At 62.3% G+C, this 115,343-nt stretch carries 100 protein-coding genes and 1 pseudogene (2 of these 101 only partly in view); 41 read left to right on the plus strand and 60 right to left on the minus strand.

All coding sequences use genetic code 11. The features are described from left to right. On the minus strand, positions 1-2,528 hold the 5' end (the start) of the coding sequence (locus tag CO660_RS11500) for an alpha-2-macroglobulin family protein (RefSeq protein WP_097598784.1). Its footprint begins 2,944 nt before the window's first position; the window shows 2,528 of its 5,472 coding nt (coding positions 1-2,528); its start codon is at positions 2,526-2,528; its stop codon lies off the left edge, out of view. A gap of 198 nt (positions 2,529-2,726) precedes the next feature. Between CO660_RS11500 and msrA the strand changes: the two genes are divergently transcribed. Then, on the plus strand, positions 2,727-3,422 hold the full coding sequence (gene msrA, locus CO660_RS11505) for a peptide-methionine (S)-S-oxide reductase MsrA (protein WP_097598785.1): 696 nt from the start codon (positions 2,727-2,729) through the stop codon (positions 3,420-3,422). Positions 3,423-3,474: 52 nt separating this feature from the next. Here the strand turns inward: msrA and CO660_RS11510 are convergent, their stop codons facing one another. After that, the gene (locus CO660_RS11510) at positions 3,475-4,014 is read right to left on the minus strand and encodes a L,D-transpeptidase family protein (RefSeq protein ID WP_097598786.1); all 540 of its coding nucleotides are present in this window, start codon (positions 4,012-4,014) and stop codon (positions 3,475-3,477) included. Between the two features lie 283 nt (positions 4,015-4,297). Between CO660_RS11510 and CO660_RS11515 the strand changes: the two genes are divergently transcribed. Beyond that, complete coding sequence (locus CO660_RS11515; protein ID WP_097598787.1) at positions 4,298-4,738, plus strand: response regulator; 441 nt, start codon at positions 4,298-4,300, stop codon at positions 4,736-4,738. Between the two features lie 13 nt (positions 4,739-4,751). Here CO660_RS11515 and CO660_RS11520 read toward each other — a convergent pair whose 3' ends face one another. Then, positions 4,752-5,456, minus strand: a complete 705-nt coding sequence (locus tag CO660_RS11520; RefSeq protein ID WP_097598788.1) for a TetR/AcrR family transcriptional regulator — start codon at positions 5,454-5,456, stop codon at positions 4,752-4,754. A gap of 250 nt (positions 5,457-5,706) precedes the next feature. Between CO660_RS11520 and CO660_RS11525 the strand changes: the two genes are divergently transcribed. Beyond that, the gene (locus CO660_RS11525) at positions 5,707-6,906 is read left to right on the plus strand and encodes a multidrug effflux MFS transporter (protein ID WP_097598789.1); all 1,200 of its coding nucleotides are present in this window, start codon (positions 5,707-5,709) and stop codon (positions 6,904-6,906) included. Between the two features lie 126 nt (positions 6,907-7,032). Beyond that, positions 7,033-8,322 (plus strand): MFS transporter, encoded by a 1,290-nt coding sequence (locus CO660_RS11530; RefSeq protein WP_097598790.1) that lies wholly within the window; start codon positions 7,033-7,035, stop codon positions 8,320-8,322. 14 nt (positions 8,323-8,336) lie between these two features. On the opposite strand, the gene CO660_RS11535 is transcribed toward CO660_RS11530, so the two are convergent. After that, positions 8,337-9,374 (minus strand): LacI family DNA-binding transcriptional regulator, encoded by a 1,038-nt coding sequence (locus CO660_RS11535; RefSeq protein WP_097598791.1) that lies wholly within the window; start codon positions 9,372-9,374, stop codon positions 8,337-8,339. A 124-nt stretch (positions 9,375-9,498) separates the two neighbouring features. On the opposite strand from CO660_RS11535, the gene CO660_RS34290 reads away from it, so the two are divergent. Next, positions 9,499-9,627: a hypothetical protein gene (locus CO660_RS34290; protein ID WP_259669171.1), complete on the plus strand. Its 129-nt coding sequence runs from the start codon at positions 9,499-9,501 to the stop codon at positions 9,625-9,627. Positions 9,628-9,672: 45 nt separating this feature from the next. Here the strand turns inward: CO660_RS34290 and CO660_RS11540 are convergent, their stop codons facing one another. The 3 genes from CO660_RS11540 to CO660_RS11550 form a co-directional block, all read right to left on the minus strand. Next, entirely contained in the window at positions 9,673-9,987 is a 315-nt protein-coding gene (locus CO660_RS11540) for a hypothetical protein (protein WP_085780630.1), read from the minus strand. A 104-nt stretch (positions 9,988-10,091) separates the two neighbouring features. Next, complete coding sequence (locus tag CO660_RS11545) at positions 10,092-11,990, minus strand: ABC transporter ATP-binding protein (protein ID WP_097598792.1); 1,899 nt, start codon at positions 11,988-11,990, stop codon at positions 10,092-10,094. A gap of 249 nt (positions 11,991-12,239) precedes the next feature. Then, positions 12,240-14,201: an ABC transporter ATP-binding protein gene (locus CO660_RS11550; RefSeq protein ID WP_176536274.1), complete on the minus strand. Its 1,962-nt coding sequence runs from the start codon at positions 14,199-14,201 to the stop codon at positions 12,240-12,242. Between the two features lie 122 nt (positions 14,202-14,323). Here CO660_RS11550 and CO660_RS11555 point away from each other — a divergent pair, with 122 nt between their 5' ends. From CO660_RS11555 to CO660_RS11565, 3 genes are all read left to right on the plus strand, one after another. Further along, positions 14,324-14,941 carry an NAD(P)H-dependent oxidoreductase gene (locus CO660_RS11555; protein WP_097598793.1) on the plus strand — a complete coding sequence of 206 codons (618 nt, stop codon included), beginning with the start codon at positions 14,324-14,326 and terminating at the stop codon, positions 14,939-14,941. 267 nt (positions 14,942-15,208) lie between these two features. After that, positions 15,209-16,615: an FAD/NAD(P)-binding protein gene (locus CO660_RS11560; RefSeq protein WP_097598941.1), complete on the plus strand. Its 1,407-nt coding sequence runs from the start codon at positions 15,209-15,211 to the stop codon at positions 16,613-16,615. 68 nt (positions 16,616-16,683) lie between these two features. Beyond that, the gene (locus CO660_RS11565) at positions 16,684-18,612 is read left to right on the plus strand and encodes a PAS domain-containing sensor histidine kinase (RefSeq protein WP_097598794.1); all 1,929 of its coding nucleotides are present in this window, start codon (positions 16,684-16,686) and stop codon (positions 18,610-18,612) included. Positions 18,613-18,617: 5 nt separating this feature from the next. On the opposite strand, the gene CO660_RS11570 is transcribed toward CO660_RS11565, so the two are convergent. The 6 genes from CO660_RS11570 to cyoA form a co-directional block, all read right to left on the minus strand. Beyond that, entirely contained in the window at positions 18,618-19,811 is a 1,194-nt protein-coding gene (locus tag CO660_RS11570) for an acyltransferase (protein ID WP_097598795.1), read from the minus strand. Between the two features lie 135 nt (positions 19,812-19,946). Further along, entirely contained in the window at positions 19,947-20,705 is a 759-nt protein-coding gene (locus CO660_RS11575) for an SURF1 family protein (protein ID WP_097598796.1), read from the minus strand. A gap of 39 nt (positions 20,706-20,744) precedes the next feature. Next, positions 20,745-21,146: a cytochrome o ubiquinol oxidase subunit IV gene (gene cyoD, locus CO660_RS11580; RefSeq protein ID WP_085780640.1), complete on the minus strand. Its 402-nt coding sequence runs from the start codon at positions 21,144-21,146 to the stop codon at positions 20,745-20,747. Then, entirely contained in the window at positions 21,143-21,763 is a 621-nt protein-coding gene (gene cyoC, locus CO660_RS11585) for a cytochrome o ubiquinol oxidase subunit III (protein ID WP_085781247.1), read from the minus strand. The genes cyoD and cyoC overlap by 4 nt, the downstream gene beginning before the upstream one ends. Positions 21,764-21,768: 5 nt before the next feature. Next, entirely contained in the window at positions 21,769-23,772 is a 2,004-nt protein-coding gene (gene cyoB / locus CO660_RS11590; RefSeq protein WP_097598797.1) for a cytochrome o ubiquinol oxidase subunit I, read from the minus strand. A 42-nt stretch (positions 23,773-23,814) separates the two neighbouring features. Continuing rightward, a complete protein-coding gene (gene cyoA / locus CO660_RS11595) occupies positions 23,815-24,996 on the minus strand; it encodes a ubiquinol oxidase subunit II (protein ID WP_097598798.1) in 1,182 nt (393 codons plus the stop codon). 377 nt (positions 24,997-25,373) lie between these two features. On the opposite strand from cyoA, the gene CO660_RS11600 reads away from it, so the two are divergent. Both CO660_RS11600 and CO660_RS11605 read left to right on the plus strand, forming a co-directional pair. After that, positions 25,374-26,705 (plus strand): MFS transporter, encoded by a 1,332-nt coding sequence (locus tag CO660_RS11600; protein ID WP_085780643.1) that lies wholly within the window; start codon positions 25,374-25,376, stop codon positions 26,703-26,705. A 71-nt stretch (positions 26,706-26,776) separates the two neighbouring features. Continuing rightward, positions 26,777-27,307, plus strand: coding sequence for an alpha/beta hydrolase (locus CO660_RS11605; RefSeq protein WP_097598799.1), 531 nt, complete (start codon positions 26,777-26,779; stop codon positions 27,305-27,307). A 430-nt stretch (positions 27,308-27,737) separates the two neighbouring features. On the opposite strand, the gene CO660_RS11610 is transcribed toward CO660_RS11605, so the two are convergent. The 10 genes from CO660_RS11610 to CO660_RS11655 form a co-directional block, all read right to left on the minus strand. After that, positions 27,738-28,205 (minus strand): cyclic nucleotide-binding domain-containing protein, encoded by a 468-nt coding sequence (locus CO660_RS11610; RefSeq protein WP_004679746.1) that lies wholly within the window; start codon positions 28,203-28,205, stop codon positions 27,738-27,740. 99 nt (positions 28,206-28,304) lie between these two features. Continuing rightward, on the minus strand, positions 28,305-31,019 hold the full coding sequence (locus CO660_RS11615; RefSeq protein ID WP_097598800.1) for an ABC transporter ATP-binding protein: 2,715 nt from the start codon (positions 31,017-31,019) through the stop codon (positions 28,305-28,307). Positions 31,020-31,200: 181 nt separating this feature from the next. Continuing rightward, positions 31,201-32,346, minus strand: coding sequence for a glycosyltransferase (locus CO660_RS11620; protein ID WP_097598801.1), 1,146 nt, complete (start codon positions 32,344-32,346; stop codon positions 31,201-31,203). Continuing rightward, positions 32,343-33,590 carry a glycosyltransferase gene (locus CO660_RS11625; RefSeq protein WP_097598802.1) on the minus strand — a complete coding sequence of 416 codons (1,248 nt, stop codon included), beginning with the start codon at positions 33,588-33,590 and terminating at the stop codon, positions 32,343-32,345. The genes CO660_RS11620 and CO660_RS11625 overlap by 4 nt, the downstream gene beginning before the upstream one ends. Before the next feature lie 9 nt (positions 33,591-33,599). Continuing rightward, positions 33,600-34,808 carry a glycosyltransferase family protein gene (locus CO660_RS11630; protein ID WP_097598803.1) on the minus strand — a complete coding sequence of 403 codons (1,209 nt, stop codon included), beginning with the start codon at positions 34,806-34,808 and terminating at the stop codon, positions 33,600-33,602. Positions 34,809-34,905: 97 nt separating this feature from the next. Then, the gene (locus CO660_RS11635; protein ID WP_176536275.1) at positions 34,906-36,078 is read right to left on the minus strand and encodes an ABC transporter permease; all 1,173 of its coding nucleotides are present in this window, start codon (positions 36,076-36,078) and stop codon (positions 34,906-34,908) included. Then, entirely contained in the window at positions 36,078-37,076 is a 999-nt protein-coding gene (locus CO660_RS11640) for an ABC transporter permease (protein WP_097598805.1), read from the minus strand. The genes CO660_RS11635 and CO660_RS11640 overlap by 1 nt, the downstream gene beginning before the upstream one ends. Positions 37,077-37,079: 3 nt before the next feature. Further along, entirely contained in the window at positions 37,080-38,987 is a 1,908-nt protein-coding gene (locus CO660_RS11645; RefSeq protein WP_097598806.1) for an ABC transporter substrate-binding protein, read from the minus strand. Further along, entirely contained in the window at positions 38,981-40,876 is a 1,896-nt protein-coding gene (locus CO660_RS11650) for an ABC transporter ATP-binding protein (protein WP_097598807.1), read from the minus strand. Before CO660_RS11650 ends, CO660_RS11645 begins: the two co-directional genes overlap by 7 nt. 144 nt (positions 40,877-41,020) lie before the next feature. Next, entirely contained in the window at positions 41,021-42,364 is a 1,344-nt protein-coding gene (locus CO660_RS11655; protein ID WP_097598808.1) for an adenylate/guanylate cyclase domain-containing protein, read from the minus strand. Positions 42,365-43,000: 636 nt separating this feature from the next. Here CO660_RS11655 and CO660_RS11660 point away from each other — a divergent pair. After that, the gene (locus tag CO660_RS11660; RefSeq protein WP_097598809.1) at positions 43,001-44,338 is read left to right on the plus strand and encodes a nucleotide sugar dehydrogenase; all 1,338 of its coding nucleotides are present in this window, start codon (positions 43,001-43,003) and stop codon (positions 44,336-44,338) included. Here CO660_RS11660 and CO660_RS11665 read toward each other — a convergent pair. After that, on the minus strand, positions 44,328-45,503 hold the full coding sequence (locus tag CO660_RS11665) for a DUF3095 domain-containing protein (protein ID WP_097598942.1): 1,176 nt from the start codon (positions 45,501-45,503) through the stop codon (positions 44,328-44,330). The two genes, CO660_RS11660 and CO660_RS11665, sit on opposite strands and share 11 nt — an antisense overlap. A 124-nt stretch (positions 45,504-45,627) precedes the next feature. On the opposite strand from CO660_RS11665, the gene CO660_RS11670 reads away from it, so the two are divergent. Further along, on the plus strand, positions 45,628-46,107 hold the full coding sequence (locus CO660_RS11670; RefSeq protein ID WP_097598810.1) for a class I SAM-dependent methyltransferase: 480 nt from the start codon (positions 45,628-45,630) through the stop codon (positions 46,105-46,107). Positions 46,108-46,147: 40 nt separating this feature from the next. Beyond that, positions 46,148-46,648 carry a GFA family protein gene (locus CO660_RS11675; RefSeq protein WP_097598811.1) on the plus strand — a complete coding sequence of 167 codons (501 nt, stop codon included), beginning with the start codon at positions 46,148-46,150 and terminating at the stop codon, positions 46,646-46,648. Between the two features lie 17 nt (positions 46,649-46,665). Here the strand turns inward: CO660_RS11675 and CO660_RS11680 are convergent, their stop codons facing one another. Continuing rightward, positions 46,666-47,121 carry an Rrf2 family transcriptional regulator gene (locus CO660_RS11680; RefSeq protein ID WP_097598812.1) on the minus strand — a complete coding sequence of 152 codons (456 nt, stop codon included), beginning with the start codon at positions 47,119-47,121 and terminating at the stop codon, positions 46,666-46,668. Between the two features lie 130 nt (positions 47,122-47,251). Here CO660_RS11680 and CO660_RS11685 point away from each other — a divergent pair, with 130 nt between their 5' ends. Continuing rightward, positions 47,252-48,157 carry an NAD(P)/FAD-dependent oxidoreductase gene (locus tag CO660_RS11685; protein WP_097598813.1) on the plus strand — a complete coding sequence of 302 codons (906 nt, stop codon included), beginning with the start codon at positions 47,252-47,254 and terminating at the stop codon, positions 48,155-48,157. Positions 48,158-48,197: 40 nt separating this feature from the next. Here the strand turns inward: CO660_RS11685 and CO660_RS11690 are convergent, their stop codons facing one another. The 3 genes from CO660_RS11690 to CO660_RS11700 form a co-directional block, all read right to left on the minus strand. Continuing rightward, complete coding sequence (locus CO660_RS11690; protein WP_097598814.1) at positions 48,198-50,111, minus strand: adenylate/guanylate cyclase domain-containing protein; 1,914 nt, start codon at positions 50,109-50,111, stop codon at positions 48,198-48,200. 192 nt (positions 50,112-50,303) lie between these two features. Continuing rightward, positions 50,304-51,182, minus strand: a complete 879-nt coding sequence (locus CO660_RS11695; protein WP_097598815.1) for an FkbM family methyltransferase — start codon at positions 51,180-51,182, stop codon at positions 50,304-50,306. After that, positions 51,182-52,897, minus strand: a complete 1,716-nt coding sequence (locus tag CO660_RS11700; RefSeq protein WP_097598816.1) for an adenylate/guanylate cyclase domain-containing protein — start codon at positions 52,895-52,897, stop codon at positions 51,182-51,184. The genes CO660_RS11695 and CO660_RS11700 overlap by 1 nt, the downstream gene beginning before the upstream one ends. A 258-nt stretch (positions 52,898-53,155) precedes the next feature. Between CO660_RS11700 and CO660_RS11705 the strand changes: the two genes are divergently transcribed. After that, complete coding sequence (locus CO660_RS11705) at positions 53,156-54,238, plus strand: glycosyltransferase family 4 protein (RefSeq protein WP_097598943.1); 1,083 nt, start codon at positions 53,156-53,158, stop codon at positions 54,236-54,238. 4 nt (positions 54,239-54,242) lie between these two features. Continuing rightward, positions 54,243-55,004 (plus strand): polysaccharide deacetylase family protein, encoded by a 762-nt coding sequence (locus CO660_RS11710; RefSeq protein WP_097598944.1) that lies wholly within the window; start codon positions 54,243-54,245, stop codon positions 55,002-55,004. Here the strand turns inward: CO660_RS11710 and CO660_RS11715 are convergent. The 8 genes and pseudogenes from CO660_RS11715 to pcaD all read right to left on the minus strand — a co-directional run bounded on the left by CO660_RS11715 (position 54,992) and on the right by pcaD (position 61,375). Then, positions 54,992-55,915 (minus strand): annotated as a pseudogene (locus tag CO660_RS11715) (alpha/beta hydrolase). The gene CO660_RS11710 and the pseudogene CO660_RS11715 sit on opposite strands and share 13 nt — an antisense overlap. Next, positions 55,864-56,238 carry a GFA family protein gene (locus CO660_RS11720; protein WP_085780906.1) on the minus strand — a complete coding sequence of 125 codons (375 nt, stop codon included), beginning with the start codon at positions 56,236-56,238 and terminating at the stop codon, positions 55,864-55,866. The pseudogene CO660_RS11715 and the gene CO660_RS11720 overlap by 52 nt, the downstream one beginning before the upstream one ends. Before the next feature lie 120 nt (positions 56,239-56,358). Beyond that, positions 56,359-57,189 (minus strand): MBL fold metallo-hydrolase, encoded by an 831-nt coding sequence (locus tag CO660_RS11725; protein ID WP_097598817.1) that lies wholly within the window; start codon positions 57,187-57,189, stop codon positions 56,359-56,361. A 325-nt stretch (positions 57,190-57,514) separates the two neighbouring features. After that, on the minus strand, positions 57,515-58,561 hold the full coding sequence (locus CO660_RS11730) for a 3-carboxy-cis,cis-muconate cycloisomerase (RefSeq protein WP_097598818.1): 1,047 nt from the start codon (positions 58,559-58,561) through the stop codon (positions 57,515-57,517). Positions 58,562-58,791: 230 nt separating this feature from the next. Next, entirely contained in the window at positions 58,792-59,403 is a 612-nt protein-coding gene (gene pcaG / locus CO660_RS11735; protein WP_097598819.1) for a protocatechuate 3,4-dioxygenase subunit alpha, read from the minus strand. A 2-nt stretch (positions 59,404-59,405) separates the two neighbouring features. After that, positions 59,406-60,155 carry a protocatechuate 3,4-dioxygenase subunit beta gene (gene pcaH, locus CO660_RS11740; RefSeq protein ID WP_097598820.1) on the minus strand — a complete coding sequence of 250 codons (750 nt, stop codon included), beginning with the start codon at positions 60,153-60,155 and terminating at the stop codon, positions 59,406-59,408. 9 nt (positions 60,156-60,164) lie between these two features. Continuing rightward, positions 60,165-60,569, minus strand: coding sequence for a 4-carboxymuconolactone decarboxylase (gene pcaC, locus CO660_RS11745; protein ID WP_097598821.1), 405 nt, complete (start codon positions 60,567-60,569; stop codon positions 60,165-60,167). Continuing rightward, the gene (pcaD, locus tag CO660_RS11750; RefSeq protein ID WP_097598822.1) at positions 60,566-61,375 is read right to left on the minus strand and encodes a 3-oxoadipate enol-lactonase; all 810 of its coding nucleotides are present in this window, start codon (positions 61,373-61,375) and stop codon (positions 60,566-60,568) included. Before pcaD ends, pcaC begins: the two co-directional genes overlap by 4 nt. A 367-nt stretch (positions 61,376-61,742) precedes the next feature. Here pcaD and pcaQ point away from each other — a divergent pair, with 367 nt between their 5' ends. The 3 genes from pcaQ to CO660_RS11765 all read left to right on the plus strand — a co-directional run bounded on the left by pcaQ (position 61,743) and on the right by CO660_RS11765 (position 63,935). Continuing rightward, positions 61,743-62,660, plus strand: coding sequence for a pca operon transcription factor PcaQ (gene pcaQ / locus CO660_RS11755; protein WP_097598823.1), 918 nt, complete (start codon positions 61,743-61,745; stop codon positions 62,658-62,660). Positions 62,661-62,730: 70 nt separating this feature from the next. Then, positions 62,731-63,243 carry an MbcA/ParS/Xre antitoxin family protein gene (locus CO660_RS11760; protein WP_085780914.1) on the plus strand — a complete coding sequence of 171 codons (513 nt, stop codon included), beginning with the start codon at positions 62,731-62,733 and terminating at the stop codon, positions 63,241-63,243. Continuing rightward, positions 63,240-63,935, plus strand: coding sequence for an RES family NAD+ phosphorylase (locus tag CO660_RS11765; RefSeq protein WP_097598824.1), 696 nt, complete (start codon positions 63,240-63,242; stop codon positions 63,933-63,935). Before CO660_RS11760 ends, CO660_RS11765 begins: the two co-directional genes overlap by 4 nt. Here the strand turns inward: CO660_RS11765 and CO660_RS11770 are convergent. Beyond that, positions 63,932-64,573 (minus strand): alpha/beta family hydrolase, encoded by a 642-nt coding sequence (locus tag CO660_RS11770; RefSeq protein ID WP_097598825.1) that lies wholly within the window; start codon positions 64,571-64,573, stop codon positions 63,932-63,934. The genes CO660_RS11765 and CO660_RS11770 overlap by 4 nt on opposite strands. Positions 64,574-64,643: 70 nt before the next feature. On the opposite strand from CO660_RS11770, the gene CO660_RS11775 reads away from it, so the two are divergent. After that, positions 64,644-64,826, plus strand: coding sequence for a hypothetical protein (locus tag CO660_RS11775; protein WP_097598826.1), 183 nt, complete (start codon positions 64,644-64,646; stop codon positions 64,824-64,826). A gap of 403 nt (positions 64,827-65,229) precedes the next feature. On the opposite strand, the gene CO660_RS11780 is transcribed toward CO660_RS11775, so the two are convergent. After that, on the minus strand, positions 65,230-66,129 hold the full coding sequence (locus tag CO660_RS11780) for a LysR family transcriptional regulator (RefSeq protein WP_097598827.1): 900 nt from the start codon (positions 66,127-66,129) through the stop codon (positions 65,230-65,232). Between the two features lie 127 nt (positions 66,130-66,256). On the opposite strand from CO660_RS11780, the gene CO660_RS11785 reads away from it, so the two are divergent. The 4 genes from CO660_RS11785 (at position 66,257) to CO660_RS11800 (ending at position 69,546) form a co-directional block, all read left to right on the plus strand. Beyond that, on the plus strand, positions 66,257-67,105 hold the full coding sequence (locus CO660_RS11785) for a class III extradiol ring-cleavage dioxygenase (RefSeq protein ID WP_097598945.1): 849 nt from the start codon (positions 66,257-66,259) through the stop codon (positions 67,103-67,105). Between the two features lie 116 nt (positions 67,106-67,221). Then, positions 67,222-67,620 carry a DoxX family protein gene (locus tag CO660_RS11790; protein ID WP_097598828.1) on the plus strand — a complete coding sequence of 133 codons (399 nt, stop codon included), beginning with the start codon at positions 67,222-67,224 and terminating at the stop codon, positions 67,618-67,620. 79 nt (positions 67,621-67,699) lie between these two features. Beyond that, a complete protein-coding gene (locus tag CO660_RS11795) occupies positions 67,700-68,602 on the plus strand; it encodes an NADP-dependent oxidoreductase (RefSeq protein ID WP_097598829.1) in 903 nt (300 codons plus the stop codon). A 242-nt stretch (positions 68,603-68,844) separates the two neighbouring features. Further along, positions 68,845-69,546: a DUF899 family protein gene (locus tag CO660_RS11800; RefSeq protein ID WP_097598830.1), complete on the plus strand. Its 702-nt coding sequence runs from the start codon at positions 68,845-68,847 to the stop codon at positions 69,544-69,546. Positions 69,547-69,566: 20 nt separating this feature from the next. Here the strand turns inward: CO660_RS11800 and CO660_RS11805 are convergent, their stop codons facing one another. The 6 genes from CO660_RS11805 to hutI all read right to left on the minus strand — a co-directional run bounded on the left by CO660_RS11805 (position 69,567) and on the right by hutI (position 76,484). Further along, positions 69,567-70,196 (minus strand): J domain-containing protein, encoded by a 630-nt coding sequence (locus tag CO660_RS11805; RefSeq protein WP_011427926.1) that lies wholly within the window; start codon positions 70,194-70,196, stop codon positions 69,567-69,569. Positions 70,197-70,371: 175 nt separating this feature from the next. Further along, a complete protein-coding gene (locus CO660_RS11810; protein ID WP_097598831.1) occupies positions 70,372-70,947 on the minus strand; it encodes a HutD family protein in 576 nt (191 codons plus the stop codon). A gap of 5 nt (positions 70,948-70,952) precedes the next feature. Beyond that, entirely contained in the window at positions 70,953-72,626 is a 1,674-nt protein-coding gene (hutU, locus tag CO660_RS11815) for a urocanate hydratase (RefSeq protein ID WP_097598832.1), read from the minus strand. Between the two features lie 24 nt (positions 72,627-72,650). Next, positions 72,651-73,454 (minus strand): N-formylglutamate deformylase, encoded by an 804-nt coding sequence (gene hutG, locus CO660_RS11820; protein WP_097598833.1) that lies wholly within the window; start codon positions 73,452-73,454, stop codon positions 72,651-72,653. Positions 73,455-73,689: 235 nt separating this feature from the next. Continuing rightward, entirely contained in the window at positions 73,690-75,225 is a 1,536-nt protein-coding gene (hutH, locus tag CO660_RS11825) for a histidine ammonia-lyase (protein ID WP_097598834.1), read from the minus strand. Next, positions 75,222-76,484, minus strand: a complete 1,263-nt coding sequence (gene hutI, locus CO660_RS11830) for an imidazolonepropionase (protein ID WP_097598946.1) — start codon at positions 76,482-76,484, stop codon at positions 75,222-75,224. The genes hutH (CO660_RS11825) and hutI overlap by 4 nt, the downstream gene beginning before the upstream one ends. 121 nt (positions 76,485-76,605) lie before the next feature. On the opposite strand from hutI, the gene CO660_RS11835 reads away from it, so the two are divergent. Together CO660_RS11835 and hutC (CO660_RS11840) are read left to right on the plus strand one after the other, a co-directional pair. Further along, positions 76,606-77,952: a formimidoylglutamate deiminase gene (locus CO660_RS11835; protein ID WP_097598835.1), complete on the plus strand. Its 1,347-nt coding sequence runs from the start codon at positions 76,606-76,608 to the stop codon at positions 77,950-77,952. Between the two features lie 60 nt (positions 77,953-78,012). Next, positions 78,013-78,735: a histidine utilization repressor gene (gene hutC, locus CO660_RS11840; RefSeq protein WP_097598836.1), complete on the plus strand. Its 723-nt coding sequence runs from the start codon at positions 78,013-78,015 to the stop codon at positions 78,733-78,735. 27 nt (positions 78,736-78,762) lie between these two features. Here hutC (CO660_RS11840) and hutC (CO660_RS11845) read toward each other — a convergent pair whose 3' ends face one another. Then, positions 78,763-79,518 (minus strand): histidine utilization repressor, encoded by a 756-nt coding sequence (gene hutC, locus CO660_RS11845; protein WP_085780927.1) that lies wholly within the window; start codon positions 79,516-79,518, stop codon positions 78,763-78,765. A gap of 192 nt (positions 79,519-79,710) precedes the next feature. On the opposite strand from hutC (CO660_RS11845), the gene CO660_RS11850 reads away from it, so the two are divergent. The 5 genes from CO660_RS11850 to hutH (CO660_RS11870) all read left to right on the plus strand — a co-directional run bounded on the left by CO660_RS11850 (position 79,711) and on the right by hutH (CO660_RS11870) (position 84,392). After that, positions 79,711-80,553, plus strand: a complete 843-nt coding sequence (locus tag CO660_RS11850; protein WP_097598837.1) for a transporter substrate-binding domain-containing protein — start codon at positions 79,711-79,713, stop codon at positions 80,551-80,553. A 105-nt stretch (positions 80,554-80,658) separates the two neighbouring features. Next, the gene (locus tag CO660_RS11855; protein WP_097598838.1) at positions 80,659-81,384 is read left to right on the plus strand and encodes an ABC transporter permease subunit; all 726 of its coding nucleotides are present in this window, start codon (positions 80,659-80,661) and stop codon (positions 81,382-81,384) included. 10 nt (positions 81,385-81,394) lie between these two features. Next, positions 81,395-82,099 (plus strand): ABC transporter permease subunit, encoded by a 705-nt coding sequence (locus CO660_RS11860; protein ID WP_097598839.1) that lies wholly within the window; start codon positions 81,395-81,397, stop codon positions 82,097-82,099. Between the two features lie 26 nt (positions 82,100-82,125). Then, complete coding sequence (locus CO660_RS11865; RefSeq protein ID WP_097598840.1) at positions 82,126-82,902, plus strand: ATP-binding cassette domain-containing protein; 777 nt, start codon at positions 82,126-82,128, stop codon at positions 82,900-82,902. After that, positions 82,899-84,392 carry a histidine ammonia-lyase gene (gene hutH, locus CO660_RS11870; protein ID WP_097598841.1) on the plus strand — a complete coding sequence of 498 codons (1,494 nt, stop codon included), beginning with the start codon at positions 82,899-82,901 and terminating at the stop codon, positions 84,390-84,392. Before CO660_RS11865 ends, hutH (CO660_RS11870) begins: the two co-directional genes overlap by 4 nt. Before the next feature lie 13 nt (positions 84,393-84,405). Here hutH (CO660_RS11870) and CO660_RS11875 read toward each other — a convergent pair whose 3' ends face one another. The 5 genes from CO660_RS11875 to CO660_RS11895 form a co-directional block, all read right to left on the minus strand. Then, entirely contained in the window at positions 84,406-84,948 is a 543-nt protein-coding gene (locus CO660_RS11875; protein ID WP_097598947.1) for a hypothetical protein, read from the minus strand. Positions 84,949-85,150: 202 nt separating this feature from the next. Then, complete coding sequence (locus CO660_RS11880; RefSeq protein WP_097598842.1) at positions 85,151-85,939, minus strand: hypothetical protein; 789 nt, start codon at positions 85,937-85,939, stop codon at positions 85,151-85,153. Between the two features lie 90 nt (positions 85,940-86,029). Further along, positions 86,030-88,270: a multiheme c-type cytochrome gene (locus CO660_RS11885; protein ID WP_097598843.1), complete on the minus strand. Its 2,241-nt coding sequence runs from the start codon at positions 88,268-88,270 to the stop codon at positions 86,030-86,032. 109 nt (positions 88,271-88,379) lie between these two features. Continuing rightward, positions 88,380-89,390 (minus strand): HAD family hydrolase, encoded by a 1,011-nt coding sequence (locus tag CO660_RS11890; RefSeq protein WP_097598844.1) that lies wholly within the window; start codon positions 89,388-89,390, stop codon positions 88,380-88,382. Positions 89,391-89,476: 86 nt separating this feature from the next. Further along, positions 89,477-91,147: an arylsulfatase gene (locus CO660_RS11895; protein ID WP_097598845.1), complete on the minus strand. Its 1,671-nt coding sequence runs from the start codon at positions 91,145-91,147 to the stop codon at positions 89,477-89,479. A 298-nt stretch (positions 91,148-91,445) separates the two neighbouring features. On the opposite strand from CO660_RS11895, the gene CO660_RS11900 reads away from it, so the two are divergent. From CO660_RS11900 to CO660_RS11915, 4 genes are all read left to right on the plus strand, one after another. Beyond that, entirely contained in the window at positions 91,446-93,338 is a 1,893-nt protein-coding gene (locus CO660_RS11900) for a sensor histidine kinase (protein WP_097598846.1), read from the plus strand. Beyond that, positions 93,335-93,967 (plus strand): response regulator, encoded by a 633-nt coding sequence (locus tag CO660_RS11905; RefSeq protein ID WP_097598847.1) that lies wholly within the window; start codon positions 93,335-93,337, stop codon positions 93,965-93,967. Before CO660_RS11900 ends, CO660_RS11905 begins: the two co-directional genes overlap by 4 nt. Positions 93,968-94,068: 101 nt before the next feature. After that, entirely contained in the window at positions 94,069-94,440 is a 372-nt protein-coding gene (locus CO660_RS11910) for a response regulator (RefSeq protein WP_097598848.1), read from the plus strand. Positions 94,441-94,732: 292 nt separating this feature from the next. Further along, the gene (locus tag CO660_RS11915) at positions 94,733-95,470 is read left to right on the plus strand and encodes a phosphatase PAP2 family protein (RefSeq protein ID WP_097598849.1); all 738 of its coding nucleotides are present in this window, start codon (positions 94,733-94,735) and stop codon (positions 95,468-95,470) included. An 85-nt stretch (positions 95,471-95,555) separates the two neighbouring features. Here the strand turns inward: CO660_RS11915 and CO660_RS11920 are convergent, their stop codons facing one another. The 9 genes from CO660_RS11920 to CO660_RS11960 form a co-directional block, all read right to left on the minus strand. Further along, the gene (locus CO660_RS11920) at positions 95,556-98,117 is read right to left on the minus strand and encodes an FAD-dependent oxidoreductase (RefSeq protein WP_097598850.1); all 2,562 of its coding nucleotides are present in this window, start codon (positions 98,115-98,117) and stop codon (positions 95,556-95,558) included. Between the two features lie 267 nt (positions 98,118-98,384). Continuing rightward, entirely contained in the window at positions 98,385-98,624 is a 240-nt protein-coding gene (locus CO660_RS11925) for a hypothetical protein (RefSeq protein WP_097598851.1), read from the minus strand. An 11-nt stretch (positions 98,625-98,635) separates the two neighbouring features. Next, the gene (locus CO660_RS11930; protein ID WP_097598852.1) at positions 98,636-98,896 is read right to left on the minus strand and encodes a hypothetical protein; all 261 of its coding nucleotides are present in this window, start codon (positions 98,894-98,896) and stop codon (positions 98,636-98,638) included. After that, complete coding sequence (locus CO660_RS11935) at positions 98,897-99,217, minus strand: hypothetical protein (protein ID WP_097598948.1); 321 nt, start codon at positions 99,215-99,217, stop codon at positions 98,897-98,899. It abuts the gene before it with no gap. A gap of 189 nt (positions 99,218-99,406) precedes the next feature. Then, on the minus strand, positions 99,407-100,927 hold the full coding sequence (locus tag CO660_RS11940; RefSeq protein ID WP_097598949.1) for a mechanosensitive ion channel family protein: 1,521 nt from the start codon (positions 100,925-100,927) through the stop codon (positions 99,407-99,409). Between the two features lie 5 nt (positions 100,928-100,932). Next, positions 100,933-102,090, minus strand: coding sequence for an ABC transporter permease (locus CO660_RS11945; RefSeq protein WP_097598853.1), 1,158 nt, complete (start codon positions 102,088-102,090; stop codon positions 100,933-100,935). Beyond that, entirely contained in the window at positions 102,087-103,289 is a 1,203-nt protein-coding gene (locus tag CO660_RS11950) for an ABC transporter permease (RefSeq protein WP_097598854.1), read from the minus strand. Before CO660_RS11950 ends, CO660_RS11945 begins: the two co-directional genes overlap by 4 nt. A gap of 1 nt (position 103,290) precedes the next feature. Beyond that, positions 103,291-104,271: an efflux RND transporter periplasmic adaptor subunit gene (locus tag CO660_RS11955; RefSeq protein WP_097598855.1), complete on the minus strand. Its 981-nt coding sequence runs from the start codon at positions 104,269-104,271 to the stop codon at positions 103,291-103,293. A gap of 151 nt (positions 104,272-104,422) precedes the next feature. After that, on the minus strand, positions 104,423-105,265 hold the full coding sequence (locus tag CO660_RS11960) for an AraC family transcriptional regulator (RefSeq protein ID WP_097598951.1): 843 nt from the start codon (positions 105,263-105,265) through the stop codon (positions 104,423-104,425). 244 nt (positions 105,266-105,509) lie between these two features. On the opposite strand from CO660_RS11960, the gene CO660_RS11965 reads away from it, so the two are divergent. From CO660_RS11965 to CO660_RS11990, 6 genes are all read left to right on the plus strand, one after another. Beyond that, on the plus strand, positions 105,510-106,976 hold the full coding sequence (locus CO660_RS11965) for an alpha-glucosidase/alpha-galactosidase (protein ID WP_097598950.1): 1,467 nt from the start codon (positions 105,510-105,512) through the stop codon (positions 106,974-106,976). A 121-nt stretch (positions 106,977-107,097) separates the two neighbouring features. Continuing rightward, positions 107,098-109,185 (plus strand): ABC transporter substrate-binding protein, encoded by a 2,088-nt coding sequence (locus CO660_RS11970; RefSeq protein WP_097598856.1) that lies wholly within the window; start codon positions 107,098-107,100, stop codon positions 109,183-109,185. A gap of 158 nt (positions 109,186-109,343) precedes the next feature. Next, entirely contained in the window at positions 109,344-110,351 is a 1,008-nt protein-coding gene (locus tag CO660_RS11975) for an ABC transporter permease (RefSeq protein ID WP_097598952.1), read from the plus strand. 1 nt (position 110,352) lies between these two features. After that, positions 110,353-111,489: an ABC transporter permease gene (locus tag CO660_RS11980; RefSeq protein ID WP_097598857.1), complete on the plus strand. Its 1,137-nt coding sequence runs from the start codon at positions 110,353-110,355 to the stop codon at positions 111,487-111,489. Positions 111,490-111,499: 10 nt separating this feature from the next. After that, a complete protein-coding gene (locus tag CO660_RS11985) occupies positions 111,500-113,167 on the plus strand; it encodes an ABC transporter ATP-binding protein (RefSeq protein WP_097598858.1) in 1,668 nt (555 codons plus the stop codon). A gap of 22 nt (positions 113,168-113,189) precedes the next feature. Continuing rightward, positions 113,190-114,560, plus strand: coding sequence for an alpha-glucosidase/alpha-galactosidase (locus tag CO660_RS11990; RefSeq protein WP_097598859.1), 1,371 nt, complete (start codon positions 113,190-113,192; stop codon positions 114,558-114,560). Positions 114,561-114,686: 126 nt separating this feature from the next. Here CO660_RS11990 and CO660_RS11995 read toward each other — a convergent pair whose 3' ends face one another. Then, positions 114,687-115,343, minus strand: partial view of a methyltransferase gene (locus tag CO660_RS11995; protein WP_097598860.1) — the 3' portion only. Its footprint extends 357 nt past the window's final position; only the last 657 of its 1,014 coding nucleotides appear in the window; the start codon falls outside the window, past its right edge; the stop codon is at positions 114,687-114,689.

Here is a 115,343-nt window from a genome sequence, read left to right on the forward strand (position 1 = left end):
GAATTCTCGGGCAACTCGTCGGAAAATTCCGGCTTGATACCGATGGAGGCGCGCTCGTTCTTAACCGGAAGGACAAGCGAGCGCTCGATGGCACGCCCGCCTGCTTCCTGCATGCGTATATAGACGGTGGCGTTGAGCAGCTGCGTCGTTGCCGGCAGGTCGCCGACGGTGAGGTCCGTCGAAGCTTCGCCGTTTTCGTCGAGTTCCGGCAGTCCTTCGATCGGTAGACGCGAATCCTCGTTCGCCTCCTCGTCGGCAAGCCCGAAGAGGTAGCCCTTATAGGCGGCGCTCTCGCGCGTGGGCTTGACGACGACGTCGCCCTCGAGCGTCAGGCCGACGGCCGGCGCGCCATAGAGATACTTGCCTGAGATGGTGATGTTCGCCGGCGTATCCGGGCCGATCTCCTTGGCTTCGGTCTTGATCTCCATGTCGGTGCGATCGGGCACGAAGTCGTCGACGAGGAAACTTTTGCTGGCGATCGCGCTGCCCTTCGGATCGGTGTAGATGTTCATCGTCCAAGTGCCGCGCATGGCGTTTGCCTGGGTGGTGAAATCGACGGAATAACCGCCGAGATTGCTGGTCTGGCTGACGATCCGGCGGTCTTCGACGCCATCAGGGCGGCTGAAGATGAAAGTCAGCGGCAGATTCTCGATGGCGTTGCCGTCGGTGTCGCGGGCAAGCGCCTGAGCGTGGACCGTTTCGCCGGCGCGGTAGATGCCGCGTTCGGTAAAGGTCAGCACGTCGATCGCGCCGGGTGAGGCGCGGCCGGTGACGCCGCGGTCGGAGAGATCGAAGCCGGCGCGCGTCATGTCGAGGAAGACGTAGTCCGAGGCGCCGTTTTTCGCGGTGATGACGGCGGGCGTCAGGGCCGCCGTGCCGCGGATGAGGCCGGCAGTGAAGGTGGCGCGGCCGTTTTCGTCGGTGGTGGCGGTGCCGAGCACTTCATTGTTCTTGGCAAGCAGCTGCAATTCGACGCCCGATATCGGCTTGGCCGAGGCGAGCGAACGGGTAAAGACATTGAGCCCGTCGGTGCCGGCATAGGTGGTGACGCCGATGTCGGAGACGAGGAACCATTGCGTCGCCTGCGAATCCCACTCCTGCGTCGGTCCATTCGGCGCCGTCGCCGTCATCACGTAGATGCCGGGCTTGCGCTCGGGCAGCGCCTCGTCGACGGGGAAGCTGGTGATGATGTCCTTGTTGAGCTCGTTGGCGATGTCGATCGAACCCTGCCAGACGAGTTCGCCGCTTTGATCCTCGATATTCTGGGCGCTGTAGCCGTCGAGCTGGCTCAGGAACTGCGAGTTGGTCAAGAGCGGCGCGATGGCGCGATCGCCGATACGGTAGAGCTTGAGATTGGCGGAAGTCAGGTTGACCGAAACGATCGGGATGCCGCGGCGCGCCGTCGAGGGCAGCACGAAGCTGTCGCCGGTGAAGCGCACCATCTGGCTGCGGTCCTTGATATAGACGTCGATCGTAACAGGTGCATCGAGCGTCTCGTCGACCGATGACGGCAGGCCGTTGCGGAAGGCGATCTTGTAGGTCTGGCCGTGCGTCAGGCCCTCGACGCAGATCTGCTTATCCTTGGTTTCGACCGCCTTTGGCGCCTCGCCGTTCAGCGTCACGAAGGGCGTGTAGTCGGTGGTCTTGATCAGCGCCTCCGAGAAGGTGACGCAGGCCCGCGGCGTGGCGCTGTCGGCGTCGACCGTGTGTTCGGTGATGCGGAAGCCCTGCGTCGATTTCAACTGCAGGTAAGCCGCCTGCACATCCTCGGAGGCAACCAGCGCCAGACTCGCCTTGTAGGCGTTGAGCGCCGCGCGGTAATTGGCGTTTCGATCCAGGGCGTCGGCGAGGACGGCGAGCGCCTCAGCGCGCTTGGGCTTGGTGCGCGTCAGCTCGTAGCCGTTCAGCGCGTCGAGCACGGCCTGGCCTGATGTGTTGGTCTCGGCGCTACCGAGCGAAGCGGCGGCGCGGGCGGTTTCCAGCCAGAGATCGGCGTCGTCAGGGGTGATCGACAGCGCGCCATGGAAGGACTTCAGCGCGTCGGCCAGATTGTTGCCGGTGAGATCGATGCGGGCATTGGCCGTCAGGCTGTCGACGCCCTGGCCCTGCTGGTCGTCGGCAAGCGCGAGATTGTCCTTGAAGTCGTGAGCCTGCTGAATGAGGTCGTTGCTCAGGAAGCTCAGACGCGGCGCGGCGCCGAGATCCGGCTCCTGATTGGTTGATGTCTCGACGATCTTGCCGGCGACGGCGCCGGGGAAGGCGTTCATCGTCTTGAAATCGGACTTCAGGAAGCACCATTTCACCTTGGGATTGTAGGTGAAGGCCTTGCAGCTCTTGTCGCCGATGCAGGAGGTCTTGCATTGATCGAGCGAGACGTTCTGTTCGGTGCGAAGATCGAAGCCGAAGAAATCGGCATCCTTGATCGTCTGGATATCACGCTTGGTCTCCGCAGCGGCGACCGGAAGACCGACGGCGATCGCGGAAAAAAATGCGATGGTGGCGAAAGCAAAGAACGAGCGCACGGACATAGGTTCCCCCCGGAATGCTGGCTCAGATCGGCGGCACTCTCCTCACTCCTCACGAGATTGTCAACTCAACTTGAGCGCTGTTTCGCCTTCAAGCACACGCTTTCATTTAGTTGTCACATCGGCGTGAGTGAACGTCTTGTGATTTGCCGCTTTTACAAGGATGAGCAAGGATTTGAGCGACCCTCAGGAGGTAGCGCGATGCCCATCTCTTCCAACCTTACCTCGCTCCTCGTCACTGTCGTCGTCTCGCTCGGTGCGGGCATGGCATGTGCCGCTGAGGAAGCGGTCGTCATTCCGCCGCCGACCATTGACGAAACCGCCGGGTCCGGTACCGAAACCGCCATTTTCGCCGGGGGATGTTTCTGGGGCGTCCAGGGCGTCTTTCAGCATGTGAAGGGCGTCGAGAGCGCCGTTTCCGGTTATGCCGGCGGCGAGGCTAAAACGGCACAGTACGAAACCGTCAGTACCGGTTCGACCGGTCACGCAGAGGCCGTCGAGGTGAGGTTCGATCCGAAGAAGGTGAGCTACGGCAGGTTGCTGCAGATCTTCTTCTCGGTGGCCCACAACCCGACGCAGCTGAATTTCCAGGGACCGGACCGGGGCACCCAGTACCGCTCGGCGCTGTTCGTCACCGCTTCCGAGCAGCGAGAGGTGGCCGAGCGCTATATCGATCAGCTCGACAAGGCGCACGTCTTCCCGCAGCCGATCGTGACCAAGGTGTCTGAGGCCGCCGGCTTCTATCCCGCCGAGGCCTATCACCAGGATTTCCTGACGCGCAATCCGACCTATCCCTATATCGTCTACAACGACCTGCCGAAGATCGAGAATTTGAAATCGCTGTTTCCCACCGACTACCGCAGCCAGCCGGTGCTCGTCGGGAAAACCAAGGGCTGATCTGAGCCTGCTCGGTTTCGGGGTCGATGCCGGTGAACCGGATCGCAGCCGCTTAAGGCATGATGTCGATGGGCGTATGATCGGGAACGCGAGCCCAAATATCGCGCATCTCCGCATCGGTCACCGCAATGCAGCCATCCGTCCAGTCCCACAGGCGATGGATCCCTCCGAGCAGGCCCCAGCCATTGGGCAGCCCGTGGATCATGATGCTGCCGCCGGGCGGATAGCCATTGACTTCAGCCTCATGCTGGTCATTCGGATTCGGATAGGAAATGTGCAGGCTGAGATGCGCCACGGATTTCGGATTGCGCCAGTCTATCTCGTAGCGCCCTTCCGGTGTTTTCTCGTCGCCTTCGCGTTGCTTGGGACCCGCATCGGCAGCACTTCCAAGGGAAATCTGATAGGCCGAGATTGCAGCGTCGCCTCTGAAAAGGACCATGCGGCGTTCGGACTTGTAAACGCGAATGAGGTCGGCGCGTTGCTCCGGAGGTGCATCCGCGGGCGGCAAGCCCGAGCCGATCCTGGCCATCACTTTGGTATAGGCGAACAGGCTGACGGCCACGATGAAAAGGACGATAAGTTTGGTTCGCAACGTGATCCTCAATCGCCCAAGCCGATGGAATAATCTGATCGTATCATTGCCCGCTCTCACCCAGAAGTAGGCAGGTGAAATTCAAATGATTAAGCGGCGGATTTTGTTTTTGCGGCTTTTCCTGTTAAGAATTTATAAACGTTAACAACATGTTAAATGGCGAAAATCGCGTTCCACCGCGGAACATATCGCCAGGTTCCCCGTTACGACAATGAGTTTCAGCAGGACAGACTGCCGAAGCGGCTCCTTCTTTCGAAGTATATGCGTAACAAGAGGACGGATCATGGCCACCAATGTCGTGCGGCGCTACCAACAAGATGATCTCATGAAGCAGAGAGTGTTGATCGTCGAAGATGAATTCCTGATCGCGCTCGATCTCGGCGCGACGGTGGAAGGCATTGGCATGCAGGTCGCCGGCCTTGCGAATGACCGCGAACAGGCGCTGCGGCTGGCGCCGTCCTCCGATATCGCCTTCGTCGACGTCAATCTCGCCGATGGCCCCACCGGGCCTGAGCTTGGCAGGCGGCTGGCGGAAGAGCACGGTATCACCGTCGTCTTCATGACGGGCAATCCCGAGACCGTCGCCGACGGCGTCAAGGGAGCGGTCGGCGTCGTCCAGAAGCCGGTGATGCCTTCGCTTGTCGAACAGCTGTTGAAATATCTTGCGGCGCGCCGTGTCGGCATGTTTGCGGTCGTGCCGGCGCAGATGACGGTTTTTAGCTGATCACAGGGTGTGATCAGCCTGGTATGGCCGCGAGCTGCGGCTCTCCGCCGGCTTTTTCGGCTTTCGGCCTGCCATAGGCCTTCAGAAAGGTCCGCACCGCATTGCGTGCCGCCTTTTCCAGTTCTTCATTGCTGGGTGTGCCGCCGAACAGCGTCATCATCTGCAGGTCTGCATTGGCGAGCGCCACGAACTGCCGGGCGGCGACGTCGAAATCATCGATAGCCAGCGCCTGTTTATGGGCAAGCCGCGCGAGAAGCGCGGAAAGCGCAGTGGTCAGTTTGCCTGGCCCATGCTGGCGCCAGCCTTCGAAGAGGTACGGATATCGCTCGCCTTCCGTCTGCACCAGTTTGCGCAGGAATTTTCCGTCATGATTGCAGATGCAATTTTTGTTGAGGCGCACGGCAAACCCCGTCAGACCGTCCTCCAGATTGTCGGCGCTGTCAGGAAAAGTCGACAGCACGGAAAAGAGCGTGGCGTTGGCGCGGTTCATCACCTCCTCGACGACGGCGACGAACAGCGTCTCCTTTTCACGGTAGTGATTGTAGATCGTCTGGCGGGACACACAAGCGACGGCGGCGATCTCGTCGATGCTGGCGGCTGCAAAACCCTGGCGGCAGAAGACATCGGCGGCGGCGTCGAGGATCGACATACGCTTGGCGCATTGTCCACGCTGCGTATGCCCCATCATCCGGACTGCCGGTGTCATGCTATCTTTCATCGAGCGAAGATAAGACGTCTTGACGATTTAGACAATGGCGTCTAGTTTTACAGGCGTGTCCAAATTTATTGACACTCTTGAATTCGCTGCTGGAGATCTCCCAACTTCATCTTCGCGCGAACGATCTCATTGAACCCATCGCATCGGCGCGAAAATCGCACTGATTTTCGGAGAGCAGGATGCGTCGATTCCAAAGAGTGCGGAGCGACAATCCGGCGCCTCCGCTGCGCTTTTACGAAAGATCACCATTATGACGGCTTCCTTCTTTCGCATTGCCCTCATTCTCGGCCTGTTGTCGGCCATCGGTCCCTTTGCCATCGACATGTATCTGCCTGCGCTGCCCTCCATCGGCCAGGACCTGCATGCCGATAACAGCGTCACCCAGCTGACCCTGCTCGCTTTCTTCATCTCCTTTGCGCTTGCCCAGCTCGTCTACGGGCCGCTGTCGGACATGTGGGGCCGCAAGCTGCCGCTCTATCTCGGTATCGGTCTCTTCGCAGTCGCGTCGATCGGCTGCGCATTTGCGACCGATATCGAAACGCTGATCGCCTTCCGTTTCGTCCAGGGCAGCGGCGGTGCCGCCGGCATGGTCATTCCGCGCGCCATCGTCCGCGACATGCACACCGGCGTCCAGGCCGCGCGGCTGATGTCGCTGCTGATGCTGGTCTTCTCGATCTCGCCGATCCTGGCGCCGCTGACCGGTAGCGCCGTCATCGAGCTCTCCGGCTGGCGCGGCGTATTCTGGGCCGTGACCGGCGCTGCGGTGATCGGCCTCCTCCTGCTTTCCACCCAGCTTGAGGAAACCCGCCCGGGCGAGGAGCGAAACGGCAGCGGCCTCGGCAGCGCCATGAAGGCCTATCGCCTGCTGCTCGCCGATCGCAATTTCCTGACGCTGACCTTCATCGGCGGCCTCGGCATTTCGAGCTTCCTCGTTTATCTCGCCAACTCGCCCTTCGTGCTGATCCAGCATTACGGGCTGACGCCGACCGAATACAGCTTCGCCTTCTCGATCAATGCCGTCTCCTTCTTTGCGGTATCGCAGGCAACGGGCTGGCTCGGGGAGCGTTTCGGCCTGGTGCGCGTCATGCGGATTGCCGTCAGCGCCTTTGCACTGGCCATGATCGTCATGGCTGTGGTGATGGCTGTAGGCTTCAACCAGCTGCCTGTTATGGCGACCTTCCTGTTCATCGGCTACGGCTTCCTTGGCCTCGTCATTCCGACGAGCGCGGTGCTTGCGCTGGAGGAACACGGCGCGATCGCCGGCACCGCCTCGTCGCTGATGGGCACGCTGCATTTCGTCATCGCCGCCGTCGCCATGGTTATTTCGAGCCTGTTCTTCGACGGCACCGCCGTTCCGATGGCCGCCGGTATTGCGCTTTGCGCCTTCTCGGCCTTCGTGCTGACGCAGGCGACGATCGGCCGCCGCGCCGCCGTCGCCGCGGCCGAATAGCCGGAAAACAGGCCGCACACGGCAGCGGGTGCGGCCCCGCCATCTTCCGGGAAAGTACAACGAGCGATTGATTATCGGCGATCTGCACTATCTACTGACGATGCATTGTGATACCGGAGGATGAGGATGGTCGACGAGAAGCGGCTGATTTCGAAAATCACCTGGAAGCTGATGCCGTTTCTCGGCATCCTCTATCTGATCGCCTATATCGACCGGCAGAACGTCAGCTTCGCCAAGTTGCAGATGGTCGATGCGCTCGGGCTGAGCGAATATGCCTATGGCCTTGGCGCTTCGCTCTTCTTCATCGGCTATTTTCTCTTCGAGGTCCCGAGCAATCTCTTCCTCGACAGGCTCGGCGCGCGGGTCTGGTTCGCGCGCATCCTGGTCTCCTGGGGGCTTGTCACCGTGGCGCTCGCCTTCACGCAGAACGCGACGATGTTTTATATCCTGCGGTTCCTGCTCGGTGTCTGCGAAGCCGGTTTCTTCCCTGGCGTCCTCTACCTCCTGACGCTCTGGTTCCCTTCGGTCTATCGCGGCCGGATGGTCGGGCTGTTCATGATCTTCAGCGCCATCGCCAATGCCGTCGGCGCACCGCTCGGCGGCGTGCTGCTTGATCTCGACGGCCTCTATGGCTTTGCAGGCTGGGAGTGGGTCTTCCTGGCAACTGGCGTGCCGGCCGTCATTGCCGGCGTCGTCACCTTCTTCTATCTTCCCGGCCGGCCGGAGAGCGCAGGGTTTCTCAGCCGTGAGGAGAAGGAGTGGCTGCAACGCCGGCTCACTGCGGAAAATGCCGGCATGGGCGAAAATGCCGGAAACGGTTTCAAGGCGCTCGTCGATCCGCGCGTCCTGCTGATGGCGCTCTGCTATATCGCCTTTCCGCTGTCGGCCTATGGCCTTAGCTATTGGCTGCCGACCATCGTCCAGGTTTTCGGCGTCAGCAACACGGTCAACGGCTTCCTCAACATCATCCCCTGGCTGCTGGTCGCCGTCTCGCTCTATGCCATTCCCGCCATGGCCGACAAGGCGCAATCGAAGACGCCCTATATCGTCATCCCGGCCTTCATCGGCGCTGCCTGCCTGCTGCTGTCGGCGCTGATCCCGAACCATACGGTGCAGTTCGCCTTCCTCTGCGTCGCCGCCGCCGGGATTTTCGCGCCCCAGCCGGTGTTCTGGAGCCTGCCCTCGCGCTTCCTGAAAGGGGCGGGTGCGGCGGCCGGCCTTGCCGCCATTAACTCGGTCGGAAACCTCGGCGGCTTCGTCGCCCAGAACGTCGTGCCCTGGATCAAGGATGAGAGCGGCAGCACGATCGCGCCAATGTTCTTCCTGGCCGGCTGCCTTGCTGCCGGCGCCCTGCTGGTCTTCGTCGTCGCACATCAGCTGGCGAACCGGGAACAGTCGGCGCCGAGCCGGGCCTGAAATCGGCCTTGGTCTCAGCCCGCCAGCGTGAAAGCGTCGCTTTCGCCTGGAACAAGCTCCATCGGCCAGATCCTGTTGCGGGCTCCCTGCGGATAATGCTCGGCATAGGCCGGCATGGTGGCGAGCAGGGTTTCGCCGAGCTGGGCGCCGAGATCACGCAGCGACATGCGGAAGGAGGTCAGCGTCGGCTGCAGGAAATGGGTGCGCGGCTCTTCGCGGAAGCCGACGACAGCGAGGTCGCGACCCGGCACGATGCCGGCCTCGGCCAGCCGCCGGTACAGCCCGATCGCCATCAGTTCGTGGATCAGGATGATCGCGGTCGGCCGCTCTTCCAGCATCAGCAGTTCGTGGCCGGCCTGGTAGCCGCCTTGCTCGCTCGACTTTACACGGATGATGAGGGCGGGGTCGAAGGGAATGCCGTGGCGTTTCAACGCCTGACGGTAACTGTCGATGAAGATATAGCCGAGATTGATGTCGGAGGAGGGGGCAGCCACGGCAATCCGCCGGTGGCCCTTCGCAACGAGCCGGTCGACGCCGCGTGCCGCTACGCCCTCGAAATCCAGATCCATCCAGGTATAACTGCCGCCCGACGCGCTGCGGCCGAGCGCCACGAAGGGGATACGGGCCTTTTCCAGAAGCTCGATGCGCCGGTCGGTGCGCCGCGTCGCCGAAATGATCAGCGCGTCGACCAGCCGGCGCGCCACCATGCGCTTCAGATATTCGTGCGGATCCTCGTCGTCGGGGCAGGGCAGCATGACCAGATCGAGCTTGTGACGGGAAAAGACGCTCTGCAGCCCGTCGGTGACGCCGAGGAAGAAATCGTCGCTGTTTTCGACCGTCTCGCGGCTGACCTCGAGCATCAGGCCGATGACATTGGTCATGCCCTGGCGCAGGCTGCGGCCCGACTGGTTGGCGACATAACCGAGCTCTTCGGCGGCGGCGAGCACGCGCCGGCGCGTGTCTTCATTAACGTCCGGCTTGCCGTTCAGCGCCCGGGACACCGTCCCGATCGAAATGTCGAGATGCTCGGCGAGCTGGCGAATTCCTTTCATCTGCAGCGATCTTCCTCCCTGACAACGCCGCGCGATCGAAACGCGCAAAGGACGTAACACCTCGATTGCCAAATCCTTCTTGCCACAGGACGGCGCCTGCGAAAAGCTAAGGCTTGAGGCTCTGTTGATGCTGGCTAAAGCGGTGCGGTTGGGGAGGGTGTGCGGCAGCCGGAAGACCGGGCTGATCTTCTGCCCGGATGTGGCCGATGTTGAGCAAAAAAATACCGAGGCTGCGGGACGCAACCTCGGCTGAAAGCAAACCGGCGGCGCTAACCGGCACCGTCGCAACAATTGGGGACTACTCGCAGACCCGTACGGTCTCGGCGTGATAGCCGCCGTCATAGCGGTTCCGCACGTCGCGGTCCTCATACCAGCACCTCGGTTCGACATAGCGGGGGCTCTCGACATAACGCGGCCCCTCATCGACGTAGCGCGGGCCGCCATTGGCGAGTGCACCGCCGATCAGGCCTCCAACGACACCTGCGGCGACGCCGCCGGCGATGATGCGGCCAGTGTTATCGTGATGGTGATGGTGATCGCGTGCGGCAGCAGGCTGAATAGCCGATCCAACAAGGGCCGTCGCGATCAACAAGCTGCTAATAATTCTCTTCATGACATTCTCCTCAGTGGCACTTGCCCCGGATAAGAGGGAAATGCGGCAGGAACGCGTTTGTTCGTTCAATCTTTACGACACGCGTTAACGCAAGTCATCCTCCGTCAGGTCGCCGATTCTTCAGCCGTCGTCTCTTCCAACACATCCTCGGGAATATCGTCGAACGAGGCGTAGTTGAGGTTATAGAGTTTGGAATAGAGCTTGCCGTTCTTCATCAGCTGGCGGTGGTCGCCGCTTTCGATGATTTCGCCGTTCTGCAGCACGATGATGCGGTCGGCTTCGCGGATCGTCGCCAGGCGGTGGGCGATGACGAGCCCGGTGCGGTTTTCGAGCAGCTTCAACAGCGCCTTCTGGATCAGCATCTCGGTATAGCTGTCGATATTGGCCGTTGCCTCGTCGAGCACCAGGATCTTCGCATCCGCCACGAGGGCGCGGGCAAAGCTCAAAAGCTGGCGCTGTCCGAGGGAAAGATTGCCGCCGCGCTCGCCGAGAACGCTGTTGTAGCCATCGGCCAGACGCATGATGAAATCATGCGCGCCGACGGCCCTGGCCGCCTCGATCACCTGCTCGCGGGTCGCATCTACCTTGTGATAGCGGATGTTTTCAAAGACGGTGCCGGTAAAGAGGAAGGGCTCCTGCAGCACCATGGCGATCTGTGCCCCGAGCGAATCCTGCGTCAGGTCACGCACATCGTGGCCGCCGACCAGCACCTGGCCCTGCTGCACGTCGTAGAAGCGATGGATCAGCGACATGCAGCTCGATTTGCCCGATCCCGTCGGACCCACAAGCGCCACCGTCTCGCCGGGATTGACCTTGAAGCTCACATGTTTCAGCACCGGATGCTTCGGATTGTAGCCGAAGACGACATCCTTGAATTCCACCGATCCGTCCATGTCGCGCGACAATGCCTTGGCGTCGGGTGCGTCCTTGATGTCAACAGGCACGTCGAGCACTTCGGTCAGGCGCTGGCCCGAGGCCATGGCGCGCTGCATCACCGAATATTGCAACGTCAGCGAACGGATGGGGTCGAAGAAGCGCTGGATATAGAACAGAAAGGCGACGAGCACGCCGACATCGAGCGCCTGGTTGAGAACGCGGGCGCCGCCGACGACGATGACGAGTGCCATCGCCACGCCGGTCAGGCTGTCGACGATCGGCACCATGACCTGGGCATAACGCGCCGCGGTCAGATGCGTCATGAGATTGGCATGCGCCTTGTCGTCGTAGAGCATGAAGTTGACGCCCTGCCGGTCCATGCTCTGGACGGCGCGCACGCCGTGGATGGCTTCGGCGAGCGCGCCATTCGCAACCGAATTGGTCTCATGCGCGGCCATAAAGGACTTGCGGGCGAGCGGCAGCCAGAATAGCCGGACGATGAACAGCACCGGCAGCACGGAGAGGGTCAGCAGCCCCAGCTTGAAATCGAGATAGAGCATCACGAAGATGATGCCGAAGAGCAGCACGATGTCGCCGACTGACAGCACCGAGGTTTCGAGGAATTCCTGCATCGAGTTGACGTCGCCCTGCAGGCGCGACATCAGCCGGCCCACCTCGGTCTTGTCCATGAAGGAGAGCGAGACGCGCTGGAGATGCGAAAACATCGCCTTGCGGATGTCGAAGAGCACCTCTTCCGCGACATTGCCGACCAGCGTCTCCTGGGCGTAGCTTGCCGCATAGTTGATCAGGATGGCGGTGGCAAAGGCGGCGATCGCCCAGATCAGCGCCGCATGATTGCCGCCCGGCGACATGCCGTGGTCGATGGCATAGCGGATGATCAGCGGAATCAGCAATTGCATCGTGGTGAAAGTCAACACCGCGACAACAGCCCAGAGGACCTGGGTACGGTAAGGACGAACGAAAGCCCAGATCCGCTTGATGATATTGCCGTCGAAGGCCTTGCCGAACATTTCCTCCTCGACGCGATGCGAACCGACCACCGCCCGCGGCGGGCGGCGGCCATCCTCGCGAACGTCGGGACGCTCGGTTTCCAGTTCCTCGGCCATCACATTCCTCCTGCGGCCATGACGTCGGGTGGCCTGCATCCCATTGCTTGTCCCCCTTCTCCCCAGCGGGGGTCCGAAGGACGAGTCGACCCGCGGCTCGACCCCGGTCAGTGGCCTGAAGGCGGATGAGGGGGCCGCACGGCACGCCCTATTTGCCCTTCGCTTCCGCTCAGGACACTCGTCGCGCCTCGCCCCCTGATCGCCTCGCTTTGCTCGGCACTTCTCCCAGCTGGGGAGAAGCGGGTATGATTACGCGCTCAACACCTCGTCGCCCGGCCGCACCTGCAGGTCGTAGAGCGCCTTGTAGCGCCCGCCGAGCGAAAGCAGCGTCTGATGCGTGCCGCGCTCGACGATCCTTCCGTCTTCGACGAACAGGATCAGGTCGGCATGCATCAGCGAGCTCAGGCGATGAGCGACGATGATCGTCACGCGGTCGGCGGCATAGCGACGCATGGCGCTGCGGATGCGCTGCTCGGTGGCCGCGTCGATCGCCGCCGTCGAATCGTCGAACACCATGACAGCCGGCTTCAGCATCAGCGCGCGAGCGATCGACAGCCGCTGCCGCTGACCGCCGGAGAGCGACACGCCGCGCTCGCCGACGACGGTGCCGTAACCGGTGGGAAGGCCGAGCACGTAATTGTGCAGCTGAGCGCTTTCGCTGGCGCGTTCGATGCGGCTTTCCTTCGCCCAGGGATCGCCATAGGCGATGTTGTTCTCGATCGTCGTCGTGAACAGGAAGGAATCCTGCTGGACGACCGCAACGGAACGGCGCAGCGACTGAAGCGTCGCCTTGCGGATGTCCTGGCCGTCGATGGTGATCCTGCCGCGGCTGACATCGTAGAAGCGCGGAATAAGATGGGCGATGGTCGACTTGCCGCTGCCGGGAGGGCCGACGATGCCGATGGTCTGGCCGCGCCTGGCTTCAAAGGAGACGTCGTGAAGCACGGTGCGCTTTTCCGCGCCGGGATAGGCGAAGCTGACATTTTCGAAGCGCAGCACGCCGTCCGTCACCGCCAATTCTCTGGCATCCGACGCGTCCTTGATCGCGATGTCAAGGTCGAGAAGGTTGAAGAGGCGCGACCCGCAGGTGGAGGCGCGGGCAAAGGCGTTGACCATCAGGCCGAGCTGGCGCACCGGCATCTGCAGGATGGTCATGAAGGTCAGAAACGAGGCGAGCGTGCCGACGGTGATCTCGCCCGACATCACCTTGCCCCCGCCGACCCAGAGGACAAGGCCCATGGCGGCGAAGAAGGAGAAGGTCATGGCGCTGGTATTGACGACACGGATGCCGACGCGTTGATGGGCGAGCGCCAGCGCGTTCTTCGAGGCCGCCTCGAATTTCGACAATTCGTGCTCCTGTGCGGCAAAGGCGCGCACGACGCGGATGCCGCCGAGATTCTCCTCCATGATGCGGGTCAGCACCGAAAGCCGCTCCTGCAGGTCGAGCCAGGTGGCGCGCAGCCTGAGCTGCGTCACCGAGGAGCGCCAGCCGACAAAAGGCACGAAGGACAGCGCCAGCAGGCCGAGCACGACGTCGGTCGACAGCAGCATATAGGCACCGATGCCGATCAGGATCGACAGCAGGATCATGCGGACCAGCGCCGTCGAAAAATACATGCGCACGCCTTCGAGATCGAGCAGGCCGACGGTGATCAGGTCGCCGGAATGGACCGTGTCATGGAAGCTGAAGGAGAGGCGCTGGATCTTTTCGTAGCAGGCCAGCCGCAGCTCGTAGCCCATGTGGTGGCCGACGGATTCGCTGAAATAGTTCTGCACCATGGTGAAGAGACCGCGCAGCACGCTGGCGCCGAGTAGCAGCAGCGCCGTGGTCAGAAGCGCGTCCTGCGCCGCCTGACCGGCCGCGCCGCCGCCCATCGCCGTCTGCGTGTGGTCGACGGCCTGGCCGAGAAGGCGGGGAATCATCAGCTGGAAGGTCGAGGCGATGAGGGTGGCGCCGATCGCAAAGCCGGCCTGCCAGGGATGGCGGAAGGCCATCACGGTGATGCGCACCAGCGTATAGAGGCCTCTGCCCCAGCCTGCCGCAGTTGCAAGCGCCATCGAAGCCGAAGGCTTCGTCGCGCGTGTTGACGCATCGCTGCTCACGGTATTTTTCCAATAGATGTGGTGCTCGGACGCTGGCCCGAAAAGACGGCAAATCCATGAAGGGATTGATAGCACCGTCATTTTTGCCGATTCCAACCGGGCGTTCAAGTAAAGAATTCACCAACTGGTTATTTTTACGTGAGGTTCCCCCCGCGTCCCCGCGGGAACAATCGGCGCTCGGATGGGTTGCAGCAGCAAACCCCTGTCAGGCAACCGTTACGGAGAGACCGATGCCGCTGAAAGCCCTTGCTCTCAACGCGACGCTGAAGGCCAGCGATGCCAAGGATCCATCGTCGACCGAGCGGATGATCGCTCTCGTCGACAAGGCGATGGCTGAATACGGCGTTACGACCGAAGTGATGCGGCTTGCCGATTTCAACATCAAGCCGGGCGTCACCTCGGACGAAGGCGCTGACGACGACTGGCCCGATATTCGCGCCAAGGTCCTCGCCGCGGATATCCTGTTGATGGCGACGCCGATCTGGCTCGGCCAGCCATCCAGCGTCTGCAAGCGGGTGCTCGAGCGCATGGATGCCTTCCTCGACGAGACGGACGATCAGGGCCGCATGGTGTCCTACGGCAGGGTCGCGGCCGTTGCCGTCGTAGGCAACGAGGACGGTGCCCATCACGTGTCGGCCGAACTCTACCAGGCGCTGAACGACGTCGGCTTCACCATTCCGGCGAATGCCGTCGCCTATTGGGTCGGAGAGGCGATGGGCTCCACCAATTTCGTCGATCTCGACAAGGTGCCGAAGGTCGTGACGAAAGCCGTCGATATGCTGGCGCGCAACACGGCGCATCTGGCGGGCCTGCTGAAGGCGAAGCAATATCCGGGCGAGGGCGGCTGAGGGCTTCACACAAACTTACAATTACATCAATGACTTATGGTAAGAAATAATAAAGCCCTTGCCAGGGGTGCCGTTTAGCGCTTTCATACACGACCAGTTTAATAGACTATCGGCGAGGGGATCCCTCCTTTTCTTGGCGGGGTTCCCCGGTTGGACCCCGAGCTGCGGCGTCAATGGCCGCGTGACCCTCATCAACGCGTGATCCGCTGTTTACGCGTTGAAACCTCGATCGACCCCAGGCTGCGAATGAAGCGCAAAGGAGTTGCGATGACGGTTCAGGGACTTTTTTCCGGAAGAGCCAAGGCGGCAGCGCAGATCTCGGCCGTGCCGCGCATAGCGATCGTCGGGCGCGGCTTCTCCGGAATGATGACGGCCATTGCGCTGATGAAGACGGTGCGCGCACCCTTCCATCTGCAACTGTTCGATCCGAATTCGTCGGTCAGCGGCGGCCAGGCGCTGGCCTCGGCCCGCGCCTCGACGATCCTCAACACCCGCGTGCGTGATCTCTCTGTTTCGGTCGGCGACAGCGACGATTTCAACGACTGGCTCTGTAGCAACGCCGCTTTCCGCGCCGCCGTGCCGGCCGCCATTCCCGGTTTCCGGCAGATCTTCGTGCCGAAGGAGATCTTCAGCGATTATGTCTACCAGCGCTTTTCGGAAGCGCTCGCCGCGCGCCGCGACATCACCGTCCAGGTCTGCAACGATCCCGTGGTGGCGATCCGCCGCAGCCACGGCAACCGCTTCCTGCTCGAAAGCGCCAATCCGGCCAATCCGCTGTTCGATACGGTGATTCTCGCCACCGGCTACGGCCTGGGCGATCCGGATGCCGAGGAGCCGGGCGCGTCGCCGGTCAGGGCCCAGCGCCTCGTCGCGCGGCCGCATGCCGTGTTGCTCGGCAGCGGCATTCGCGTCGTCGATCAGTTGCTGCAGCTGCGCGATTCCGGTTATGCCGGCCAGGTGACGATCATTTCCCGGCGCGGCTTCCTGCCCCAGAGCCATACGCCGAATTCCGCCGATCCGGTGTTTCCGGCCGAAGCGCTGCCGGAGAGCCTGCCCGACATTGTGCGTTTCATCCGCCAGGCCTGTCGCGAGGCGGAAGAAGAGGGGCGAAGCTGGCAATCGGTGATGAACGGTCTGAGGAAACATGCCCGCTCTCTGTGGAGATCGCTGCCGGCCCGCGACAAACATCAGTTCAACCGTCATTTGCGGGCGATCTACGACAGCCACCGCAATCGCCTGCCGGAGGCCATGCACCTACGCCTGAAACGCGAGCTTGCCGAAGGCCGCACGGTGCTGCGCCGCGGCCGGGCCGGCCGCCAGGGGTTGAGCGGCCTGTTCTTCACGCCGGCCGGCTCCTCTGTCGAAGAGGTCATCCATGCCGAGCGCATTATCGATTGCCGCTGCCGGGCGCCGGATCTTTCCGCGCCGCTGATGCAGAGCCTGTTTTCCGCCGGTCTCGCCATGCCGGACGAACTTTCGCTCGGGCTGGCGGTCAATGCGCGCGGCGAGCCCTTCCTGGCGGACGGTTCGACGGTTGCCGGGCTTTTTGCCGTCGGTCCGCTCGGCCTCGGCAGTCTTCCCGATATCGATCTCGTGCCGGAGATCGTCTCGCAGGCTTATGCTGCTGCCGAGCACATCGGTGAGCGGTTCCATCCACAGGTCAGGGCCATGTGAAAAGTGTGACATTTTCGGAACCTTCTGCCCCCTGTAGCGTTAAGAGCGCTGGTAACCGAGAGGGGCAGATGGAAGTGCTGGATCGACATGATACGTCTTTCGACGAAGAGGGACGCTTTCGTCTTCTGGTCGATGCCATCACCGACTATGCGATCTACATGCTGAGCCCTGACGGTATCGTCACCAGCTGGAATACCGGTGCTCAACGCTTCAAAGGTTACAAGCCGTCCGAAATTCTCGGCGAGCATTTTTCCCGTTTCTACGTGGATGAGGACCGCGCCGCAGGCGTCCCCGAGCGCGCCCTCGCCACGGCGGTGAAAGAGGGCCGGTATGAGGGGGAGGGCTGGCGCCAGCGCAAGGACGGCAGCCGCTTCTGGGCCCATGTCGTCATCGATCCGATCCGCCATCCCTCTGGCGAACTGGTCGGCTTTGCCAAGATCACCCGCGATCTGACCGAACGCAGGGCCGCCGAACAGGCGATCCGCCAGAGCGAGGAGCAATTTCGCCGCCTGGTCCAGGGCGTTTCGGACTATGCGATCTACATGCTCGATCCTGACGGCAATGTCAGCAGTTGGAATTTCGGTGCCGAGCGCATCAAGGGTTATCGGCCTGATGAAATCATCGGCCGGCATTTCTCGACCTTCTATACGCCAGAGGATCGCGCGGCCGGCCTGCCGGAGAAGGCGCTCCGGGTCGCGCGCTCCGAAGGACGGTTCGAAAGGGAGGGCTGGCGTGTCCGCAAGGATGGCAGCCGTTTCTGGGCGAGCGTCGTCGTCGACGCTATTCGCGACGAAGACGGCGAAGTACTGGGTTTCGCCAAGATCACCCGCGACATCACCGAAAAGATGGAAACGCAGCGGGCGTTGGAGCAGGCGCGCGAAGAGCTTTTCCAATCGCAGAAGATGGAGGCGATCGGCCAATTGACTGGCGGTATCGCCCATGATTTCAACAATCTGCTGATGGCCGTGCTCGGCAGTCTCGAACTCCTGAAGAAGCGCATGCCGCAGGACCGCTCGCTGACGTCGCTGGTCGACAATGCTATGCAGGGCGCCCAGCGGGGTGCCGCCTTGACGCAGCGCATGCTTGCCTTTTCCCGCCGGCAGGAGCTGCACATGGAACCGATCGACGTCTCGGGCCTGGTGCGCGGCATGATGGAAATTCTGAGCCGGTCGCTCGGCCCCCTCACCACGATCGAGACTTCCTTCCCGGTCAGGCTGCCGACAATCCTCACCGACCCCAACCAGCTGGAGATGGCGATCCTCAATCTCGTCGTCAACGCGCGAGACGCCATGCCTTCCGGCGGCCGCATCATGCTTCGCGCATCCGAGGAAACGATAACCGCAGGCAAGGGGCCGCTGTCGGCCGGCCGCTATATAAGAATCGCGGTGATCGATGAAGGCGAGGGCATGGATGCGAAGACGCTGGAGCAGGCGGTCACACCGTTCTTCACTACCAAGGGTGTCGGCAAGGGCACCGGCCTCGGCCTTTCCATGGTGCAAGGTCTCGCGAGCCAGTCCGGCGGCCGGCTCATCCTGAAGAGCACGCTGGGCGAAGGCACGACGGCCGAGCTATGGTTTCCTATCGTCATTGCCGAACAGACCGCCGAAGCATCGGCCGACATGCCGCAAAAGCCGGACAACGCACCACAGGGGCTGCGCATTGTCGCCGTCGATGACGACGGCCTGGTCCTGATGAATACGACGCTGATGCTGGAGGATCTCGGCCACACCGTTTTCGAGGCGATGGCCGGTCCGGAGGCGCTCGACATCCTGCGCAAGGAACCGGTCGATCTGGTCATCTGCGACCACGCCATGCCGCGGATGACGGGAGCGCAGCTCGCCGAGGCGATCCGCAGCGAGTGGCCTGAGATGCCGATCATTCTCGCCACCGGTTATGCCGATCTGCCCGACGGCGCCGGCGCCGCCAATCTGCCTCGCCTGGGCAAACCCTTCTCGCAGGCGCAGCTTGCCGAAGCGATCAGCCGGATCGCTTGTTAGCCGCTCTAGGCGCGAAGCTTCTCGTCGCCATTATCCTGAATGACAGTGCGGCCGGCTCCGAGTTCTGAGGTCGTCGGAATTTGCTGTTTATCCGTCGTGGCCGCATTTGCGCCGTCCAGCAATCGCTTTTCGGTCTCTTGCAGGTCGAGGATCGCCTGTTCGATAGTGTCAGCCGGAGTTTCGCGCGAGGCTGCGCGCCGCCGATGATGCCGCCACCACGCGACGAGCAGGCGTCGGCTCGGGACTTCTATCGTCTCGTGAATGAACCATGCTCCTGCCGCCGCAACGCCAAGCGCCACCAGGACGAGTACCGGTTCCGGAATCAGACCGTCGAAAGCCCGGCGTACAAGGAACGTGATGGGGACGTGGAAAAGATAGAGCGAAAAGCTGATCGCGCCCAAGAACCGCATGGGTGCCGCTGCCAGGACATGGGCTGCGATCGGAGGCTGTCGAGCGGCGAGCGCCACGATGACGGCTGCCGCGAGCGCACTTTGAAGCCCCCAGAATTCATGGGAGAAACCGGGCAAGACATGCCTGTACGTGAAGAACACCGCCAGAAGGAACAGCGTGAAAGCGCCGGTGGAGGCGGATGGCCTCCACCTGTCCCAGCAGGAATGCATCGCCCCGGCAAGCGCGCCGAACAGAAAATAGGGGAGCTTGGAAACAAGCAGTATACCTGGTCCCGGCAGCTCGAGCAGACCATCCACCACGACCAGCACCGCCAAACCTGCGATCACACCGCTATAGCGCTGCGGGCGGGTCAAGCAGAGCCAAAGGATCGGGAAGAACAGATAGAATTGAATTTCGGGTGGAATTGACCAGAAAACCCCGCTCGAGCCCATAAGAAAGACATGGCGGAGAAACTCCGTGCCGCCGATGATCGGCTGAACGAAGTTTAGACTTTGCATGCCGGACAGCGCCGCCACGAGCAGGACTGCAGCCAGATAGACCGGATAGATGCGGGCAAAGCGGCTGACAAGAAAATCCAGGACGGTTTCCTTGATGACCGGTCGTGAGCCGTAGAGATGGGCCATCAGAAAGCCGCTGAGGGCGAAGAACAGGCCGACGGCTTCGCTGCCCATTGTGATGAAATGCAAACCTGTGTTTGGAAAGACAAGCCCGATATGCGCTTGCACGACCAGAAGCGCGGCGAGACCGCGCAGACCATCGAGACTGGGGATGTAATCCGGCCGGCTCATGTGCAGCTTTATATGTTCTGTTCAGGCAAGCAGTATCGGACATCGCTTTACAAGAGATTAATCCGAAGCGCGGAGACGACCGCTGTGCAACTGTTGCTTCCCGGAGCGCTTGCACCGCTGCAAAGCGGCAGCGACTTACGTCCGGCGGCCTCTTCCGATCTCGGCGCGAACAACAAACACCAGCAATACCAGCACCATCACCGCCAGCCCGTACCAGGTGATCGCATAGACGAGATGGTTGTTGGGGAAATGAATGATCGTCAGGCCGCCGACCGGCAGACCGCCGGGATTGGCAGCGGCGTCGGCATCGATGAAATAGGGCGCGACCGCGCCGAGGCCGCGCTTTTGGGCGATCGCAGCGACATCGCGCGAATACCACCGGTCGGCGGCGACGTCGTTTGATTGGAGCAGCGATCCCTTCGGCTCGGTCATCCGCAACGGCCCGGTGATCTCGATGACATCAGACAGCTGACCCTCGCGGCGCGAGGCGGGGTCGCGCCTGTCCGTCGGCACGAAGCCGCGATTGACGAGGATGGCGGTGCCGTTGGCGAGCATCAGCGGCGTCATCACCCAATAACCCGGACCGAGAACGGTCGAAGCGTAGACCAGCGTTTCCTTGTCGTTTGCCAGCATTCCCTCGACGGTCACACGGCGATATTCGTCGCTGCCGGCATTGACCTTGTCCCAGTCGGCGCGCCCCGGAGCCTGCACGGCGGCTGCGTGCACGCGCTGCTCGACGCGGGCGATGAGGTCGCGCTTCCAGGCCAGGCGTTGAACCTGCCAAGTGCCGAGACCAAACAGGATGGCGGCGAGCAGTGCCAGGCAGACGGCGAAGAGCGCGCGTTTTGCCCGGAAATGCCGTCTTTCCGATTTTTGCGTGGAGGCTTCGCTCATTGGTCTCAGGGCGGCGCTGCCGCCGCCCTTCGTTTGCCGTTACGGCATGTTCTTCATCATCTCGGGGCTCATCGGCATCATATTGGAGTTGAGATGATGCATGACCCAGAGTGAACCGGAGAGCGCGATGGCGACGATGATGAGGGTAAAGATCAGAGCCATCATCGTCCAGCCGCCTTCGCTCCTGGGATTCATGTGCAGGAAGAAGACCATATGGACGACGATCTGGATGGCGCCGATACCCATCACCAGCACCGCCGTCAGCGCCGGGCTGGCGAACACGCCGGCCATAACAAGCCAGAAGGGGATGGCGGTCAGGACGACGGAGAGCGCAAAGCCCACCATATAGCTGCGGAACGTGCCATGGCCGGCCTGGTGGCCGTGGCTGTGGCCGTGATGCGCCTCGTGGGCATCCTCATGGGTGGGTGCTTGCGAACTCATCCGAGAACTCCGAGCAGATAGACGAAGGAAAAGACGCCGATCCAGACGACGTCGAGGAAGTGCCAGAACATCGAAAGGCACATCAGGCGGCGGCGGTTGGCCTCGATCAGCCCGTGCATCGACACCTGGACCATCAGCGTGATCAGCCAGATGATGCCGAAGGTGACGTGCAGCCCGTGGGTGCCGACGAGCGTGAAGAAGGAGGAGAGGAAGGCGCTGCGGGTCGGCCCGGCGCCCTCGTGGATCAGGTGGATGAACTCGTAAAGTTCCAACCCGATAAAGGCCGCGCCGAACAGGCCGGTCACGGCGAGCCAGAACAGCGTTTCCGCCTTGGCGTTCCGCTCCATCTGCAGCATGGCGAAGCCGTAGGTAATCGAGGAGAAGAGCAGCATCGAGGTATTGAGGGCGACGATCGGCAGATCGAAGAGATCGGCCGGCGACGGGCCGGCGGCATAGTTGCGGCCGAGCACGCCGTGCGTTGCAAACAGCACCGCAAAGATCAGGCAGTCGCTCATCAGGTAGAGCCAGAAGCCGAGATTGGTGCTCCCCTCCGGATGATGGTCTTCCGTCAGGTAGAATTCAGGCTTTTCGGCCGTATCGATGGTTTGATCGCTCATGGTCATTACACCTGCTCGGCAAGCAGCGCCGTGCGCTTGCCCTCCGTTTCGGTCACCTTGCCGGCGGGAATGTAGAAGTCGCGTTTGTAGTTGAAGGTATGGCCGATCGCCACGGCAAGCAGCGCGATGGCGGAAACGATCACCAGCCACCACATGTACCAGATCAGGCCGAAGGCAAGCGCGACGCTGATTGCCGACAGGATGGCGCCGGTGCCGGTATTCTTCGGCATGTGGATCGGCTTGAAGCCGCCGAGCGGGCGCTCGTAGCCGCGCCTTTTCATGTCGTACCAGCTGTCATGGTCGTGGACGACGGGCGTGAAGGCGAAGTTGTAGTCCGGCGGCGGCGAGGAGGTCGACCATTCCAACGTACGGCCGTCCCAGGGATCGCCGCTGTCGTCACGCAGTTCCTCGCGTTTCATGAAGCTGACGACGATCTGGATCAGGAAAGCGGCGATGCCGAGCGCAATCAGTCCGACGCCGAAGGCGGCGATGATGAACCAGATTTGCAGTGACGGGTCCTCGAACTGGCTCATGCGGCGGGTGACGCCCATCAGGCCGAGCACGTAGAGCGGCATGAAGGCGAACCAGAAGCCGATCTGCCAGAACCAGAAGCTCATCTTGCCCCAGAAGGGATCGAGCTTGAAGCCGAAGGCCTTCGGAAACCAGTAGTTCACGCCGGCGAACATGCCGAACAGAACGCCGCCGATGATGACGTTGTGGAAATGGGCGATGAGGAACAGCGAATTGTGCAGCACGAAGTCCGCCGGCGGCACCGCCAGCATGACGCCGGTCATGCCGCCGATGACGAAGGTCACCATGAAGCCGACCGTCCACAGCATCGGCACCTCGTAGCGGATACGGCCGCGATACATGGTGAAGAGCCAGTTGAAGATCTTCGCTCCCGTGGGGATCGAGATGATCATCGTGGTGATGCCGAAGAAGGAGTTGACGCTGGCGCCCGAGCCCATCGTGAAGAAATGGTGCAGCCAGACGATGTAGGACAGGATCATGATCACGCAGGTGGCGTAGACCATCGAGGCATAGCCGAACAGGCGTTTGCCGGAGAAGGTGGCGACGACTTCCGAGAAGATGCCGAAGGCCGGCAGCACCAGGATGTAGACCTCGGGATGGCCCCAGATCCAGATGAGGTTGATGTACATCATCGGATTGCCGCCGAGGTCGTTGGTGAAGAAGTTCGTCCCGGCATAGCGGTCGAGCGACAGCAGCGCGAGCGTTGCCGTCAGGATCGGGAAGGAGGCGACGATCAGCACGTTGGTGCAGAGCGCCGTCCAGGTGAAGACCGGCATTTTCATGAAGGTCATGCCGGGCGCACGCATCTTGACGATGGTGGCGATGAGGTTGATGCCCGACAGCGTCGTTCCGACACCCGCCACCTGCAGGCCCCAGATATAATAGTCGACGCCGACGCCCGGACTGTAGGCGGCTCCTGACAGCGGCGGATAGGCGAGCCAGCCGGTCTGGGCAAATTCGCCGATGAAAAGCGACAGCATGATGATGATCGCGCCGGCGGTGGTCATCCAGAAGGAGAAGTTGTTGAGGAAGGGGAAGGAGACGTCGCGCGCGCCGATCTGCAGCGGCACCACGAAGTTCATCAGACCGGTGACGAAGGGCATCGCCACGAAGAAGATCATGATGACGCCGTGGGCGGTGAAGATCTGGTCGTAGTGGTGCGGCGGCAGGTAGCCCTCCGAACCGTTGAAGGCGATCGCCTGCTGGACGCGCATCAGGATCGCGTCGGAAAAGCCCCGTAGCAGCATGATCACTGCGAGGATCACATACATGATGCCGATCTTCTTGTGATCGACGCTGCAGATCCAGTCATGCCAGAGCGGACCCCAGAATTTGAAATAGGTGATGGCGCCGAGCACGGCGAGACCGCCGATGACGACGCCGATGAAGGTCACGACCAGAATCGGCTCGTGATAGGGGATGGCGTCGAGGGTCAACCGGCCGAAGATCAACTTCAGGAGGTCAGGATTGGAAAACATGGAACAACCCGTTCATTATGTCTTGCGACGCAAAGCGCCAGGTTAATTGTTGTTGTTGAGCTGCGTCGGCGCCGGGTCGGCGCCGTTGCCCGAGCCGGGCATGGAATGGCCGTCATGCTGCATATCCATCCCGGGCATACCCTGCATGCCGGGCATGTCGTGCTGCGTGCTGCCTCCGGAATTGCGCGGCGGCTCTGCCTTTGCCGGGACGCCTGTTGCCGGCACGGTGGCCCCAGGCTCGACGACGCCTTCACCGGCATGGCGGTTGTCGTATTGCAGCTTCTCGCGGTTTTCAGCACTTTCCTTGCCGCCGCCACCCATCATATCGATGTGCATCATCTCGTTCATGCACATCTTGCCTGGCGTGGCGCACATGTTGAGGATGGCGTCGTAGAGATCGGCGTCGGCGCCTGCATAGTAGCGCACCGGCTCCTTCTCGCTCGGCTTCTCAAGCGTCAGATAGGCGTCGCGGTTGAGCATCGTGCCCTGCTGCTTGACCTTGGCCGTCCAGGCGTCGAAGCCTTCGCGGGTTAGGCCATGGAACTTGAAACGCATGTGCGAGAAGCCGGCGCCGCTGTAATTGGCGGAGAAGCCTTCATATTCGCCCTCCCGGTTGATGACGGCGTGCAGCTTCGTCTCCATGCCGGGCATGGCGTAGATCTGGCCGGCGAGAGCCGGGATGTAGAAGGAGTTCATCACCGAGGAGGCGGTGATCTTGAAATTGATCGGCGTGTCGACAGGGGCGGCCATCTCGTTGACTGTGGCGATGCCGAGTTCGGGATAGAAGAACAGCCATTTCCAGTCGAGCGCCACGACCTCGACGGTCAGCGGCTTGGTATCGGCCGGGATGGCGCGCTCGGCATCCAGGCGGTCGAGCGGTCGGTAGGGATCGAGCTTATGCGTGGAAATCCAGGTGACGGCCCCGAGCGCAATGATGATCGCCAGGGGGGCCGCCCAGATGACGATTTCGAGGCGGGTCGAATGATGCCATTCCGGCGCGTAAGCGGCGGCCGTGTTGGAGCGGCGGTAGCGCCAGGCGAAGAGCAGCGTCAGGAAGATCACCGGGACGATGATCAAAAGCATCAGCACCGTCGAGACGACGATGAGATCGCGCTGTTGCACGGCGATGTCGCCTGAGGGCGCCATGACCACCATGTTGCATCCTGCCAGGAAAAGCAGCGGCAAGACGGATAGAAGGCGGGAAAACTTCACGAGTTTTTGCACGTCTCTAAGCTCTTGTTGTTTCGTTTTGACCGCGACTAAAGCACTGAACCCGATAGCGACATGAGGCGGAAAGTCGCAGTGCAGCAAAGATGCCGCAGTGCGGCAGAAATCATGTTGCGCTACTGCTTTGAAATCCTGATGAATCGCGAAGGATTTTTTACGCGCGCATGTCCCCTCAATATATCCGCAAGAGCCGGGCAGGCCAGCTTTTGCACCCGAAAAATAGCGGCTGGGGTCACGCAATTTTTCCTGACACGGCTCGATTTGCGCCGTGATGATGAACTATTTCCATATTGCGGACTTGATAAGCCTGCGGGTTTGATCAAGATCAGCCTGGGGCGCCTTGCCGGAAGCGCCTTAACGAGGAGGCGTTTTTCATGGCTACAACATCGCATTACGGACCGTCGTCGTCGTCGCTCGAACGCGACGCGCGGCGCATTCACGACGACAAGCCGGTTTCGCCGGGCAGTATCGCCATCGGCGTGGTAATCGGCCGCATGTCGGAATTCTTTGATTTCTTCGTCTATGGCCTCGCCTCGGTCCTCGTTTTTCCGCAGCTCGTCTTTCCCTTCGCACCGGACAGGCTGACGGCGACGCTCTATTCCTTCGCCATCTTCTCCCTCGCTTTTCTCGCCCGCCCCGTCGGGTCCGTCGTCTTCATGACCATCGACCGCATGTACGGGCGCGGCACGAAGCTCACGATTGCACTCTTCCTGCTCGGCGGTTCCACGGCCTCGATCGCTTTCCTGCCCGGATATGCTGAGATCGGCGTCTGGTCGATCGCCCTGCTGGCGCTCTTCCGTCTCGGCCAGGGCTTCGCGCTCGGCGGCGCCTGGGACGGTCTGGCATCGCTGCTCGCGCTCAACGCGCCGCCCAATCACCGCGGCTGGTACGCGATGATCCCGCAGCTCGGCGCGCCGATCGGCTTTGCGCTGGCAAGCACGCTCTTCGGTTATTTCGTCGCCAACCTGTCCAGCGAGGATTTCCTCTCCTGGGGCTGGCGTTATCCCTTCTTCGTCGCCTTCGCGATCAACGTCGTGGCGCTGTTTGCGCGTCTGCGCCTGGTCATGACCAAGGAATTCGGAACGCTTTTGGAGCAGCATGAGCTGGAGGCCGCACCGATCCTCCAGGTGCTGCGCGTTCACGGCCGCGACATCCTGATCGGCGCCTTCGTGCCGCTCGCCAGTTTCGCCATGTTCCACCTGGTCACCATCTTCCCTCTCGGCTGGATGAGCCTTTACGGCAACCAGCCGATCGGCACTTTCATGGTGGTGCAGGTGATCGGCGCCATGGTCGGCGTCATCGCCATCATCGCCTCGGGCCTGATCGCCGACCGCATCGGGCGCCGCGCCCAGCTTGCCATCTGCGCCGTCATCATCGCCGTCTTCAGCTTTATCGGGCCGATCCTGATCGCCTCCGGCAATAATGGCCACGACGCTTTCGTCATCATCGGCTTCGGCGTGCTCGGCCTGTCCTTCGGCCAGGCGACAGGCTCGATCTCGTCGCGCTTCGGCCGCGGCTATCGCTATACCGGTGCTGCCTTCACCTCGGATCTCGCCTGGCTGGTCGGCGCAGGCTTTGCGCCGCTGGTGGCGCTCAGCCTCTCCAGCCGTTTCGGCCTGACCTTCGTCGGTTACTACCTTCTCTCCGGCGCCATTTGCACGCTGGCCGCGCTGGCCTTCAGCAAGGCGCTGGAACAGCGGGAATAGGATCGAGACAGTCCGCCGGGAAACCGGCGGCTGCCTTAGCATCTATCGCAGAGAAGAGCGGCATCGTCGAAATGCAACATTTGGTCGTTGGCGATATCCACGGCTTTCCCGAAACCTTTGTCGAACTGCTGGATGCTGGCAGCTTTCAGCGCCATGGTTTGCAACTGGCCGACCTGAGTGGGCGTCCTGATCTACGTGGGGACGCGCTTCACGACCATCTCTTCAACCAGGACGGCATGCGGCATGCGATCCGGGCACTTCGTGAGATCGACGGACGCGGGTGCTTGGGGATCGGTTTTAGCGCCGGTGGGACGGCTCTGTGGAATGCGGTCAGAGAGGGTCTTGAACTCCAGGCGCTGATTTGCGTGTCATCAACCAGGTTGCGCTTCGAAACGTCTCCCCTCGATATACCCACCATGGTCTTCTGGGGAGAGCTCGATCCATACCGGCCAACTGAAAGCTGGAACAACGCTGTTCCCCAGTGCTGGAAAATCTACGCCGGCAAGCAGCATGATTTTTATCGGCTCGATGCGCTTACAGCGCGATCTGCGTTGAGGTCGGATATTGCCGCGTTTGTCGAAGGCCGAGGCCCGTTTGAATAGGCGTATTCTGTGTCGCTTGGCCGCTTCGGCCTGAATTTCGTCGATTACTACTGTCCGGCGCCATCTGCGCGCGGCAGCACTCGCCTTTCAGCAGGGCGCTGGAGCAGCGTCAATAGGCGGATTTGGACACGGGCTCGCGCCTCGGACACCAGCCCCTCATCCGCCTGCCAGCACCTTCTCCCCGCGAAGGGGGCAAGCCGCGAGCCCTCTGTTCCCCGCCAGCCTCTCGCTGGGCACGTCCCCTCGCCCCGTTTACGGGGAGAGGGTTAGGGTGAGGGGCAGCCACGCGGCACAAAGGCTGCAGCAGCGGTGGCCTGCCGCCTGCATCTGCTGGACATTGCAAATACAACACGTCAGGACATCAAACAGGTCGAAATGCTGCGCCTCGTCCATGGCGCGCAGAAATGGCCGCCGAAATCTTGATTTGATCTTACTGCGCCATCTGCGGCTGCTTTGCCGCCCGCGCTGCGGTCAATTCCGCCGTCGTGTGATTAAGGCGGTCGGCGAGCACGCGCATGATTTCCACGGCCATTTCGGGGAAGTCGCTGAGCAGCTTTAAAAAGTGCTCTTTGCTGATGCGCAATACTTCGAGGGGCGAGGTGGCCCGCACTGTCGCCGTGCGTGAGACATCGCAGAGAATGGCGATTTCGCCGACGATGGAATTGAGCTCGACGTCGGCGACCTTGATCTCGCCTGCCGGCGAGGAGACGATGATATCGGCGCTGCCGGAGAGGATGACATAGGCGGCGTCGCCGACATCGCCCTGGTGGAAGAGATCCTGACCGGCTTTGTAGGTCATGCGGTCGGAGGTGAAGGCCAAAAGCTTGAGTTTCGCTGGTGCAATCCTCGAAAAGATCGGCACCCGGCGCAGCATTTCGACTTCGTCTCTCAACAGCATGAGCGTTTCAATCCCCTGACGCAGGGTTCTTGGAACCCGGCGCCTTCAATTCCGGGCGTTCCCCCCGGGAACGCCTACCATCGCCGCCCCAATAGAATATTACGATAACAGTTCCTTGAACATACCGTTTTTCTCGGAAAGTTCCGGATAGTTTCCGGCTTCCGCCAGCCCGCCGCGGTCGAAGAGCAGGATTCGGTCGAACATCTCGGCGAGCCGCGCATTCGAAAGCACCCAGATGATCGCCGGGCGCTCACCTTCCTTATGCAGGTCTTCGATGATGTTGCGGGTGATTTGATCCTGAACGCGCTGATCGAGTGCTGACAGCGGCCGGTTGAAGACGAAATAATCCGAGCGCTTCAGCAGCGCGCGGGCAAGGTTCAGCTTCTGGCGCTGCACCATGGTCAGCCGCTTGCCGCCGGAGCCGACGTCGAATTCGAGGCCGATCGACAGCACATCGTCATAAAGGTCGAGTGCGTCGAAGAGCTCGCCCATGATGGCGCGGATGCGCTCGGAGGCGTCGGCCTGCTGGTAGGCGATGCGGCCGAAGAGCACATTGTCCATCAGGCTGGCCGAGGGCGTGAAGCGCTCGGCGTCGTAGCGCTCGATCAGTTCGGCGAGATCGGCCGGAATATGCGCGTGGAACTGCTTGCGGGCGCTGACGATCTTGTCCATCAGCTCATTGGTCAGCAGGCCGAAGCGGTGGCGCGGCTCGATATAGGCGAAGCTCAGCCGGATGATGGCGGAACGCTCCTCGGGTGTAGCGTCCTCAAAGCGGCGACTTTGCAGCTTCTGCAAGAGCGCCTGATAGGTCGGAATGTCGTCCGCCGTCATGAAGGTCAGCTGCTGGAAGAAAGGATGATCCGGCGGGAGGTCGTGGAAGAGTTCGACGGCGTTTTCGGCAATCTCCAGGCCCATGGCGTAGAGATCGGTACTGAGGCCAGTCTCGCGGAAGAGCTGCTGGAAATAGGGATGAGCGGCAAGCCGGCGGTTGGTCATCAGCGGCCGCTTCATCGTGCCGAAGAGCAGGTTCTCACCGACCGTCGCCTGGGCGTTGTAGGCGTCGAAATCGAAAGGCACGACGATCCCGTCAAGCCCTTCCTCGCGCAGCCGGTCGCGCAGCGAGGCGCGCAGCGCCACGACGTGGTCGCTGACCGCCACATGCACCCCGGTATTGACGTTCGAGCGCAGCGCCAGGTCGAGGATGTCCTGCGAAATCAGCACGGCGTCGAGCACCGGCCGGATCGCTTTCAGGAGGTCTTCCGGCCCGTTGGCGCCGGCCGCCTGGTAATCCACCCAATCGCTGTTGAGGTCGAGCGTCGGATTGCCCGCCTTCTCCGCTTCGATGGCATGCCATTTGTACTCCTGCGCTTCCTTCTCGTCGTACACGGGGTCGATCATCGGCGCGTGTTTGAGGCCATAGAGCAGATTGCTGGCGAGCGTGCCATGGAAGAAGAAGGTGTCGGCCGAGGCGTAGGAGATGCGGCGACCGGTGATCGATTCCGGCAGTTCGAGCAGGTCGCGTCCGTCGATGGTGATGCGGCCGGAGTCGGGCCAGATCATCCGGCCGAGCGCTTCGGCGAAGGCTTCGGCGCCGCTGCCGTTCGGACCGACGATCGCAACCGTCTCGTTCGGCTTGATTTCGACCGAGACGTGGTCGACGAGGCGGGCGCCGCTGTCGTCGGAGAGCGTCAGGTTGGTGACGACGAGCGCGCTGGTCAGTGCACCCACGGGTGCGGTCGCCAATTCCTGGATGCGGCTGTCGATCAAGGGCTCGACGTTGAACTGCTCGTAGACCTGCTGATATTTCACCTGCACGTCCTGGCGCATCTGGTCCCAATCGATCAGTTCCTTCAGCGGCCCGGGCAGGTCCTTGTAGGCTGATATGACGGCGACGAGCTGACCGATGTCGAGCCGGCCCTGCAGCGCAAGATAACCGCCGATCGCGTAGAACAGGAATGGCGTGACCTGGGCGAGAAAGTTATTGATGAACTTCACCAGGAACTTCCACTGGTAAAGGTCGTAGCGGATCGAGAAGATGCGGCCGAGCCGCCAGGCGATGTCGGCGCGTTCGAGGTTGGATGTGTCGTTGCCGTGGATCGTGCCGATGCCCTCGACGATTTCGCCGACGCGGCCGGAAAGCTCACGCGCCGTCAGCTGCCGCTGGCGGCCGAGATCCAGAAGGCGCTTGCGCATGCGGGGAATGACGACCGCCTGGACGCCGACGATGCCGGCGGCGATCATGCCGAGCCAGAAATTCTGGACGATGATGAAGGCGAGCGCGGTGATCGCCTGGCCGCCGAGCAGGGCGGGAGAGACGAAAGCGTCGCCGGTGAAGCCGCCCATCGGCTCCACCTCGTCCTTGATCATGGTGGCGATTTCGGCCGATTTCACCCGCTTGAAGTGGGCCGGCGGGAAACGCAGCACGCGGTCGATCAGCTCGAAGCGGATGCGGCGCAGCATGCGTTCGCCGAGCCGCCCCTTATAAGTGTTGATGTAGAATTTGAAGAGGCCGTTCAGCACCACCAGCGCCAGGAACACCATGCTGAGGGCCATCAGCATCTGGAAACGGTTGAGCTCAATCCCTTGGAAGAATTCAACATGGCCGATCAGTGGAATGTCATAGGCGATGTGCATGAATTTCTGGGTTGCGCCCGGTCCCTCGAAGCCATCACCCTGGATCGGTCCGTTGACGATCTGCTTCGGCAAATCGAAGGACAGGAAATAGGGGATCATCGAGGCGGCGACGACAGCCAGGATCCACAGCTGCTGCAGCCGCGTGTTCTTCCAGATATAGCGGGCGAGGCTCTTTTCCATGGCTAACCGTCAGCTTGCTTGGAAATTTCGAAGGTGCGATCCGGGCGCGGAGAGGGCAAGATTCGTGAGAACAGGACCATGCAGCCGGACCGCCGATATCGCAATGAAAACAAGGCGAAGGGACCGGCTGCAGAAAGGCCGATTCTCGCCGGAACTCTGCTTATATCACAGGATTTTTAAATTAGGCGAGGGATTCGGCAATCATGGAGCGAATGAGGGCCGCCGTTTTCTCCGCCCCGTCGAGATCGAGCGAGACCGGCCCCTGCCGAGGTGCTGCCACCGCCTTTTCGACAGCCTCTTTCACATGAGCCGAGGTCAGCCCCTGTTCCGGCAGGATATCGGCAAGACCCAGCGCCCGCAGCCGTTCGGCGCGCACCGTCTGTTCGGTCTCGCCGCCGGCGACAAAGGGGATCAGGATCGCCCGGCACTCGGTGCGCAAGAGGTCGCCGACTGTGTTGTAGCCGGCCTGCGAGATCGATACCCTGGCGCCGCGCAAGAGCGAGGGAAAGTCCTTGCGGAAGCGCGCTAGCGTGACGTTTGGGCCCACGTCCCGCGACAGCCTGGCGAAATCGGCCTCCGGCAGATTGGGGCCGGAAATCAGCAGCCAGCGAAGATCGCCCGGCAGCAGCGCCGCCGCCCCCTTCGCCGCGTCGATCAACTCGGCGCCGACCGCGCCGCCGCCGGCCGATGCGATGATGTCGAAGGTTTCCGCCGGTTCGGGCGGCGGCGGCGGCGCGACGAGGCCGGTATAACGCAGCCTGTCGGCGATTTCCGGCGTCAGCGGGAAGGTATCCTCGAGCCTGACGAAGCCGGGATCGCCGTGGACGAGCACGACGTCGAAATGATCCTTGACCAACGCCACGGTCTCCGCGTCGCGGCCGGCCTTGCGATTTTCCTGCAGGATGTCGCGTACCGAGCTTAGGAGTTTCGGACGCGGTTCGGTCTTCTCGATCGCTGCGAGCAGGGGCAGCAGTTCGAAGCGCATCTGCCGCCGGCCGAAGGGGAAGGCTTCGATGATGACGACATCGGGCCTTGCGGCATTGAAAGCGTCTAGCAGCAATTGCCGGCGGGCAGCGAGGAAATCCTCGCCGGCGGGCCGGCCATCGGCATCGGCGAGGCCGGAGAAACCGGCATTGCTGGCCACGACCGCCGGCAAGGCCACGGTCTTCACGCCCTCACCGGGAAAGCCCGGCACCGGCAGGCCGCCGGTCACGACGGTGACGTCGAAGCCGTCCCTAAACAGTGCATTGGCGATGCGGCTGGCGCGGGCGATGTGGCCGATGCCGAGCAGATGCTGGACATAGAAGAAGATACGCGGTGCCGTCATGACGCCTTCTGCCATTCGGCCTCGAACAGGCCGGCGAGCTGTCTGATGCTGGAATGATAGTCGAACTCGTCGCGCACCCGCTTTTCGGCGGCGTCGCCGAGGCGCTGGCGCAGCGCCGGATCGCGGATCGCCGCCTCCAGAGCCCGGGCGAGCAGCACCGGATCCTCCGGCGGCACGACGAGGCCGTTTTCGCCGTCCGTCAGCAGTTCCGGCACGCCGGATACTCTCGTAGAGACGCAGACGAGGCGCTGGCTCGAGGCCTCGACCAACACGTTCGGCAGGCCGTCGCGGTCGCCGTTGGCGGCGATGCGGCAGGCGAGCGCGAAGAGATCGGCGCGGCGGTAGTGATCGAGGACGTCTTCCTGCGCCATGGCGCCCTTCCAGACGAGGCGGCCGGAGAGGCCGAGCTCGGCGGCGAGCGCCTTCAGCTTCTCAAGCTCGTCGCCCCCGCCGATATGCTCCATGCGCCAATGGAGATCGGCCGGCAGCAGCGCCAGCGCCCGCAACAAGACGTCGTAGCCCTTCTTCTCGACGGCGCGGCCGACGCTGAGGATGAAGACCGGATCGGCGGGGTCGTTGCCGCTTCTCTCGGAACGGGCGCCGGAAAAATGGCCAAATCGGGCGAGATCGAGGCCGTGATAGCTCAAATGTACGGCCTGCTTGCGCGACGTCAGCATGCGCATGTGTTCGTAGCCGGTCCGGGTGCAGGTGACGGTCCAGCGGGCGCTATTCAGCTTCTCCTTCAATTCCCAGTCGGGCGAGGTCCAGATGTCCTTGGCATGGGCCGAACAGGTCCAGGGCGTGCCCGTCAGGATGCTTGCATATTCGCTCACCGACGCAGGCGTATGGATGAAATGGGCATGCAGCCACTCGCCGCCATCCGGCCATTCGCGCGCCAGCACCAGCGCCTGACCGAGACGGCGGAAGCGGTTGCGGGAGAGGTCGCGCCTGAGGTCGGCAAAGAAGCGTTTGATCAGCGCTTTGAAGCGGGGTCTGCCGTAGCCGGCGAAAAGGCCCCTCAGCACGCGGATGGGCTCCTCGTGCAGATATTCCGGCAGATAGACGACACGCGCCTTGATCTCGTCATGCACGGGGTGGCGCTTCTTGTCGGTCGGCCGGCGCATGGAAATCAGCGTCAGGTCGAAGCCGGCCCTTTCGAGGCCGAGCAGTTCCTGGGCGATGAAGGTCTCCGAAAGGCGGGGATAGCCTTTCAGCACGACGAGGATCTTGCGGCGTGGCGGCAAGGCTGTGCCCTATTCTGCGCCGACAACGGCAAGGTGGGTGGCCCGGCCGTCGAGCCATCGGCCGACGGTCTGAGAGATGTGGTCCAGCCCTTCCAGATGCATATTGCTGCCGCTTTTCGACGGCGGCAGGCGGGAGGGCAGGCGCTTCAGCGCCGCGGCCATGATGGCGGGATCAACCGATTGTTCCGGCAGCAGCATGTCGACGAGGCCGAGCTCGCTGGCCCGCTGTGCGCGCAGCAGCTGTTCCTCGCGCGGCTTGACGCGGGGCACGATAAGGGCCGGCTTGTCGAAGGAGAGGATCTCGCAATAGGTGTTGTATCCGCCCATGGCGACGACGCCGGTGGCGCCGGCGATCAGCTCTTCCATGTGATTATCGAATTCGATCACCTCGATATAGGGAATGGCTTCGCCCTTCTGCACCAGCTTGGCGCGTTCCGCAGCCGGCATGTAGGGGCCGAGCACGACCAGCGCCTTCTGCGTCAGCGTCGGATCGGCCTCGTAGGCGTTCATGACGTCGTGGACGAGATCGGAGCCGTCGCCACCGCCGCCTGTGGTGACCAGCAGATAATTGTCCTTACGGGCGTTGATCGAGCTCTTGCCCTTGGAGACGCTACGCTGCAGGAAGCCGACAAAATCCATCTTGCGGCGCAGGCTCGCGGGCACGTCGAGACCAACAAGCGGATCGTAGAAGTCAGGCGGGCCGTAGACCCAGACGCTGTCGTAATATTGGTCGATCTTCTGCATGATGCTGTTCTTCTTCCACTCGGCCTCGAGCAGATGCGGCGCGTCCATGATCTCGCGCAGGCCCAGCACCAGCACGGTGCCACGGGACTTGAGATAGGCGAGCGTATCCTCCACCTCGCCCTTCAACCCCATCGGCTCCTTGTCGACGATGAAGATATCCGGCTGGAAGGTCTCGGCCGTATGGCGGATGCTCGATTCGCGCATCTTCAGCGTCTCGTGCAGGTCGATATGGCTGGCAAGCGACGTATATTCGCCGTTGCGCAGCTTGATGACGCTCGGGATCTTCACGAAGTCGACGCGGGCGCGGTAATCGAAGGCGCCGGCGATCGTTGCCCCTGAAATGATCAGGATGTTGAGGCCGCGATAGTCTTCGACCAGCGCATGGGCGATGGTGCGACAGCGCCTGAGATGGCCGAGGCCGAACGTGTCGTGGCTGTACATGAGGATGCGAGCATCTTCGAGACGTCTGGCCATAGGTGTTCCCTCCGGGGTGAACAACATGAATTAGTACCCCCACCGTCCGGAGGCCAAGAGGCGGGCGCGGTGCCGGAAGACGCCGCCGAGCTTCCCGCTATTTGTAGGGATCTGCCGCATCACGCAAGCCGTCTCCCAGAAAGTTGAACGCCAAAATGACAAGAACAACAGGAATGATCGGAAAGAGCAGCCACGGATAGAAAGCAATGACGCTGACGCTTTTTGCCTCTGTCAGCAGAATGCCCCAGCTGGTGATCGGCGGCCGAAGACCGAGGCCGAGGAAGGAGAGCGCGGTCTCGCCGAGGATCATGCTGGGGATCGAAATCGTCGCCGAAGCGATGAGATGCGACATGAAGCCCGGCACCAGATGGCGGCCGATGATGCGTGGTGTGCTCGCCCCCATCAGCTGCGCGGCCTGCACGTAATCCTCCTCGCGCAGCGACAGGAGCTTGGAGCGCACGGCCCGCGCCAGCCCGGTCCAGTCGATGATGCCCAGGATGACGGTGATACCGAAATAAATGACGATCGGGCTCCAGGTCACCGGCATGATGGCGGCGAGCGCCATCCACAGCGGAAGGCTCGGCAGCGATTGCAGCACTTCGATGAGGCGCTGGACGATGAGGTCGAAGACGCCGCCCCAGTAGCCGGCAAGGCCGCCGATGACGATGCCGAGCACGAAGCTGATCGAAATGCCGATCAGGCCGATCGTCAGCGAAATCCGCGCGCCGTAGAGGATGCGCGACAGCACGTCGCGGCCGAGCCGGTCGGTGCCGAGCAGGAACATCTGGCCGCCGATCGCCGGACAGACCAGATGATAATTCGAGGCGACGAAGCCCCAGAATTTATAAGCGTCGCCGCGGCAGAAGAAGCGGATCGGCTGCACGTCGTTCGGCCTGTCGGTATAGACGCGGTGCAGCGTGTCGAGATCGAGCGTCATGCTGCGGCCGTAGACGAAGGGACCGATGAACTCGCCCTTGTCGAAGAAATGGACGCGCTGCGGCGGGGCGTGGATGAAATCGACATTGCGCGTGTGCAGGCCGTAGGGCGCCAGGAACTCGACGATCAGGATCATCAGGTAGACGGCGGCGAGAAAGATGCCGGAGATCAAGGCGAGCTTGTGCTGCTTGAACTTCCACCACATCAGCTGCTTCTGTGAGGCGAGATGGATGCGCGATTGCGCCGCCGTCATGCTCTCGGTCGCATGCGGATCGAAGGGAGCGGTGGAGACGAAATGCGGCAGCGGCGCGCCGGGTGCGGGAAGGGGCGACATTATTTGGTGCTCCTGCCTTGCAGACGGATGCGGGGATCGAGGAAGCCGAGGGCGATATCGGAGATCAGCACGCCGATGACGTTGAGGAAGGCGAGGAACATCAGGAAGGAGCCGGCCAGATACATATCCTGGCTCTGCAGCGCCTTGATCAGCATTGGCCCGGTCGTTTCCAGCGACAGCACGATGGCGACGATCTCGGCGCCTGAAATGATCGAGGGCAGGATCGAGCCGATATCGGCGACGAAAAAGTTGAGCGCCATGCGCAGCGGATATTTGACCAGCGCCCGCATCGGATGCAGGCCCTTGGCGCGGGCGGTCGTCACATATTGCTTCTGCATTTCGTCGAGCAGGTTGGCGCGCAGGCGCCGGATCATGCCGGCCGTGCCGGCGGTGCCGACGATGATGACCGGGATCCAGAGATGGCCGAGGATCGACTTCGCCTTTTCCCAGCTCATCGGCGCATTGAGATATTGTTGGTCCATCAGGTGGCCGATCGACAGCCCGAACCAGACATTGGCGAAATACATCAGGATCAGCGCCAGCATGAAGTTCGGGATGGCAATGCCGAGCAGGCCGAGAAAGGTCAGCCCGTAGTCACCCCAGCTATACTGGTGCGTGGCCGAATAGATGCCGATCGGGAAGGCGATCAGCCAGGTGAGCAGGATCGTCGTGAAGGAGACGAGGATCGTCAACCACAGCCGGTCGCCGACCACGTCGGAGACCGGCAGCTGGTATTCAAAGGAATAGCCGAAATCGCCGCGCAGCATGCCGGCGACCCAGTAAAAGTAGCGCACGATCTCCGGCTTGTCGAAGCCGTATTGCTGGCGCATCTCCTCGATTTCCTGGAGGTTGGCAGTCTCGCCGGAGGCGCGCAGCTCAGCGATCTGGCTCTCGAAGAAGTCGCCGGGCGGCAGCTCGATGATGGTGAAGACAAGCGCCGAAATGACGAAGAGCGTCGGCACCATGGCGGCGATGCGCCAGAGAATATATCTGAGCACGCCTCAGGCCTCCTTGTACCAGAAAACATCCGGCATATAGATGCCGAGATAGGAGGTGGGATCGAAGCCGTAGAGGGCTCTCTCCGGCAGGTTCTGCAGCTTGGCGGCGCAAAGGATCGGCTGCAGTGTGCTGTTTATGAGACCGATCGAGAAGACCTGCTGCGTATAGAGCGACAGCATCTTGTGCCAGATCGCCTGGCGCTCGTCGAACTTCGCCGTCGAGCCCCATTGTTTGAGCAGGTCGATCAGCTCGGCCGCCTCCGGCAGGTCCGGTGCCACACCCTCCTGGCCGGCGGAGAGGTAATACATGCCCCAGAGCGGCCACTGCAGTTGATCATCGAGCGTCGGCGCCAGCCCGGACGGCGACATGTCGGCCGTCGGTACGCCATTGTCGAGGCCGTACCAGATCGACATCATGATCGTGCCGCTCATGGCGCGGTTGCGGAAGACATCGCGTTGCGAGGTGCGGGTATAGAGCGCAAGGCCGATATTGGCCCAGTGATCGTGCACCAGCTCCAGCACGTCGGTGTCGAGATTGCTTTCGCCAGCGGTCTCGACGGTGATCTCGGCGCGCCGCCCGTCCGGTAGCAGGCGGATGCCGTCGTCGTCGCGCTTGGTCAGGCCGAGCTCATCGAGCAGCCGGTTGGCCTCATCGGGATCGAACTTGACGAAGGCGTCGGCATATTCCTGCTTGAAGAGTGGGCTGTCGGGCAGCACGGTATCGGCGCTCGGCGTACCCAAGCCGTAGAAGGCGACCATGTTGATCTCGTGCCGGTCGATTGCCAGCGACAGCGCCCGGCGCAGCCGCACGTCGCGGAAAAGGCCCCGCCACACCTCGTCGGCGCAGTTGAGGTTCGGCAAGAGCGTGATGCGCGAGCCGCGCGCCACTTTCCAGAGATTGACTTTCACGGGGAAGCGCTTCTCGGCCTCCTTCAGGAAGGTGTAATCGTTGAAATCGATGCCGGTCGCCTGCAGGTCGGCCTCGCCCGCACCCGCCTTGGCGGCGATGATCGACGAAGACGAAACGTTGAGGACGAAACGGTCGAGATAGGGAAGCTGCCTGCCGGTCTCGTCGACGCGGTGGAAGAAGGGGTTGCGTTCGAAGACGAACTGATCGGCTGGCAGCGCCGTCGTGTTGCGCCAGGGATCGAGCGTCGGCAGATTGGGATTTTCCGGACGGTATGAGCGGGCCATCTTGATATGCAGATCCTGCCACTTCTTGACGCGGAAGGTCTGCATCATCTGTTCCATCTTCGCCTGGTCCGGCTGGAACTTCTTGTGGAACTGCTTCAGATAATGCGCCGGCCCGAAGATGACGAGCGGCTGGGGCCCTGCCAAGCTCGGCAGGAACATCGGGTTGGGTTTTTCCCAGGTATAACGCACCGTCAGCGGATCGAGCATTTCGAAGCGCGGCAGATTGCCGTGCGGACGAAGCTCGAGCGCGCCGCCACCCGGCGTCAGCTTGTCGTTGAGGATGACGTCTTCCCACCAGTAGTGGAAATCGTCGGCTGTGAACGGCTCCCCGTCGGACCATCTGTGGCCTTCGCGCAACGTGAAGGTGAAGACGGTGTCGTCCTCCGAGCGGAAATCGGCCAGAATATCCGGCTGGAACTGAAGGTGCTTGTTATAGCCGATCAGGCGGGAATAACCGTAGATCGTCATGAAGCGGATGTCGCGCTGGCTGCCGATGATGGTGCGCACGGTGCCGCCATAGGCGCCGGGTTCAAGCCCCAACTCCTTCAGATTGACGATGCGCGGGCGGGCGGGAATGCGCTCGGCCATCGCAGGCAGGCTGCCTGATGCCAGGCGCTCCTTGAGGAATTCCGGCTCGGCTGGCTGCTCGGCCCGAAGTACCGCCGGCGCGATGGCAACGCCGACGAGCCCGCCGAGAAAGGTGCGACGCGTCACCATCTGCGCAACTCCCGGATGTCGACGCCCTTGCGGGCGCGCACCAGATGGCCGTCGCCGAGGTCGGCATAGGCAAGCTCGGAAGCGTTGTCATGCTCGGCGGTAAAGGTTACGCCCCAGTTCTGCTTGTCGGCGGCGCCGTTTTCCCTAAGCGCCTTGAAGTCGAGCGGCCGGTCGAGATCGGGGAAGGGGACAGCGGCAAGCAGCGATTTGGTATAGGGATGCACCGGATCGCGCAGGATGATTTCGCGCGGCGCGATCTCGACGATGCGGCCCTTGCACATGACCGCGATGCGGTCAGCCATGTAATCGACGACAGCGAGATTGTGCGAGATGAAGAGATAGGTGAGCCCCAGCTCCTTCTGCAGATCCTTCAGGAGGTTGAGGATCTGGGCCTGCACCGAGACGTCGAGGGCCGACACCGGCTCGTCGAGGATGACGAGTTTGGGGCCGAGTGCGAGTGCCCGGGCAATGCCGATGCGCTGGCGTTGGCCGCCTGAGAAGCTGTGCGGATAACGGCTGAGATAGCGCTTGTCGAGGCCGATCGCCGCCATCAGCCCTTCGACCTTGCGCTTACGCTCGTCGCTGTCACCGCGGTCGTGGATCTCGAGCGGTTCGCTGAGGATGTTGCGCACCGTCATGCGCGGCGAAAGCGAGGAGACCGGATCCTGGAACACCATCTGGATCTTGGTGCGCATATCCTGCAGTGCCTCGCCGCGCACGGAAAGCACGTCGATCACGTCCTTGCCGTCGTTGAATACCACCGCGCCGCTGTCCGGCGTGATGGCGCGCATCAGGATCTTGCTGAGCGTCGTCTTGCCGCAGCCGGATTCGCCGACCAGGCCAAGACATTCGCCGCGGCGGATATCGAAGCTGACGTCGTCGACCGCGCGCAGCACGGTAGCCTCGTGCTTGCCGAGAAAACTGCGCCTGCGCGTCTTGTAGGTCTTTGAAAGATTGGAGACCGAAAGCAGCGTGCCTGGGGTTTCCGCCTGCTGCGGCTTTTTCTTGCCGACAAGGGCCTCGAGATTGACCCGCACATCCCGCAGCGCCTTCAGCCGCTCGCCGGGCTTCATGTCGAAATGCGGAACGGCGGCCATCAGCCCCTTGAGATAAGGATGCTGCGGATTGCGGAAGATCGCCTCGACCGGCCCGGCTTCCATGATTTCGCCGTGATAGATGACGACCACCTCGTCGGCCATGTTGGCAACGATACCGAGATCGTGGGTAATGAGCAGCATCGCCATGCCGAGCTTGGCCTGCAGGTCGCGCAGCAATTCCAGGATCTGCGCCTGGATCGTCACGTCGAGCGCCGTCGTCGGCTCGTCGGCGATCAGGAGCGCCGGCTTGCAGATGAGCGCCATCGCGATCATCGCGCGCTGGCGCATGCCGCCGGACAGTTCGAACGGATACATGTCGTAGGTGCGGTGCGGATTGGTAAAGCCGACCAGGCCGAGCATCTCCTCGGTCTTTTCGCGCGCTTCCTGCTTGCCGATCTCGGTATGGATCAAAAGCACTTCGCTGATCTGATTGCCGACCGTGTGCAGCGGCGAAAGCGAGGTCATCGGCTCCTGAAAGATCGTCGCCATGCGCCGGCCGCGCAAGTCGCGCATTTCCTCGCTGTCGCGCGACAAGGACAGGATGTCGGTCGTCGATCCGTCGAGCGGATCGGTGAAGATGATGCGGCCGGACGCCTTGGCCGGGTTGGGAAGGATACCCATAACCGACTGGCTGATCACCGATTTGCCGGAACCGGACTCACCGACGAGAGCGGTGACCTTGCCCGGAAGAATGCGGAGATTGGCTTCCTTTACGACACGCAGGCGGTCGCCGAAAACGGAGAAGGAGACGTCGAGATTCTCAATACGCAACAGATCGGCAGCGGACGCCATACCAATGAAATTCCCCAGTCTTCTATGTTCCCGTTAAGGCAACACTATCGTACCGCAAACGGGGTGTCTAGCTGATGACAATCAAGGGGAAATCGCCGTGTTGTGCGGGCGAAACACGCAGATTTATCGGCGCAACCTGGCGTTTTACTGGATGAACTTCTCCATGCTTGTGCGCTTGACCTGTTTCTTCGCGTCCCGGTGCAGGAGAATGACCTGTTCGGCTTCGGAAAGTCCGTTCTGCACGGCCTCGCGGAAATGTTCGTCGACTTGGATTTCCGGCGCCGGGGCGCGTGGCTGCAGCACCGTCACCTTCTGACGGACGCCGCGCAGCTTCTCCTCGCCGAGCGTCGTCCACTCGCCGCCGCAATAGCCTGCAAAGGCCTGGCTGGCGACGACCTCGCGGCCGTATTTCTTGGTCAGGATCTGCAAACGCTGCACCTCGTTGACCGCCGATCCGAAGGCGGAGAAGGTCAGCCGGTCCTTGAGGCCGACATTGCCGAACATGACGTTGCCGACATGCAGGCCGATGCCGTAACCGATCCTGGACAGGCCCTTTTCTTCGCGATCGCGGTTGAGTTCGGCCACCCGCGCCTGCGCCTGGTAGACGGCCGAAAGTGCTGCCTCGCAGGCGATCTTGGACGGGTCCTTGTGGCGCCCACAGGGATAGACGGCGAGGAAGCCGTCGCCGAGGAAGCTCAGGATCTCGCCGCCATTGCGGTTGAAGGGCGCGGCGATCGCGTCGAAGAACTGGTTCAGCGTGTCGATATAGGCCTGTCGGCCTTCCTTTTCGGCATACATGGTGGATTCGCGCATGTCGCCCATGACAAGGGCCGCACGGATCGTTTCGCCGTCACCGCGGCGGATCTGGCCGTTCAGCACCCGCTTGCCGGCGTCGCCGCCGAGATAGGTGGTCAGCATGTTATTGGCGAGCTTGCCGAGCACCGCCATCTTGGCGGCGACGGCCAGGTGGTTCTGCATCCGGAGCAGCGCGTCGATCATGTCGTCGGTAAAACCCTTATGATGGTCGGTCGACCAGGAGCCCATCATACCCTGCACCGAATCGTCGCCGAAGGGCTGCACGAAGGCGAGGTAATCGGTCATCTTGTCCTTGCGCAGATCCTCGAAGATCGGGAATTCGGCCGGCCCTTCCTGCATCAGCCGGCGGCGGATGTGCTGCAGGTTGTTGTCGAGAAGGTAATAATAGGGGCTCTGCAGGAAGCGGTCCGGCTTCTGGCCGGCCGGCATGCGAAAACCCTCGATGGTGACGCCGCTGGCGCGCCGCCAGGTGAAGCTCAGCGCATCATAGAGCGGATGCAGCATCGAAAAGGTCAGGTGCACGCGTGCGATCGGCAGGCCGGCGGCGGCAAGCCTTTCGCAGAAGCCGCGCACGAGGTTTTCGAGGTCGTCGCCTGCCAGCGAGGAATGCGTCAGCCATTCGGCGACCCGGTCCAACAGGATGGAGGACACGCTGGATTCGATCGTGCTCATTCTCGGTATGATCCTCATAAGGCACGCCATCCCCAAGAGCCAAAAATCCCCCGGCCGACGCATTTTCATGCGCAGGTCACAAGGAAATCAGGATGTACGAGCGGTAATAATTGTCAACGATCTGCCGAAAGCCCGGCAGCAGCCCCCCCGGATGGGGGATCGGACGGTAGGTCCTTTCTCGGTGGTTCAATATCCAACTCAGATAGGGATGCTGCATATGCGAAACAATGGGACCCGGACTCTTTTGTGCGTCGAAGTTGCAGCAAAGGCTGCCGCCGGGGCATTTCGGCCACACCCTACGGGGTCTAGCCATCGAAGTCATGTGACATCCGCTTGGGAGATCGGCGAGGCCCGCCCCTCATCCGCCTGCCGGCACCGACCGGGGTCGAGCCACGGGTCTCGACCCGTGGCTCGGACCCCCGCACGCGGGGAGAAGGGGATATGCCGCGGCCCCTCCGTCCCTCACCAACTTCTCGCAGGGCGCGTCCCCTCGCCCCGCGAGCGGGGAGAGGGTTAGGGTGAGGGGCAGCTTTTGCCACCAACCGGACAATTGTCGCCGGGAAGAACCTCCGGGTTTAATTCCCCGCCATCATGCATTAGATCAGCTTCCCCTGTTCCGTTTTGAAAGATCCCGTCTTGGCAACCTCCACCTTCGACACGCTTCAGCAGAAGATCGAAACCCGCGCGGCGCGTGCCGGCATTATCGGGCTCGGTTATGTTGGCCTGCCGCTGGCGATTGCGGTAGCGCGCAGCGGTTTTGCGGTCACCGGCTTCGACATCGATCCCTCAAAGATGGTGGCGCTCGATGCCCGCCGCTCCTACATCGACGCCGTCAGCAACGAGGCGCTCGCAGCCGAGATCGAGGCGGGGCGGTTCCAGGCGACCACGGATTTCGCAGGCCTTGGCGAATGCGATGTCATCATCATCTGCGTGCCGACGCCGCTGACCAAACATCGCGACCCCGATCTTTCCTTCGTCGAGGCGACCTCGCGCTCGATCGCTGAGCACCTGCGTCCCGGCCAGCTCGTCGCTCTGGAATCGACCACCTATCCCGGCACGACGGACGACATCGTCAAGGTCATTCTCGAAGGCACCGGGTTGAAATCCGGCGCGGACTTCTTCGTCGGCTTCTCGCCGGAGCGCGAGGACCCCGGCAATCAGCATTATCACACCGCGACCATCCCGAAGGTCGTCGCCGGCGACGGGCCCGAGGCGTTGGCTCTGATGAAGGCCTTTTACGGCGCTGCGGTTTCGACCGTCGTCCCGGTTTCCTCGAATGCGACGGCCGAAGCGGTCAAGCTCACCGAAAACATCTTCCGTTCGGTCAACATCGCCCTCGTCAACGAGTTGAAGACCGTCTATGCGGCCATGGGCATCGACGTCTGGGAAGTGATCGAGGCGGCCAAGACCAAGCCCTTCGGCTATATGCCCTTCTATCCCGGCCCCGGCCTCGGCGGCCATTGCATCCCAATCGATCCCTTCTACCTCACCTGGAAATCACGTGAATACGAGCTTCCGACCCGCTTCATCGAGCTTGCCGGCGAGATCAATTCGGCGATGCCGCGCTATGTCGTCGGCAAACTAGCCGAAGCGCTCGACATGCGCGCCGGCAAGGCGCTGAGCCGCAGCCGTGTCCTGGTGCTGGGCCTCGCCTATAAGAAGAACGTCGCCGATATCAGAGAGAGCCCGTCGCTGCGGCTGATTGAAATCATCGAGGAGCGCGGCGGCCGCGCCGATTACCACGATCCCTTCGTCGCCGAAATCCCGCCGACGCGCGAATACCAGGCCCTGAAAGGCCGCAGATCGGTCACGCTGACGCCGGAGACCTTGAGCGGCTATGACGCAGTGCTGGTCGCGACCGATCATGACAGTGTGGATTATGCGGCGCTCGCCAAAACTGCTGCTCTGATCGTCGATACCCGCAATGTCTTCGACCGGCTCGGCCTCTCGGCCGATCACGTCATCAAGGCGTGACGGAAACGGCCGAAAGCGATTTGCCGGTCATCCGGCTGGCGGCCACCGCATAGCCACCTGACGCCCCGTCGATGAAATGCATGTGGTCGCGCGAGATCGGCGTCGGCACGAAGCAGGTCATCAAAGCCGAGGACTGGCGATGCAGGCCGTAGCGGGCGATGCCCTTGGCCCGCGCGTCTTCCAGCAGCGTCTCGATCCGTTTCAAGCGGCCGGCGTCGACGTCGACCGTCATCTTCAGCCCGTCGTCGAACTTGCGGAAATCGGAATTGCCGGCGACGTCGCGCTTGTAGCGGCGGGCATCAAAGCGTCCGAGTGGAAGGCCGAGCCTGTAGCACGCGAGGATGATGGCGAGCTGCAGGAAGATGATCAGCTTCTGCCACAGCCGTCTTCCCGCGGGCGCGGTGGCCTTGGCCTCGCGATTGATGCCCTTCAGCGAGAAGGCGAATTTCGGGCCGTCGGCCGGCACCGGATGGCTGCCGCGGTTCTGCTCGGCGGTGATGGCGACGATGCCGTTGACGAGATCGCGGAATTCTTCGCCCGGCCGGCCTTCGCCGGGCACGGCGATGATCGAGACGATCTCGCCATTCTCCGCCGCAATCGGGCTCCAGCGGCAGGACAGGCCGGTGAGATCCGGCCGCGTGCCCGGCGCGGCGCGCTCGACGCCGTAACGGCCGAGTTTCATCTGTCGTTCCGCCCAGCTTGTGCCGCCGCCCCAGAACATCGCATAGGTGACATGCGGGCTTGCGGAATAGCGCGCGACGCGCACGTCGAGGCCCTCCGCGCGGGTATCGGCGACCGGCACGATAGCGATGCGCAGCATCAGGCCGAGATCCTCCTCGACCCAGACCTGCACGGCGGCGAGTGCATCCCGCGCCGCCTTCTCCAGCGAACCCGGCAGCGCGATCAGCGCGCCATCGCCGCCGAAGACGAAGGGATAGTCGCCCTTGCCGACTGCATTCAGCACCGCCGAAATGACGCTGGCGCCGGCCATGTTGACGTCCTTGTAGCGACCGCCGGCAATCGCCTGCGTCGAACCGACGATATCGGCAAGCGCCAGCACCCATCCCTCCGGCAGCGGCCGGTAATTGCCGGCATCGGTCACGCCCTCGAAGGCGCTGAAGCGCGGCACGCTCGCAAAGAATTCTTCGTCGGTCCCGGTTGTCATGTCATTGACCATAGCACAGACCCATATCGCTGCTGCAACGCCAATTCCCATCTATGGCAATCGACTTGACAAGGTTTCATGTGTTAGCACGCGCTCACGATTTTCATCACGGATTCGGATTGCGATGAGCCGCCTCGACAGCTTCATTCGCCGGTTGACGGCCCAACGCGACATTCTGAACGCAATCACCGATCTGGTCGAGGACATCGAAGGCCCGGTGCTGGAGTTCGGCCTCGGCAACGGCCGCACCTATGATCACCTGCGCGAAAAATTCCCCGACCGCCGCATCATCGCCTTCGACTGGGAAGTCCGCTCCTATTCGGCCTCGACCCCAGAGCCGCAAGATATGGTGACCGGCAACATCCGCGATTCCGGTCAGGCCTTCCTCGGCATCGGCGCAGCCCTCGCCCACGCCGATATCGGCACCGGCCATGACGAGATCGATGCGGTGACGCTGACCTGGCTGCCACAGCTGATAGCCGGCGTGCTCGCCCCGAACGGCATCGCCGTCAGCGGCCTGCCGCTGGAGCATCCGGAGCTCACGGAGCTGCCGCTGCCGGAGGGAATCAAGGAAGGGCGGTATTTTCTGTATCGGCGCATGTGAGGGGAGAGGAAGCCCCACCCGTCTTTGAAGGAGGAGAAAAATGGAACGCATCGAGATGGAAGTCAGCGGCGGCTGTCAGTGCGGCGCCGTGCGCTATCACGCAACCGCCATGTTCGACAATTCGCATCTCTGCCATTGCCGCATGTGCCAGAAGGCTTCCGGCAACATCTTTGCTGCGCTCGTCGCCGCGTCCGATGATGCGCTCACCTGGACACGTGGCAAGCCGAGCGTCTGGAAGAGCTCGGAGCTAGTCGAGCGCGGCTTCTGCGCCAATTGCGGCACGCCATTGTTCTTCCATCACCTGGAAAACGGTCGCACCAACCTGATGATCGGTTCGCTCGACCATCCGAACGCCTTCCCGCCGCATGCCAATACCTGCACCGAAAACATGGTGGCATGGTTCGACACGATCACGGACATAGAAAATACCGGCGCGACCGAAACCAACGGCGCTGACTGGGCTGCGGCGATCAGGGAAAGCAACAACCAGCACCCCGATCGCGATACCGCCTCGTGGACGGTGAGGGGGCGTGACGGCTGAGCCCTAGGAGCTTCCGCTCACGAGGCGCAGGAATAAGCCGTAGCCGAACGCGCCGTCAGTTTTGTCTCGAAGTCAGCCGCGATTTCCTCCAGCGTCACGCTGCCCAGCCGCCTCAAAAGCAGCGCCTCAGCCTCCTTCATCGCGTCGGCCAGCGCACTATTCACCGCCTGCTCGACCAGACATTTGGGCTGATCGTCGGCGGGGCCGATGGCGAAGAGGTGTGGGTCCCCAAGCGCGTTGTAGACGTCGAGCAGGGTGAGCTCGGACAACGGCCGCACCAGCGTCCAGCCGCCGCCATGGCCTTTTTCCGAACGCACATAGCCCTGGTCGCGAAGGCCGGCCATGGTGCGGCGCACGACGACGGGATTGGTGTTGAGCATCTTTGCAATCACCTCGGAGGTTGCCGCATGTTCATGCCGATCCATGTGGATCAGCACGTGCAGCATGCGGGAAAGGCGGCTGTCGTTGCGCATGGTTCTATCCTGTCGATCAAGCGCCATTATCACAAGCAATTTGTAACAAGACAAGTGACATGATGGTTGACGGCGCTGTTTCATGTAACTTATGTTGATTCATGAGAAGTAATGTCCAAGGAGTGACCGCATGTCCTACGAAGTCATCGTCATCGGCGGCAATTTTGCCGGTCTGTCCGCGGCCATGCAACTCACCCGGGCGCGGCGGCAGGTTCTGCTCGTAGACGCAGGCGCGCCGCGAAACCGGTTTTCGCTGGCCTCGCACGGCTTCCTCGGCCAGGACGGCCAGCCGCCGGAGGCGATCATGGCCGAGGGGAAGAGGCAGCTTTCGCTCTATCCAAACATCACGCTGCGCGACGGCAAGGTCACGCGCACGCAGAAGGAGGGTGAGGAATTCGTCGTCACCATCGAAGGCGGCAGTGAAGAACGCGCTCGTCGCCTCATTCTCGCAACCGGCGTCAGCGACACGCTGCCCGATATCCCCGGGCTCAGGGATCGGTGGGGCCGCTCGGTGCTGCACTGCCCCTATTGCCACGGCTATGAGGTGAGCGGCGGCGACCTCGGCGTCCTGGCAAACCATCCGCATTCCGCCCATTCGGCGATGATGATCCCGGACTGGGGCGCGACCACCTTTTTCACCCAGCGGCTGTTCGAGCCCGATGAAGAGCAACTGAGACGGCTCACCGCCCGTGGCGTGCGCATCGAACGCAGCCCTGTCGTGGAATTATTGGGCGATAGTCCGAAACTCCAGGCGGTGCGTCTCGGCGATGACCGCATCGTGCCGCTCGACGCCATATTCGTCGCGCCGAAAACGGCGATGGCAAGCCCGATTGCCGAACAACTTGGCTGCGCCTTCGACGACGGTGCCTTCGGGCCGGTCATCCGTACCGGCGAAAACAAGGAGACCAGCGTCAAGGGCGTCTTCGCCGCCGGCGATGCCGCAAGCTCCATGCACAGCGGCACGCTCGCTTCGGCCTCGGGTGTGCTTGCCGGCGTGCATTGCCATCAGTCGCTAGTGATGCAGCCCGCCGGGTAGGTGCATGCGACGGTGGGAGATGGGAGAGGCGCGCCAACACCTAGCACCTGAGATCCCCAACCAGCTCCCAAAGATCAACCTTTTCAGCCCGTCCCTTCACCTGCACCAGACCCAGCGGCCGAAACTGGAAGCGGTCGCCGACGGCGTTATGGATGGCGGCGCTCACCAGGATCGAGGTGCCGTATTCCTTGTTCAATCCCTCCAGCCGGGAGGCGACGTTGATCGTATCGCCCATGGCCGTATATTGCTGGCGCGAGATCGCTCCGAAACTGCCGACGACGGCGGGGCCCGTATGGAGGCCGAACCGCGTGAAGAGTTCGGGGTGGCCATGCGCCCGGTTTTTCCCGTTGAGTTCGTCGACGGCGGCTTTCATGGCAAGCGCGCATCGACAGCCGTGTTCGATATGCCCGCCATCTTGAACAGGGGCATTCCACATGACGAAGATGGAATCGCCGAGATATTGGACGACCGTGCCGTCATGGCTCTCGGCAATGGTGTTCAGCAGCTCGAAATAGGCCGATAGCGTATCGACCACGTCCTCGGGCGAATTCTGCTCCGATATGGTCGTGAAGTCCCTGATATCGGTAAACAGCACGGTCACGTCCTGCCGCTTCGCCTTGACGACCGTTCGCCCGTCAGGGCTGACGATGCGGCGGACCACTTCACGCGGAACATAGAGGGCAAACTGGCCGATGGCGTGACGGCTTGCCGAGAGCGCGCTCGCCAATGTGTTGATTTCCGTTATCCAGGAGTGCGACAGGGCCTTCTCGCTGACCTCGAGATCGCCAATCATGCGCGCCTCGTCAGCGAGGCGGTATAGAGAGCGGCTGACCATGCGCGACAGGACCACCGATGCCGCAACACCCGCGATCAACAGGATGCCGGCAATCAGGAGATTGCGCACGAGCAGCCGGTTGGCCTCGGCAACGAGGTCGTCCAGCGGCACGACGATTGCGGCCGTGCTTCCCCGGAACAGGCCGGACACGCTGACCGGGGCGATCTGGACAAGATAGCTTGCACCATCAAGTTCGATCCGCGCCAGGCCGCCGTTTGCGAAGGCAGGATCCTGCCGCAGCCGGACAATCGTTTCGAGACTGGTATCGAAGGCGTTTGCCGTTATGGCGAACGCGCCTGAGGTTCTCGACCATATTGCGATGATCCTGCTCATGATATCAGGGTCGGAATGAGCAACGAGATTGCCGCTACCGTCGATGACATAGGCTCGGGCATGCGGCGAAATACTCTGTGCATCCAGCAGGCGGCCGATGGTCTGCAGGTGAACGTTGATGCCGACGACCACCCGCCCATCGTCCTTCATCGGTGCCGCGATCGTCAGCGTCGGCACCTTGAGCGTTCCGGTCACATAGGGGCCGACGGAGACCGGGGCGCCGTCCTGAACGACCGATTGATACCACGGGCGTTGCCGCGGATCGAAAGACGCGTCGTCGACATCCCGTTCGCCGATCAGTCTTGCCTTGCCGTCGAGAAAGCCAAGCGTCGATATGACGTTCGCGCTTTGTCGCCCGGCGATCGTTCTGATCGCGAAAGCCGCTTCGTCAGGCGCCGCGAGGGTCTGGCGGACATCCCTCCTTCCAGCGTTGATGACCTGCAAGTACGAGCCGTCAGGGTATCCGGTATAGATGCTCGTTGCCTCGGGGACATTTCGCAGAACTTCGAGAAAGAGGTCCTGTTTCGCCTTGATATCCTGAGGCGGCGGCGAAACGAGCTGCGGCAGGGTGGATGCCAGCGCCACCGCCTCGTAGCCTCCCTCCAGCGTGTGGCGATATCCCTCGATCAGCCGCAGGCTCATCTCGCGCATCTGCTGCGCGCCGGCACTCACGGCAGCATTGCTTCCCTGCCTGAACGCCAACCAGATAATCGGCATCGACGTGCAAAGCAGCGATGCGACGACCAGGACACCGAGATGCACTCTGAGCGGTTTGGACCAGCGCACGAGACTTCCCTCGAATGCGGACACCTCTCAGCGCATCTAACGCCCGAAGCTCGTCTGACTGTGCTTGAAAAGTGCCCCCAACTGTGCAGCTAACCGCTTTTTTCGGGTTTGCACAAGACGGTCCTGGGCTCACGCCCCCGGGGGGCAACACGGACGTCCGCGCACGGTGCCAGTAATCGTGTCCGGCAGAGCCTAGGGCAAAAACAATATGTTGTACTGATCGATATCGCTCGGCAGATCCCGCACCTTCATCTCTTCCTCGCGGTCCTCGAAGAGCACGACGCAATCCTCGTAGAACCCCGACAGCATCGTTATGAAGGCCTTCGTGCCCTCGCGCCCGTAGAACAGCGGCGTGAACTCCATATGAAGCGGCACGCGGCGGGAAAGCAGCGGCTGCATCGAGCGGCAGGCGACCGGCTCATAGCCTTCGATATCCATCCACACCAGCCCAATCGCGGCCGGGTCGATCGAAAGCCCGGCGAGGATTTCGGAGACCGGCTTCACCGGTACGGTGACCTTCCTATCGCTAGAGCCCTGGCGGATGGCGCTGCTCTTGCCGTGATTGTTGAGGTTCAGGAAAAAGTCGATCTCGCCTGCGTGCTCGCCGGCGGCGCAGTTGACGAGGCGGACCTTCTCCTCCAGCCGGTTCTGGCGGATGTTGAGTTCAAGCAGCGGGAAATTGCGCGGATCGGGCTCGACGCTGACGATCTTGGCATAGGTGCCGCTCAAGGCGAAATAAACCGTCTGGGTGCCAATATTGCCGCCGATCTCGAGCAGCGTCGCATCCTTCCTGAGCAGGCCGCGCTCGCGCAGGATGGCGATCAACCGGTCGACGGTGTCGCGCTCGAAATGGCCCTTCCGGAAGACCTTTCGGCCGATATAGTCGGAAGGCGAGAAGGTCATCAGATGATCACCGGCATCGACCGTCATCGAGATGACGCGCGGACCAATATTCTCGATCAGCAGCCGGCGGCCGAGGCGGGTGTCGAAGAAGCGCGAGGCGACTCTATTGCGCGCCTTGCGCAACCGGCGGCTCCAATATTTGGCGGTGAGCCAGGGCTTGCCGTGCATCAGGCTTTTCCTTTGAGCGGTTCTGCCGCTTTCTCTCTCGGAACGAAATAGACTTTCAAGGGCAGGGCGCGGCCGCGCACGCTGATTTCACGGCTTTCGATGCCGGCAAGATCGGCGCCGGCAAGCCTGGCCACCGGCTCGGAGAAGACGATCGCTGCGTCGAATTCCTTGGCCGCACTTTCCAGTCGGCTCGCGACGTTCACCGTATCCCCAATCGCCGTCATGCTGCGCACCCGGCCGTAGCCCATCGTGCCGATGACGGCCGGGCCGGTGTGGATGCCGATGGCGATCCGCAGCGGCAGCGTCAGCTCTTCGGCCAGTTCGGCGGCGAGTTTCTCGATCCCGATGTTGATTGCCGCCGCCGCGTCGAGCGCTTGGCGGCAGGCCTCCTCCGGCGCGGCGTTGAGGCCGAAGAGCGCCATGGCGCCGTCGCCGATGAATTTGTCGAGCCGGCCGCCCGCCTGCTCCACCGCCTTGCCGATGATGGCGAAATAGCGGTTCAGGAGGAAGACGACGTCGAAGGGCAGGCGGGTTTCCGTCAGCGTGGTGAAGTGGCGGATATCGACGAAGAGCACGACGATTTCACGCTCACGGCCGGGGCTCGTCTCCTGGCTGTTGGCGGGAAGAGCCGCCTCGACGGCCGGCACGAGAAGGGGCGCGACCGAGACATCGGTATTCGGCCGAAGCTGGCAGGCGAGGCGGACATCAGGGCCGGCATTGATGCGTTTCAGTGTCGTCTGTTCCAGCTTGTCGGGCGGCGGCAGCGTCTGGTAATCACCAAGAATCTGTACCCGGCAGGTGGAGCACTGGCCCTTGCCGCCGCAGACCGAATAATGCGGCAGACCGCCGAGCCGGCTCGCCTCCAGCACCGTGAACCCACGCGGCACGCGGATCACTTCGCCGCCCGGATAGTGCACCGCGACCTGATCGAGACGCTCCTTCAGCCTGCGCTGTGTGCGGGCGGCAACGACGATGATCAGCGAGGCCGAGAAGGCGCCATAGAGCCCGGCGCGAACCATGGCGATCTGGCTGCGAATCGCGGGGTCGGAGACATAGTGGGAATTCACGGTCGTTGCGTAAGGCTCGATCGCGGTCAGTTGATAGGCTGGGTCGGCAAGCGTGCGGCCCATTTCGACGAAACCGAGCAGCGACAGCACCGGCGCAAGGATCGCCAGCGCCAGTAGCAGCGGTGCGAAACCGCCGTACCAGGGGCGGTAACGCAGCCAGTAATGGATGCCGATGCAGCCGTGGATCCACACCGCGATCAGGCCGAATGCCTGGCGCACGCCCGTCGCCGGCGTCCGCAGCCATAACATGCCGACGATCGTCTCGTAATTGTCGATATAGCCATAGAGTTCATGGGCAATGCGGGTGCCGATGACGTGATCGATCAGAAGCAGCGGGATCAGCAGGCCGAGCACCATCTGGGCTGCTTCCCCCTTCGGCATGACCAGGCTGCGCCTGATGTAGATGGCGCGCAGCACCAGGGTCATATGGACGAGGACTGATCCGTAAAACAGGACGGTGCCGGCGGGATTGCGCCAGATTGCCAGGAAAAGATGGCGGGCCTTATCGGCCGCGGCGATCGAAACGAGTCCCAGTGCATGGTTCGACAAATGCAAGAGAACGAAGACGAAAATAACCAGCCCCGAACCGAGCCTTGCCCTTCTGATCGAGCGCTCCGAAAAAATCCCTGTGACCGAGGCCGTCGTCATTCATTCCCGTTCTTGTCGATGCAAACGCAGGCCCATAGAGATGGGGAAAGAGGCGGAATTGCTTCAATTGCGATCACATTGCATATGCTTATGCGCAAGTTTTCGGGAGGGCGGCAATAAGGGATTTTTTCGCCGCCGGTCACGATGCCGCACACCATGGGAGGGTTCAACGCGACCGCGTGCTGCATGTGCCTGATTTGCATATGAATTCGCCTGTGAATGACGATTGGAAACAGTGTGTCTATGCGAGGGATGCGCATGCGGGTCGCCTTCTATGCGCCGATGAAATCGCCGAACCACCCGGTGCCTTCGGGCGACCGGCTGATGGCGCGGCTGCTGATCCGGGCATTGGAGCGTGCCGGGCATCAGGTCGAGGTCGTCTCCGAATTTCGCACTCATGCCCCGACGCCTGAGGCGGCCGCGGCGCTCGCACCCGCCATCTCCGCCGAAATGGCGCGTTTGCGGGAGAAATGGCAAAAAGAGCCGCGGCCGGATCTCTGGTTCTGCTATCATCCCTATTATAAATCGCCCGATCCCTTCGGGCCGGCGATCGCCGCCGAATTGGCTATTCCCTATGTCACCGCCGAAGCCTCCTATGCAGCAAAACGCGACCGGACGGATTGGGCCGGCCGGCAGAAGCGCGTGGGGGAGGCGGTCATGCAGGCGGCGGTCAATATCAGCTTCACCGAGCGTGATCGGGCCGGACTATCAGCCGCCTTTCCGCAGGCGCGGCTTGCGGCTCTCAAGCCGTTCATCGATTCGGCGCTGTTCGAGGCGGTGCGTCCGGCGCCCGATCCCAGCCGGCTGATGACCGTCGCGATGATGCGGGCCGGCGACAAGATGGAAAGCTACGCGATGCTCGCAAAAGCATTGCGGCTGATTGAAAACAAGCCATGGACCCTTTCGGTCATCGGCGACGGGCCGATGCACCGGGAGGTGGAGGGGCTGTTTGCCGGCTTTCCCGGCCGCATCGAATGGCTGGGCGAGCGGAGCGAGACCGAGATCGCCGGCCTGCTCGCGCGTGGCGGCATTTATGTCTGGCCCGGCTGCGGCGAGGCCTATGGCCTTGCCTATCTCGAAGCCCAGGCCGCCGGCCTACCTGTCGTGGCGCAGAAAACGGCGGGCGTGCCCGCCGTGGTCGAGGCCGGCGTCACCGGTCTGCTGACACCGGAGGGCAATGTCGCCGCCTATGCCGGGGCCATTGCGGCCCTGCTCGGCGACGGGCAAAAACGCGAAGCGATGGGACAGGCGGCGCGGCGCTTCGTGCTCGAGGAGCGATCGCTTGCGACGGCAGCCCGCGTTCTGGACGAGATTTTGCGCAAGGCGCAGGAACAGGAGTGAGATGATGAGCCAAGGGATGAGCTGGGAACCGCTGCGGCGCGAGCTCGACCGCTGGCGAGCCGCCGGCCGCGTGGCGCGATTCTGGCTGCGCGACGACGACGCCGTCGAGCCGACGCCCGATCTGGAGCAGCTGTTGGCGCTGAGCGGCGGGAACGGGATTCCACTGACGCTTGCCGTCATTCCCGGCCGGACCGGCGAGACATTAGGTGCGCGGCTGGCGGAGGACGCCGGCGTCGCTGTCGCTGTGCATGGCTGGTCGCATACCAATCACGCCGGACCTGAGCGCAAGAAGCAGGAACTCGGCGGCGAACGGCCGCCCGAGGTGGTGCTCAGCGAGTTGCGTGAAGGATTGCAGCGCCTGAAGCGGCTCCATCCCGCCCGCTTCCTGCCGGTGCTGGTGCCGCCGTGGAACCGGATCGACGCCGGGCTCATCCCGGCATTGCCCGAAGTCGGCTTTGCGGCGCTCTCGGTTTATGGGCGGGCAAAAGAGGGCGGGCCGATCCCGCTTCTCAACACCCATGTCGATATCATCGACTGGCACGGCACGCGAGGCGGCCGCAGCGCGGAGGAACTGGTGGCCGAACTAGTTGCCGAACTCCGCGACCGGTTTGCCGGCAATGGCGAGCCGATTGGTGTGCTCAGCCACCATCTGGTTCATGATGCGGCCGCCTGGGATTTCCTGTCGGACTTGTTTGCGGTGACGGCCCACCACCCTGCCGTCTCTTGGTGGTCGGCGCCAGAACTCCTGCAAGATCAGGCTGCGTGAACGCGCCCGAGGAAGTCCCGCACCAGTTCTGTGACCTCATTCAGATGCGTCTCGAGCAGCCAATGCCCGCCGTCGAGCAGATGCAGTTCGGCCTCCGGCAGATCTCGGAGATAGGCGCGTGCCGACTTTTCCGGCATATAGTGGTCGTTTGGCCCCCAGACGATCAGGGTCGGCGGCCGGTACTCTCTGAGATACTTCCGGTGCTCGGGGAACCAGGCGCGGTTCTCCTTTAATCCGGCGATCAGGTCGATAGCGATTTCCTTGCGCCGCGGCGTGATCAGCGACCAGTGCAGCCGCCAGAGATCCGGCGGGATTGTGTCGGCCAGGGGCGGCGGCAGGTCGTTGAGGAATTCCTCCCGGAACGTCTCCTCGCTGATCGCTTGCGCCAGCGCTTTCCTCATCTCCGCGCGCGGCAGCGCCCACGTCGCCTCGATATCGGCATATTTCGGGCCGAGCGCATCCTCATAGGGAATATCGCCATTCTGGATGATCAGCGCCACGATGCGGCTCGGGTTTCTGATTGCCAGCCGCGCTCCGATCGGTGAGCCGAAATCGTGGAGATAGAGGGCGAAACGGTCGACATCGAGCGCGCCGATGAACGCTTCAAGCCAGGCGGCATAACCATCGAAGCTCTAGTCGAAATCATCGGGTGTGCCGCTGTAGCCCGCGCCGGGGAAATCCGGGGCGATCAGCCGCCAGCGGTCGGCAAGGCGCGGCATGAGATTACGAAACTCGTAAGACGAGCAAGGATAGCCGTGCGGCAGCAGCAGTACCGGCGCCTCCTTCGGGCCGGCCTCACGGTAAAAAATCTCGATACCTGCAACGGTGGTGATGTGATGTCGGACGAGCGTGGCCAGATTCACGTTCGGTCCTCCTGGTACTGCTCGGCGCCCTCCACGGGCCGCAGCCATGCCTCACGGCGTTTGATCCAGAGTTCGTAGCGCGGCGCCAGCGGCGTCGGCGCCTGCGAGAGGATGCCGAGCTTGATTTCCGCCTCCTGGTCATCGGCGGAAAACAGCCGCGAACCGCATCCGGTGCAGAAGCGCCGGCCGTGGAATTCGCCGGTTTCGCCGGAATGTTCAAATTGGCCGGCGGGCCAGACGCCGTAAAAGGTAAAGGCCGAACCGCTTTCCTTTCGGCAGTCGGTGCAGTGACAAATGCCGACGCGCAGCGGTTCGCCACGAACAGAAAGTTTCACCTGCCCGCAAAGGCATTGTCCGGAGAGCACGGTCATGGCTGATACCCGTTTCATCGATCTTGCGCTGCCGGGGAAACGGGCGGACCCGGCATCGGTTCCGTCCGCAGGCGCAGACGGGCCGGCGCCTGCTTGCGCCGGTGCAGGAAGCTTGGTGTTCTAAATAACAACCGTCTGGTTGTCGCGGGCGGCGAAGGCGCCGGGGAAGGCGGCCTCAGCCTGCGCTTCCATTTCGGCCAGTTGTTCGTCCGTGCGGGAGGGGGCGTGGTGGAACAAGGCGAAGCGCTTGGCGCCCGCCATTTTGGCCAGCTCGGTGCCGTGCTCCCAGGTCGAATGGCCGAAGCCCTTGAAGCGCTGCATCTCATCTTCATTGTAGGTGCAATCGTAGACGACGAGATCGGCGCCGTGCATCATCTCCAGGGAGACCGGATCATAACTGCCGGGAATATGCTCGATATCGTAGATCAGAGCGATCGAACGACCCCGCCATTCGATGCGGTAGCCGATGGCACCGCCCGGGTGGTTCAACGTGAAAGTCCTAATCTCGATGCCCTCATGCGGCTTCAGAACTTGGCCGGAGTGGAAATCGCGGAAGTTCATCGTCGCCTGACAGATGTCGGTCTTGACCGGAAACCAGGGCGGGCTGATGAACTGCTCGACCATTTCCCGCGTGCTCATCTTGCCGTCGAGGTGCCCGGACCAGATGTTGACGTTGATTGAGGGATAATAGATCGCCTTGAAGAAGGGCAGGCCGATGATGTGGTCGTAATGGCAGTGGCTGAAGAACAGGTCCACGTCGCTGACGCCGTCGGCAAGCAGCGACAGCCCCGCCTCGCGCAGGCCCGAACCTGCGTCGAAAAGCAACCGATGTTTTCCGCAGCGAATCTCGATGCAGGAAGTGTTACCGCCGTAGCGATCGAACTCGGGGCCCGATACGGGAATACTGCCGCGGACGCCCCAAAATTTTATCTGAAACAGTTCTGTCGTCATCGTTTTTCAAACCGGCCTTCCCGCATCGCCATCGTAATCATAGTTTATCCCGATGCGAAGCAGCAGAATTCCACGAGTTTGCCTGCGCCCCCTTTCATTCTCCTAACCGGTAGCGGAAGAAGAAGTATATTCTCCTAAGCAATCGGCTTTCGCTTCGGAAAGCAACCCAGTATGGTTGGTTTTCGGTAAATGGGCTGCGCGGGCAGGGCGTTTTCCGCAAGTCATGCCTATTAGATGGTTGCGCGCGATCGAAAAAGCAAATGCCCGCTCTCGCGCTGGAACCCCTGCCGCGCGGCTTGCCACAGTGCTGGCCGCAGCTGCGATCTCAAGCCGTCCCAAGCCGGTTGATATTTCCTATCAGTCCTCCGGCGAGCCGCAGGCTGGCGGCGGTTGCCATGGTCATCTGCGGCAGGAGCAGCCACTCGAGCGTCCAGGCCGCCCCGGAGCGCTCCTGTTCATGGACAAGAGACTGGTGGATACCCGAGAGCGCCGTGGCGTTGAAGCGGGCGAGCGAGACCAGAACTTCCGCGGCAACCGGGTTCTGCTTGTGCGCCATGGCCGAGGAGGTGCCGCCGCCTGAAATTTCGATCTCGCCGTCCATCTCGGCAAGCAGCGCGATATCCTGTCCCATCTTGCCGAGGCTGCCCGAAATCGAAGCGAACAGGCCGGCGATATCGGCGATCGGCAGACGCGCGCTCTGCCATTGCCTGATGTCGGTGAGGCCGAGCTCCTGGGCGAGCGAAGCGCGGACGGCGGCGGCCTGTGGCCCAAGCTTGTCGAGCGTGCCGGCAGCACCGCCGAACTGGACGGGGAAGCTCTGCTCGGTCAGGCGGTCGCGATAGGTCGCGAGCGGCGTGCGCCAGGCATTGAGACGGTCGGAGACGCTGATAGCGATCGCCGCCTGCATGCGGGTATGGCCCATCAGGCGGTTGCGGCCGAACTGCCGGTCGAGCCCGTCAAGCGCTGCGAGGATGGCGGAAAGTCGGCCGGCAAACAGGAAGACCACCGCCTTCAGGCGGATCATCAGGCTGGTGTCGATGACGTCCTGGCTGGTGGCGCCGAGATGCAGGTTTCTGCCCGCTTCCTCGCCGATCTCAGCGCGCAGCTGCTTGACGAGATCGGGGACGACGACCCCGTCTTTCGCCGTTGCCGCGCGAAGGCTGGCAAGATCTGGAGAAAAATCGGCGCAGGCTTCGGCAATCTTCCTTGCTGCCTCGCCGGGAATAAGGCCGTGCGCGGCTTCGGCCCTGGCGAGCGCGGCCTCGAAGGACAGCATGGCGCGAATATCGGCTTCGGCGGAAAAATAGGGCGCGATTTCGTCGTCGCCGACAAGGCCGGAGAGGAAGGGGTGGTCGAAGGGCGATGCGGTCATGGTTTGCTCGTTTGTGGTGGTGGCCCCCTCATCCGGCTGCCGCCACCCCGGGGTCGAGCCACTGGTCTCGACCCGTCCTTCGGACCCCCGACGGGAGAAGGGAAATGAGGCGGCGTCGGCGCCTTATGGGCAGGTTCTCTCGCGTGGCACTGTTCCCCTCTCCCCTCGGGGAGAGGGCAGGGTGAGGGGGCTGCTTGCGCGAATTTCTCCGACAAGCAGCCGGCACACCCTCAGATATCCAGAAACACCGTCTCCTTCGGCCCCTGCAGATGGATGTCGAAACGGCAGGTTGCGCTATCGCGGGTGGCGACCATGGTGGCAACGCGTTCGCGATGTTCGATGCGGGCAAGCAGCGGGTCGCTGGCGTTGGCTTCGGCCTCCTCCGGAAAATACATCCGCGTATGCAGGCCGATATTGATGCCGCGGGCGACGATCCAGAAGGTGATGTGCGGCGCCTGTCTGCGGCCGTCCTTGAAGGGGACCCACCCGGGCTTGATGGTTTCGAAGCTGTAGACGCCGTCGTCGGCCCGGGTCGGGCAGCGGCCCCAGCCGGCGAAGTTCGGGTCGGCGGCGCCGCGCATTTCCGAGGGACTGTTGTAAAGGCCGGCGCTGTCGGCCTGCCAGATCTCGACGACGGCATCGCGCACCAGCGCGTCCGCGCCGTCGAAGATGCGGCCAGTGACGGTGATGCGTTCGCCGAGCGTCTTGTCGTTGAGCATGACGCCGCCGAGATCGCTGTCGTAGACGCCTGTGATGTCGCAGAAATTCGGCGTCAGGCCGATATGCACATAGGGACCGGCGGTCTGCGACGGGGTTTCCTTGAGATAGCCGAGCTGCTGCATGGTCAGTTGCCCTCCAGCTTGTTTTCGAACATCGTCGAGCGGCGTCCGCGCAGCACGATATCGAATTTATAGGCGCGTGAATCCATCGGAATCGTATTGCCCCAGTCGAGCGGTGCGATCAGTTGCTCGATCGCCGCCTTGTCGGGGATCGTGCCGACGATCGGACATTTCCAGATCATGGGGTCGCCCTCGAAATACATCTGCGTGATCAGGCGCTGGGCAAAGCCGTGGCCGAAGATCGAGAAGTGGATATGGGCGGGGCGCCAGTCGTTGACGCCGTTCGGCCAGGGATAGGCGCCGGGCCGTACGGTGCGGAAATGGTAGCGGCCTTCCTCGTCGGTGATGGCACGGCCGCAGCCGCCGAAATTTGGGTCGATCGCCGCGAGATAGGTTTCCTTCTTGTGGCGATAACGGCCGCCGGCATTGGCCTGCCAGAATTCGACCAGGGCGCCGGCCACCGGCTTGGCCCGTTCGTCGAGCACGCGGCCATGGACGATGATGCGTTCGCCGATGGCGCTTTCGCCGGGCCGCGCATAATTCAGGATCAGGTCGTTGTCGAGCTCGCCGATGATCGAATGGCCGAAGACCGGGCCCGTTGTTTCGGAGATCGTGCCGTCGAGTGACAGCAGCGCGCGCTGCGGCGCGCGCAGCACCGAGGTTTTGTAGCCGGGGGTCAGCGCCGGCGCGTGCCAGGCGCGGTCGCGGGCGAAGAAGGCGCCGGTCTCCGGCTTGCTGTTTGCTCGTTCGGACATTTCTCCCCCTCAGGCCGCTTTCTCGGCGTCCATCTGTGCAAAGGCCTGCTTGGCAATCTTGATCGCGTGGTTGGCGGCGGGAACGCCGGCATAGATCGCCACATGTAACAGCGCCTCGCAGATATCCTCCCGGGTCGCACCCGTTTTGGCGGTGGCACGCACATGCATGGCGACCTCATCGTCCTGGCCGAGTGCGGCCAGCAGCGCGATGGTGACGATCGAACGCTCGCGCCTCGTCAGCGCCGGGCGCGACCAGACATGGCCCCAGGCGGCTTCGGTGATCAGTTCCTGGAAGGGGCGGTCGAACTCCGTCGTTGCCGCTATGGCACGCTCGACATGGGCGTCGCCTAGCACGGCGCGGCGGGTCGCCATGCCTTGCCGGTAGCGTTCGGAGGGGGACGCGGTCTCGTTCATGGGCTATTTTCTCCAGGCGAAATGGATGTGAGGAAGGCGCGGATGATCGCCGTCAGCGCCTCCGGCTGCTCAACACAGGGAATATGCGCGCAATCGCGGATGACTTCGTAACGAGCGCCAGGGATCAGCCGCGCCGTGGAGAGTACCAGATCGGGCGGGGTCGAGCCGTCCTGGTCGCCGACGATGCAGATTGTCGGCGCAGCGATCGACTTCGCGGCTTCGGTGAAATCCGAGTCGCGGATCGCCTCACAGGCGGCGAGGTAACCCTCCACCGGCTGGCGCGTTAGCATGTTGCAATAGCCGGAATAGGCGGTGTTCTCGGGCCGTCGGAAGGCCGGCGTGAACCAGCGCTCCATGATGGCGTCGACGATGCTGCCGATGCCATCTTTCTTGACGGCGGCAATGCGGGCGTTCCAGCTCTCTGCCGTGCCGATCTTGTGGGCGGTGTCGCAAAGGATGAGGGCGCCGACGAGATCCGGCCGGTGCTGAACGAGCGACTGAGCGATGAGGCCGCCAACCGAGAGGCCACAGATGACGGCATCCTTGACCGAGAGCAGGTCGAGCAGGCCGGCAAGATCGGTCGCATGATCCTCGATCGATGAGGGGAGCTGGCCGACGTCGGAAAGGCCGTGGCCGCGCTTGTCGTACAGCACGATTGCGTAATCGCCGGCAAGCCGTACCACGACATCGCGCCAGATGCGGAAATCCGTTCCGAGCGAATTGATGAAGACGATCACCGGCCGGTCGGCGGGAGCGCCGATAAGCTGATAGTGGATCGTCACGTCGTTTATGCGGGCGAACTGCACGTCGCTTCCTCCGTCATCATGAGCTCAGCCGGGTAGCCCCTCATCCGGCTGCCGCCACCTTCTCCCCGCGTGCGGGGAGAAGGGATTTGCCGCACCGTCTCCCTCAACCTCGATGCCGCGTTTGGCACGTCCCCTCGTCCCGCCTGCGGGAAGAGGGTTAGGGTGAGGGGCAGCCATTCCCGCCCCTCCGACATGCTCGGCCTTGAGCAGAGCATCCACACGGCACCACCAGCCACGGGTCAAGGCCGAGGATGACCGATTGCGCCTTCTCGTCAACTCGCCACCATCTCTTGGCGCAAAACTGAATGGTTGATCCGGTTAAGTAAAATGATATTTTCAGGCATCTCGATAACCCGGGAGTTATGGAATGATCGACAGCCGCGTCAAATTTCGTCATCTGCAGACCTTTGTCGAGGTGGCGCGGCAGAAGAGCGTAATGAAGGCGGCGGAGTTGCTGCATGTCAGCCAGCCGGCGGTGACGAAGACGATCCGCGAACTGGAAGAGGTGCTGGGTGTTGCCGTCTTCGAGCGCGACGGCCGCGGCATCAAGATCACCCGTTACGGCGAGGTTTTCTTGCGGCATGCAGGCGCCGCGCTGACGGCGCTGCGCCAGGGTCTCGATTCCGTCTCGCAGGAGCAGTTCGCTGATGCGCCGCCGATCCGGATCGGCGCCCTGCCGACGGTGTCGTCGCGCATCATGCCGCGGGCGATGGAACTCTTCCTCAAGGAAAATACCCGGAGCCGGGTGAAGATCGTCACCGGCGAAAACGCCGTGCTCTTGGAGCAGCTTCGCGTCGGCGATCTCGATCTCGTGGTTGGCCGCCTGGCCGGAGCTGAGAAGATGGCGGGCTTTTCCTTCGAACATCTCTATTCCGAGCAGGTGGTGTTTGCAGTGCGTCCCGGCCATCCGCTGCTCGATGGCCGGCAATCGCCCTTTGCCGGTTTCGCCGACTACACGGTGCTGATGCCGACGCGCGGCTCGATCATCCGGCCGGTCGTCGAAAATTTCCTCATCGCCAACGGTATTTCCAGCCTGCCGAACCAGATCGAGACGGTGTCGGACTCCTTCGGCCGCGCCTTCCTGAGGGCAAGCGATGCGATCTGGATCATTTCCAACGGCGTGGTGGCAGGCGATGTCGCCGATGGGCGGCTGGCGCTTCTGCCGATCGACACCGGCGAAACCAAGGGGCCGGTCGGGCTGACGATGCGCGCCGATGCGGTGCCATCGCTGCCGCAATCGATCCTGATGCAGACGATCCGCGAGGCGGCCGGAGAGCTATCCTGAAGTCCGACTTCCAATTAACTTGCCGGATGCCCAGATTTGGACTAAATCTAGTTCAAGACAGGAGAATGCTATGCAGCAGGCAAGACACAGGGAGCAGGAGCCGGAGCGGCTGGAAACGCAGCGGTTTGCGCCGGCCAATCGAAGGCGGCTCAGCCCGCCGGCCTTGCGGACCTTCCTGGCGATCGCCGATCTCTGGGGGCTCACTGAAGAACAGCGCCTCCTCGTGCTCGGTTATCCCTCCCGCTCGACCTATCACAGCTGGGCCAAGCAGGCGCGTGAGCACGGCGCCTTCACCCTCGATGTCGATACGCTGACCCGGATCTCCGCCGTGCTCGGCATCCACCAGGCGCTCGGCGTGCTGTTTGCCGACGAACGCGCCGGAATCGACTGGCTGCGAACGCCGCATCAGGCGCCTGTCTTCGGCGGCCACCCGCCGCTCGATATCGTCACAAGCGGCACCCAGGACGGGCTGATAACTGTGCGCCGGTTTCTCGACGGCGCGCGCGGCGGGCTCTATATGCCGCCGAACCGGCTCGACGAGGCATTCACGCCCTACGAAGACGCGGACATCGTCTTCCGGTGAGCGACCGTTTCGCCGAGGCGCCGCGACCGTCCTACCGGCTGATCCCGTCGCGATTTCCGCCGATCGGTCTCTTCGATACTGTGGCGAGGGCGGCCGATCTCGAAGCCGTCATGGAACTTGTGGGATGGACCAATGACCGGCTCGTGGCCGACCGCATCCGGCGGCTTCCCGAAAGCGAATGGGTCTACGGCACGCCCAATGCCAGCATCGTGATGGCGGCATTCCTGCATGTCGCACCCGGCGGCATGCGGTTCAATGGCCCCGATCTCGGCGCCTGGTATGCAGCCGACAATCTGAAGACAGCCGCCGCCGAGGTCGGTCATCATCTCCGCCGCGAGGCTGTGGCGCGTGGGGTGGCGACGATGGCGCGCACCTATCGCAGCTATACCGCCACCCTGATCGGCGACTATCTCGACATTCGCGGCGAACAGACGCTGCGGCCCGATATCTATGACGGCACGAGCTACGCTGCATCGCAGGTGCTCGGCGAAGAGGTGCGCTCGAGTGGCGGCGCCGGCATTCTCTATGACAGCGTGCGGCTGAGAGGCGGGGTGAACGTCGCGGCGCACCGGCCGAGGAATATCCGCGACGTGGTGCAGGCCGATCATTTCGAAATCACTGTTTTCGCCGCCGACCGGCGCATCGATGTGAGGAAGCTTTCCACCCGACGACGGCCAAAAGGCGGTGCCTAAAGCGGCAGGCGTTCGGCCCACGCCTTTGCCGCCTTTGCCATCGCGGCGAGGTGGTCGGCAGCGGAGAAGCCGGAGATTTTCTTGCGCGGCTTCAGGTCATGGTCGCCGTCCTCAAGCCAGAGGATCTCGATCCTGTCGGAGAGATCATAGCCCGGCACCTCGTCCTTTGTCCCGAACTCGTCGCGCATACCCTGGCAGATCAGCGTGGGTGTCGCGAGCCTTTTGAGGTGGCCGGTGCGCAGCTTCTCCGGCTGGCCGGGTGGATGGAAGGGATAGCCGAGGCAGAGCAGGCCAGTGATCTTTCCCCTGTCGTAGAGACCGTCTGCGACCATGCTCGCCACCCGTCCGCCCATCGACTTGCCGCCGATGATGAGAGGACCGCCAGCGTCGAGCGCGGCAATCGCCGCCTCATATTCGGGGTTGAGGGTTTCGGCGCGCGGCGGCGGCTTGCGCCCTTCCGCGGTGCGGCGGGCGGCCATATAGGCGAATTCGAAGCGGGCGACGCGAAAGCCGACGCCGGCAAGCGCGTCGGCCGCCGCTGTCATCGAGGCCGAATCCATCGGCGCGCCGGCGCCATGGGCAAGAAGGATGGTGAAGCGAGCATCCTGCGGCCCCTGCAGCAAAAACCTTTCGAGCATCGGCAATCCTCCATCCGCCCCCGGAACCATGTCGGCAGCCCGGACTTCTTCCCTGGAAAGGAGACAGACAATGTCGACGAATGATGAAAACGTAAAGCCCGAGCAGCGCCGTCCCAAGGATGTCAATGCCGTTCCCAGCAAGCCGGAACCCGCCGACGCCGAATCGATGGCGCCGCCGGCCGTGCAGCCGGCTGGGCAGGGCGACAAAAGCGAGCGGCCGGTGGTCAATCCGGTGACCGGCGCCGCCCTTTAGTGGCCGCATGCTAAAGATGATGCAAAAAGCCCTTGAAACGGCGAATGCAAGCGTCCATATAGCGGGCCTGCCTGAAAAATGGATGCGCCCGGTATCGACGTTGTCGAGCTGTTCGCTGTCCGACAGGATAAGGGCGCTCCCCGCAAGGGTCGAGCGCCCTTTTTGCTTTTCCGACGTCGGGTGGATTCACGGCTTGGGTTTGCATTGGTGGCGATAGCGAGCAATCCTACCATAATCTATAGAGCACTTCGGAATCCCGAAATTGGCTGGATCCTTGAAATTGTTCAATGTTTTTCCACGGGCACATGGCTGATAAAGGCGTCGAATTTCGGAATCCCGAAGCGGATTTCGGGATTCCGAAGTGGGATTTTTTTCGCGCCGGCGTTTTCTCGCTGAGCGAGGATTATCCCATCTCCCGCGTGCTCGCCGTCAGAAAATCGATGAAGGTACGGACCTTGGCCGAGAGATATTTGCGGCTCGGATAGACGGCGTAAAGCGTGCTGTTGAAGCCGAGCATAATGGCCGGAAGCACGATCTCCAGACGGCCTGCCTCGATATCCTGCTCAGCCATCCATGTCGGCAGGAAGGCGAGGCCCATGCCGCGCAGGGCCGCCAGGTGCATAATTGTCTCGTTGTCGCTCTGCATCACCGTGCGGAAGGTGATCTTGTGTGGTCCGTCCGGACCTTCCAGCGACATGCTTTCCCCAGTATTGACACCGGAGTAGCGAAGCAGTGCGTGGCCGTTGAGCTCGCCGACGTTCCGGGGCCGCCCGGTTCGCTCGAGGTAATCCGGCGAGGCCATGAGACGGAACTGCACATTCGTCAGCGGGCGGGCGACGAGGCCCGGATCGAGCCGGTCCTGCGACGTTGCCCGCAGCGCCAGATCGAAACCTTCGTCAACCAGATTGACCAGCCGGCCACTGAGATCCAAGTCCAGGCAGACGTCAGGGTAGCGCCGGTTATACGCTGCCAGCATGTCGGTAAAATAGCTGGTTGCCGCCCAAACCGGCGCGCTCAGTTTCAGCATGCCGCGGGGAGCGACCGTCACATTGCCGATCGCGTCTTCCACCTCGTCCAGCCGTTCGAGCATCTCCCTGGTTTGGTTGAAATAAAGCCGCCCTGTCTCCGTCAGGCTGACATGCCGGCTGGTTCGGTTGAGCAGCCGCGTGCCCAGCCGGCTCTCGAGCTGTATCACATGCTTGCTCGCCATTGCCGGTGAAACGCCCAGGCGATCGGCGGCAGCGGTGAAGCTTTTCAGTTCGGCGACGGTGCAAAATACCCGCAGGCTCGTCAACGTATCCATTGATCATCAACATCCAGGAAATGGTTCTTCAATATCTGCCACATTGATCAATGATGGAGATAAAATCAAAATCTTCCTATCGAGCCGCTGCCCCAATGCTCGCGGCAATGATGCGAAGGACAATTCCGTGACAGATTCTCGACTCCCGACCTATTTCGTCAGCCATGGCGGTGGTCCCTGGCCCTACATGACAGGCGAATTCCGTCGCAACTTCGACGTGCTCGAACAGTCGCTGGTCGACATGCGCGCTGAACTCGGTGATGCGCCGAAGGCGATCCTCGTGATCTCGGGGCACTGGGAAGAGGAAGGTTTTGCCATATCGTCGGGCGTCAAACCGGGCATGGTCTACGACTATCACGGCTTTCCCGAACACCTCTATCACATCACCTACAATGCCCCCGGTTCGCCTGATGTCGCAAACCGCGTCCAGCATCTGCTGCGGGCGAGCGGTATCGAAGCGGCGCTTGATCCGACGCGTGGTTACGATCACGGCACGTTCAGCATCATGAAGCCGCTCTATCCGGAAGAGAACATCCCTGTCGTGCAGCTTTCGCTGGATGCGGGTTATGATCCGGGGCTGCACATCAGCGTCGGCCGGGCGCTGGCGCCGTTGCGTGACGAGGGCGTCCTGATCATCGGCAGCGGTCTCAGCTATCACAATCTTTCGGCCATGCGCGGCACCGGCGGATATGAGCCGTCCCGCCGCTTCGATGCCTGGCTTCAGGAAACACTGGTTCACATAGCCTGCGACAAGCGTACCGAGCGGCTGTTCGAATGGCAGCAGGCGCCGGCCGCCCGGGCGGCGCATCCGCGCGAAGACCACCTCATCCCGCTCATGGTGGTGGTCGGCGCCGCCGAGAACGAAGCCGGCGCCACCACCTATCACCAGAAGGATTTTGCCGGCGGGCTCACCGCATCGAGCTTCCGTTTCGGCCGCGCGCCCTCAACCCCCCAATCACATGGAGATGCGCAATGACCGGCGAAATCTTCAAGCCGTCTTCGCCACGCCGATAAGGCTCTGGAAAGAAAACCAGGAACTCAGAAGGCGGCCTCCGCCGCCTGACCTCACATCAACCTTTTTGGAGAAACTCGATGATCAATACCGGCAAATGGACGCCATACATTCTCGCACTTCTGCGCATCATGGCGGCCTTACTCTTCCTCGAACATGCCACAATGAAGTTTCTGCAGTTTCCGGGTCCGATTCAAGGCGTACCCTATCCGCTGCCCGCCCTCCTGCTGGTTGCAGGCGCAATCGAGGTGATCACCTCTGCTCTGATGCTCGTCGGATTTCGAACGCGCATCGCCGCATTCATCGCTTCGGGCGAAATGGCTGCCGCCTACTTCATGGGCCACACGCCGTATGGCTTCTGGCCGGCGCTGAACATGGGCGAAGGTGCCATCCTGTTCTGCTTCATCTTCCTCTACATCGCCTTTGCCGGCGGCGGAGCCTGGACGCTCGACAACGCGCGTCCTCCCGCCACGGCTTGAGACGGCCTCATCCGGGAATCGCCTGTGCCCGGCAGCCGGGCATAGGTGCAAACGAAACGCTAAAAATTCTGGAGGCGCAATGAAAGCGGCACTTCTGAAATCCTATGGTGATGTCGATCAGTTCGAAATCGCGGATATTCCAGCGCCGAAGCCCGGACCGGGCGAAGTCCTAATCAAGATAGAGGCATCCGCCGTCAACCCCTTCGATCTCATTCTCCGCCGGGGCTTTATGGCGCAGTACATCCCGCTTCCGCTGCCGGCCGTGCTCGGAGGTGACGCCGCCGGCACCATCTCGGCACTCGGCGAAGGTGTGACCGGTTTTGCGGTCGGCGACCGGGTGGTCGCCGATTTTGCCGCAAACGGCAGAGGCGCGCATGCGGAATATGGTGTCGTTCCCTCGACATCCATCGCAAGGCTGCCGGCCGCACTCGGCTTCGAGCAGGGCGCCTCGCTGGTCAAGGCAGGTCTTACCGGCCGGCAGACCGTCGAAGCGCTCGGCGTCAAGGGCGGCGACCGGGTCCTCGTTTCTGGCGGCCTCGGCACGGTCGGACGGTCCGCCATCCAATACCTCAGGCAGATCGGCGCCCAGCCGGTTGCGGGCGTCCGGCCCGAGCGGCTGAACGAAGGCCGGGGGCTGGCGGGCGAAGCACTCGACATCACGGTTCCCGCCGCAAGCCCAAGTTTCGACTACGCGATCAGCACGGCCGGCCCGGTGGCCGGCAACCTCATCGGTTATGTCCGCGACCGCGGCACGGTTGCGAGCATCGTTCCGGTGCCGGAAGGCGCCAATGCCGGAAACCGCGTTATCATCCGCGAACTCTATCATCGCACCGACGCGGCCATGCTCGACTCTATTCTGGCGTCCGCCGCCAGCGGTGACCTGGTGATCCCGATTTCCCATACCTTCACCCTGGAGCAGATCGGCCTTGCCCAGAACGCGGTTGCGGCAGGTGCTCCCGGGAAGGTCGTTCTCAAACACTGAAAAGCAGACAAGCGGCACCGCTTCACGCGAAAGGTAGCACCGGCATGACGTTCTTCGTGCCGGTCGTTTCGGTCGCTTGCGTGGTTTTCTTTTCCATTCCTCCTCAAAGGCGGATTTTTCCGCCGGTCCTGTCGATTTTCGCATCTGAGGATCGTCTTCCTAACGATGTGCTGGAAATCCGTTGCGATCGCGGCACATCCTTTGAGCCCCCGAGACGCGCAACGACAGAAGGAGGATATGTGATGGATGATCAGCAGCTGGTACCCGCCGCCGTACTCGCGGCAAAAAACGGCGTCCGTTTTCCCAATGAGAGCGAGGAATATCGCAGTGCCCGCGACGCGCTGCTTGCCGAAGAGATCGAATTGCGCCGGCACATCGAGCGCGTGGCAAGACAGCGCCGGGCGCTGCCGCCGGGCGGCGAGGTGAAGAAGGATTATCGCTTCGAAGGCGCCGACAGGCCGATCTCGCTGAGCGAGCTCTTTGCCGACAAGGAGACGCTGATCGTCTATAGCTACATGTTCGGGCCGGAGCGCGAGCGTCCATGCCCCATGTGCACCTCGCTGCTGTCGGCCTGGGACGGTGAGGTGCCTGACATCCAGCAACGCGCTGCGCTTGCGGTCGTTGCCCGCTCGCCGATCGGAAAGCTGCTTGCCTTCAAGAAGGAGCGCGGCTGGCATCACCTGCCGCTCTATTCCGACACGACGGGCGATTACAGCCGCGACTACAACGCCATCGGCAAAGGCGGCGGCGATGACCCTGCCTATAACGTCTTCACACGGCGCGACGGCACCATCCGCCACTTCTGGAGCCAGGAAATGGGCGACGTCACCTCGGATCCCGGCGAGGACCCGCGCGGCGCCCCCGACCTGATGCCGCTCTGGACCTTGATCGACACGACGCCGGAAGGCCGGGCGCCGGACTGGTATCCGAAGCTGTCCTACTGACGGTTTTAGCGCGCGCTGCGTCAGCCGGTGGAGCGGTTTCTGGAGGTCTCGATCCATTCGAGATTGGTCACAGAAGCCTCCGGTAGCAACGACGGATCGAGATCGTAGACGTAGCCGCTCAGCATGTCGGCGGCGCGTTCGGCCGCCTTGATCTTCGCCTCGGTTTCCGCGACCGCCTTGGAGATCGCTTCGATGCGGGCGCGGAACATATGGGCGAGCACGTCACGGCCGGACTGCTTTTCCAACCGCTCCAGATGCAGGCCGACGCGCGAGGCGTGGCGTTCCAGCTCGCTCTTGCTGAACCGCGCCTTGCGCAATTCCTCGGAGAGGCTTTCTTGCATGACCGCGACCGGATCGAAACTGCCCGGCGCCCGCTCGTCGAGCACGGCGTCGGTGACGAGCTTCTCGATCATCACAAGCGCCTGCAGCTCGGCCGCATCGGCGAATTCGACGTCATAGCCGGTATCGTCATAGACCTTGCGGCGGACCGGATCGAGAAGCAGCGCGTAGGCTTTCTGCAGATTGTCGAAGGCTTCCGTATCGCCGCCCGAATCAGGATGGGCGACCTTTGCCAGGCGCCGGTAGGCCGCCTTCAGCTTCGCCTCGTCCGCATCGCGTTCAACGCCGAGAATATCGTATGGATCCGTCACACCTGCTCCCTTGCCGCCCTTGATGTCGCGGGCAGTCTAGGTCTTCTTCTGCATCAGAAGGGCAAAGTTTAGACCGAAAGCAGGAACGGCGTCCATGGCCTGATATCGCGATCGCCGATGCTGGCACCCTGATTTTTTCCGAAATCGATCGAAATTCCAAACTGTTAAGGGAAAATCAGTGAGTGGCGATCGAGATGAGATAACATCTGGCCTGGCCGTCGATATCAAGCGCAGCTATCGTCATATCCTCGATCAGCAGCGTGTCGCCGGCTGCAAGCGTCCCGGTCTCGCCCGACCGGCGGAATGACACCATGCCGCGGTGGCAGAGGAACAGGCATGTCGGCGATGGCAACGGCAGGCGCGTGGCGCCGTCGATGTCGATTCGGGCGAGGCTATGGGTGAGGCCGGCCCGGCGCGTCATGACGTTGAGATCGGTGATTGCGCCGTCTTCGAGCCTGGCGGTGACGGGGATATCAGCCGGGAAGGCAAGAGGAGTGCTTTGTGTCGTCAGCAGGACAGCAGCGCTGCCGTCGATCTCGAGCACCATGCCGTTGCCGTCGAGGACCGCCAGCGTCCGGTCGATGCCCGGGAAAATCGAAAACGGTCCGTCCTCCGCGACCGCTGCCATGCTGATGCGCCAGTCGAAATCGTCGATCGAGGCGCCTGGCGGAGAAACGGCGATCTCCACCGTCTCTCCCTTGCCGTTCTTCCACGGCATGCGCTTGTGATCGCCGGCGCGCAGGATCCTCATGTGGTTCAGTTTCCGAGGATGCCGGGCAGGCGCAGGCCCTTGTCCCGGGCGCAATCGAGGGCGATGTCGTAGCCGGCATCGGCGTGGCGCATGACGCCTGTCGCCGGATCGTTCCAGAGCACGCGCTCGAGACGCTTTGCCGCATCATCCGTGCCGTCGGCGCAGATGACGACGCCGGAGTGCTGCGAGAAGCCCATGCCGACGCCGCCGCCGTGATGCAGCGACACCCAGGTGGCGCCAGAGGCGGTGTTGAGCAGGGCGTTGAGCAGCGGCCAGTCTGAGACAGCGTCGGAGCCGTCCTTCATCGCCTCGGTTTCGCGGTTCGGCGAGGCGACCGAGCCGGAATCGAGGTGGTCGCGGCCGATGACGATCGGCGCGGAAAGCTCGCCGTTTTTGACCATTTCATTGAAGGCCAGAGCCAGGCGGTGACGGTCGCCGAGGCCGACCCAGCAGATACGCGCCGGCAGGCCCTGGAAGGAAATGCGCTCCCTGGCCATGTCGAGCCAGTTGTGCAGGTGCTTGTTGTCGGGCAGCAGCTCCTTCACCTTGGCGTCGGTCTTGTAAATATCCTCCGGGTCGCCCGAGAGGGCTGCCCAGCGGAAGGGGCCGATGCCGCGGCAGAACAGCGGTCTTATATAGGCAGGCACGAAGCCGGGGAAGGCGAAGGCGTTTTCCAGGCCTTCATCCTTGGCGACCTGACGGATATTGTTGCCGTAGTCGAGTGTGGGAATGCCGGCGTTCCAGAAGGCGATCATCGCCTCGACATGCTCGCGCATCGAGGCGCGCGCCGCCTTTTCCACAGCCTTCGGATCGCTTTCGCGCTTGGCCTTCCATTCGGCCATAGTCCAGCCTTTCGGCAGGTAGCCGTTGATCGGATCATGCGCCGAGGTCTGGTCGGTGACGATATTGGGGCGGATGCCGCGGCGAACCATTTCCGGCAGGATCTCGGCGGCATTGCCGAGCAGGCCGACGGACTTGGCTTCGCCTGCCTTGGTCCAGCGGTCGATCATCGCGAGCGCTTCGTCGAGCGTCTCGGCCTTGGCGTCGAGATAGCGGGTGCGTAGGCGGAAGTCGATCGAATCCGGATTGCATTCGACGGCGAGGCAGCAGGCGCCCGCCATGACGGCGGCGAGCGGCTGGGCGCCGCCCATGCCCCCGAGACCGCCGGTCAGGATCCACTTGCCTTTGAGATTGCCGCCGTAATGCTGGCGACCGGCCTCGACGAAGGTCTCGTAGGTGCCCTGCACGATGCCCTGCGTGCCGATATAGATCCACGAGCCGGCCGTCATCTGGCCGTACATGGCAAGGCCCCTCTTATCCAGCTCGTTGAAATGATCCCAGGTCGCCCAATGCGGCACCAGATTGGAGTTGGCGATCAGCACGCGCGGCGCATCCTTATGCGTGCGGAAGACGCCGACCGGCTTGCCGGATTGCACCAGCAGCGTTTCCTCTTCCGTCAGCGTCTTCAGCGTGGCGACGATGCGGTCGAAATCCTCCCAGGTGCGCGCAGCGCGGCCGATGCCGCCATAGACGACGAGCTCGTTCGGATTTTCGGCGACGTCGGGGTCGAGATTGTTCATCAGCATGCGCAACGGCGCTTCTGTCATCCAGCTCTTGGCATTGAGATCGTTGCCGCGGGGCGCGCGGATTTCACGGATATTGTGGCGTGGATTGGTCATGACGGTTCCCCTGTCGAGTGAGCTTTATCGTTTCAGGCCGGGTGCTATCTGTTCGAGGCGCACCAGAATGTTTTTGAGATGAATGCGAAGCCTGTCGGCCTTGGCGGCGTCATAGGCGAAGGGCGGCGTCTCGGTCTGCAGATGCGTCGATTGCGCGAGCTCCATCTGGATCGCGTGCACACCGGTCTCGGGCCGGCCGTAATGGCGGGTCGTCCAGCCCCCCTTGAAACGGCCGTTGAGCACGCTGTCATAACCTTCGGCGGCTTGCGTGACGGTAAGCGTCGCCTGCTCGACGGCGCTGTCGCAGGTCCTGCCCATGTCGGTGCCGATATTGAAATCCGGCAGCTTGCCTTCGAACAGGAAGGGAATATGCGAGCGGATCGAGTGGCAATCGTAAAGGATCGCGACGCCATGGATTGCCCTGACGCGCTCGATCTCGGCGGCAAGTGCCGCGTGATAGGGCGCATGGAAATCCCTGAGCCGTGCGGCGATATCGACCTCGTCGGGCGCCTGCCCGTCCTTCCAGATTGGCTTGCCGTCGAAGTCCGTTTCCGGAACGAGACCGGTGGTGTTCTGGCCGGGATAGAGGCTGACGCCGGCCGGATCGCGGTTGGCGTCGATCACGTAGCGATGGAAGTTGGCGCGGACCGTCGTGATGTTGTCGAGCAGCCCGTCATAGAGGTGGTGGATGTGCCAATCGGTATCGGCGAGGATACGGCCATTGTCGTTGAGGCGGTCGGCGATGTCGGGCGGCACCTCGGTGCCGGTATGGGGGAAGCCGAGGATGATCGGCGAGGTGCCCTGGCGGGTTTCGTATGGTGCGGTCATGGGCAAAGCGCTCCGGCGTTGCGGGCGTTACCCCCCTCTGTCCTGCCGGACCCGGGGTCGAGCCGCGTGTCTCGACCCGTCCTTCGGACCCCCACAAGGGGGGAGATCGACTCGTGGATAGGGCTGCGCCAAACAATTGACGTTGGAGCGAGCGGGTCCGCCCAGCCGATCTCCCCACCTGTGGGGGAGATGCCCGACAGGGCAGAGGGGGGTGCCAAGTGCGCAGACATCACCATCAACCCTCCAAAACCGGCAAAATGCCTGTCGAAACTGAATCGTTCAGCGCCCCCGTCGCCACCAGTGCGGCGGCGGCGGCGAGATCCCCCGCCAAGTAACGATCACTCTCGAGGCTCGGCACCTTGGCGCGGATCGCAGCGATCGCCTTCAAAAGCTCCGGGCTCGTCGACAGCGGCGCGCGCAGTTCGACGCCCTGGGCTGCCGTCAGCGCCTCGATGCCGATGATGGCGAACAGGTTTTCGGTCATGCCGAGCAAGCGCCGGGCGCCGTGGCAGGCCATAGAGACATGGTCTTCCTGATTGGCAGAGGTCGGTGTCGAATCGACCGAGGCCGGGTGCGACATCTGCTTGTTCTCCGACATCAGCGCCGCCGAGGTGACCTCGGCGATCATAAGGCCGGAATTCAAGCCCGGCTTCCTGGCGAGGAAGGCCGGCAGGCCATAGGAGAGGGTGGGGTCGACGAGCAACGCAATGCGGCGCTGCGAGATCGCGCCGATCTCGCAGATGGCGAGCGCGATCTGGTCGGCGGCGAAGGCGACGGGTTCGGCGTGGAAATTGCCGCCAGAGACGACGGAATTATCCGAGAGCACCAGCGGATTGTCGGTGACCGCATTGGCTTCGATCTCCAGCGTGCGGGCGACCGAGCGCAAGAGATCGAGGCAGGCGCCGTCGACCTGCGGCTGGCAGCGGATGCAATAGGGGTCCTGCACCCGCTCGTCGCCCTCGATATGGCTCTGGCGGATGATGGAGTTTTCGAGCAGGCCGCGCAGGGCTGCTGCCGTGTCGATCTGCCCCTTATGGCCGCGCAGCGCATGGATATCGGCATGGAAGGGCGCCGAGGAGCCCATGGCCGCATCCGTGGACATGGCGCCCGTGATCAAGGCGGATTGGGCGGCGCGATGGGCGCGGAACAGGCCGGCGAGCGCCAGCGCCGTCGAGGCTTGGGTGCCGTTGATCAGCGCCAGGCCCTCCTTGGCGGCGAGCACGACCGGTTTCAGCCCGGCGCGTTCGAGGGCTTCAGCGCCGGAAAGGCATTTGCCGTCGAAAAAGGCTTCGGCCTCGCCCATCATGACCGCCGCCATATGGGCGAGCGGCGCAAGATCGCCGGAAGCGCCGACCGAACCCTTTTCCGGGATCAGCGGGATGACGCCCTTATCCAGCATGCCTTCGATCAGTCGCACCAGTTCCAGCCGCACGCCGGAGGCGCCGCGCCCGAGCGAGACGAGCTTCAGCGCCATGATCAGGCGTACGATATTCTCCGGCAGCGGCGCCCCGACGCCGCAACAATGAGACAGGATAAGATTGCGCTGCAGGGTGGCGACATCGGCGCTGTCGATCTTGATCGAGGCAAGTTTGCCGAAGCCGGTATTGATGCCATAGACCGGCGCGTTGCCGGCGGCGATCTCGGCAATGCGGGCGGCGGCCTTGTTTATGCCGGCGTCGAAAGCGGGATCGAGTCTTGCCGGCTCGCCCGTCCAGTAAATAGTCTCGAGGTCGTTGAGCGAGACGGTGCCCGGGTGGAGGGTGATGGTCATCGACCGTTCCTTTCGCCCTTGAAGATACGCGCATGAAGTGGGTTGAAGCCGATGCGGTAGACGAGCTCGGCGAGGGTTTCGACATTCCAGACGGCGAGATCGGCTGACTTGCCGGGCTCGATCGTTCCGGTCTCGGCGATGAGGCCGAGAGCGCGGGCGCCTTCGCGGGTGGCGCCGGCGATGCATTCCTCGACGGTGAGCCCGAACAGTGTCGCCGACATGTTCATGGTCAGCAGCATCGAGGTCAGCGGCGAGGTGCCGGGATTGCAGTCTGTGGCGATCGCGATCGGCACGCCGGCCCGGCGCAGCGCCTCGACCGGCGGCTTCTGCTTCTCATGGATGGCGTAGAAGGCGCCGGGCAGGAGCACGGCGACAGTCCCAGCAGCCGCCATCGCGGCAACGCCATCTTCGTCGAGATATTCGAGATGATCGGCTGAAAGCGCGCCGTATGACGCAGCAAGCTTGGCGCCGCCGAGATTGGAGAGCTGTTCGGCATGCAGCTTGACCGGCAGGCCGAGCGCCTTCGCCTTGTCGAAGACCCGGGCGATCTCGGTCGTGGAAAAGGCGATGCCCTCGCAGAACCCGTCGACGGCATCGGCGAGGCCGAGATTATACATGTCGTCGAGGCCGGGCAGCACGACATCGTCGAGATAGTCGCCGTTGCGGCCTTTGTATTCCACCGGCGTCGCATGCGCGCCGAGATAGCTGGTGGCGACGCGCACCGGTCTGATATGACCGAGAAGGCGCGCGCTCTGCAGCATTTTCACTTCGCCGGCCCGGTTCAGCCCGTAGCCGGACTTCACTTCGATCGTCGTGACACCTTCGGCAAGCAGCGTATCGAGCCGCGGCAGCGCTTCGGCGACGAGGTCTTCGACCGACAGCGCATTGGTGGCCTTCACCGAGGACACGATGCCGCCGCCGGCGCGGGCGATTTCTTCGTAGGTCGCGCCGGCAAGGCGCATCTCGAATTCGCGGGCGCGATTGCCGCCGTGAACGATGTGGGTGTGGCAGTCGACGAGACCGGGGGTGACCCAGCGGCCTTCGAGATCCACGATCTCGGATTTCTCGATGGCGGATGCCGGCAATTCGCTTTCGGCGCCAGCAAAGGCGATACGGCCCCCTTCAGTCAGCACGGCGCCCTTTTCGATGATGCCGAGACCTGCTCTGTCGGGCGCCAGCGTCGCAAGCCGCGCATTTCGCCACAGCACCGGCCGGATATCGGCGGATGGGGTACCCTCAGAAAAATTGTTCCCGCTCATCAGCTTTGCGCCTTTCCTTATGCCGAAACATGTATATACATAATCAACAGGTGACAAGAGAAATTTTGCGCGCTTTTCTGGAAAAGAAAGATCGGCGGCGCGGCAGGAGGAGAAGAAGGCCATGACCATACTTCACGCGGAGACGGCGCTGACGTCGCAAGGCTGGCGGAAGAACGTGCGGCTGACGCTCGAAGAAGGGTGCATCGCCCGGGTCGAGCCCGACGCTGCCGCAGCACCCGGCAATGAGCGCCATGCCCTGATCGTTCCCGCCATGGGCAACCTGCACAGCCATGCCTTCCAGCGAGCGATGGCCGGCCTTGCCGAAGTGCGGGGGCCTGCCAGTGACAGCTTCTGGAGCTGGCGCACGGTCATGTACAAGTTCGCCCTGGCGATGACGCCCGATCATGTCGAAGCGGTCGCCGCCAAGCTCTATGCCGAGATGCTGGAGGCGGGCTTTTCCCGTGTCGGCGAATTCCACTATCTCCACCATGACACGGATGGCGGCGCTTATGCCAATATCGCCGAGCTTGCCGAACGCATCGGTGCTGCGAGCGAAGAGACCGGCATCGGCCTGACGCTTCTGCCGGTCTTTTATGCCCATTCCGGCTTCGGTGGTGCCGCGCCGATTGAAGGCCAGCGACGCTTCATCAATTCGCTGGAAAGCTTCGAAAGGCTGATGGATGGGTGCCGTGTGGTGACCGGCCGGCTCGACGGCGCCGAACTCGGGCTGGCGCCGCACAGCTTGCGGGCCGCCACTCCCGAGGAGTTGGCGAAGCTTGTGCCGATGGCGGGCGACGGGCCGATCCACATCCATGTCGCCGAACAGGTGAAGGAGGTCGAGGACTGCATTGCCTGGTCCGGCGCGCGGCCGGTGGAATGGCTGCTCGATCATGCGCCGGTCGATCAGCGCTGGTGCTTCATCCATGCAACGCATATGACCGAGGACGAGACGCGGCGGATGGCGAAGAGCGGGGCGATTGCCGGCCTCTGCCCGATCACCGAAGCCAATCTCGGCGACGGCGCCTTTGCCGCGCCGCTCTTCCTCGAAGAGGGCGGCCGTTACGGTATCGGTTCGGATTCAAACGTGCGGATTTCCCTGCCGGAGGAATTGCGCCAACTCGAATATTCGCAGCGCCTGGCGTTGCGCGCCCGCAATGTCGTCGCGGCACCTGGCGGATCGACGGCGCTTTCGCTATTCACCCACGCACTTGCTGGCGGCGCCGGCGCGCTGAGAGCGCCGGCCGGCCTCGTCGAGGGTCATCACGCCGATCTCGTTTCGCTCGATACGTCAGCCGTTCCCTACCTCTCGGGCGATCAGATCCTCGATCACTGGCTGTTTGCCGGCGGCGTTTCCGTCGATTGCGTGTGGGCGCGCGGCTTTAAGCAGGTGGAAGGCGGCCGCCATCGCGAGCGCGACGCAATCGACCGGCGGTTCCTTGCCGCAATGGGCGAGTTGCTGGCGGCCTGAAAAAGCACTTTTCCTTTCAAGGCATTCGATCTAGACCGGAGAACCAATCGGAACGTGGCGATGAACCAAAGCAGGGATCTGACCTTGCACCAGCGCATCCTGGGCGAGATCGAGGGGCGTATCGTCTCGGGCGAATGGCCACCGGGGCATCGTATTCCCTTCGAGGTCGACCTCGCCACGCAGTATGACTGTTCGCGTATGACGGTGAACAAGGTGCTGACTCAGCTCGCCAAGGCGGGCCTGATCGAGCGCCGCAAGAAATCCGGCAGCTTCGTCACCCAGCCGCAGGCGCAATCGGCCGTGCTCGAAATCCACGACATCAAGGCTGAGGTGCAGTCGCTGAACCTGCCTTATTCCTATGCGCTTTCGAAGAAGGCGAGCCGCAAGGCGAAAGCGGAAGACAGAAGCCGGCTGGAACTGCCCGTGGCGTCTTCGGTCATCGAGGTGGTCTGCGTCCACAATGCCGGGGCGCGGCCCTTCTGCCTTGAGGAGAGGCTGATCAGCCTTGAAACCGTGCCTGAGGCCGCCGATGCCGATTTTCTGACGGTGGCGCCGGGGCCGTGGCTGCTCGGCCAGGTACCGTGGAGCACGGCCGAACACCGGATCCACGCGGTCTCCGCCAGTGCCGAGGTGGCCGCGGCGCTCGACATTCCGCGCAACACTGCCTGCCTGGTAGTCGAACGCCGCACCTGGAGCGGCGCCGGTCCGGTGACCCACGTCCGTTTCACCTATCCGGGCGATCGCCACGCGCTGGTGGCGCGATTCACGCCGGCCTCGCAGTAGGTTCCATATACAAGATGGTGAGTGTTTTCACTCTTCGAACATCTTGCCGCTGCGTGCTTCGAGCCGATAGCGATAGCCGGGATAGACGAGGCGGGCGGTCGAGACCACCTGTTTTGCCGACCATGTGCGCCGGCGGATCGTCAGGCACGGCTCGGTCTTGAGAATGGTGAGCAGCTTGCATTCCCAGGCCTGCGGCATCGCCGCCTCGACGACATGCTCGGAGCCGCTGAGCGGGGCGGCCGCCGTCAGATAGGCGTTCGGCGTCAGCGTCGTGAAGTCCTGCTTGAGATAGTCGGGAGCGGCTTCCGGATGGACAAAACGGTCCTCGATCTGCACCGGAACGCCGTTTTCGCTGTGCACGATCAGCGAGTGGAAGACCGCCGCGCCGATTTCAAGTTCCAAGCTGTCGGCGATCTCGGGAGAGGCGGTTTCCTGGGCAAGAATGACGACAGACGCCTCATGAACATGGCCGCGTTCGGCGATCTCCTCGGCGATGTTGCGCACCTCGAACAGCGCCGAATAGCCCTTGCGCTCGGCGACGAAGGAGCCGACACCCTGGATGCGGACGAGTTCGCCCTCGTTGGCAAGTTCGCGCAGCGCCCGGTTGGCGGTCATCTTGCTGACGCCGAGCTCGACGACCAGTTCGTTTTCCGAGGGAACGCGGTATTTCGGCGGCCATTCACCACTGTGGATGCGGTCGAGGATCACCTGTTTGACGCCGGCATAGAGCGGCGTGCTGTCATTTCCTGCCAGGTCGCGTTTCATCTCGTCGGAACGCTTCATTGCCTATTCCTTTTGCACGGATGCAATTCGCCATATAAATCGACTTTTCTCTTGCATATCACAAATTTTCTCATATGGTACCATATACAACCTCCCGAACAGTCCTCGATGAAAAAATAGGACGGAACGGGCAAGCCGGCGGAGATCGGCGGTGCCGCAAGGTCTGTTTCAACTCCAGAGGAGAATTCATCGATGAAATTAAGCGCAATCCTTTTTTGCGGCGTCGCCGCCTTTTCCGCTTTCGCAGCTCCGGCCTTGTCCAAGGACTGGACGAAGGCGACCATCACCCTTGAGGGCGCTTATGCGCCTTGGAATCTCACCAATGCCGACGGTACGCTTGGTGGCTTCGAGCCTGAGCTTGCCAAGGTGCTCTGCGAGCGCGCCAAGATCGAATGCACGCTGGTTGCCTCCGATTGGGACGGTATGATCCCGGCGCTCAACGCCGGCAAGTTCGACGTCATCATGGATGCGCTGTCGATTACCGAAGAGCGGCGGAAGATTATTGATTTCACCATTCCCTATGCCGCGACTCCCGCCGCTTTCGCCACGGCCAAGGATAGCCCGCTCGCCAATGCCGCCGGCACCGGCGCCACGATCAAGATGACGCCCGGCCAGACCGGCGTGAAGGAGATCGACGCGCTGAAGGAACTCTTCAAGGGCAAGACCATCGGCATCCAGGCGGCGACCGTCTATGCCAAGTTCGTCTATGACAATTTCGGCGATATCGCCGAGATCCGTGAATACAAGACCGGCGCCGATCGCGACCTCGACCTGCAGAACGGCCGCATCGACCTCGGCTTCGACGACGCCGTCTATTTCGCCAATGCCTTTGAGGCAGCCAATGGCGCGCTTGCTTTCACCGGCCCGGAGATCGTCGGCTCGATCTGGGGCGAAGGCGAAGGCCTCGGCATCCGCAAGGCCGATACCGAGCTGCGTGACAAGTTCAACGAGGCGATCAAGTCGACGCTGGCCGACGGCACGGTCAAGAACCTTTCGATGAAATGGTTCAAGGTCGACGTCAGCCCGCAGCAATAAGCCTTACGGCCTCTTGGCCGCGGGCGCGGTCTCCGGCTTTAACGCCGGAGACCGCGTGTTATTCTCAAATCCATAAGACACTGCCGCGGACGGGGAACGGACGATATGGCAAGCTTGGAACTGCTCGGCTTCGGTTCAACCGGATGGGGCGCGCTGCTCATTCTCGCCGCCTTGATGACGCTCGCCGTCACGGCGACGGCGCTGGCGATCGGCGCGGTGCTGGGCGCGATCGTCGCCTTCGCGAAACTCTCCGGCAATCCGCTCCTCATCACGCTCGGCAATGTCTATACCACCGTGTTTCGCGGCGTGCCGGAACTGCTGATCATCTATCTCATCTATTTCGGCGGCTCCTCGGCCGTCACCTCGATCGGCAAGGCGATGGGCTACGAGGGTTTCCTCGGCCTACCGTCCTTTGCCGCCGGCGCGCTTGCCGTCGGCATCATCTCCGGCTCCTATCAGGCGGAAGTGTTCCGCGGCGCCTTCCTCGCCATTTCCAAGGGCGAACTCGAAGCCGCCTCGGCGATCGGCATGCACCGCGGGCTGCGCTTTCGCCGCATCATCATGCCGCAGGTGCTTCGCTTCGCCATTCCGGGCCTCGGCAATGTCTGGCAGCTCAGTCTTAAGGATTCGGCGCTGATCTCCGTGACAGGCCTTGCCGAGCTGATGCGCACCAGCCAGGTGGCGGCGGGCTCGACGCGGCAGTATTTCCTGTTCTTCATCGCCGGCGGCGCGCTCTACCTCATCCTGACCAGCCTTTCGGACCGCATCTTCAACGGCGCCGAACGCCGCGCCAATCGCAGCATGCCGGCATCGGCCATGGGCCAGGCGTAAGGAGGCGAAGATGGATTTCACGTTTCTCGCCTCGACCATGGTCACATTGCTGAAAGCCGTGCCGACGACGCTGATCCTGTTTTCGCTGTCGATCTTCTTCGGCGGCCTGCTGGCCCTCGTCATTGTCTGGATGCGGGTCAGCGGCAACCGCCTGCTTTCGGGCTTCGCCAAAGGTTATATCTTCGTCTTCCGCGGCTCGCCGCTGTTGATCCAGATGTTCCTGGTCTTCTACGGCCTCGGCCAGTTCGGGGTGATCCGCTATTCCTTCCTCTGGCCGTTCCTGCGCGAGCCGATGGTCTGCGCCATCCTGTCCTTGGCGCTCTGCACTGCCGGCTATACGGCGGAGATCTTCCGCGGCGGCATCCGTGCCGTGTCGCCGAAGGAGATCGAGGCGGCGCGCTCGATTGGCATGTCTGGTTTCCTGCTGGTGCGCCGCATCCTGGCGCCGATCGCCTTCCGCCACGCGCTGCCGGCCTATTCCACCGAGATCGTGCTGATGATGAAATCGACGGCGCTCGCAAGCCTCGTCACCGTGTGGGAGGTCACCGGGGTCGCCCAGCGGCTGATCTCGCAGACCTACCGGACGATGGAGGTCTTCCTCTGCGCGGCGATCATCTATCTCGTTCTGAACTTCATCATCCTGCAGGGCATGGCCCTGCTTGAATATTCGCTCTCCCGACACCGCCGAGCGGCCCCGCAGCCGCTGAAGGCATAGGCGTTTTTGACCTGATTGGAGCAACCATGCCAGGCGTCACCCGACTTTCGGTTCGCAACATCCGCAAGAGCTTCGGCACCCATGAAGTGTTGCGCGGCATTTCCCTCGATGCCGAGGACGGCGACGTGATTTCGTTGCTCGGCGCCTCCGGCTCGGGCAAATCGACCTTCCTGCGCTGCATCAACCTGCTCGAAACCGCCAGCGATGGCGAAATCTGGGTCGACGGCGAGCATATCGAGATGGTCCACAAAAACGGCAAGACAAGGCCGGCGAGCCAGAAGCAGGTCGACCATATCCGCTCCGAACTCGGCATGGTGTTCCAGTCCTTCAACCTCTGGTCCCACATGACCATCCTGCAGAATGTCATCGAGGGACCCATCCATGTGCTGAAGCGGCCGCGCGCCGAATGTATCGCCGAGGCCGAGGCGCTGCTCGAAAAGGTCGGCATCGCAGACAAACGCCATGCCTATCCCGCCCATCTCTCCGGCGGCCAGCAGCAGCGCGCCGCCATCGCCCGCGCGCTTGCCATGAAGCCGAAGGTCATGCTCTTCGACGAGCCGACTTCGGCGCTGGATCCGGAGCTGGTCGGCGAAGTCCTGCGCGTCATGCGCGCGCTTGCCGAGGAGGGCATGACCATGCTCGTCGTCACCCATGAGATGAGCTTTGCCCGTAACGTCTCGAACCGCGTCGTCTTCATGCGCGAAGGGCTGATCGAAAGCAGCGGCACGCCGGACGAGATGTTTGCCGGCGGCGCCACACCCGCCTTCCGCCAGTTCATCGGTCATTTCGGAACGGGTCGATGACGGTCGTCCTCGATAAGGTGCTGGGCTGGCGCGATGTTGCGCGCATCGGGGCAGGGGAGGCGCTTGCGCTGTCGCCGGCTGCCTGGGCGCGGGTCGAAAGGGCAAGCCGGATCGTCGCGCGCATCGTCGAAACCGGCGTGCGCGCCTATGGCGTCAACACCGGCGTCGGGGCGCTGGCCGATACGGTGGTCGACCGCGCCTCGCAGAGCCTGCTGTCGCGCAGCATCGTGCTCAGCCATGCCTGTGGCGTCGGACCGCTTCTGCCCGCCCGCGAGGTGCGCGCCATCATCGCCGCCGAGATCGCCAATTTTGCCCACGGCCATTCCGGCGTGCGGCGTGAGATCGTCCAGCATCTTGCGGCCCTGTTGGAGCATGATTGCATTCCGGACGTGCCATCCAAGGGCTCGGCCGGTTATCTCACCCATAATGCCCATACCGCGCTCGTCCTGATCGGCGAAGGCAGCGCGACGCTTGCGGGACGGCGTATGAGCGGCCGCGAAGCGCTTGCGGCGATCGGGCTTGCCCCGCTGGTACTCGGCGCCAAGGAGGGTTTGAGCCTCGTCAACGGGACGGCCTGCTCCACGGGCTTGACCTCAGTGGCACTCTGGCGCGCCGAGCGGTTGCTCGACTGGGCCGATGCCATCGCGGCGCTGACGCTGGAAGCGGCTGGCTGCCAGATCGCCGCCTTCGACGAAGCCGTGCTGGCGCTTCGGCCATCTGCGGGAATTGGGAAAGTAGGCGCTGCGCTGCGCGCACGGCTCCAGGGCAGCGGTCTCATCGCCGCCGCCTTTGGGCGGCGCACCCAGGATGCGCTGAGCCTTCGTTCGGTGCCGCATGCCCACGGCGCCGCCCGTGATGTCTTCGACAATTCCGCCCGCATCGCCGATCAGGAGCTCGCTTCGGTAACGGACAATCCCGCCGTCTCAGGCACTCCGGAAGAACCCGTCGTCTCCTCCGAGGCGCATGCGGTCGCCCCGGCGCTCGGGCAGGCGGCCGACAGCCTCGCCGTTGCAATGGCGCAGCTCTGTGCGATCAGCGAGAGGCGCATGGACCGGCTGGTCAATCCACTGGTGAGCGGCCTGCCGCCGTTTCTGGCGAGCGATGCCGGCAGCCATTCTGGCTTCATGATCGCCCAGTATACCGCAGCGGCCCTCAGCAATGAAAATCGCCGCCTTGCCGCGCCCGCAGCGCTTGACGGCGGGCTGACCTCCGGCCTGCAGGAGGATTTCCTCGCCCATCCCACAGCCGCCGCCGGCAAGCTGCTCGCCGTCATCGACAACGCCGAATATATCCTGGCGATCGAGCTGATGGCTGCCGCCCAGGCGCATGATTTCCTGGCGGCGACGGCGCCGCGGGCGGCCGGCACGGATCTTATCTATCAGGCCGTGCGGGAGCGTATCTCCCATTATGGCGACGAGCGGCCGCTCAACGGCGATATCGAGACCGTGCGCAGCCTGATCCGCGAGAGTGCGCCGCCACCCATGAATTGAATCGGGCAGACCGTCAGAACGGCTTGCTGGTTTCGGAATCCTGCTTGGCTTTTCCGCCGGCTTCAAGGCGTTTGAGGCATTTGCGATAGGTCGGGTAGAGCTGGTCAACCCGCGAGAGCGGCAGCGTCCAGTCGCCTTCGTCGCCGGCAAAGGTCAGTTGCACGTCAGGGGTTCCTGAAAAGGAATTCTTGATGATCTTCTTCAGTCCGTCATTTCCTTTGCTCGCCGGTGGCCAGAGGCGAAGCGTCGTCTTGTCGAAGAATTCGGCGGCAACCACTTTCGTCACGTTGCGATCGGTCAGCGTCACGTCTGTCGTGGTGCCGGCCGGAATGTCCCAGCTGGTCTTGGTCACCAGCCAGAAGGTCTCGGTGGCGCTCTGACGGAATTCCATTGTCTTGCCGATCTCGCTGTCCCACAGCAGCCGGCAATAGGCAGGGCTCTCGTTCGCAAAGCCGACCGACCATTGCCGCGCGCCGCCCATCCATTCGGTCTCGCCAAGGGCTGTGACCGGCTGCAGGACGGATGCCATCAGAACCATCGCGGTCAGAATTTTCATCGCGGAAATCTTCTCCAGGACAATCGGCTCCAGCGATAGCAAAAGAAGGTTGAGCTTTTGCTACCAAAGCGTCGCGCGACTTTTCGCGTACAAGAACGCAGTCGCATCTGGTGCGTCCTGGGCGTCGTCATTCCCGCTCCCGAAGAACGCCAGAAGCACACTGAAGGATAATCGCTAGCAGTACGAAGTTCGTCAGTCCGCGTCAGAACCGGATGGCGACTCCGAAGATCGGCCCTTGCTGCACAACGTCGAAGACGAAGCCGTCGTTGTCGTAATTGACGCCCAGTGCACGATACCCGGCGACCGCCGAGATGCTGTTGTTGAACTTGTAGCCGAGGCCCAACGCTATGTCCCAGTCGAGATCGGCGCCGCCGGCGCCCACCAGACCCCAGCCGGTAAGATAGATTTCCGGGGTGAAGAAGTAGTTTCCTCTGACGCCGGCGACGGCATCGACCCATGTGGCGCTGTCTTCGACATCCACTCCGGCGAGAATACCGCCATTGAAGGAGATCTCGGTTTTGGCCGACCAGACCTTCATCCCACCGACCACGTCGAGGTGGCCATTTTGCTCTTCGAGCACGGCGTAACCGACGCCAAGAAATCCCGCGAAGGTCTTCGATGTCACATCGACGCTTTCGGCAAGGATGCCGGCAGGTGTGTCGGCGTCGGCACCGAGCTTGGTGTAGATCACGTCACCAACGATGCTGAAGCGATCGTATCTTGCTTCGCCTGCCGCCATGAACGCGAAGTCGAGATTTTCGAGAATATCGCTGAAGTCAGAGTCGAGATGGACTTCCGGAAGCCCAAACTGCCCAATATCGCCGGATATGCCGGCAGCCCAGAAATATGGCGCGAAGGTGAATTCCCAGCCGCTCTGGCTCTGGACAGTTTTTGCTTCCGGCGTAAGCGGCGTGATATCGGCGGCGTTGCCGGCCGACGCCGCGCATATGCCCGCCAGCAACAGAATGGCACGAAAATATATGGCTCTCATGAGAATCCCCCGATCTCGTTGGCCGCCTCGGCACTGCTGTCCCGAGTCGACACTGTGCAGCGAGAAGTAGATTACGACAAGCTCAAATACCTATTTTTCGTTGATCGCCTGCTTCAACTGCCCGATGAGGCCTAAAATCTGCCGGTCCTCAGGCCGCAGTCGCGCCAGAGCTTCCGCGTGTTTCAGCGCCTCCGGCAAACGTCGAAGCTTGAGACTGTATTGGAGTGCGAGGCCTAGGATGTCGGCGTCTCCGCCCGCCGCCCACCCATCGAGCCTGTCCAGGGCGTCTTCCGTCCGGCCAGCGGAATCGAGAGCGACGGCGAAGGTTGTCTTGTAGCGAAAGTTTCGCGGATCGAGCCGCACCGCTTCTTCGAGTTCCATTATCGCCTCGGCCAATGCTTGCTTGCGCACCAGGGACAGCGCATGTCCGTACCGCAGATCAGCTTGTTCGGGCGCCATCCGGATTGCTTCGGCATAGGTCTGCTCCGACCTGTCGTTTCGGCCGGTGGCGCGGTAGAACTCGGCGAGATTGATGCGCGTCGCCTCCAGTGTCGGGTCGAGAAGAATCGCCCGCCGGAAGGCGGCTTCGGCCTCGTCCGTACGCTGTCGGGCGAACAGGAAGAAGCCATAATTGCTTTGCGTTTCCGCAACGTCGCCATTCGTTTCGACATAGGCGCGCAGGTCCGCGACAGCGGCTTCGAAATTGCCGCGCTGATTGCCGAAGAGCTCGGGAGGGGTGCTGGCGAGTGCGTTGGCGGCGGCAACGCGCACCGCGCGCGTCTCATCGCCGAGCAGCTTGCCGATCGCCTCCAGCCTCTGCTCCGGCGGAATACTGTTGCCTGCCGCTTCCGCAGCACCGAGCCTGACGAGCGGATCTGCATCGGTTGCGGCCGTCCGAATGTCGGCGGTGATATCCGCGCCGCCAGTCCCGCTCATTGCGGTGATGGCGCTACCCCTGACAATTCCCGCATGGTTCTGGTCTCTAACAAGCGCGCGCAGAGCCTCCACCGCTGCTTGATCGCCATTCGCAGCTCCGGCGAAGGCATGGGCGACCGATGGGCGTTTGCGCCATTGCGTCCCGTACCATTTGTCCATTGTCTCGGCTGCCCAATCATTCGTTCTGTCGACATGGCAGGTCGTGCACGCATTCGGCGTTCCGAGGGTTGCCGACAGGTCGGGCCGGGGGATGACGAAGGAGTGGTCGCGGCGCGGATCGACCTTCATGTAGGTGCGTTCCGGCATGTGGCAGTTGGCGCATTGCGCTCCGGCCGAACCGGCCTGGTGGCGGATATGCGCGGGAGTGTCGAACAGGCCGCTCGGATCCTGGTTGACGAAGCGCTCCGGCTTTGTCTCGGCATGGCATTGCGTGCACAGCGCATTGCCTTCGGTCTTGAGGCCGGCATCGTGCGGCCGATGACAGTCGAGACAGGTCACGCCCGCCCTTGCCATCTTGCTTTGCTGAAACGAGCCATATTCGAAGACTTCGTCGAGTATCTGTCCGTCCGGGAAATAAAGATCCTGTCGCAGCAAGGCGGGGGAGAAATAGTCGAGAAAGGGCTTTCCCGGCCGATAGCCCTCCAGCAGCCTGGTGCGCCTGGCATGGCAGGCGAAGCAGGTGCTCGCCTCGACCTTCTGCAAGCCTCTATCCGTCATGGGAGATGAAACATCCGCCGATTGCGCCAAAGCGACGTGTTTTGCGCCTGGGCCGTGGCAGGACTGACAGCCGATGCTGGTGGCGACGTAGGTCGACTTGTATTCGTTCGCCTGGGGTTGAAACTTCGCCTGGGGATCGGTCGAATGGCAATCGATACAGGTTCGGTTCCAGCGATAGAAAGGACCCGTCCAATGATAAGTCGATCCCGGTTTGGCCGGCGTGCCGTTGCCGAGCCAGAACCACTCCCGTCTGGCAGTGTCCCAGGCGATATCAAGAGCCTGCAGCCGTCCGCCTCCGATGTCGACGAGGTATTGCTGCAGGGGTTCGTAGGCAAAGGTATATTTGACTTCGAACTTGGCTTGGCCGCCATCTGCTCCCTCGGTGTTGACGAAGAAGCGGCCGTCGCGGCGGGTGAAGGTCGTGACGACGCCGTCATGTTCAAAGCTGCTATTGTTGAAATCGCCGCGCACGGCTCCGTCGTCGGCCAGCGCCATGGCTTTCGCATGATGCGACTTCGAAAAAGCCGCTGCCTGATCGGCGTGGCAGGACGCGCACGTCCTTTCGTCCACGAAACCCTCATGGATCGATATCTGCGGGTCGGCCCCAGATGTCGATATGTCGTCTTTCGCAAGGCTGTGCCCGGAAAAGGCGAGCAACAGGAGAAGCAGGAGGGTCATTCCTCTTACCGCTGCTGACCGAACAGACGCTGCCACTCAATCGCTCCCTGTCGACGTTCTGGAAGGTCACGGCGCCAGCGTGCAATGCTCCGGCGCTGCACACATTCCCCTAGTCCTTGAATACCTGCTTCCAGTCGGCCTTCATGTCGACGACGGTCCAGCCGGCGATTGAGGCCGCATCGAGCGCCTTGTCGAGGCGGCCGAATTCGGTATCGCGGTCGTAGGCGTATTCGCGCTCTGCATCGGTATGATGGATTAGCACGCCGAGCCTGGCAGGCCCACCGGCCATGGTCGTCCATTGCAGCATTTGGAGATCTCCGTCGGAATTGCCGAAGGCGGCAATCGGCCGCCGGCCGATCTGCTGGTTGATCCCGACGGGTTTGCCGGCCTTGTCATCGATGAAATTGACTTCAGGAAGCCGAAAGAGCGTCGGCGTGTCGTCCTGCATCCTGAACTCGGTCTTGATTGACGAACCGACGACCTGCTCTGGTGGGATGCCGTAGACCTTTTCCGCCCAGGGACGCATGAGCTCGACGCCGCCGCCTGAAACGATGAAGGTCTTGAAGCCGTTGGCGCGGAGATAGGCGAGAAGCTCGATCATCGGCTGGTAGACGAGTTCGGTGTATGGCCGCTTGAATTTAGGGTCGCGTGCCGAAGCCAACCAATCGATCACGATCTTCTGAAAATCGCTGGTGGTCATTCCGGCATGCGTCGTCATGATGAGCTCGACGAGGCCCCTTTCGCCGGACGCCGCGAGCGCCTTCATATCGCCTTCGAGCACCGCCTTGAACGGCTGCGTTTCCTTCCATTCCGGATGTTGCGGAGCAAGCGCCTTCACTCGGTCCAGGGCGAACGCGAGCTGCGTATAGATCGGATGTTCGACCCAGAGGGTTCCATCATTGTCGAACACGGCGATACGCTCCGCTTCCGGAACGAAGTCGGCTGAAACCGGTTTTGTCACCTTCTCGACGAAGGAGATGATCGCTTGCTTCGCTGCCGTGTCATTCCACGAAGGCAGCGCGTCCGATTGGGCAACCGCCGACGTCGCAGCAAACAAGCATACGGCGGCGGCGAGCGCGACGCCTCGGGAAAAATGCAGGAAATTACGTGCCGAAATCATCGCGAAGCCTCCACCGACCAACGTGCAGCAATGTTGAACTGGGAGTGTATAAGGCAGCCCCGGATCGCTCCGGGGCTGCCAAGGACCTAGTTTCCGGTCGGAGCCGTGATATTGATCCCCTCCTTGCCGAGTTGCTCACGAACCGACTCCAACATCTGATACTTGGAGAGTTCGATCGGACCGTCGTAACCCATGCTCTGCAGCTTGCGCGGGGGGTACTCGACGTAGGTTTTCATGAGATCCTTGATCGCCGCGGAGATGGAGACCATTGTCCAAGTGTGTTCGGTGTAGTTGTTCATGAAGACGTCGTAGCGTTCTTGCGGATCCTGCAGCAGATCGAACACCTGCGGCACGATGGCGACGTAGGACTGAGCACCCTTCCAACCAAGGTTGGTATCAACAGCCAAACCGCCCGTGGCCTGCCCATTGTCGCCGCGCAGGTTGAACACGGCCTTATAATTGCCGACGCGGGCAGCACCCGGCGTCAGTTCGTTCTCGGTGAAGTAGAACCAGTTTTTGCGGGCCGATTTTCCTGTCCCCAGCAGGACAGGGGTCATATCGTAGCTATCGAAGATGATCGGCTTATCTTCGCGGTCCTTGGTGGGCAGCGGCACCCCGCCAGCCGCGGCGAAGGTCGCCATCAGATCGAGACCACCGACGATGTCGTGATTTTTCACGTTATGCTTGATCTTGCCGGGCCAGACAGCGATCGCCGGAACACGGTTGCCGCCTTCGCGCACGGTGCCTTTTGTACCGCGGAACGGTGTGTAGCCCGCGTCCGGATAGACGTCTTGCCAAGCGCCGTTATCGGTCGTGTAAAAAACCAGCGTATTTCTGTCCATGCCGGTCTCGCGCAGCTTGTCCATAATCCTGCCGATGCGTGTATCCAGCTCCACAACGGAGTCCGCATACTTGCTCTTCGAGATCGATTTGCCTTGGAACTCCGGGGCCGGCATGTTCGGCTGGTGCACCTTCATGAAATTTACGTTGATGAAGAAAGGCTGATCCGGTGACTTTGCAGCTTCATCAAGAAAGCCCAGCGCCGCTTTCTCTACGTAGCCATCGAAGAACGGAATACCGACAACGCCTTCCTGGCCGTCGATCATGGGTGTATCGACGTACTGGCCGTTGATCTTGAAGTCTTCCTTGACCTCGCCTCCGGCCTTGCCGGACAGCGAGCCCTTCGTCACTTTCTGGAAAAGAGCGCGGGTTTCCGCATCCATGTCCGGGAACCAGGTCGGGTCGGCATAGGTGTAGGCGTTGAGGTGATAGAGGCCGACATACTTCATCTCGTCGTAGCCCTGCGCGATCGGAAGCGCGTAGTCCGCCTCGCCGAGGTGCCACTTGCCGGTGAAATAGGTATGATAGCCACCACGTTTCAGGACGGAGGCGAGCGTCCATTCCGCTGCGGGCAATCCACCGCCCTGGCCCTGAAATGCCACTGTGGTCATGCCGCTGCGGTTCGGAATTCGTCCCGTCTGCATGGCCGCACGGCCGGGCGTGCAGCTCGGCTGGGCATAGAAGGAAAAGAAGGTCATCCCCTCGTCGGCCAGCTTGTCGATGTTCGGGGTCGGCATTCCGCGACCTTCACCTCCGCCATATGGGCCGAGATCGCCGTAACCGGTATCATCCGAAACGATGAACAGGATGTTGGGTTTTCGTTGGGCGTCCTGCGCTTGCAGGGGCGAGGCCGCGCACCAGAGAATGGTGGTTGAAGCCAGTGCTCCGATGCAGCGGATAAGGGTTCTGCTGTTCATTTCAAATCCCTCGCGTTGACGTTCTTGAATGACGGAGCCGCTCGCGGCAAAGGCCGCGATTGCATGCGTCGATTCAACTAGACTGCTTTTGAAAAATGAAGATCCTGCCGGAACTGCCCCGGCGAGTTGCTAAGCCGGCGGCATCTCTGCCCCGGCCCGCTGAATTCTAACGAATGCTGCCTTCGCCCGATATTGTACTTTAGGGAATCTCTTGATGAGGTGGCAATCGACAGTAGTAATGCGTAGATGACGCCGCAGCGGGAAGCTGTTATTGTCGCCCAGCTTTGGGGGAAAGCGGATGGGCTTGGGCAAATGGTCAGGTCGATTATGCTGGACCGCCTTGTTGTTGGCGGTGGCAGCCCTGGATGCGTCCGGTGGTCAAGCCGCATCCTCCGACACCTCGTTTGCCATCATCGACCGAGTTCCCCGCGTGCTCGTCCTCTATCCCTATGATGAGAGGATCGCGGCGACGACCGCTGCCGGGGAGGCGCTGCGGAGCCGTTTGCTGGAGGCGACAAACGGCAAGATCGACCTGTTTTCAGAGTTCCTGGATCTTTCGCGTTTTCCCGAAGGCGACCATGTCGCTCGCATGGCACGATATCTCGGCGAGAAATACGCGCCGCGCCGTCCGGACGTGGTCGTGGCCCTCGGCGAGGAATCGGCGAGCTTCGTCACCGCGAACCGCGGCACGATCGCGCCTGGCGCAAAGATTGTCGCTGCCGGTTTCGGCACAGCCACCGCCGAGAAGATCGCTTTGCCGGATGACGTGATCGGAGCCTTCACGACATTCGACATTCTGAAGACGGCCGAGATGGCCCGCGGCCTGCAACCCAATGCCCGCCACCTCTACATTCTCGGGGGGTCATCCGACTTCGACCGCGGCTGGCTGGCGACGGCCCGCGCGGCTCTCGAGCAGTTCTCGAAATCTTACGAGACGACCTATCTCGAAGATTTGACGATCGACGAGTTCACTGAGCGGGCATCCCGCGTGCCGCCTGACAGCATCATTCTGGCATTGACGGTCTTCAAGGATCGGGCAGGGCGCAATTTCATTCCGCGCGATGCGATCGGACAGATCGCAGCGACCGCCAGCGCGCCTGTTTACGGCCCCTATCAGACCTACATCGATCATGGCGTCGTCGGCGGCAACACCGTCACATTCGAAGCTCTTGGCCGGACTGTCGGCGACCTCGTCATTGATGCGATTGCCGGCAACCCGGTGTCGGATCTCGAAGCACCGCAGACCTATGTCGCCGATGCACGGCAACTCCAGCGCTGGGGGCTCGCTGAAAAGAATTTGCCGCCGGGCACGATCCAGATGCACAAGGAGAGGAGCCTCTGGGAGGAGCACTGGGTTGCGTTGGTGGCGGGGGGCGGGCTGATGCTGGCGCAGGCCAGCATCATCTCGGTGCTCCTGCTCGAGCGGAGGCGCCGCCGCGACGCCGAGCGCAGCTCGCGTTTGCACTTGCTCGAAGCCATTCATCTTAATCAATCCGCGACTGCCGGAGCATTGTCCTCGTCGATCGCTCACGAACTGAACCAGCCCCTATCGGCCATTCGCAACAATGCCGAGGCAGCCTCGGTGCTGCTTCGAGGCGAGAGTCCCGATCGTGAGCTGATCCAGCAGATTCTTCTCGACATCCAGGAGGACGACCAGCGCGCAGGCGATATTATCAGCCGAATGAGAGGACTGCTCAAGAAAAGAAGCGAGATCGATTGGCAGGAGTTCGACCTGAACGACGTCACGTCAAGCGCAATCCATATCATTCACGGCGAAGCAGAACGACGCGGAATCAAGCTGACATCAAACCAACTGCCCGGCGAGCTGCCGGTGCGTGCCGACAAAGTTCATGTGCAGCAGGTCATCCTCAACCTGGCGACCAACGCGATGGATGCCATGTCGGACGCCGTTCCGGTCGGGAGAACGCTCACCTTTGCAACGGGACAGGCGAACGAGAAGGCGGAGCTGCGGGTCTCCGACACAGGAGATGGCATTCCCGAGGAGAGACTGATCCGCATCTTCGAACCCTTCTACACCACCAAGCAGGCGGGCACGGGGCTGGGTCTCTCCATAGCCCGTGCCATTATCGAGACCTATGGCGGCACCATCCGTGCCGACAACCGCCCGGAAGGAGGCGCGGTCTTTCGCGTGGTCCTGCCCCTCGCCCACGGGGAGGAGCGGTCAAGATGAAACCGGTCATCCATATCGTCGATGACGACAAATCCTACCGGACGGCGACCGCAAGGCTGCTTTCCGCACACGGCCTCAGGGTCGAAGCCTATGAATCAGGAGACCAGTTTCTCGCCCGGCTTTCCGCTTGCGAGCCGGGCTGCGTTCTTCTCGACCTCCAGATGCCTGGTCAGTCCGGCCTGCAGATCCAACGCCGGCTGTGCGAGCTGGCGCCGGTATTGCCGGTCGTGTTCCTGACGGGGGAAGGAGACATCAAGGCTAGCGTCGAAGCGATGAAGGCGGGCGCCAAGGATTTTCTGGAGAAAAGTTCAACCGCGGCGACATTGATGGAGGCGATCGATCGCGCTCTCATCCAATATGAAAGGCAGCGGGCCGAACACGACCGTCTTCAAGCTCAGCGGGCGCTGGTGGCTGGGCTTAGCCCGCGCGAGGCCGAAGTGTTCAGGTTCCTCATTCGCGGCCGTCTCAACAAGCAGATCGCTCATGCGCTCGGCATCTCGGAGCGGACCGTGAAGGTGCATCGCCATCAGGTCATGGAAAAGCTTGCCGTACGGTCACTGGCCGAGGCGGTGTCGATCGCCGCAAATATCGGTCTCATCGACCAGGATACGGCATCGCCGGTGGGGTGATCCGATGTCCTTCCCCTTAGGACAATATCAATCGACCTCCAAGCGGCCTAGTTTGACCGGCAACCGTTAGTCTCTCATATGTTCGAAAGAAGGAGCATGAGGTGGAGAACCTTCGCCGCACGGTCGCTGTCGTCGATGATGACGCAAGCTTGCGGCGTAGCCTCGGGCGGCTGCTCAACGCCTACGGTTTTCTGGCCATGGAGTATGCATCTGCCGAGGCCTTTCTCGCTCGCGAGCGAGAAACGGCGATACACTGCCTTGTCCTTGATATCGACCTCGGTGGCATGTCGGGCATCGATCTCCAACGCAGATTGAAGGCCGAGGGGACAAACCTTCCGGTGATTTTCATCACGGCGTTGGAAACCGCTTCCGTGAAGGCGGAGGCGGAAAAGGTGGGCTGTGTTGCTTATCTGCGGAAGCAATTTTCCGGAGCCGCGCTCATTGCGGCCATCAACAAGGCTTTGGGATTGTGAGCTGATCGAAGCTGTAGACGTTGCGCTTTCGAAGGCCGTCGGTCTGCTCGATCGCCGCTTGATGGTGTGCGGCAGTACCGCGTCTTGCCGACCCGGCTCCCGCAGTCCTTTATCAGGACTCGACCGGATCAATGCGTTTCCCTATCTCAGTGGTGTCGATGAATTATGGGCTGCCCCGCCGGGCGTAAAAAAACCTGCTTCAGGAGCCTTGAACGCAGCTGGGCTTGAATCCTGAGGTTGCATTGCCGATTTGGCGAAGACCGACATGAGTAAAGGGAGCTCGACGGCACGCATGACTGAGGTTCAACGACGAGGTTTTCTGACAAGGCTTACCGCCTATGAGCCGCTGACGCTCATTATGCTGGCATCCGTCGCGGGAGGGCTGTTCGTGCTCCAGCGATTGACGAGCGAGGTCCTGGAAGGGGAGACGTTCCGGTTTGACGAGGCGATCCTGCTGGCGCTGCGGCGGCCGAGCGATCTCAGCATGCCGATCGGTCCCGCCTGGCTGACGCACGCCGTCGGCGACATCACCAGCCTCGGCGGCATCACCGTTCTGTCGCTGATGACTGTCCTCATCACCGTCTATCTCTTGCTCGACCGGCGCTGGCCGATCGCGATCTTCGTCTTTTCCTCGGTGCTGTCAGGGTGGCTGGCGAGTACGCTTTTGAAGATCCTCGTCGCGCGGCCGCGCCCCGATGTCGTGCCGCACCTCGTCGAGGTGAGCGATCTCAGTTTTCCCTCCGGCCATGCCATGGTCTCGGCGGTGACCTATCTGACGCTCGGGGCGCTGCTGGCGCGCACACAACGTTATCCCTCGACGCGGATTTTCGTCATGGGCGCCGGCGTCTTCCTGGCCGTCATCATCGGTTTGAGCCGGATCTACCTCGGCGTTCATTATCCGACGGACGTTTTCGCCGGATGGTGCGCCGGCGCGCTCTGGGCGCTCGGCTGCTGGCTGATCTCGAAACAGTTCATTTCAAGCCGTCCCGTCGACGATAGCGTCGAAACTGCCGCTGGCGACAGCAAATAGCATTCAGCAAAATTCTGCTACAGCCGCTCAGCCTCATGCGTGTGGCACCGCGTGCCTGCGGCGCCACACGTGCTTGAGTGATTAGCTAGGTGCGCGGCTTCAGATTCTCCGGGTCATAGATCGGCTTGTAGCCGACGCCGACGACTTCCACCGGATAGCTCTCGGCAAAATACTCGACCTCAAGCTTGCGTCCGACCTGGCAATGCGACCACGGCAGATAGGCCAAGGCGATGTTCTTGCCGACCGTCGGGCCGTAGGCGATCGAGGTCGTGTAGGACCGGCGGCCAAGCTCGTCGACCAGAACCTCTCCCGTGGCGGGATCGACGACCGGCAGGTTGCCGACGGGATAGCGCTTCACGCCTGTTTTGTCGGTATTCTCGGTCATGACGAGCGTGCAGAGCATGGCCGGCTGGTGCTCGCGCGCTTTGTATTCCAGATGCTTTTCCTTGCCGCGGAAATCGGCTTCCTTGACCTTCGGGCGGGCGAGATCGGCTTCGATCAGGTTGTACTGGGTCAGGAGGTCCGCGTTCTGCAGGCGCAGGCTCTTCTCCATGCGGCGCGAGTTCGCATAGGTCTCGACGCCGAAGGCCATCACGCCGGTCGAGCGCAGCGCATCCCAGACGGCGAGGCCGTCTTCGTACTTCATGTGCAATTCCCAGCCCTGCTCGCCGACATAGGAGATGCGGAAGGCGGTGACGGTCTTGCCTGATATTTCGATCGGCTTGATCGCCGCAAAGGCGAAGTTTCCCTGATCGAGCCCGGCCGGATCGGCTACGACCTTCTTCAGCGTCTCGCGCGCGTTCGGACCCCAGATGCCGATCGTCACGAATTTCTCCGAGACATCGGTGACGGTCACGTCAAGGCCGCGGTCTTGAGCGACCCGCTTCATATAGTGCAGATCGCGCGGGCCGGCATCGGCGCCGTTGACGAGACGGCAGCGGTCGGCCATGCGGAAGACCGTGAAGTCGGCGCGCACCATGCCTTCGTCGTCCAGGAAGTGGGTGTAAATGCCCTTGCCGATGTTGGCATCGCCACCAACCTTGGCGGCGCACAGCCATTCCATCAGCTCGACATGATCAGGCCCCTCGATATCGACCATGTGGAAGTGGCTGAGATTGACAATGCCGCAATCCTCGCTCATCGCCAGATGTTCGGCATTCGAGACGCGCCAGAAATGGCGGCTGTCCCATTCATTCTCGCGAACCGGGACGCGGTCGCCATACTTCTCCAGAAGATGCTCGTTGGCGGCGTAGCCGTGCGCACGCTCCCAGCCGCCCAGTTCCATGAAGTAGCCGCCAAGCTCCTTTTCGCGCTCGTAGAAGGGCGAGCGCTTGATGTTGCGGCCGGATGCATAGGGTTCGCGGGTGTGAACCGCCGGGAAGTAGATCTTCTGGGCGGCTTCGAAGCAGCGGCCTTCGATAAATTCTTCCGTCAGCTGATGCGGATAGAAGCGGGCATAGTCGATGCTGTTGTGATCGATTTCGGTACGGCCATCGGTCATCCAGTCGGCGATCAGCTTGCCATAGCCCGGGCCGTCCTTGACCCAGATGGCAACGCAATACCAGAGACCGCGCACCTTCTGGCTCTCGCCGCAGGATGGGCCGCCGGCGGCGGAAACCTGCAGCAGGCCGTTGAAGGAGTGACCTTCGTTATAGCCAAGTTCGCCGAGGATCGGTGTTAGTTCCATGGCGCGCTCGAGTGGCTCGAGGATCTGTTCCATCTCGAGGTCGCGCTGCGAGGGCGACAGGCGTGCTTCGTGTTTTTCGAGAAGTTCGCGCGGATGGCACATGCGCGGATTGGTGGCTTCGTAATAGCCCCACTCGATCTGACCACCCTCGGTCGTCGCCGGGTCGCCGGTGTCGCGCATGTAGGCGGAGTTGCCCTGGTCCCGCAGCAACGGGAAGCCGATTTCCTTGCCGGTGCCTTCGAACTCGTTATAGGGACCGAAGAAGGTGAGCGGATGGTCGACCGGCATGACCGGCAGGTCTTCGCCGACCATCTCGGCGATAAGGCGGCCCCAGAGGCCGGCGCAGACAATGACGTGGTCGGCCATGATGGTGCCGCGATGGGTGACGACGCCCTTGATGCGGCGGCCTTCGACGATCAGCGACTTCGCCGGGGTGTTGCCGAACACCTTGAGCTTGCCTGCCTTTTCGGCGGCATCGACCAGCTTGCCGGCAACGGTCTGCGAGCGCGGAATGACGAGGCCGGCATCCGGATCGAAAAGCCCGCCCATGACCTGATCTTCCTCGATCAGCGGGAACTTCTCCTTGATCTCGGAAGGGCTGACATAATGGGCGCGCGTGCCGAAAGCGCGGGCCGAGGAAAGCTTGCGCTTGATTTCCTCCATCCAGGCATGGTCGCCGGTCCGCGCCACTTCGAGGCCGCCGATCCGGGCGTAATGGCCCATCTTCTCGTAGAAATCGATGGAATATTGCGTGGTCCAGACGGAGAGATAGTCGTGGCTGGTGGTGTAACAGAAGTCAGAGGCATGGGCTGTCGAGCCGATGTCGGTCGGTATGCCCGACTTGTCGATGCCGACGATATCGTCCCATCCGCGCTCGACAAGATGATGAGCGATGGAGGCGCCGACGATACCGCCGAGCCCGATGATGACGACCCTTGCCTTTTCCGGAAATGCTGCCACGTGCTGTTCCTTCTATTTCCGCACGAATTAAAACCACTTAGCCGCGCTTGGCCTACGCTTCGCGTGAGGTACAGGAGCCATGTCAGCCTCGTGAGCGTGTCACATTTGCCGAAGCTGCAAAACCCCAGACCTCTCCCTCTCGAAGCTGGATAAGCCATTATGCATAAGGCTCTCAATCGTCATTGGTCCTACGCCGTCGAGTAACGGCGCAATTGCGCCAGTCCGGATCGGGGCTGAAGTTATTCCAGACAGAGCTCGCCCGCCCCATCACGGCGCTGAAATCGCCTCGAGCCGGTCGATGTCCCCCAGCATGATCTCTTCGGAAACAGGTTCGCGATTATGCAGGCGGAACCATTCGGCCGCTTCGCGCACACGGTCCCCGTGCGGCGCGGGATAGGCGCCCAGCCGGAGAACCCACTCGCGCACGGTTTCGCGCTCCATCCGCCCGGCCCGATATCGGTCGCAGACGGTTTTCGCCGAGGCGACGAGATCATTGATGCTTTTCACGGGACCGTCCTTCAATGCACGGAAGGCTCGTCATCGTCGAGGAAGGATCGGATGCCGTCTCGCGCCACGACCGCGAGGAATTCGTCGAAGGCTTCGCGGTCGGTCGCGAACGGCTCGTCCCACTGGATCAGATCCTCCGCCTGGGTGACGACTTCCATCGTCCAGTCCCCGTTGCTGCCGGCTGTTCGAAAGATATCGACGAGCACCGTAACCCCGTCATCGGTAAATTCCCCCGCCAATTCGGAGTGCTCAAGCTTCTGTTTCTTTGCCATTCAACCGCCAGCGCCGGGAGGGGCGTCGTTTTTGAGATGCTCTTCATATTGGACCGTCTCGGTCTCGTCCGTGTCTATAGAAGCCGATGGCGATCTTGCCAAGCGAACGCCGGCGCCACCGCCGTCTTCCGGAATAAACAGCACGCCTGCATCTTCCAGGCTGCGCTTCATGGCCTGGAGAGTTTTCTCATCAGGGAGATGCGCTCCCGCCTCGAAACCCGCAATCGTCGCCTTGGCGATATTCGAAGCTGAACACAGGTCGTCCTCAGACCACGCGATAAGTGCCCGCGCGGCGCGGCACTGGGCTGGAGATAGATGCAAATCACTACCTTGCATTGAAATTCGATTCTTGCTCTGGGTCAGCAATACAGAGATGTAACCACAGCAGAAGAAAACAAGCGAGGCTCACTGTCAGCCTTATGCCGATTGCGGTTGCGCGTCATTATGATCGACGAGCCGAAAGTCGCCGAAGCCTTCCGCGCCAGCAAGCGTCTCGGCTGGCATTGACCGCTATTGCGGCACCTGGAACAGGTAGCGGATTCGCATCAGCAACGAGGTCATCGAGCTGCCGTTCAACGGTGTGCCTTCTGTCACGAATGAATGCTGGCCGGTCTCGATGCGGCGGGACAGCGTGGCGGCAAGCTCCTCGGCGATGCCGGGCCTGTCGTGCAGCAGCGGTGTCAGACTGGTCTGCGCAATTTCGTAAATGACCACAAAGGTAAGGGCGCGAAGGCTTGCCGCTTCGCCGGCGCCGATCAGCAGTCCGCTCTCGCCGAAACAGTCACCCGGTGCCAATCGTCCGACTTCGACTTCCTTTTTGCCCTCCTTCCGTGTCGCGACGACGGCGCCGCTGCGCACGATCATCAGCGAAGCCACCGTATCCCCCTGTTCAATCAGAATCGCATCCTTCTTGAAGGTCCGCCGCGTCATTGAGGCGGCCAGCGTCTCCTTCTCGTCCTCCGTCAACGAGGAAAACAGGGGGATGGCGTCGAGGAGCTTCAGCGGCGTCGGACGATGCGGCCCTGCCATTTCTTCAGGCTGCATCCGGTCGGGCGGCGGGCCTGCGGCATCGATCGGCCGCGCCAGGGTGAGGCCGGCAGCCTTGACGTGGCGGTAGACGAGATCGAATATCTCATTCTTCGCCGGGCCAGCGTGGCCAATATCCCTGACGCTGAAGGACAGCTCCACCTCCACCGCATCGGCATTGAGGGATTTGACCTGCACGCCGGGCTTTGGTTCCGCCAGGATAGAGCCGCTGCTCAAAAGCACGGTGCGCATGACCTCGACGATCGTCGATGGCCCCGCCGTCGGTACGACGCGGACCGTCAGCATGACACCGTGGCTGCGGTCGGGGCTGCTGAGGTTGGTCAGCCCTACCTTGGCAAGGAAGCTGTTGGGCAGGATAACGAGGTCGTTTGTGCCGTTCAGGAGATGCGTGGAACGCCAGTTGGTTTCGACGACACGACCTTCGACGCCGTCGTTGAGGACGATCCAATCGCCGATTGTGTAAGGGCGCCCGAGATTGAGGGCGATGCCGGAAAAGACGTCGTTCAGCGTGCTCTGCAGCGCCAGGCCGAGGATGATGGCGAACACGCCCGAGGTGGCGATCAGCGTTCCGACGGGAAAGCTGAAGACATAGGCCACGACCGAAAGGATCGCGCCGAGATAGATCAGGCCGATGACCAGATCCTGAACGAGGCGTCCCTCCCGCGGTTGACGTTCGAAGATCAGGAAGACACGAACGAAGGCGATCAAGGCCCAGGCGGCATTGATCCACCAGACCACCTTGGCAAGTCCGATGAAGACACGTTCGAAGGTGGAGGACGATGTCGGGCTGACCTCGTAGGGCACGATATCGTGATAGAGAAGGAGGATGGTCAGCGCCGCGAAGAAGAACACCTGACCGGCCAGCTTCCAGCTCGGGAAGCGGCGAAGGGCAATTCGAGTAACCATAGCGCCGGCCACGGCCACCATTCCGACCTGGACGATGGGATCGGAAAGCACCTCGGGCCAAGTGGGATTGTCAAGCATCGAAATCAACTCGCAAGAGAAGGCTGCGCCCTGTCGGATCCGCGCTTGCGGCCTTCCAATCCGACCGCGAGGCAGCCGTAAAAGAATGCCAGCGCCCAAAGCGTCAAAAACGGGATGCGGACGTCGCTGAGCGGTGCCCCGAGTTGCGATACCGAGACGATGCCGTTGATGGCGGAACTGCTCGGGACCAGGACTGCCAGGTAATGCAGCGCCCTCGGCATTGCCTCGGTCGGCCAGGAGAAGCCTGCGAGGAATAGGAAGGGAATGCCGATTGCCGCAAACACCAGCTGGACGGTGAGAGGGTTGCGAAACAGCGCCGCGATGACCATGCCGAGGGCGCTGACGGAGAGCACGAAGGGCAGTGAGAACGCGAAGATGACGAGCGGATTTCCGAGCCTCGGAATGTCGTAGAGGTAAGGCAGGACGATCAGATAGAAGGGCTGCACCGCGGCCTGCAGAATGAGATAGGCGAGCAGCTTGCCGAGCACGGTCGCGAGCGCACCGGCCGAAGTACCGTTGTGGCCGCCATCGTGAAGCGTTCCGAGCAGGCCGACGCCTATCAGTAAAGTCTGCTGCAGGATCAGGACAAAGGCGGCGGGCAGGAGATAGGTAGCGTAGCCGCCTTGGGGATTGAAGAGCGGAACGGTCGTCAGCGGCATCGGATCGGAAGCCGCAACCGCGATGGCGGGGTCGACACGCGAGGCGATCAACCTTGCCGTCTCGACCTCGATGCCGAAGGTCTTTGCGACGGCCGAAACGCCGCCGGCAATGCGCGAATAGATCAGAAAATAGCTGGCGTCGGCGTACAGCGCTACGGGTGACTGCCGCCCATGCAGGAGATCGCGCTCGAAGTATTTCGGGATGACGAGAATGCCGTAGAGTTGCCGGGCGAAGACCTCGCGCTCTGCGCTCGGCTCATCGGGGAATTCGGCGCCGATTGCGACGTCGGCCGATGCATCGAGGCGGCGGGCGAATTGGCGGCTGCTGTCGGTGCCGTCGAGATCGACGAGGGCGATCGGCACCTCACGCAAGGCCTCGTTCCGATAGGGCTGAGGATAGAGCGCCGCGTAGATGCAGACCGCCAGGATGAGAACAGAAAATGCCGGCCGCAGGGACACGATGCGCATCAATTCAATGCGGCAGGCGGTGAAGAGACCGCTCATGGGGTCGCCTCCCGCTGTGCCGATTCCTGGCGCCTGTTCATTGCTCTTATCGCTTCGAGCCGTAACGCGGTAAGGGATGCAAGCAGGACGACGAAGAAGAGTAGCACCAAAATCGGCTTCCACGACAGATCGAGCGGCGTGCCGCGGATCGTCTGGTCGATCCTTGCCATCAGATACCATGTGCCAGGGATCAACTGGCCGTAATGATACGCGAAGCCATTCATGCCGATCCTCGGGAAACCGATGCCCATAAAGCCGAAGGCGGGCACGACGAACAGAGAGCCTATGCTGATCGCGCTCGCCATCGGCCGCAGAAGCAGCGCGAGCAGCACGCCGATGAATTGGTTCGCCAGGATGAAGAGAGTCGCGGCCAACAGGAGGGGCAAGCGATCACCGCGCAGCGGCATGTCGAGGAAATCGAAGAGCACCAGATCCGCAATGGCGAGCACCGCCAGGAAGATCAGCGTATAAGGCAGCATCTTGCCCGCAAGCGCCGGCCAAAGGCCGCCTCCGAGCCGCCGCAGGATCCGCAGCCGATGGCGGGTCTCGACGTCGAGGCCGAGCGAATAGGCCATCGTCGTGACGATCACAACCTGCAGCACACTGGGCATCAGCGCGGCGAGGAGAAAATGGGCATAGTTGAGGGTGGGGTTGAAGAGTGGATTCACCTGGACCGGGACGGGAGCGAGACCGGCCTGCGCCGCATCGACAGGCTCTCCGTGGGCAGTGCGCAACGACAATTTGATGCCGGCTGCGACGCTCGGGACAGCGGAGTTGATGCCACGCAGCACCAGATTGCCTGTGGTCATCGTCTGAGTGTTGTAGAAGAACACCACTTCCGGCCGCCGCCCGGACAGGACATCGCGCTCAAGATTGCGCGGCAGCAGCAGCAGGCCATGGACCTCGCCTGAGAGGATGAGCCTGCGTCCCTCGGCAAGATCGCTGACGGCAAGCGCGACAGATGTGTCCTGGGTTGCATCGACCATGCGTATGATCTGGCGCGACAGGTTGGTGCCGTCCTGGTCAAGCACGGCGATCGGCAGGCGGGTGGCGAGCCCGGCGCTGAAGACGGCGGCGAGAAGGCCCATGAGCATCAGCGGCAGGACTGTCGTCAGGAACAGCAGAAACGGCCGGCGGCGAAACCAGTTGAACTCTCGCCCGAAGACGACGAGAAAACCCGGTCGCGGTCGCGGTGTCATCTCACCGCTCCGACCAGGCGGCGATGGCACTCATGCCGGGGCGCAGGCCGCCCAGAGGTTTTACGGGAACGGCGCGCACCTCGAATGTCCGCAGATCAAAATCGCCGGTCGCCCGGGTCGCCCGCCAGGTAGCATACTGCCCTTGCGCGTTGATCATGGTCACCCTCACCGGGATCTTATCCGGGCCGATGGCAGGCACGACGATATCGAATCCGTCGCCGATCTTCAGGCCTTTCAGCAGATCTTCCCGCAGGTTGAAGGTAAACCAGGGGTTCTGGATGTCGATGATCGAAAAGAGCGGTGCGCCGGCGCTGAAATTCTCGCCAAGTTCGGCGACCCTCGTCGTCACTTGGCCGGAGATCGACGCATGAATGGTCAGCTCTGAAACATTGACCTGCTGCTGGCCGAGAGAGGCTCGCGCCTGCTCCACCTGCGCGGCGGCGAGCTCCTTTTCCTCCTTGCTGGAGCCGGCAATAACCAGGCGTACATTGGCTTCCGCGGATTCACGCTTGCGAATTGCCGCTTCAAGATTGCGGGCTGTCTGGTCGACCTGCGCCTGCGTCGAGGCGCCGGTGGTGATCAGCCTTGCCTGACGCGCGGATTCCTCCTGATAAAGGGTCACATCGGCAGCCGCTGCGGCAAGCTCGGCATTCGCGGCGTCGATCTTCTCGGGGCGCGTGCTGTTGACGCGGGCAAGATCGGCCTGCGAAACGGCAAGAGCGGCTTGAGCCATATGCAGCGCCGCAGTCAGTTCCGGGCTTTCGAGCTCGGCAATCACCGCACCGGACTCGACGGTGTCACCGACATCGACATTGAGCTTGACGATGCGACCGGAGACGCGCGGACTGATGTCGACGCGGTTGGCCGAGACCTCGCCCTGGACAACCAGCGGCGGCGGGCGGGTTGCGAACCAGAGCAGGATGCCAAGGGCAGCCAGAACCGCTATCGCAATGACCGGTCGAAAAATCTTGGTCGCTGTCATCGAATGACCCTTGAGAAAATTTCATATCGTCGCGACGTCCGCCGGGCATGGCGAACCGGAGGTCCGAAAAAGCAACATTGCCGTTCATTCAAGCGATGTCAAACCGCCACGAAGCCGCGGATTCGCGCTGCGCCTTCGGGGGTCAAGACGCTCAGCGAAGTTTGCCGATGCTGGCATACATGCCGGTCGTACGGAACTCCGTCGGGTTGGTGCCGTAGACGCGGCGGAAGACTTTGGAGAAATAATTGGCGTCCTCGAAGCCGCACATGATGGCGACTTCCTTGACCGGCAGGAAATCCGCCTTGGTCAGAAGCTTGACGGCGCGCTGCAGGCGCTGCTGCAGCACGAATTCGGCCGGCGGCATGCCTTCGCTCTCGGCGAAGCTGCGCGAGAAATGCGCGCGGCTGAGGCCGACGATGCCGGCGAGTTCGCTGACCGGCAGCGGCTTGTCGAGATTGGCGTTGATATGGTCGATCACCGGCTGCATGAGGCTGAGTTCAGCGGCAACAGCCGCCGAGTTGAAGACATCGTCATAGAGCGCCATCGCCGCTTCATAAGCGATCGCCGACGCTGCTCCCGCCGACGTCGCGCCCTTGACCAGACGCAGGCTGCAATCGGCGAGATGATCGATGGTCGAGGGCTGCAGCTTCAAGACCGGACCGGCTGTGGAAAGCACCAGCTTGTGGATGCGCAGCGTTTCCTCGCCGTTCATCGAGATCCAGAAATATTCCCAACGCTCGCCCTTCTCCAGCCAATAGCGGTGATTGTGGGGGACGAGCACGAGCAGCGTGTCGCCGCCTTGGAGGCGGTAATTGCGGTTCTGGTAGCGCAGCCGGCCGGTGCCGCTGATCGTGTGCTGCAGCACGGTGAAAGGCGTCTGACCGCGCCGGCGGCCGTCCCAGTCGTAGGTCTCGTTCTCACGCACTTCATAGCCGGCGCTGGTCGGCATTGCGTGCAATCGCTGCCGGCCGCGGGGCAGCGAAACCGTCCTCATCGCCTGTCCGTTGGCAATCAAATCCTGCAGCACAAAATTACCCCTGAAAGCATAATCCTTCTCTGGTCGCCCTGCCGATTTCGGGCATAATCCCGCTCGACAAGAAAGAAGAGACCGCGGCCGATGGAGCGGCCGGGAGGAAAACAGGCAGTTTTACGGCTTTTTCAACCACGTGCGCCAGCATGCGGCCTGCTCCTCCATATCAATCTTTTCTCTAGCATTCGATTGGATCGAGGTGAAGATCATGAGTTTCAAAATCGCTATCATCGGTGCGGGCAGCGTCGGCTTCACCAAGAAGCTGTTCACCGACATATTGTGCGTTCCGGAGTTTCGCGACATCGAATTCGCGCTGACCGATATCAGCGAACATAATCTGGAAATGATCAAGGCGATTCTCGACCGGGTCGTCGAGGCAAACAAGCTGCCGACCAAGGTGACGGCAACGACCGACCGGCGCAAGGCGCTGGAAGGCGCGCGCTACATCATCAGCTGCGTCAGGGTCGGCGGGCTCGAAGCCTATGCCGACGATATTAGGATCCCGCTGAAATACGGCATCGACCAGTGCGTCGGCGATACGATCTGCGCCGGCGGCATCCTTTATGGCCAGCGCAACATTCCCGTCATCCTCGACTTCTGCAAGGATATAAGAGAGGTCGCCGAACCCGGCGCCAAGTTCCTCAACTACGCCAATCCGATGGCGATGAACACCTGGGCGGCGATCGAATACGGTAAGGTCGACACCGTCGGTCTCTGCCATGGCGTCCAGCACGGCGCCGAACAGATCGCCGAGGTGCTCGGCGCCAAGTCGGTGCGCGAGCTCGATTACATCTGCTCCGGCATCAACCACCAGACCTGGTTCATCGATCTGCGCCTCAACGGCCGCAAGATCGGCAAGGACGAGCTGGTCGCCGCCTTCGAGGCGCATCCCGTCTATTCGCAGCAGGAGAAATTGCGCATCGACGTGCTGAAGCGGTTCGGGGTCTATTCTACCGAAAGCAACGGCCACCTCTCGGAATATCTGCCCTGGTACCGCAAGCGGCCGGAAGAGATCACCCGTTGGATCGATATGTCCGACTGGATCCACGGCGAGACCGGCGGCTACCTCCGGCACTCGACGGAAACCCGCAACTGGTTCGAGACGGAATTCCCGCAATTCCTGGAATCCGCCTCCAAGCCGATCGATCCCGCCAAACGCTCGAACGAACATGCCAGCCACATTCTGGAGGGGCTGGAAACGAACCGGGTCTATCGCGGCCATTTCAACGTCAAGAACAACGGCGTCATCACCAACCTGCCGTCCGATGCGATCATCGAATCGCCCGGCTTCGTCGATCGCTTCGGCATCAACATGGTTTCGGGCGTCACCCTGCCGGAGGCTTGTGCGGCGACCTGCATCGCCTCGATCAACGTCCAGCGCATGTCGGTACATGCGGCGGTCTCGGGCGATATCGACCTCTTGAAGCTTGCCGTGCTGCACGATCCGCTGGTCGGTGCCGTCTCGACGCCCGAGGAGGTTTGGCAGATGGTCGACGAGATGGTCGTTGCCCAGGCGCGCTGGCTGCCGCAATATGCCGATGCCGTGCCGGCCGCCAAGGAGCGGCTGTCGAAATCGAAGGTGCAGACCCGCGACTGGGCGGGCGCCGCCCGCCGCAACGTCCGCTCGATCGAGGAGCTGCGCGCCGAAAAGGCGGCTCTGAAACAGGCCGTGTAAATTCGTGAAAGACGGGTCGTCATGGGTTTCCGGGAGGGAAGTCCATGACATTAGACCCGCCTTCACATCGTGCGAGGAAAAGGAGCCGCCGAGTTCGCGCTCCGGAACAGAGGGAGAAACGATGATGAATTTCCGCAACGCAAGCATTCTCGCCGGACTGGCGCTCGGCGTCTCGGTCATGGCGTTGAACGCCTATGCCTCCGAGCCGACCGTTCCGCCGGTGCCGCCGAACTTTCCGGCCGAAGGCAAGATCAATTATGTCGCGCGCGACTCCATTCTGGAGTTCAAGGCGCTGCCCGAATATCACGAGCCCGACTGGGTCACCAAGAATTTCGTCTCCACCGGCAAGCTACCGCCCGTCAAGGACCGGCTGCCGAAGGAACCGCTGGTCTTCAAAACAGGCAATATGCCCGACGGCATCGGCGTTTACGGCGATACGATGCGTCACGTCATCGGCGGCCGGCCTGAGGGCTGGAACTATGGCGCCGGCCAGACGCAGGGCTGGGGCGGCATCGATATCGGTCTCTCCGAATGCCTGACGCGCACCGCACCGCTCTTCCAGGTGGAAGCTAAGGATACGGAGCCGCTGCCGAACCTTGCCAAGAGCTGGGACTGGTCGGAGGACGGCCATAAGCTGACCATGCACCTGATCGAAGGCGCCAAGTGGTCCGACGGCGCGCCGTTCAACGCCGACGACATCATGTTCTACTGGGAAGACGAGGTCATCGATCCCAACGTCTCGCCGCTTGGCGGCGGCGCTTCGCCTGAGGCCTTCGGTGTCGGCACGACGCTGAAGAAGATCGACGATTACACCGTCGAATGGACCTTCAAGGAAGCCTTCCCGAAGCAATATCTCTACACCATGTCCTACCCGAACTTCTGCCCGGGTCCGTCGCATATCCTGAAGCCCCAGCATCCGAAATATTCGAAGAACACCTACGACCAGTTCAAGAACGCCTTCCCGCCGGAGTTCATGAACATGCCCGTGATGGGCGCCTGGGTGCCTGTGGAATATCGCCCCGACGACATCATCGTCCTGCGCCGCAACCCCTACTACTGGAAGACCGACGAGAAGGGCAACCAGCTGCCTTATCTCAACGAGCTGCACTACAAGCTCTCGACCTGGGCCGACCGCGACGTTCAGGCGGTGGCCGGATCCGCCGATTTCTCCAACCTCGAGCAGCCGGAAAACTTCGTCGCTTCGCTGAAGCGCGCCGCCGAAAAAACCGCGCCCGCCCGCCTGGCCTTCGGACCGCGCCTGATCGGCTATAACCTGCGCATGAACTTCTCCGCCAATGGCTGGGGCAACCCGGACGAGCGTGGCCAGGCGATCCGCGAGCTCAACCGCAATGAGGATTTCCGCAAGGCCGTCACCATGGCGCTGGATCGCAAGGCAATCGGCGACTCGCTGGTCAAGGGGCCGTTTACGGCGATCTATCCGGGCGGACTTTCCTCCGGCACCAGCTTCTACGACCGCAACTCCACCGTCTACTATCCCTATGACCTGAAAGGCGCCAAGGCGGAACTCGCCAAAGCCGGCCTCAAGGACACCGATGGCAATGGCATCGTCAACTTCCCCGCTGGTACGGCGGGCGGCAAGGATGTCGAAATCGTCATGCTGATCAACAATCAGTACACGACCGACAAGAGCCTTGCCGAAGGTGTCGTCGGCCAGATGGAGAAGCTCGGGCTGAAGATCGTCCTCAATGCGCTCGATGGCGCCAAGCGCGATGACGCCCATTATGCCGGCCGCTTCGACTGGTTGATCCAGCGCAACACGACGGAGCTGTCTTCGGTGGTGCAGAATACCGAGCAGCTTGCCCCCGTCGGTCCGCGCACCAGCTGGCACCATCGCGCCGGCAAGGATGACCAGCTCGATCTGATGCCCTTCGAAACGCAGCTCGTCGACGTCGTCAACAAGTTCAGGACGAGCCAGGACAACGACGAGCGCGTCGGCCTGATGAAGCAGTATCAGAAGATCTCGACGGAACACGTCAACACGGTCGGCCTGACGGAATATCCGGGCGCCCTGATCATCAACAAGCGCTTCTCGAACGTGCCGCAGGGGACGCCGATCATGATGTTCAACTGGGCTGAAGATTCGGTGATCCGCGAACGCCTCTGGGTGGCTGCCGACAAGCAGGGCAAATACGAGCTGTTCCCCGAGCAGCTGCCCGGCAAGCCCGGTGACAAGGGCCCGATCAACTGATGTGAAACAAAAGCGCGTCGCAGATCGTGCGACGCGCTGGAGAGTTCCCTCCCAGCTGAAACGAGATCCAGGCCGCGCTTGACGCGCGGCCTGATATGACCAACGAGCCGGCCGCGCTGACAAGGAGCGACTGGCGGCAGAGAGAAGCGAACCGTTCGATGTTACGATTCCTGCTCGTGCGCATAGCCTCCGCGATCCCCGTTCTCTTCATCCTGAGCGTGGTGACCTTCGCGATCATCCAGGCGCCGCCCGGCGACTATGCCGATTACATAAGATCGCAGCTGATCAATCAGGGCGGCGCATCCTACGCCCAGGCCGAGGCGCAGGCGCAGGCCTACCGCGTCGAGCACGGCCTCGACAAGCCGATGGTCGTCCAATACGTCAACTGGATCGGCGGCATCGTCACACGCGGCGATTTCGGCTACAGCATGTTCTACAACAAGCCGGTCGCCGACGTCGTCGGCGAGCGCCTGCCGCGCACCTTGCTGCTGGCGCTCGTCTGTCACATCTTCGCTTCGGTGCTCGGCATCGGCTTCGGCATCTGGGCGGCGACGCGGCAATATAGCTGGATCGACAGCACGCTGTCGGCAGTCTCCTTCCTCGGCATGACGGTGCCGCGTTTCCTGATGGCGCTGATCATCGTCTATCTCCTGGTTTTTCAGTTCAACGTGACCGAGATCGGCAGCTTCTTCTCGCCGCAATATGGAGGGGCGCCGTGGTCCTGGGCGAAATTCGTCGATCTCGTCAGCCATGTCTGGCCGGTTGTCGCGATCGCCACTTTCGGCGGGCTCGCCTATAACATGCGCGTCATGCGCGGCAATCTGCTCGACACGCTGAATGCGCAATATGTCGAGACGGCAAAGGCCAAGGGTCTTTCCGGCGCCGCGGTGGTGATGCGCCATGCAGTGCCGAACGCGCTGCATCCCCTCGTCATGTATCAGGGGGTGGTGCTTCCCTACATGCTGACCGGCGAGATCGAAACCGCGATCATCTTCGCGCTGCCGACCGTCGGCCCGGCGATCGTCGGCTCGATGGCGATCGGCGACGTCTATGTCACGGCCACCTTCATGATGGTTCTGTCGGCAACGCTGATCGTCGGCAACATCATCGCCGACATGCTGCTCGCTCTGCTCGATCCGCGCGTACGCCAGTTCGGAGGAGCCTGAGATGCTTGCTTTCGATTCTTCCGACACGCCACCGACAACCGAACCTGCGATCAGGAAGCCGTCACACGGCAACGAAAGTTACCTTGCGCTCGTCTGGCGCCGGTTGCGGCGCTCCTGGACCGGCATGGCAGGGTTGGTGCTCGTCGGGCTTTTGATCATCATGGCGGTCTTTGCCGATTTTTTCGCGCCGATGGATCCGAAGGCGACCGATGTCGGCTTCGCGCCGCCGCAGGTGATGAGCTTCCACGACAAGGACGGAAACTTCGTCTTCCGGCCGCGCGTCTACGCGCTGTCGGATTCCGAGGAGCTCGATCCGGTCACCTTTCAGCCGATCGTCGGCATGGATTACGACAATCCGCGGCTGCTCGGCTTCTTCGTCGAAGGCGCGGAGTACAAGCTGTTCGGCCTCATTCCGGCGAACCGGCACTTCTTCGGTTCGACCGATGGCCAGCCGGTGCATTTCCTCGGCACCGACAAGTTCGGCCGCGACGTGCTGTCGCGCGCCATCATCGGCTCGCGGATTTCGCTGATGATCGCGCTGACAGTTGTCTTCATCGTCACACTCATCGGCACGACGGTGGGCATGGTCTCGGGTTATTTCGGCGGCACCTTCGATATCTGGCTGCAGCGCTTCGTCGAACTGGTGCTCGCCTTCCCGCAGCTGCCGCTCTATCTTGCATTGACCTCGCTGATTCCGGTGACGGCGCCGACCAATGTCTTCCTCGCCTTCGTGATCGTCGTGATGTCGGCGCTCGGCTGGGCGCAGATGTCGCGCGAGGTGCGCGGCAAGACCCTGGCCCTTGCCCGCATCGATTATGTCCGGGCGGCGATGGCCGTTGGCGCCACCGACCGGCGCATCATCATCCAGCATATCCTGCCCAACGTGATGAGCCACGTCATCGTCGCGGTGACGCTGCACATACCAAGCGTCGTCCTGTTGGAATCCTTCCTCGGTTTCCTGGGCTTTGCCGTCAAACCGCCGCTGATCTCCTGGGGGCTGATGTTGCAGGATACGGCGACCTATTCCGTCATCGGCTCCTATCCCTGGATTCTCTCTCCTGTCGCCTTCGTGCTCGTCACCGTCTTCGCCTTCAACGCGCTCGGCGACGGACTGCGCGACGCGGTCGACCCTTATTGAGGTGATTGATATGGCTCTTGCACTGGTCAGCTCCTTCGCCCCGCCCGTCCGTCATGATCATGACGGCCGCTCGGAAAAGCCGATTATCGACGCCCGCAACGTCGCGGTGAATTTCAAGGTCGAGGACGGCATGGTCGAAGCCGTCAAGGATGTCTCCTTCCAGCTCTATCGCGGCGAGACGATCGCCATCGTCGGCGAATCCGGCTCCGGCAAATCGGTGACGGCGCGCACGGTGATGGGGCTCCTGTCGAAGCGTGCCGTCGTATCCGATAAATCGACTGTCTCCTATGACGGCAGCAACATCCTGAAGTTTTCCGAGCGGGCGCGCCGCAAGCTGCGCGGCGATCGCATCTCGATGATCTTCCAGGAGCCGATGAGTTCGCTGAACCCGATCTATACGATCGGTAGCCAGATCGTCGAGGCGATCCGCGCCCATCGTCGGATGAGCCGGAAAGATGCGGAAAGGCGGGCGCTCGAGCTGCTCGAACATGTGCAGATCCCCGATCCGGCGGCGAGACTCCGGCAATATCCGCATCAGCTTTCCGGCGGCCAGCGCCAGCGTGTGATGATCGCCATGGCGCTCGCCAATGATCCCGACGTCCTGATCGCCGATGAGCCGACGACCGCGCTCGACGTCACTGTCCAGGCGCAGATCCTGAACTTGATCCGCAACCTGCAGAAAGAGCTGGGGATGGCCGTCATCCTCATCACCCATGATCTGACGGTCGTGCGGCAGTTCTCCGACTACGTCTATGTGATGCAGCATGGCGAGGTGCGAGAGCACAATGTCACCGAGGCGCTGTTTGCCAATCCGCAGCACCCTTACACCCGGCATCTGCTCGCCTCCGAGCCGCGTGGGCAGGCCAATCCGTTACCGGAGGGCTCTGACATCATTCTCGATGCCAAGGGCGTGCGGGTCGGCTTCATGCTGCGTCACGGCACCTTCCTCAAGCCCGAGATGCGCGAGCTTGTCGCCGTCGACAGCCTGAGCCTGACGCTGCGCCGTCACGAGACGCTCGGCCTCGTCGGCGAATCCGGCTCCGGCAAGACCACCTTCGGCCAGGCGATCTTGCGGCTGAACACGCCGCAGGCGGGCGAGATCCATTTCGACCGCCAGCCGATCCACGGGCTTTCCAGGGCCGAGATGCGGCCCCTGCGCGCCCGCATGCAGGTGGTGTTCCAGGACCCGTTCTCCTCGCTCAATCCGCGCATGACGATCGGCCAGATCATCGAGGAAGGCCTCGTCGTCAACCGGCTCGGCGCGACGCGGGCCGAACGGCAGGACCGGGTGCGCGAGGCGCTTGTTGCCGCCGGCATGCCCGGCAATATCCTGTCGCGTTTCCCGCATGAATTTTCCGGCGGCCAGCGACAGCGCATCGCGATCGCCCGCGCCATAGCGCTGGAGCCGGAATTCATCCTGCTCGACGAGCCGACATCGGCGCTCGACCTTTCGGTCCAGGCGCAGATCATCGAGCTCCTGCGCAAGCTGCAGGACGAGCGGGGCTTGAGTTACCTCTTTATCTCCCACGACCTCAAGGTCGTCCGCGCTCTCTGCCATCGCGTCATCGTGATGCAGCATGGCAAGATCATGGAAGAGGGGCCCGTCGACGAAGTTCTCACCAATCCCAAGACCGCCTACACCGAACGGCTCGTCAAGGCCGCTTTCGAGGTAGCATGATTATCGAATGCCGGAGGCTATAATGGCAGGAAATCCCAAGATCACTTTCATCGGAGCAGGCTCCACCGTCTTCATGAAGAACATCATCGGCGACGTGCTTCAGCGTCCCGCTCTGTCAGGCGCGACCATCGCCCTGATGGACCTCAATCCGCAGCGGCTGGAAGAAAGCGCCGTCGTCGTCAACAAGCTGATCTCGACGCTCGGCGTCAAGGCCAAGGCCGAGACCTATTCCGACCAGCGCAAGGCGCTTTCAGGCGCCGATTTCGTCGTCGTCGCCTTCCAGATCGGCGGCTACGAGCCCTGCACGGTCACCGATTTCGAAGTGCCGAAGAAATACGGGCTGCGCCAGACGATTGCCGATACGCTCGGCGTCGGCGGCATTATGCGGGGCTTGCGCACCGTGCCGCATCTCTGGAAGGTCTGCGAGGACATGCTCGCCGTCTCCCCCGAGGCGATCATGCTGCAATATGTCAACCCGATGGCGATCAACACCTGGGCGATATCGGAGAAATATCCGACGATCCGTCAGGTCGGCCTCTGCCATTCGGTGCAGGGCACGGCGATGGAGCTGGCGCACGATCTCGATATTCCCTACGAGGAAATCCGCTATCGCGCCGCCGGCATCAACCACATGGCCTTCTATCTCAAATTCGAGCATCGCCAGGCCGATGGCTCCTATCGCAACCTCTATCCCGATCTCCTGCGCGCCTATCGCGAGGGCAGGGCGCCGAAGCCCGGCTGGAACCCGCGCTGCCCGAACAAGGTGCGCTACGAGATGCTGACGCGGCTCGGCTATTTCGTCACCGAAAGCTCCGAGCACTTCGCCGAATACACACCCTATTTCATCAAGGAGGGCCGCGAGGACCTGATCGAGAAATTCGGCATTCCGCTTGATGAATATCCGAAGCGCTGCATCGAGCAGATCGAGCGCTGGAAGGGTCAGGCGGAAGCCTATCGCACCGCCGACAAGATAGAGGTGAAGCCGTCGAAGGAATATGCCTCCTCGATCATCAACTCGGTCTGGACCGGCGAACCCTCGGTGATCTACGGCAATGTCCGCAACAATGGCTGCATCACCTCGCTGCCGGAAAATTGCGCCGCCGAAGTGCCCTGCCTCGTCGACGCCTCCGGCATCCAGCCGACCTTCATCGGCGACCTGCCGCCGCAGCTGACGGCGCTGATGCGCACCAACATCAACGTCCAGGAACTGACGGTGCAGGCGCTGATGACGGAAAATCGCGAGCACATCTATCACGCCGCGATGATGGACCCCCATACGGCGGCCGAACTCGACCTCGACCAGATCTGGTCGCTGGTCGACGACCTGCTCGCCGCTCACGGGGACTGGCTGCCCGAATGGGCCCGCACCAACCGAAAAGTCCAGGCCGCCTGATCCCCTCTCCCGGGTGAGGCGTCGAGAAGCCCCGCGGTCGCAACAACCGCGGGGCTTTTGCGAGAAAAACCTGTTGCGGACGTGAGTCGCCGCGGGAAAAACAAGGTTGATCGAGCGTTGGGCCGCTCAGTCTGGTTTGAATCCGATCACCATCGAGTCCGGCCCCAGCAACGGCTCGACGCGCGTGGATACGAAACCGGCGTCGCGCATCCAGGCTTGGCAGTCGGCGCCGGAGTAGTCGAATCCTCCGCGGGTCTCGATCAGCATGTTCAAGCTCATCAGCAGGCCAAAGGCGTTGCTGCGGCGGTCATCGTCGATCACGGCGTCGTAGACGATCAGGGCCCCGCCGTTCGGCAGCGCGGCAAAGGTTTTTTCCAGCAGCATCCTCTTCTCGGCAAGATCCCAGTCGTGGAGGATATGCCCCATCACGATCACATCCGCACGTGGCAGCGGGCTGTCGAAGAAGTTGCCCTGTTGGAAGCGAATGCGGTCGGCAAGGCCGTGCCGGGCGACGAACTCGTCAAATATCGGCTGCACGGCGGGTAGGTCGAAGCCGAGGGCCTGGAGATGCGGATGGGCTTTGGCGATCACCACCGGTACCATGCCTTGCGCCGCGCCCACGTCGGCGAAGCTCGTGTATTTCGACCAGTCGAACTTGGCGGCGATCGCCTGCGCCGGACCGGCGCTGATCCCGCTCATCGCCTCGAGGAACCCGCGCAGCCGTGCCGGATCCGCGTATATCGCAGCAAAGAGGTCCTCGCTGTACTTGGCTTCGTTCTGCGG

The sequence above is a fragment of the Rhizobium sp. L9 genome (assembly GCF_002531885.1).
GTDB lineage: Bacteria > Pseudomonadota > Alphaproteobacteria > Rhizobiales > Rhizobiaceae > Rhizobium.

What these genes read in the sequence shown, in the direction of transcription:
- CO660_RS11990 (WP_097598859.1), top strand. Translation starts at nt 113,190, where the DNA reads ATGGCAGGAAATCCCAAGATCACTTTCATCGGAGCAGGCTCCACCGTC.
- CO660_RS11525 (WP_097598789.1), top strand. Translation starts at nt 5,707, where the DNA reads ATGACGGCTTCCTTCTTTCGCATTGCCCTCATTCTCGGCCTGTTGTCG.
- pcaG (WP_097598819.1), bottom strand. Translation starts at nt 59,403, where the DNA reads ATGCAGCAGCTCGGCTATCTCAAGGAAACCCCGTCGCAGACCGCCGGT.
- CO660_RS11600 (WP_085780643.1), top strand. Translation starts at nt 25,374, where the DNA reads ATGGCTACAACATCGCATTACGGACCGTCGTCGTCGTCGCTCGAACGC.
- CO660_RS11645 (WP_097598806.1), bottom strand. Translation starts at nt 38,987, where the DNA reads ATGGTGACGCGTCGCACCTTTCTCGGCGGGCTCGTCGGCGTTGCCATC.
- CO660_RS11705 (WP_097598943.1), top strand. Translation starts at nt 53,156, where the DNA reads ATGCGGGTCGCCTTCTATGCGCCGATGAAATCGCCGAACCACCCGGTG.
- hutI (WP_097598946.1), bottom strand. Translation starts at nt 76,484, where the DNA reads ATGAGCGGGAACAATTTTTCTGAGGGTACCCCATCCGCCGATATCCGG.
- CO660_RS11650 (WP_097598807.1), bottom strand. Translation starts at nt 40,876, where the DNA reads ATGGCGTCCGCTGCCGATCTGTTGCGTATTGAGAATCTCGACGTCTCC.
- CO660_RS11700 (WP_097598816.1), bottom strand. Translation starts at nt 52,897, where the DNA reads ATGACGACGGCCTCGGTCACAGGGATTTTTTCGGAGCGCTCGATCAGA.
- CO660_RS11780 (WP_097598827.1), bottom strand. Translation starts at nt 66,129, where the DNA reads ATGGATACGTTGACGAGCCTGCGGGTATTTTGCACCGTCGCCGAACTG.
- CO660_RS11725 (WP_097598817.1), bottom strand. Translation starts at nt 57,189, where the DNA reads ATGACGACAGAACTGTTTCAGATAAAATTTTGGGGCGTCCGCGGCAGT.
- CO660_RS11795 (WP_097598829.1), top strand. Translation starts at nt 67,700, where the DNA reads ATGAAAGCGGCACTTCTGAAATCCTATGGTGATGTCGATCAGTTCGAA.
- CO660_RS11685 (WP_097598813.1), top strand. Translation starts at nt 47,252, where the DNA reads ATGTCCTACGAAGTCATCGTCATCGGCGGCAATTTTGCCGGTCTGTCC.
- hutH (WP_097598834.1), bottom strand. Translation starts at nt 75,225, where the DNA reads ATGACCATCACCCTCCACCCGGGCACCGTCTCGCTCAACGACCTCGAG.
- cyoD (WP_085780640.1), bottom strand. Translation starts at nt 21,146, where the DNA reads ATGAGTTCGCAAGCACCCACCCATGAGGATGCCCACGAGGCGCATCAC.
- CO660_RS11955 (WP_097598855.1), bottom strand. Translation starts at nt 104,271, where the DNA reads ATGACAGCGACCAAGATTTTTCGACCGGTCATTGCGATAGCGGTTCTG.
- CO660_RS11940 (WP_097598949.1), bottom strand. Translation starts at nt 100,927, where the DNA reads ATGCTTGACAATCCCACTTGGCCCGAGGTGCTTTCCGATCCCATCGTC.
- CO660_RS11885 (WP_097598843.1), bottom strand. Translation starts at nt 88,270, where the DNA reads ATGACCCTCCTGCTTCTCCTGTTGCTCGCCTTTTCCGGGCACAGCCTT.
- CO660_RS11835 (WP_097598835.1), top strand. Translation starts at nt 76,606, where the DNA reads ATGACCATACTTCACGCGGAGACGGCGCTGACGTCGCAAGGCTGGCGG.
- CO660_RS11620 (WP_097598801.1), bottom strand. Translation starts at nt 32,346, where the DNA reads ATGACGGCACCGCGTATCTTCTTCTATGTCCAGCATCTGCTCGGCATC.
- CO660_RS11930 (WP_097598852.1), bottom strand. Translation starts at nt 98,896, where the DNA reads ATGGCAAAGAAACAGAAGCTTGAGCACTCCGAATTGGCGGGGGAATTT.
- CO660_RS11635 (WP_176536275.1), bottom strand. Translation starts at nt 36,078, where the DNA reads ATGTCGCCCCTTCCCGCACCCGGCGCGCCGCTGCCGCATTTCGTCTCC.
- CO660_RS11730 (WP_097598818.1), bottom strand. Translation starts at nt 58,561, where the DNA reads ATGACCGCATCGCCCTTCGACCACCCCTTCCTCTCCGGCCTTGTCGGC.
- CO660_RS11860 (WP_097598839.1), top strand. Translation starts at nt 81,395, where the DNA reads ATGGATTTCACGTTTCTCGCCTCGACCATGGTCACATTGCTGAAAGCC.
- CO660_RS11530 (WP_097598790.1), top strand. Translation starts at nt 7,033, where the DNA reads ATGGTCGACGAGAAGCGGCTGATTTCGAAAATCACCTGGAAGCTGATG.
- CO660_RS11615 (WP_097598800.1), bottom strand. Translation starts at nt 31,019, where the DNA reads ATGGAAAAGAGCCTCGCCCGCTATATCTGGAAGAACACGCGGCTGCAG.
- CO660_RS11915 (WP_097598849.1), top strand. Translation starts at nt 94,733, where the DNA reads ATGACTGAGGTTCAACGACGAGGTTTTCTGACAAGGCTTACCGCCTAT.
- CO660_RS11890 (WP_097598844.1), bottom strand. Translation starts at nt 89,390, where the DNA reads ATGATTTCGGCACGTAATTTCCTGCATTTTTCCCGAGGCGTCGCGCTC.
- CO660_RS11905 (WP_097598847.1), top strand. Translation starts at nt 93,335, where the DNA reads ATGAAACCGGTCATCCATATCGTCGATGACGACAAATCCTACCGGACG.
- CO660_RS11960 (WP_097598951.1), bottom strand. Translation starts at nt 105,265, where the DNA reads ATGAGGACGGTTTCGCTGCCCCGCGGCCGGCAGCGATTGCACGCAATG.
- CO660_RS11975 (WP_097598952.1), top strand. Translation starts at nt 109,344, where the DNA reads ATGTTACGATTCCTGCTCGTGCGCATAGCCTCCGCGATCCCCGTTCTC.
- msrA (WP_097598785.1), top strand. Translation starts at nt 2,727, where the DNA reads ATGCCCATCTCTTCCAACCTTACCTCGCTCCTCGTCACTGTCGTCGTC.
- CO660_RS11605 (WP_097598799.1), top strand. Translation starts at nt 26,777, where the DNA reads ATGCAACATTTGGTCGTTGGCGATATCCACGGCTTTCCCGAAACCTTT.
- CO660_RS11875 (WP_097598947.1), bottom strand. Translation starts at nt 84,948, where the DNA reads ATGAAAATTCTGACCGCGATGGTTCTGATGGCATCCGTCCTGCAGCCG.
- CO660_RS11980 (WP_097598857.1), top strand. Translation starts at nt 110,353, where the DNA reads ATGCTTGCTTTCGATTCTTCCGACACGCCACCGACAACCGAACCTGCG.
- CO660_RS11675 (WP_097598811.1), top strand. Translation starts at nt 46,148, where the DNA reads ATGGAACGCATCGAGATGGAAGTCAGCGGCGGCTGTCAGTGCGGCGCC.
- CO660_RS11695 (WP_097598815.1), bottom strand. Translation starts at nt 51,182, where the DNA reads ATGCACGGCAAGCCCTGGCTCACCGCCAAATATTGGAGCCGCCGGTTG.
- CO660_RS11800 (WP_097598830.1), top strand. Translation starts at nt 68,845, where the DNA reads ATGGATGATCAGCAGCTGGTACCCGCCGCCGTACTCGCGGCAAAAAAC.
- CO660_RS11945 (WP_097598853.1), bottom strand. Translation starts at nt 102,090, where the DNA reads ATGAGCGGTCTCTTCACCGCCTGCCGCATTGAATTGATGCGCATCGTG.
- CO660_RS11710 (WP_097598944.1), top strand. Translation starts at nt 54,243, where the DNA reads ATGAGCCAAGGGATGAGCTGGGAACCGCTGCGGCGCGAGCTCGACCGC.
- CO660_RS11565 (WP_097598794.1), top strand. Translation starts at nt 16,684, where the DNA reads ATGGAAGTGCTGGATCGACATGATACGTCTTTCGACGAAGAGGGACGC.
- CO660_RS11770 (WP_097598825.1), bottom strand. Translation starts at nt 64,573, where the DNA reads ATGCTCGAAAGGTTTTTGCTGCAGGGGCCGCAGGATGCTCGCTTCACC.
- CO660_RS11535 (WP_097598791.1), bottom strand. Translation starts at nt 9,374, where the DNA reads ATGAAAGGAATTCGCCAGCTCGCCGAGCATCTCGACATTTCGATCGGG.
- CO660_RS11810 (WP_097598831.1), bottom strand. Translation starts at nt 70,947, where the DNA reads ATGAGGATCCTGCGCGCCGGCGATCACAAGCGCATGCCGTGGAAGAAC.
- CO660_RS11655 (WP_097598808.1), bottom strand. Translation starts at nt 42,364, where the DNA reads ATGAGCACGATCGAATCCAGCGTGTCCTCCATCCTGTTGGACCGGGTC.
- CO660_RS11900 (WP_097598846.1), top strand. Translation starts at nt 91,446, where the DNA reads ATGGGCTTGGGCAAATGGTCAGGTCGATTATGCTGGACCGCCTTGTTG.
- CO660_RS11670 (WP_097598810.1), top strand. Translation starts at nt 45,628, where the DNA reads ATGAGCCGCCTCGACAGCTTCATTCGCCGGTTGACGGCCCAACGCGAC.
- CO660_RS11970 (WP_097598856.1), top strand. Translation starts at nt 107,098, where the DNA reads ATGATGAATTTCCGCAACGCAAGCATTCTCGCCGGACTGGCGCTCGGC.
- hutU (WP_097598832.1), bottom strand. Translation starts at nt 72,626, where the DNA reads ATGACCAATCCACGCCACAATATCCGTGAAATCCGCGCGCCCCGCGGC.
- CO660_RS11560 (WP_097598941.1), top strand. Translation starts at nt 15,209, where the DNA reads ATGACGGTTCAGGGACTTTTTTCCGGAAGAGCCAAGGCGGCAGCGCAG.
- CO660_RS11575 (WP_097598796.1), bottom strand. Translation starts at nt 20,705, where the DNA reads ATGAGCGAAGCCTCCACGCAAAAATCGGAAAGACGGCATTTCCGGGCA.
- pcaQ (WP_097598823.1), top strand. Translation starts at nt 61,743, where the DNA reads ATGATCGACAGCCGCGTCAAATTTCGTCATCTGCAGACCTTTGTCGAG.
- CO660_RS11630 (WP_097598803.1), bottom strand. Translation starts at nt 34,808, where the DNA reads ATGGCCAGACGTCTCGAAGATGCTCGCATCCTCATGTACAGCCACGAC.
- cyoC (WP_085781247.1), bottom strand. Translation starts at nt 21,763, where the DNA reads ATGAGCGATCAAACCATCGATACGGCCGAAAAGCCTGAATTCTACCTG.
- CO660_RS11555 (WP_097598793.1), top strand. Translation starts at nt 14,324, where the DNA reads ATGCCGCTGAAAGCCCTTGCTCTCAACGCGACGCTGAAGGCCAGCGAT.
- CO660_RS11610 (WP_004679746.1), bottom strand. Translation starts at nt 28,205, where the DNA reads ATGCTGTTGAGAGACGAAGTCGAAATGCTGCGCCGGGTGCCGATCTTT.
- CO660_RS11950 (WP_097598854.1), bottom strand. Translation starts at nt 103,289, where the DNA reads ATGACACCGCGACCGCGACCGGGTTTTCTCGTCGTCTTCGGGCGAGAG.
- CO660_RS11880 (WP_097598842.1), bottom strand. Translation starts at nt 85,939, where the DNA reads ATGAGAGCCATATATTTTCGTGCCATTCTGTTGCTGGCGGGCATATGC.
- CO660_RS11720 (WP_085780906.1), bottom strand. Translation starts at nt 56,238, where the DNA reads ATGACCGTGCTCTCCGGACAATGCCTTTGCGGGCAGGTGAAACTTTCT.
- CO660_RS11850 (WP_097598837.1), top strand. Translation starts at nt 79,711, where the DNA reads ATGAAATTAAGCGCAATCCTTTTTTGCGGCGTCGCCGCCTTTTCCGCT.
- hutG (WP_097598833.1), bottom strand. Translation starts at nt 73,454, where the DNA reads ATGACCGCACCATACGAAACCCGCCAGGGCACCTCGCCGATCATCCTC.
- CO660_RS11665 (WP_097598942.1), bottom strand. Translation starts at nt 45,503, where the DNA reads ATGACAACCGGGACCGACGAAGAATTCTTTGCGAGCGTGCCGCGCTTC.
- CO660_RS11540 (WP_085780630.1), bottom strand. Translation starts at nt 9,987, where the DNA reads ATGAAGAGAATTATTAGCAGCTTGTTGATCGCGACGGCCCTTGTTGGA.
- CO660_RS11855 (WP_097598838.1), top strand. Translation starts at nt 80,659, where the DNA reads ATGGCAAGCTTGGAACTGCTCGGCTTCGGTTCAACCGGATGGGGCGCG.
- hutH (WP_097598841.1), top strand. Translation starts at nt 82,899, where the DNA reads ATGACGGTCGTCCTCGATAAGGTGCTGGGCTGGCGCGATGTTGCGCGC.
- pcaC (WP_097598821.1), bottom strand. Translation starts at nt 60,569, where the DNA reads ATGAACGAGACCGCGTCCCCCTCCGAACGCTACCGGCAAGGCATGGCG.
- CO660_RS11680 (WP_097598812.1), bottom strand. Translation starts at nt 47,121, where the DNA reads ATGCGCAACGACAGCCGCCTTTCCCGCATGCTGCACGTGCTGATCCAC.
- CO660_RS11965 (WP_097598950.1), top strand. Translation starts at nt 105,510, where the DNA reads ATGAGTTTCAAAATCGCTATCATCGGTGCGGGCAGCGTCGGCTTCACC.
- CO660_RS11570 (WP_097598795.1), bottom strand. Translation starts at nt 19,811, where the DNA reads ATGAGCCGGCCGGATTACATCCCCAGTCTCGATGGTCTGCGCGGTCTC.
- CO660_RS11865 (WP_097598840.1), top strand. Translation starts at nt 82,126, where the DNA reads ATGCCAGGCGTCACCCGACTTTCGGTTCGCAACATCCGCAAGAGCTTC.
- cyoB (WP_097598797.1), bottom strand. Translation starts at nt 23,772, where the DNA reads ATGTTTTCCAATCCTGACCTCCTGAAGTTGATCTTCGGCCGGTTGACC.
- CO660_RS11895 (WP_097598845.1), bottom strand. Translation starts at nt 91,147, where the DNA reads ATGAACAGCAGAACCCTTATCCGCTGCATCGGAGCACTGGCTTCAACC.
- CO660_RS11985 (WP_097598858.1), top strand. Translation starts at nt 111,500, where the DNA reads ATGGCTCTTGCACTGGTCAGCTCCTTCGCCCCGCCCGTCCGTCATGAT.
- CO660_RS11520 (WP_097598788.1), bottom strand. Translation starts at nt 5,456, where the DNA reads ATGAAAGATAGCATGACACCGGCAGTCCGGATGATGGGGCATACGCAG.
- CO660_RS11515 (WP_097598787.1), top strand. Translation starts at nt 4,298, where the DNA reads ATGGCCACCAATGTCGTGCGGCGCTACCAACAAGATGATCTCATGAAG.
- CO660_RS11790 (WP_097598828.1), top strand. Translation starts at nt 67,222, where the DNA reads ATGATCAATACCGGCAAATGGACGCCATACATTCTCGCACTTCTGCGC.
- hutC (WP_085780927.1), bottom strand. Translation starts at nt 79,518, where the DNA reads ATGAAGCGTTCCGACGAGATGAAACGCGACCTGGCAGGAAATGACAGC.
- pcaH (WP_097598820.1), bottom strand. Translation starts at nt 60,155, where the DNA reads ATGTCCGAACGAGCAAACAGCAAGCCGGAGACCGGCGCCTTCTTCGCC.
- CO660_RS11545 (WP_097598792.1), bottom strand. Translation starts at nt 11,990, where the DNA reads ATGGCCGAGGAACTGGAAACCGAGCGTCCCGACGTTCGCGAGGATGGC.
- hutC (WP_097598836.1), top strand. Translation starts at nt 78,013, where the DNA reads ATGAACCAAAGCAGGGATCTGACCTTGCACCAGCGCATCCTGGGCGAG.
- CO660_RS11775 (WP_097598826.1), top strand. Translation starts at nt 64,644, where the DNA reads ATGTCGACGAATGATGAAAACGTAAAGCCCGAGCAGCGCCGTCCCAAG.
- CO660_RS11760 (WP_085780914.1), top strand. Translation starts at nt 62,731, where the DNA reads ATGCAGCAGGCAAGACACAGGGAGCAGGAGCCGGAGCGGCTGGAAACG.